We start from the raw sequence: 110,529 nt of genomic DNA, 5'->3' as shown, positions 1-110,529 counted from the left end.
CGCGCTGCAAAAAGAAATTGAACGGCATATCACTGAACTAGGTGTGAACGAGTTTATCGTGGGACACTATGGTAATTTTGATCGTATGGCTGCAAGGGCTTTGGTGACTGCAAAGCAGATCCACCCGGAAATATCCCTTTGGCTTTTACTGCCATACCACCCGGCAGAGCACAAAGTTAAGGCCCCGGAGGGCTTTGATGGTAGTTTCTATCCGGAGGGGATGGAGAATACCCCGCGACGAGTAGCTATTGTAAAGGCAAATCGGTATGTTATAGATCATGTTCATTTTCTTATTGCGTATATTCGCTATCCAGGCAGTAATACCCAAAAGTTGTTTGAATACGCAAAGAAAAAGAAGCTTCAGAGCAGTCTTATATAACCATAGATGCAAAGCCAAAAGATTGAGTGGTATCTTTTTGTGCAGAAACTAACATGATAATTTTTAGAGATAATCACCAGCTGCAGTGTGTGGTGATCAGCACGGGAAAATCATGCAAACGCATGATTTTTCTTGCGAATCCTTGTTGATTATGTTATCATTAATTACAACGCTGTCAGGTGTTGGAATAGACCATTGGCAGCAAGACTGCAAGAAAAAATGCTCTGCTGCCAGGCAGGGCATTTTTTATTGTGAGGGGGAGGTACTTTTTCTATGGCTGTTAGTTATAAAAGGCTTTGGAAGCTTCTGATTGACAGAGACATGAAGAAGAAAGATTTATGTGCAAAAGCCGGAATCAGTTCTGCTTCCATCACAAAAATGGGAAAGAATGGCCACGTTACAACCGAAATCCTTTTGAAAATATGCACCGCGTTAAATTGCAGGATTGAGGACATCATGGAAATTGTACCTGATGATAAGGATAGCACCTGACATTTCATACCACAGAAACAAGTACACACAAGAAAGCGAGAGAACACATTCTATGGCAGATAAAAACACCAGTAACATTGGTTTTGAAAAGCAGATTTGGGACGCCGCCTGCGTGCTGCGCGGCAATATCGACGCTTCGGAGTATAAATCTGTTGTGTTGGGCCTGATTTTCTTGAAATACATCTCTGACCGGTTTGAGGCCAAGTATAAGGAACTGGTAGCAGAGGGCGACGGATTTGAAGAGGATAAAGACGAATATACCGCCGAGAATATCTTCTTTGTGCCAGAGGACGCCCGTTGGAGCGTGATTGCCGCTGCGGCCCATACGCCGGAGATCGGAACGGTCATTGACGAGGCCATGCGCAGCATTGAAAAGGAGAACAAACGGCTGAAAGACATCCTGCCCAAGAACTTTGCCCGCCCGGAGCTGGACAAACGCCGCCTGGGCGAGGTTGTGGACCTGTTCACCAATATCCAGATGATGGAGCATGGCGACAGCAAGGATATCCTGGGCCGCACCTATGAATACTGCCTGTCCAAGTTCGCTGAGCAGGAAGGCAAGCTGGCCGGTGAATTCTATACGCCGTCCTGCGTGGTGCGCACGCTGGTGGAGATTTTGCAGCCCTACAATGGCCGTGTGTACGACCCCTGCTGCGGTAGCGGCGGTATGTTTGTGCAGTCGGCCAAGTTCATCGAGAATCACGGCGGAAACATCAACAAGATTTCGGTTTTCGGCCAGGACTCCAACCCCACCACCTGGAAGATGGCCCAGATGAACCTGGCCATTCGGGGCATTGAGGCCGACCTGGGTAAGTTCAACGCTGATACCTTCTTTAATGATTGCCACCCCCAGTTGAAAGCGGACTTCATCATGGCTAACCCGCCGTTCAATTTGTCCGACTGGGGCCAAGAAAAACTGCTGGACGATGTGCGCTGGCAGTACGGTACGCCGCCTGCAGGCAACGCCAACTTTGCTTGGATGCAGCACATGATTTGGCATCTGGCCCCCAACGGCCGTATTGGCATGGTACTGGCCAATGGTTCTCTATCTTCCCAGAGCGGTGGCGAAGGTGAAATCCGCAAGAATATCATCAACGCAGATTTGGTGGACTGCATTGTAGCCATGCCGTCCCAGCTGTTCTACACCACTCAGATTCCCGTTTCGCTGTGGTTTCTGGCCAAGAACAAAAAGCAGAAAGGCAAGACCCTGTTCATCGATGCCCGGAAGATGGGAACCATGGTCACCCGAAAACTGCGGGAGCTGACCGATGAGGACATCCAAAAGCTAGCCGATACCTACAATGCCTTCGTAGATGGTAAGCTGGAAGATGTCAAAGGATTCTGTGCCGTGGCTACCACCGAAGAGATTGCCAAGCAAGACTATATCCTTACCCCGGGCCGGTATGTGGGCATTGAGGAGCAGCAGGATGACGGCGAACCCTTCGAGGACAAGATGGAACGCCTGACCAAGGAGTTGTCGGGATTGTTCCAGAAATCCCACGAACTGGAGGCGCAAATCAAGGAGCGACTGGGGGCGATTGGGTATGAAGTATGAGACCTTCCGCTTTGATGAAGTCACCATTAACTTTGATCGAAAAAGAATTCCGTTATCTGCAAAACAGCGTTCAGAACGCCACGGAACTTATAGATATTTCGGTGCACAAGGCGTCATTGATTATGTAAATGATTATATTTTTGATGGCACATATCTGCTGATTGCAGAAGATGGCGAAAATCTGAAATCCCAAAAGCAAAATATAGCCCAAATAGCCAAAGGAAAGTTTTGGGTAAACAATCATGCACATATTGTGCAAACAAATGAACGCTGTGATTTGCGGTACCTTCACTATCTTATCAACAGTATGGATTTATCGGGATATATTACAGGATCAGCCCAGCCTAAGCTCAGCCAAGCTAATTTGAACGCAGTCACACTACAGCTCCCCATTATTGATGAACAAGAAAAGACAGTGGCGATTCTTGGCGCATTGGATGATAAGATTGAACTGAACAATAAGATTAACGATAATTTGCAGAAGCAAGTTAAAGCTATTTATCATGTAATGTTTGTAGATACCCCAAATGCCGCTCGTAATACCTGCCGCGCAGATGAGTGTTTTGATATTTCTATCGGAAAAACGCCTCCGCGGAAAGAGCCCGAATGGTTTTCTGAATGTTCCAAAGATTGTGTCTGGGTTTCAATATCAGATATGGGGGCAAGCGGTTTGTACATTGCAGACAGTTCGGAATATCTGACCCAAGATGCTGTCCAAAAATTTAATATCAGAGTTGTTCCTGATAACACTGTGCTGTTGAGTTTCAAACTTACTGTAGGCCGCGTTGCTATTACAGATGGAGAAGTAACTACGAATGAAGCAATTGCGCACTTCAAAACAGATAAGCCAGAAATCAATGAGTATTTGTACTGCTACCTTAAGGCGTTCAATTTTGAAACAATGGGTAGCACATCATCTATCGCCACAGCAGTAAATTCGAAAATTATTAAAGCGATGCCATTCGTTATACCAGACGATAAAGAATTGGAAAAATTCCATGCGATTGCAGCTCCTTGTTTTGCATTAATTAAAGAGAATCAACGCGAAAATAAACGACTGGCTAAGATTCGTGATAATTTGCTGCCAAAATTAATGTCTGGTGAGATTGACTTGTCCACAATTCAAATATGATCTACAGGCATAAATGGGAGTAATGTATGGAAAATAAACTGATGCAGTGCATCATTCTTAGCGCTATGGCAATTTTACTGTCGATGATTGCTATATTTTTTAGCTTTGTTCGCTTCTGCTTTACTGAGCAAGCGCAATGGCAGAAAAAGTTTTTAAAGAGAATCTGCTCGCTACGTTACGAAATATTTCATGGCGCAATCGTTGGGGCTCTAACGATTTATGTATTTGTCAATTGGAATAAGTGTGTGTCTATGCAGTTCTTTCAGAAATTTGACGGAAACAATATTCTGTTTCTTGTATGGATTATTTTGATTTTTCTTCTTATTTATGAAGTTGAGGGAAAGGGAATAAAGGTGGCTCAACGAAAGCATGAGCAAACACAGCAAAGTTTAGACGAAGCAAAGTGGAAGTACCAACTGGACACGATGCTTGAACAAGTTAAAAAGCAAGAGTCGAATGCAAATGACTTTCATCGAGAAGCTAAAGGGGGACAATAAGCATGGATTACCAGACTAAAAACATGATTATAAATACCCTTACAAAAATTGTAGAAGATGCGCCTACGAAACCTACGGTAAAGTACGGAATGACTTCTCCTGCATATACTGTTAGTGGGGAAAGTTTTGGTATTTGGATAAACTATATTTTTTCAGTCATGCAAATAATTTCTTCTTATGTAGATGTGAATACATGCCTTACAAGCATTAATAACGTTGTTCAACAACCAAATTCGAATAACGATTATTCTTTACAAGTAAATACAATTTGCCAAATTATTTTGGATTTTGCACGTACAATTTTATATTTGTAACTGTTTTTATCCTAGTTTTAAATAGAGAAAACTTTAATCGCGCCAATAGGAAAGATAACTTTATTGAGGCGGACTATTCTAAAGTTGATATCTGGCCGAATTGAACAGGAAAAAGAGGCAATGATACCAAGCAGCCGGAGAGAAAAGAAATGTACGAAAGTTATACAAGGCAGGCACTTCCAGAAAAGCATTATCGAGAACTTTTAGGTACAGCATTATGCGTGTTTAATTCCAATAATGCGTTTGTGATAGAAAATATATTGCGTGTTAGCGACTCCTACATCTGGTATGAATTGGTGGATAAGGAATCCGGGAAGCTAAAATCGGCTTTGAGAGAAAATATTTGCAAAGATGGAAACTACGAGATAGCAAGTACTTTTGAAGAACTAGTTGAAATGCGCAATAGAATAATCCATAGTTTCCAGATTACAGATGTAGATAATAAGCAAAAACTAGCGACGAAAACTAAGGTTAACCAAGGTAATAAACAATTTGTGATAGACGAAAACTACTTGATGGAATTTATCCGCAAAAATGATAAGCTTAGCGAGTTATTGCATGATTTCCGGGGATACTAAATCGATATGAGGTGACCTACCATGCCTTTCACCGAATCCAACTACGAAAACGCCGTATTACAGCTCTTTACCCAGAGCCTGGGCTATTCCTATGTTTACGGCCCGGATATTGAGCGGGACTACCACTCTCCGCTGTATGAGGATGAACTGCTGCCTGCTCTCCAGGTGGTCAATCCCACCATGCCTCGGGAGGCGTTGGATGACGCAGTGTACAAGCTCAAAAACTTTGAGTCTGGATCTCTGTTGCAGAAAAATATGGTCTTTACCGACTATCTGCAAAATGGTGTGCCGGTGAAGTATCTGATGAAGGGCGAAGAACGCTCCGGACTGGTGTATCTGGTGGACTACCAGCATTCGGAAAACAACAGCTTTACCGCTATCAACCAGTGGACGGTCATTGAAAACAGTGAAAAACGAGCCGATATTGTCTTGTTTGTCAACGGCCTGCCGCTGGTGGTCGTGGAGCTGAAATCTCCCTCCCGTGAGGAAACCGATGCTTCCGCCGCTTATCGCCAGCTGCGGAACTACATGCATGAGATTCCGTCCTTGTTCATCTACAATCAGGTCTGCGTCATGAGCGACATGACCACCTCCAAGGCGGGCACCATCACCTCCGGCGAGGACCGCTTCATGGCCTGGAAAACCAAGGACGGCAGCTACGAGAACACTCAGGCTGCCCAGTTCGACACCTTCTTTGAGGGCATCTTCGAGAAGCGGCGCTTCCTGGATATACTCCAGAACTTTATCTGCTTCAACGTGGACGGCGCCAACACCTTTAAGGTCTTGGCAGGCTATCACCAGTATTTCGCGGTGAAAAAGGCCATTGAATCCACCCGGCACGCCACCGTCACCGACGGTAAGGGTGGCGTGTTCTGGCACACCCAGGGAAGCGGTAAGTCTCTGTCCATGGTGTTCTATGCCCATTATCTGCAAAAGGCACTGGAGAGCCCCACCATTGTGGTTATCACCGACCGCAATGATCTGGACAACCAGCTGTATGGCCAGTTCTCACGGTGCAAGGATTTTCTGCGCCAGACACCCCAGCAGGCGGAAAGCCGCCAGAATTTGCAGGAACTGCTGGCGGGCCGTCAGGCAAACGGTATCATCTTCACCACCATGCAGAAGTTCGAGGAGACCGGCGAGCCGTTGTCGGAACGCCGGAACATCGTGGTCATGGCGGATGAGGCCCATCGCGGGCAGTACGGCCTTACCGAAAAGGTCATCACCAAGCAAAATGAAAAAGGCGAACTGGAGGTCAAAACCTCCATCGGCACGGCCCGCATCATCCGCGACAGCCTGCCCAATGCTACATACATCGGCTTTACCGGTACTCCCATTTCCTCTAAAGACCGCAGCACCCGGGAAGTGTTCGGCGACTATATCGACATCTACGATATGACCCAGGCAGTGGAGGATGGAGCTACCCGCCCAGTTTACTACGAAAGCCGCGTTATCCATTTGAAGCTGGACGAAAAGACCCTGCGACTGATCGATGCGGAATATGATTTGATGGCACAGAACGCGGACCCCTATGTTATCGAAAAAAGCAAGAAAGAGCTGGGACAGATGGAGGCCATTCTGGGGGCCGACCAGACCATTGCGTCCTTAGTGGATGATATCCTCGACCACTACGAGAATTACCGAGCCAACCTGCTCACCGGCAAAGCCATGATTGTGGCTTACTCTCGCCCCATTGCCATGAAAATCTATAAGCGCATTCTCCAGCTGCGCCCGGATTGGACCGAGAAAGTGGGCGTGGTGATGACCCAGGGCAACAATGATCCGGAAGAATGGCGGGAGATTATCGGCAACAAGTCCCATAAAGAGGAGCTTGCCCGCAAGTTCAAGGACAACAGTTCCCCCATGAAAATTGCCATCGTGGTGGACATGTGGTTGACGGGATTTGATGTACCCTCCCTGGCCACCATGTATGTGTATAAGCCCATGGCCGGGCATAACCTGATGCAGGCTATCGCCAGAGTGAACCGCGTTTTCCGTGACAAGGAAGGCGGCCTGGTAGTGGACTATGTGGGTATTGCTGCAGCCCTCAAGCAGGCGATGAACGACTATACCGTTCGGGATAAAAAGAACTACGGTGACCCGGACGTGAGCAAGGCTGCTTATCCCAAGTTCTTGGAAAAGCTGGAAGTGTGCCGCGACCTGTTCCACGGTTTTGACTACACTACCTTCATGACCGGCGATGACCTTGAAAAGGCACGGATGATTAGCGGTGGCGTCAACTTCCTACTGGGCAAATCGGTGGCAGAGCACAATTTGCCGGATAAGGAAAAAACACAGAACGTCTACATCAAAGAAGCTCTGCTGCTCAAACAGGCACTTTCCCTGTGCAGCAGTATGGTAGATGAGAAAATCCGCTTGGAAGCTGCCTATTTTGAAGCGGTGCGCACCATGCTTGTTCGCCTTACGACGGGTGGTGGAACCGGCAAAAAATTCACGTTGCCGGAAGTCAATCAGCGCATCAATGAGTTGCTGAAACACAGTATCAAGAGCGAAGGCGTTATCAATCTGTTCTCTGATGTGGGGAAAGAATTCTCTTTGTTCGATCCTAAGTTTTTGGATGAGATCTCCCATATGAAGGAGAAGAACCTGGCGGTAGAGTTGCTGAAAAAGCTGATTGCTGAGCAGGTTTCAGTCTATCGGCGTACCAATGTGGTGAAGTCGGAGAAGTTCTCCGAAATCATCCAGAGCTCCATGAACCGGTATCTCAACGGTATGCTGACGAACGAACAGGTCATTGAAGAGCTCCTGAAGCTGGCCAAAGATATTGCCTCGGCCAATGCAGAAGGCGAAAAGCTGGGACTTACCCAAGAAGAACTGGCCTTCTATGATGCCTTAACCAAACCCCAGGCCATCAAGGATTTTTACGAGCATGACGAGCTGATTGCTATCACAAAAGAGCTGACGGATACGTTGCGCAAAAACCGCACCATTGACTGGCAGAAGAAAGAAAGCGCCCGCGCTGGAATGCGCAGATTGGTAAAACATTTGCTGAAGAGACATAAGTATCCGCCGGAAGGCATGGAAGATGCGGTAAAGACCGTTATGAGCCAGTGCGAGATGTGGACGGATAATGCGCAATGAAAATGATACGTATCAGAATGCGAAAACTATGAGGAGATTTTTATAATAAAAAAGCGAGAAGATTTTTTACAAAATCTTCTCGCTTCTACTCAGAAATCAGTTATCCAGAAACTCAGCCTTTTGGCGGAAATGGATCATTACCATATGAGTTTTTCTCACGAATCTTTCCATCAACACCATGGATAACCACCTCGGCACTCTGATGAATTGCAACCACACGAGCTTCCTTAAATGCCTGCTCTTGTGTGGACGCAATACCAGTTGCTCTGGTGTTGTGGATTTCTTTGTACTGCCAGTTACCATCTGGACGCTTTGTGATGTGATATTCTTTTTTCATTGAAACTCCTTTCGGTTTCAGAAAAAAGGGATGAAACCACCAACATCCCAACGGATTCATCAATGCTTTACCGCAATGCGGAACGCTTTGTGCCCGTACTGGCGGGCATAAATGCGTTTGCCATTGCGAAGCGTAATAAACGCAACGTAGATGTACGTGACATCACTTTTGCGAATCTCATCCATCGCAACTACCTCCTTCAAGCAGATTTTTCTGGGACGAATCTCAGAAATGCTTGCAAGAGGCAAACATGGTCGATATACTAAAGGTGTTAAAGGTTTAGCACATGGTGGTTTGCCATGTCTACATCTTGCCAAAACCCCATTTGAGTGCCAGCTCGAGTGGGGCTTTTTTATGTCAAGCGGACATTGCCGCAGGACAACTAGCTAAGGGGATGCGCTTCCTTGAGATCAAATAGCATCGCATGCTCCTCTTTCAAAAGTACACCATCGATGCGATAGCCACTTGATTCTTTTAGATTCCATCCCATCAGCTCTTGAAACGTGTTTAGGAGATCGCGACCGTTCCACCGCACAGAAACTACATTGGATTTTTTCTCTTTGTAAAAAGCGACTGCATTTTTTGCACTTTCCTCGCATGCTTGAATCGCGATTCGTTTCTCATTCTCGTCAATCAAAAGCACCACGAACTTGGGATAGCCTAATTTGATGACGACCGACTTGTTAAACGTGATGCCGTTACTTGTGATGGAAATGTACGGGACGCCTACATTGAAATTGTAAGCGGTGAAAGAATCCAGAATAGACATGATGGCTCCTCCTTTCTGCTTAACATTTTACACGCTTTTGCGGAATGAGTCAAGCAGAAAATGCGTATAAATTGTTTTACAATCTTTGTGCATATTGCTCTGAAATTGCAAAATGACGTTTTTGATCGCCTTGAATCATTCGAAATGCTTGCTTACTTTGCTTCTGCTTGGAGAAACGGCTTAAAAAAATCGAGGCCACTTCATTTTTTGCAAAGAGAGATTATTCTTTCTCTCCAACTTTGCGTCTGCTTGTGCTTCTTTTTTGCTTGCGGCGTTCTTCGACCGTCTCCTCTTGCCGAATTCTATCAAAAATCGCGCATAGTTCTTTATCAAAAGCCTCTGGATCAAAGGTTTCGGGATGTTCCGATGCCCGCGATACCAGGGGCTTTACTTCTGCCCGCCAGCGGGTGATGGTAGCTTTGCGGCTGGTATCGGACATACCCACAAAACGGCTGAGTCTGCCGTTCAGCTTGTTGCCAATCTTGGTGTATAGAGCAGTTGCAGGATCTACTGTGCGGCTTTTAGCGGTCTCCTCGGCACCAACTTCCTTGCAGGTGCGCTGACCACCGTTGGGCGCCTTGCGGTCACAGTATTTGGCCGTGGAACTGAACGGTATGAACAACATCCCGCACTGCTTGCAGTGACGGGATGTTTTGTGTTGACCGCACATTTGCAAGAACTCCGCCATCACCGCCTCGGACAGATTATCCGCCACAAGGTAGCTGCGACTGGTAATATCGGGATGCTTCCGGGCCTTGGGGGATTCCTCCGGCAGAGACAATCGGCTGAGCATCTTCATGTGAAGTTGCTCATATAGCTTGTTTCCAGCTCTGATACCAGAGTATCGCAGTAGTAAGGCATCACCATATCTCTGCATAGCATCTTTGTCAGACTGAGTATCGGCAGCCACCAAAGTGAAATCAACCAAATCGGACAGGGCGGGCTGAAAATCAGACAATCCTTTCAGCTGTTCCCACAGGAACTTCAGAATGGTATAGGCGGCAGCGGAGTATTCTCTGTCATCGGAATCTTCATATTGTACCAAAACGGCATCGGGTTCCGGCCAGGAATCCAGATAACGTTCGATACACTCAGCGGCACTTTCCAAAGCAAATGCCTTGTTCAGTTCGCGCTGGGCCACCTTTACAAACTTGTTTTCTATAATCAGATCCAGATCTTCCTGAGGAAAAGCCATATAATTTAGCTTTACCAAAGCCTGGTGGTAGAAATCGCAAGCTGCCTGGGTGCAGTAGTCTTTCAGTAGATTCTGCATAGCGGGGTAATCTTGCAGAGCATCCTGTACCTTATTATAGAGTTCAGCCACCTGACAATAGAGGGTTTTCTCCGGGTGAGCCAGACCATCAGCTATTGTGTGTACTTCTGCTGCAGGTGCCGTAGGGGAAGAAGTAGGCGCTACATAATGCCGCCAATCAGTGGTAGAAAACAGATCTGGATTGATGGGCATCGCTGCATCCCGGTTAGCGTCAAGTAGAGCCTTCGCTTCCTGTGCCAGTTCCGTCCAGGGAAGATCCAATGTTGCAAACACAAGCATCCCCAAAGGGTAGCTCTCTTCCATCCAGATGTTTTTCTGATGTTTACGGAGATAATCAATATACTCCTGCAGGTCCATAGAGAGCAATCGATCCAGTATCGTGTCCCGCTGCAGAGACTCTGTGCGTTGTCTGCGCATAGAAGTAGGCTTAGCCTGCGGCTCTACGGTAAAAGGGGAAGAATCTTCTTCTTCCGAAGAGGCTGCAGTTGCTGCTGCCTTCGACTGTTTGTCGGAAAAGATTCGGCTGCTCCATCGCCGCAACCACTCAAGCACGGTTTCCTTATTGAGTGAAGAATCAGAACCTCTTTCCAATTTGGAATCAAGAGGCTCAGTTATTGAGGATTTGTCCAGCACTTCTCGGTACTGGTGAATGTTCTTAAGGCGGAGATGCGTGGCTGTCCGTTCCTGCTGGCGGCGCATTTCCCGCGCGGCCGGGTCCCCTTGAAGATGAGGAGCAAATAAGGATTGGGGAATCAAAAAGGGCTCCAACAGCTTTTCGCCCTCAAAACGGAAGATAATACTTGTGGACATGATGCTTTTCCTCAAATGCAAGAACGTTAATATATTACGTTTCGACGATAGATATTTGTGTAATGCCTTGAAAATTAACGTGTAATTTCATCTTTACATGAAATTATAATAACATGTATAGCATTTGCGGTCAAGACGTGATATTCTGTTGCCACGGAACCTTGAAAACTGAATACCCGGCCGCTGAAGGAGATACGATCTTGCCATGACCCCGCAAGGCGAGCGAGACAACGTTGGGGGAGACACCCGGACAGGAACGGATTCGGCGGACCGGCCTTTTATTTGAACTTCATAAAGGAGGCACTTTTGTGAATGAGCAAGAGATCCTCTGTTTTGCGGATATCCAGGCAGAGGAAGTGAAATGGCTTTGGTATCCTTACATCCCATACGGGAAGATCACCATATTACAGGGCGACCCCGGATGCGGCAAGACGATGGCAGTGTTGTCATTGGCAGCGCTGCTCTCCAAAGGTGAAAGCCTTCCCTTTGAGGAAGCCGTCCGGGAGCCCATCAACATCCTGTACCAGACCTCGGAAGACGGCATTGCCGACACCATCAAGCCGAGGCTGGAAAGCGCGGGAGCCAACTGCACCCGCATCAAAATCATCAATGAAGAAAAGCGGGCGCTGACCTTCGACGATCCGCGACTGGAGCAAAGCATCCTGCAGGAGAATGCCCGGCTTCTGATCCTCGACCCTCTCTCGGCCTACATCGGCCCTACGGTGAGCATGAATCAGGCCAACGAGGTGCGGGGCGCTTTCCGCAGTCTGTACGCCATGGCCCAGCGCACCAGATGCGCCGTGCTCATTGTGGCGCACATGAACAAGATGAGCGGCATCAACGCCCTGTACCGCACCAGCGGTTCCATCGACATTGCCGGTGCTGTGCGATCCATTCTGACCGTGACACGGTACCAGCGTTCGCCCACACAGCGGGTGCTGGTGCCGGTGAAAAGCAATCTGGCCGCTGCCGGTCCGGCACTGCTGTTTGAGCTGAGCGACCATGTGGAATGGCTGCGGCAGCTGGACGAGGACGCAGAATCCCTTTTGAACGGCTGCGACAGTCTGTCGGAAGCCCCCACCAAGCAACAGCAGGTAGAGGAAGAACTGCCCCGGCTGCTGGAAAAGGGCCCTATACCCAATCAGGAGATCATCCAGCATTTCAAGAGCAAAGGCATCCAGGACCGGACGGTGAATCTGGTCAAAGGCAGGCTGAACATCCGCAGCGTCCGCAAGGGCGACAAGTGGTACTGGCAGCTGAACGCATGAACCAAGGTAACCATGCAAAGGGACGCGCCGCCGCTGCCCCTTGCGTTGTTGCATACTTGCCTACAACCCCAAATAAGAACTCCAATAACAAACGATACCGATACGAGGTAGAAAGGGAAAGTGACCATGGGATACGCACGAAAAGATGTTGAGAAAGCCAAGAAGGCTTCCAAAAAATTTGTCCGCTACAAGGAAGGGGCAGAGAAGTATAGCATGGGTTTGACAAAGTTTCAGGCTCTGGCAAAAGAAGCCAAGGCGGTTTATAAAATTGATAAGCTCGCTTTGGTGAATTGCGAGATTTTTGAGGATTATCTGGAAACCTTTCACATTGCCTGATTTTACAGGCAGGCTGAAAAGAAAATGCTCGATACACTCTTGACTTTTTGTCATACAAAAAGTATTCTATAGGCAGGGAGGCGTGAGAACAGATATGGCAGATATGGGAAGACCAAAAAGCGAACACCCGAAAAAGAAAATATTGAGTGTTCGCGTCGATGATTCCTTGTATCAACGGATCTGTGCTTACGCTGAACGCCATGGAATGAATGTGACAGAAGTTGTCTTGCAAGCGTTGGAAAAACTTATATCCAAACGTGAGTAGTATCGAGCCCTTCTCCTTTTGAGGAGGAATTGATATGGCAAAGACAAGAAAAGATCTGCGGGGCAGGGCCCTGCGAAAAGGAGAGATGCAGAGAAGTTCCGACAAGCGGTATTCCTACTGCTATACAGATCCGCTTGGACGGCGCAAGTACATCTATGCAAACGACCTTGTGACACTCAGAGAAAAGGAAGCGGAGTTAACCAAGAACCAGTTGGACGGTCTGGATATTTATATTGCCGGAAAAGCAACGGTGAACTTCGTATTTGACCGGTATATGAAGCTTAAGGCCAATCTCAGGCAGACAACTCGAAGCAACTATCTGTATATGTATGACCGCTTTGTCCGAAACACCTTCGGTAACAAGAAGATCGCGGATATACGTTTCTCGGATGTGCTTCAGTTTTATAACTGCCTGCTGCAACAGCAAGAGATGCAGATCAACACACTGGAAAGCATCCATACGCTTTTGCGTCCGACGTTTCAGCTGGCGGTTCGTGATGGCATCATCCGGAACAATCCCACAGATGGGGTACTGGCAGAGGTTAAGAAAAATTCTGACCAGCATAGCGGAATACGCCACGCTTTGACGGTGGCCCAGCAGCGGGCCTTTATGGAACATGTCGCCAACCATCCGGTGTACTTCCACTGGTGGCCGTTGTTCACCATATTGCTGGGTACAGGATGCCGGATCGGGGAAGCGCTGGGCCTCCGTTGGGAAGATATTGACTGTGAAAATCGAATGATCCATATCAACCATAGCCTGGTCTACTATCCGGTAGGGGAGAGCCGCACCTCTGTCCAGCATATCTCAAAGCCGAAAACAAAAGCCGGTGAGCGCACAATTCCAATGCTTGACTCTGTGCAGGATGCGTTTGAAATGTTGCGGGAAGAACAGCTAGAGAACGGTTGGAACGATGTGGAGATCGACGGAATGCACGGGTTCATCTTTTGCAACCGCTTCGGGAATGTTCCCAATCCTCAGTCTGTCAACCGGGCTATTAAAAGGATTGTTTCCGATTATAATGCCACAGAGGAAATCAGCGCGAAAAGGGAGCACCGGGAAGCCATTCTTCTGCCGGATTTTTCTGCGCACCATCTTCGGCATACCTTTTGCACAAGGCTTTGCGAACAGGAGACCAACCTGAAGGTCATCCAATCGGTCATGGGACATAAGGACATCAAAACTACCATGGATGTGTATGCCGAGGCGACCGAGGAGAAAAAACAGGAATCGTTTGAACGATTGGCTGCTACATGGAATGTATTTTGAGAAGGGCTTGGAGAGACAAATTGTCTGACAGCAAAATTCTTGAAATGACAGCAAATTGACAGCAAATATACGAGAATCACGAAGCATTACAGGGCATCATGAATGACGGGGGCTGTTGAAAAAACAGCATCGTGAAGCGCTACGAAGCGTGTTAAGGTGAAACCAAGAATAATCCCCACGATGAAGCCTATCGACTGATAATGGAACAAACCAGCCCCGCTGTGTTCGCTGCAGAACACGGCGGGGTTTTTGCTTGTGGTCCAGAAAACTTGAAGCGAATAAATAATACTGCAGAAAAACAAAAAATGGATTGCGTAGAGAATTATATTGTGATAAAATAACGGAGGCATTTATTATAAAGTAACGAATCGGAGGAGGAGCTTTGTGAGAAGAAAAAACTGGTTGGCGGGGGTCTTGGCAGCTGCCATGATGGCAGCCACGCTTGTGCCTTTTGCTGCATTGGCGGAAGAGGCGTCAGAGACGACACAAGCCGGTACGGCATACGCAGCTACCGGAGAGACTGCCTCGGAGGCAGTGGAACCCTCAGTTGAAACGGTTGCGGCAGCCGGGCAAGAGGCCACTGCTGAAACTGCGGATCCTTCTGTGGAAGTGGGATCTTCCTGGGAAACAGTTCAGCTTCTGGCACAGGAGGCGGCGGAACCCGTACGGCAGGCGGAACAACCATGGGACGGAGTCACGGTGGATACCGCCTGGTATGAGCCTTCGCAGCAGGTGTATACTCTCACTGCAGCGGCCGAACTTGCAGGATTGGCCAAACTGGTCAATGAAGGAAATTCTTTCGCCGGGAAGACTATACTGTTGGGGGCGGATGTGGATCTGAACGGACAGGAGTGGACTCCCATCGGAGGCGCGGATACGGGCAAAATTTTTGCCGGTATTTTTGACGGACAGAATCACACCATTTCTCATCTGAAGATTACGCGGGCACTGGAAAATACCGGCAGAAACAACCGCATCGGACTTTTTGGTGCGGCCAATGTGGCGGCAAGAATCCGGAATTTCACCATCGATCATGCGCAGGTTTCCGGCTGCCTGCAGGTGGCTGCGGTGCTGGGCGGCTCCGGTGGAGCAGAGGCTCAGCTGTCCAATGTGCATGTTACCGGTCGCGTTTCCATCCGGGGCTGGTGGTATGTAGGCGGTATCCTGGGCAAGGGATACTCCACCGTCACCGACTGTTCGGTGGAAGGAGACGGTGCCGCCACCTCCGCGGTGGCCATCACTGGCGGATATGTCGGCGGTATCGTGGGCTTCATGGGCGAGGATAAGAATGTGACCTCGGGATGTAAGGTCAGCAACATTACGGTCAGTGGTGCCTACAATGGCATTGGAGGCATCAATGGTATTCTGCATTATGGGAATATCATCCGGGACTGTACGGTGGAAAATGTAGTCGTCTGGCAGACCGAAGTGCAGGACGAAGAGACCGGCAGAATCTATGTAGGAGCTTTTGCCGGCACCTATCTGGATAACAACGGCAAAACACCTCCTACGCTGTCAGGCTGTGATTTTACGGGAGAAATTTACAGCGGCCCCGACAAAAAGGATGTGCTGGAAGCCACGCGGTATGTCGGCAGCCTCTGGTATGGGGCGGAACCGCCGGCCACGGTGCAAATTGAAAACTGTACCATCCACATTCCTGAAAAAACGCCGGAGCCGACCCCTGATACGGGAGAGCGACCGGAGGAAACTCCTGACACGGGGGAACAACCCGAAACGACCCCTGATACAGAAAATCCAACACCGGTTCCCACGGCAAAGCCTTCCGGGGGCGCTGCCGCCACACCTGCACCCACGGCAACGGCGACACCACGACCGCAACCTACCGCATCGCCCAGTCCCACACCGGTTGCAGTTTCTGTTACGCAGGCAAACAAGTCTCTTTCCACAGCTCGACCGGTGTCGTCGTCAGCGGCAACATCGGCTGTCCAGCAAGCACAGGACAATTCGGTGAAGGTACAAGCGGAGATCCGCGAGGAAAAAGCAACCGCATCGGTGGATCGGACTACACTGGCTGCGGCGGTGGACCGGGCAATCACCGGAGCCGGAACGGCAGATGGAGCGGTCACAGTGACCGTAGAAATTGAAGCGCCTGAAACGGCCCGGAGCATGGAAGTGACATTGCCTGTCCAGGAACTGAGTGCCTTGGCTGCATCGGAGAAGGCCGCATTCGTGGTGCGCAGTCCGGCGGCAGAGGTGAATTTTGATCGGGCGGCCCTGTCTGCAATTCTGAATCAGGCGTCGGAGGAAATCCGGCTGGTGGTCACGCCGGTGGAAAAGGAATCAATGACGCAGGAGCAGGCGGAGAAAGCAGGGGAACAGCCTGTTTTTGAACTGACGCTGGAAAGCGGCGGCATGGTGATTTCCGATTTCGGGGAAGGTCGCGCCGTCGTCACGCTGCCTTATACTTTGAAGGAGGGACAGCGAGCCGAAGACATCGTGGTCTGGTATCTGGCAGAGGATGGCCAGGTGACCGAGTGCGATACGACCTGTGATGCCGACGCGGGCCTGGTGACCTTTGTGACACCTCACTTCTCCCGGTATGTGATTGCCTGTGAGGAAAGCAACACGCCGTCTGTGTCTACACCGGAGCAGGGGATTGTCACTGAGGACACCGAGAGGGAAGAACCCGCATCCGGAACCACGGCATGGCCGGTGATCCTGGTGGTGCTGGTGGTGGCGGCCGTCCTCCTTTGGGCGGGCAAGCGCTTCCTAAAGCGGTGAGCATGGCGAAAAATTACATATAAAATCAAAAGAAGCCGCTTTGTGCCATGGAGCACAAGGCGGCTTCCTGTTGGATGTCCGGCTTTCGGGAAGTGACCCGGAAATTCCGAAAAAAATTCCCCTGCCCGGATCGACGGGCAAGGGAAATCTCAGGGCATGAAAAGGGAGAACGGAGACTTTATGCCACCACAGCGCCCAAGGCCGAAACGCCAGCCAGGCTCAGGGCCCCCATAATGCAGCCGGCCAGCAGTACACCGCCCATGCAGGCCAGCACGCTGGACTTGAAGTCCATATCCAGCAGGCTGGCGGCCAGGGTGCCGGTCCAGGCACCGGTACCCGGCAGAGGAATGCCCACGAAGAGCAACAGCGCCCAGGGCAGACCACGGCCGGCGGTTGCTTTCAGCTTTTCGCCGCCGCGGTGGCCTTTCTGCAGGCAGAAAGTGAAAAACTTGCCGATGACGGGCTTGTCGGCGCCCCACTCCAGAATCTTGCGGGCAAAGAAGAAGATAAAAGGCACTGGCAGCATGTTGCCGATGATGGCGACCACATAGACGCTCCACAGCGGCAATCCCAGAAGAACGCCGGCGGGGATCGCACCGCGCAACTCGATCAGCGGAACCATAGAGATGAAGAAAACATACAGGTAACTTGTCAGCATCGTGAAACCTCACAGTGTCAATTTTTCATATACAGAACAGGCTCTATTATACAGGATTACGCCGCGTTTGGCAAGCAAAAAACCACGGTGCTGCATTGGTTGTTTTTGGTGGGCCTGCCCAAAAAGAAGATGAACTCTTGCGTTTTGCGGCGGGTATGGTATCATTATACAATACGGCTTTATGGAAAACCGATTTCAGGCGGTCCGCCGCCGGAAGGGAAGGAACCCTTTTGTCCAAAACTGTAAAACAACGCTGGCTGTGGGCAGCGGCACTGCTGGCGCTGGCGGCCTTTGCCGTGGCGATGGCCTGGCTGCATTACCAACAGCTCTGTTCGCCGGGGGGCGGCAACGACCCCTATACCTCCGACCTGGGGCAGCACCTGGCCTTTGCCCAGCGAGGAATGGTTTATTCCACTACCTCTCTGTTGATTGGTCCGGCCTACGCGCTGGGAGGGCGCTGGGGCATCGCTGCGCTGCTGGCGCTGTTCCACCTGGGGGCGGTGGCTGTCTTTGCCCTGGGGCTGCGTCCCGCCATGCCGGGATGGTCCTGTCCGGCGCGGCTGCTGACCAGTCTGGTGATCAACTTCGCCCAGGCGGTCTGGATACCGCGGGGAGGGTACTGGTACCAGGGAACGGTCATCGGCACCATCTATCATAATACGACCTATATCATGCTGGCCCCCTTTGCCCTGTTGGCGGTTCTGGCGTTTTATCGGGCCTGGCAGGGAATGAGCGGCAAACTGGACCTGCGTATCTGGCTGGTGTATATCATACTGCTCACACTGGCCACCAGCTTTAAGGCCAGCCTGGTCTTTGCCTTTGCACCGGCCCTGCTTCTGCTGCTCATCGCCGATCTGGTCCGCACCCGGGGGAAAAATCTCCGGCAGGAGGTCATCATGGGCTGCAGCGTGCTGCCCAGCATTGCGCTCTGCCTGATCCAGGCCAACGTCCTGTTTGCTGACGCAGACAGCGGCATGAAATTGATCTTCACGGTGGATTTTGACCGGCATGCCATGCTGTGGGGGCCCTTCAATGAGGCGTCGGTCCTGGGGCTGCTGCGCTCCTTTGTCTTTGTGGTGGCGGTAGGCCTTTTGTTTGGGCGGCAAGCCTGGCGGAATTTTCGCTATCGGTTCAGTCTGCTTGTGTTCGCGGTGGCCATGGCGGAGGCGCTGTTTTTGGTGGAGAGCGGGGAGCGTCTCTACCATGCCAATCTCTGGTGGGGACCCTTTATCTGCTATTGGGTGTTCCTGCTGGAATCGGTTTCGGTCTGGCTGCAGGGTTGCACTGCCTGGAGAAGCGGTGCCCGCGGCGGCTCGCTCGGTGTCCGCCTGGTGCTCTGCGGAACGGCGCTGGCCTGGCATATTGTCAGCGGTATCTGCTTTCTGGTGCTGTTGATGCAGGGCCGGTCGTACAACATCCCCATCGAAACCTATCATTTCCTGTTCTTCTGAGGCAGAGTCAGCCGTCTTCCCCATAGGGAAGGCGGCTGACTCTGCTCTTGACAGCAACCCGCGGCGGTGGTATGATTATCCCACGATAGTTAGCTAATACTAACTATCGGCTTTTTACAGAGAAAGGCGGGCTGCACAGAGAAAACAACAAAAAAGTTGCTACGACAACATACAATATCATACTACAATGATATGATATAGCCAGCAAAGGGAACACCAGAAAATGGGAATTTGCATCTTGCGTTTTTTTGCAGATATGGTATTATAATATCTGCGCGAACACCACATATGGAATATATACCATGAGAAGGAGTACGTTATGACAGATTTCAAGCAGTGGGAAGGCTTTGAAGGCCGCATCTGGAAGGAAGAAGTCAATACCCGTGACTTCATCCAGAAGAACTATAAACCTTACGACGGGGATGAGAGCTTCCTCGCCGGACCGACCGAAGCCACCAACAAACTGTGGGGCGCTTTGCAGGTCCTGCAGAAGGAGGAGCGCGCCAAGGGCGGCGTTCTGGATATGGAGACCGAGGTGGTTTCCGGCCTTACGGCTTACGGTCCCGGGTATATCGATCCGGCGCTGAAGGATCTGGAGCAGATTGTCGGCCTGCAGACCGATAAGCCTTTGAAGCGCGCCTTCATGCCCTATGGCGGCATCAAGATGGCGGAGCAGGCCTGCACCACCTACGGTTATACGCCCAGCCCCAAGCTGCACGAGATCTTTACCCAGTATACCCGCACCCACAATCAGGCTGTGTTTGACGCCTACACCCCCGAGATGCGCAAGGCCCGCCACAGCCACATCGTGACCGGTCTGCCCGACACCTACGGCCGTGGCCGTATCGTGGGCGACTACCGCCGTGTAGCGCTGTACGGTATTGATTTCCTGATCAAGGAAAAGCAGAATGATTTCGATAACTGCGGTGACGGCACCATGCTGGATGATGTGATCCGTCTGCGTGAGGAAATCGCGCTGCAGATCAACGCCCTCAAGGGCATGAAGGAGATGGCCGCTGCCTATGGCTACGACATCTCCCAGCCGGCCGCCAACGCCAAGGAAGCTGTCCAGTGGCTGTACTTCGGTTACCTGGCCGCCATCAAGACCCAGAACGGCGCCGCCATGAGTGTGGGCCGTGTGTCCACCTTCCTGGATATCTATATCCAGCGTGACCTGGAGCGCGGCATCCTCACCGAGGAGCAGGCCCAGGAACTCATCGACCATCTGGTCATGAAGTTCCGTATGGTCAAGTTTGCCCGTATCCCCAGCTACAACCAGCTGTTCAGCGGCGACCCCGTGTGGGCCACCCTGGAAGTGGCCGGCATTGGCATGGACGGCCGTTCCATGGTCACCAAGACCGACTTCCGCTTCCTGCACACGCTGGAAAACATGGGCCCCGCCCCGGAGCCCAATATCACAGTGCTCTATTCTTCCGCCCTGCCCAAGACCTTCAAGGATTACGCCGCCCGCATCTCCATCAAGACCTCCTCGGTCCAGTATGAGAACGACGACGTCATGAAGCCGGTCTGGGGCGATGACTACTCCATCTGCTGCTGCGTATCTGCCACCCAGACCGGCAAGGAGATGCAGTTCTTCGGCGCCCGCGCCAACCTGGCCAAGTGCCTGCTCTACGCCATCAATGGCGGCGTGGACGAGAAGCTGGGCGAGCAGGTGGGGCCCGCCTATGCGCCCATCACCAGCGAATATCTGGACTACGACGAGGTGGTCAAGAAGTATGACGTCATGATGGACTGGCTGGCCGGTCTGTATGTCAACATCCTGAACCTCATCCAGTATATGCACGACAAGTATTACTACGAAGCCGCTGAGATGGCCCTCATCGACACCGATGTGCGCCGCACCTTTGCCACCGGCATTGCGGGCTTCAGCCATGTGGTGGACTCCCTGAGCGCCATCAAGTACGCCAAGGTGAAGTGCATCCGCAATGAGCAGGGCCTGGTCACCGACTACGAGATCGAGGGTGACTTCCCGAAGTATGGCAACGACGATGACCGTGCCGATGACATCGCGGTGAATCTGCTGCGCACCTTCATCGAGAAGATCAAGCGCCGCCACACCTACCGCAATTCCGAGCCCACCACCTCCATCCTGACCATCACCTCCAACGTGGTGTACGGCAAGGCCACCGGCGCCATGCCGGACGGCCGCAAGGCATATACTCCCTTTGCCCCCGGCGGCAACCCCAGCTACGGTGCCGAGACCCACGGCCTGCTGGCCAGCCTGAACTCGGTGGCCAAGCTGCCCTATCACTGGGCGCTGGACGGCATCTCCAACACACAGACCATCAGCCCCGATGCGCTGGGTCACGGTGAGCAGGAGCGTGTGGAGAACCTGGTCCAGGTCATGGACGGTTACTTTGACCAGGGTGCCCATCACCTGAACGTCAATGTCTTCGGCAAGGAGAAGCTGATCGACGCCATGGAGCATCCCGAGAAGGAAGAGTACGCCAACTTCACCATCCGTGTCTCCGGTTACGCGGTCAAGTTCATCGACCTGACCCGCGAACAGCAGCTGGATGTCATTGCCCGTACCTGCCACAAGGTGCTGTAATCAGCTGACCTGATTGTTTCCCAAGATCCGCGGCTGCCTGTGTGGCCGCGGATCTTTTGTATCTAACCATAAGGAGCTAACCACTATGTCACAACAGGAAATCAAAGGCTATGTCCACTCGGTGGAAACCTTCGGCCTCGTAGACGGGCCGGGGGTACGGTATATCATTTTTCTGCAGGGCTGCGCTATGCGCTGCCAGTATTGCCATAACCCCGAGACCTGGGCCTTCACCCGGGACACCGAAAAAACGCCGCAGGAGGCGTTTGACGCGGCCCTGCGCTACCGCAATTACTGGCGCAACAACGGCGGCCTGACCATCAGCGGCGGCGAACCGCTGCTGCAGATGGATTTTGTCAGCGAGGTGTTCCGCCTGGCCCGTGCCAAGGGCATCCATACGGCGCTGGATACCAGCGGCCAGCCCTTCGCGCCGGACAACGCAGATTGGATGGCACGATTTGACGCCCTGCTGGAAAACACCAGCCTGGTGATCCTCGACCTCAAGGAGATCGAGGACGAAAAGCACAAAAAGCTCACCGGCCACAGCAACAAAAACATTCTGGCCATGGCACAATATGTGGCGCAGCACGGCGTACCGCTGTGGATCCGCCATGTGCTGGTGCCGGGCCTGACCGATGATGCCGAAGGACTGCGTCAGTTGGATGCCTTCATCCGGACATTGCCCACGGTGCGTCGTGTGGAAGTTTTGCCCTATCATACGCTGGGGCTGTTCAAATGGAAGAATCTGGGCATTCCCTATCCGCTGGAAGGTGTTCGCGTGCCCACCGAGGAGGAAGTCAAAGCGGCGGAAGATCTGCTGCACGTGCGGGACTATCCCGACGCCCCCAAAGAATAATCGGGGAAAATTACGCCAAACGGTTGACAAAATCCTTGTAATATGGTAGAGTATACACGTGGTTAGAAACAACTAACCATAACCAACCTGAAACCCGTCCGGTGTGCCTCTTTCAGGACGTGGTTTCTGACCATGGCGGACTGCGCCTCCGTTTCGGCGTCTTGCTCTGCGCCTTTTCAGCAGTCTGCAAGGACCCCACCGTTTTCTGCTCCGGACGGTGGGGTATTTTTGTGCCTGTAAAGGGAAAACGCCCTTGCCGCAAAAGCGGCAAGGGCGTTTGTAGATTCCGGAAAGTTCAGTCCCGGCGCAGACGACCGGCCAGCAGATAGTAACCGGCCCAGTCCATTTTGCCGTACAAAGGGGAGGCGGTTCGTTTGGCCTCTGCCAACGCATAGACCAACCGGGTATTGCGCCAGCGGCAGGGCAGGTAGTAGGCGCTGTAGCAGCGCTCGGCACGCATCTGGTCCAGCAGGGCCCGCAGCCAGGGGGTACGCAGGGCGGCGGCAGCCTTATCCTGGCGGATGCCGGAAAGGGGGGCCGGATCCCGGCGCAGGATGTCCGCTACCCCTTCCGCAAACACCGTCAGCTCCGCGCGGTGCAGCTGGCGCAGATCTTCTGCCGGGCAGTGTGCCGCCAGACAGGCAACGTTCAGCTTGGCAAAATGCTGGGGCCAAATCTCACAGTAGTTGGCGTGATATTTGGTGGACAGTGTGCCGGTGCGGCTGCAATCATAGAAGGTCAGCGGGCTCTCCACCACCCGGTAGGCAAAATCCGGCGTTTCGGCGGCCAACAGGGCAATGTAATCCAATACAAATTGTAAATCCTCGCCCAAAGTATACTGCGTGTTGAATTTTATCCGCTGTGCCAGAGCAGTCCGGTACAGTTTGTTCCAGGGCATTGCCAGCAGACACTCCAGCCAGAGGGCGGCCAACGCCTCCCGGGGACGGGAAGCAGCCGTGCTGCTGACGGCGGCAGGATCCTCCTCGCGGGTGGTATAATGCCACAGCACAAAGTCTCCGGGGGCGGCGTTCTGGGCGTCCAGAGCTGCCTGCAGGGCGCCGGGGCGCAAGGCGTCGTCGGAATCCAGAAAGACCAGGTATTCGCTGTGGGCGGCGGCCATCCCCACGTTGCGGGCGCTGGACACCCCGCAGTCGTCCTGGTGGATCACCTGTACGCGGTTGTCCCGGGCGGCCCAGCCGTCGCAGATGGCACCGCAGGCATCGGGGCTGCCGTCATCCACCAGCACACAGCAGACGCCGCCCGTCACTTGCTGGGACAAAATGCTCTGTACACAGCGGTCCAGGGTAGCTTCCGCCCGGTAGACCGGCACCACAACGCAGATCGCAGCCTGGTTCATAGGGCACCTCCGTTCTGCAGCATGTCCTGTACGATGCGCACAAATTCGTTATAATACCGCTCCACCGAGAAATCCTGTGCCCGTTTGGAACCGGCCGCGCCCATCTCGGCGCAGAGGGCGGGATGTTCGTAGAGCATGCGGATGCTCCAGGCCAGCTGGTCGGCGATATTGTCGCCCCGTTCCACCAGCACGGCCTGGCTGCCTTCCAGATATTCCGGCATGCCGCCGCTGCGGGTGGCCAGCACAGGCCGGCCGCAGGCCATGGCCTCTACCGCCACCAGGCCGGCAGCCTCCTCCACCAGGGTAGGTACACAGACCAGATCCGCCAGCCGGTAGTAGTCCGGCAGATCCTCGTTGGGAATGTACCCCGTGAACTGGACGCGGTTGCCCAGCGTCCGGGCCTGCTGTTCCAGTTTGCGCAGGAAACTGCTCTGCTGGGTGCGGCCGAAAAAGGGGCTGCCCACGATCAGCAGCTTGATCTGGGGCACGTTCAGCAGGGAAAGGGCTTCCATCAGCTTGTGGATGCCTTTGTCGGGATCCAGACGTCCGCAGAAAAGGACCACAAAATCCCGCTCGCCGAAGCCCAGCCGGGTGCGCAGCGCCAGCGGCGGGGGACCGGGGCGGAACCGTTTGGTGTCCACACAGTTATACCAGATGTAGGCATGGTTCGGGTCCAGGGTGCTGGTCTTGAGATAATCATCCCGGATGAACTGGCTCAAGGCAAGAATGCCGCCGTAGATGGTGTCCATCACGGGGCTGCAGGAGGTCTGGCCGTGCAGATGGGCCAGGCACCGGCGGCGGCCGAACATCCGGCTGATGGCGCTGCACTGGGTCAGGTTGCCTCCCTCGGCCACGATCAGGTCGGGACCGGGAGGCTCCAGCGCCAGGGAGAGCTGGACCTTCTGGTACCAGGGATCATAGGGGGCAGCAATGCCCAGGCAACGCTCAATAAAGACCATCGGCCAGTAACGGCGATGGCCATGGGGGCGGGCTATATACAGCATTTTGGTGTGCTGCAGCCCTTCGGCAGCCCGGCGGGCTGCTTCGTCGGGGACGCTGGCACACAGTAAATCCAGTTTGCCTTCGCGTTCGTTTTCACGGATCAGGTGGGTCAGCAGCGTCTCCACCGCACCGCCCTGCACCGCCGGCACCGGCAGATCGGGAGGCGGTATCAGAAGAACGCGGGGGCGTTTTGTTTTGTCCTTGTCTTTGTCAGGTCTGAGGATGGCCAACGGTCGGCTCCTTCTGTGGTGGATTTGCCCGGACGGGGGGCATCGTTACTTTTTGATTGGGCAGAGACTTTCGGCGCTCATCATGGACCAGCGGGCGGCCGAAAGCTTCTCCGTCATCTTCATGTGGCGGCAGTTGGGCAGGTAGCTGATGAGCCCCTGCATGAGGAACTGCTCCTTGCTGATGGCCTTCACCAGCTGGGGGGTGGGATTCTGGCGAACCTTGGCGCAGAGGAAGAGATACCGGCGCCAGCAGGCCGCATAGGCAGAATCGATGACCGAACGGTCCGCGTTGTTTTCCACATAGAAGCGGTAACGGTCGGCCAGACCGTCCACGGCATCGAACGCTTCCGGCTTGATGGAGGAACGGCAGATGCTGCCGCTGCTCAACCGGTAATGGTAGAGGATGGTATCCACACAGACCACCTTGTCGCAGCGCCAGAACAGGCGGTGGGCCACAAAATCATCCTCGTGCAGACGGCCTTCGGGGTAGTGCAGCAGTTTCCACACCTCGGCGCGGTAGAGCTTGTTCCACGCCACGGTGTAGACGGTGCCATTGGGGGTGTAGAACTCATTCAGCAGATCTTTGCCGCAGAAAACACCCTCCTGGGCAGGGTGGGTGGAATGGGGCGGTACACAGCTTTCGCCGCTTTCCTGCACGTCCTCCACCGCGCAAAGCGCCATGTAGGCATCGTGTTCCTCACAGGCGTTGTACAGCGTGCGCAGGTAGGCAGACAGTACCACGTCGTCAGAGTCCACGAAGGCATAGTAGCGTCCGCGGGCGGCGTCGATGCCGGTGTTGCGTGCCGCCGAGAGGCCTTGGTTTTCCTGATGGAAGACCCGTACCCGGTTATCCTTGGCAGCATAGGCATCGCAGATGTCGGTGCAGCCGTCGGTAGAACCGTCGTCCACCAGCAACACCTCGTAAGGTTCCTTAAAATCCTGGGCCAGAATGCTGTCCAGGCATTCTTCCAGATAGGCCTTGGTGTTGTAAATCGGTACGATCACGCTGATTGCAATACGTTCCATCAATCAATTCCCCTTCCTCTTTTTGCGGCCAAACGCCCCCAGGCGGAGGCTGCGGCATACAGCGCACCGGGGTTGGCGCAAAATAAGACGGCGCGCAGCTTTTCACCGGCGGGCAGCAGGGAGCTGCGCACAAGATCCGGCAGTACGGCGTCCAAATGCTTTTTGTGGGCCATGAATTTCGGTTTCAATTCGGTCAGATTCCCGGCCGCGCCGGACTGGCACCAGAACTGATAAAACACCCGCCAGTACCAAACGGTGGCCCATTGGCGGTATTCTTCGCGCCCCGGGCGGCTGGCAAAATATTGCAGCCAGTCCCAGTACATCCGCAGATCATCCAGCTTGCGCGGTGAAAAGGTCGCGGTGCTGGTGATTTGCCCGGCGCGGGTGCGGTAATGATACAGGATATCCGACAGACAGTTGCATCGCTCTCCCTCAAAGACGCGGTGCAGCACACTGGCATCATCCCCGAAGAGCATCGTCTCATCATAATGGATGCCCTTGTCCCGGAACAGACGGAGGTCGAACAGTTTGTTCCAGCTCAAGGGACCATAGTAACTGCCGGTCTGGAACGTCTCCAGCAGCAGCTCCTCGGCCGGACGGATGCCGTGTTCCCGGATCGCCACCCGCCGCCCCGGGATGGGGCGGCCGGTCTCGTCGATACAGTCACCGCTGCAGGCGGCCAGCTGCACGCCGGGTGCCTGGATGGCGTTATACAGAACTTCATACATGGTGGGCTCGATAAGATCGTCGGAATCCACAAACCCGATGTAACGGCCACGGGCATTGTCCAGTCCCTTGTTGCGGGCACTGGCCGGTCCGCCGTTGGGCTGATGGAACACCCGGATGCGGGCATCCTCGGCTGCCAGCGCGTCACACAGGCGACCCGAATCGTCCGAGCTACCGTCATCGACGAGGATCAGCTCGAAATCGGTAAAGGTCTGTGCCAGAATACTCCGCACAGCCTGCTCCAGAAAGGGCTGTGTATTGTACACGGTGGAGACGATGCTGATTGTGGGGGATTTGCCCATAGGGATCTCCTTGGTTACAGAAAGCGTTGTTTGGCCAGCGTGTAGGCGGCCAGAAAACCCGGCCAGCGGCAGGCCACGCCGATACGGTAGGGAATGGCCAGCAGACGGTTGGGATCGCGGCGCAGCCGGTCCGCCAGCACCGCGCGGGCATCCTCGTCGGCCAGAATGCGGGCGAACAGGGTGCGGCGTTCGCCCAGAGAGAGTCCCCCGCGGCAGCCGGTCAGCAGACCGTACTGGTTCAGGCAGGCCCGCACCCGGCTGGTGTGCAGATAGGGGGCCGGATCCAGACCGTTCTGCCGGAGCAGTCTTTCCAGTGCCGGGCGGGTCACCGCCTCGGCATCCAGCAGATCACCCCGCAGAGAGCGGGAAAGGCTGCCGCTGCCCACATCATTTTGCTTATAGTATACACCACGCAGGCAATAAATGGCAGTCGTTTTTTGTAAAAAAAGTATGTTAAAAAGGACATCCTCATTGATTTTGAGGGTCTCGTCAAACCGCAGGCCTCCGATGGCCGCGCGGCGGAACAGCTTGGGATAGGGGGCGGCCAGAAGCCCGGTGTCGAAGAGCAGCGCCGACAGACGGTCCTGCAGGGAAGAAAGCCTCTCGTAGCGGCCGTCTTCCAGCGGAGCCACCGTTACCGCCTCGCCGGTGCTGGCCCGCTGCAGCCCAAAGAGGATCATCTCCTCGTCGGTGACCGGCAACGTCTCCAGCACCTGCCACAGTCCCGGCAGCAGTTCGTCATCGGCGTCGAGGAAGAGCACCCAGTCTCCCCGGGCAGCCTCCAGGCCGGTGTTGCGGGCCGCACTGGCGCCGCCATTGGGGCGGTGCAGCGCTGTGATGCGGGCATCTTGGGCGGCCAGCGTATCGCAGATGGCGCCGGTATCGTCAGGGCTGCCGTCCTCCACCAGCAGCAGCTGCAGGTCGGCAGGGGCACCCTTCAGGGTGCTTTCCACCGCCCGGCGGAGGGTGGTGGCGGCTTTATAACAGGGAATGATGATGCTGATCTTCACCGGGCTCCCTCCTGCAGGATGGTCTGATAGATGCCGCACATCGTCTGGGCATTGGTGACGGGGTCGTGGACCCGGACGGCACGGTTATGAGCTGCCTGCCCCAAGGCAGCACCGCCGTCCGGTGCAGAAAGCACTTCAGCGACGGTCTGTGCCAGGGCGGCGGCGTCCAGGGAACCGCCGTACAGCCGTCCTTCCAGGCCGTCGGTCAACATGTCGGGAATGCCCCCCGCCCGGCTGGCCACGCAGGGGACCCCCAGCAGCATGGCTTCCCCCAGGCTGTTGGGACTGTTTTCGCTGGAGGAGGGCAGCAGGAAAAGGTCGGCATCCAGATAGGCCTGCCGCATGGCGGCGGCGTCCAGCGGTCCGGTATAATGCATATGGGGCAGGACACCCAGCTCGGCGGCCAGCTGCCGGCAGTAGCGCTGGTAGGGGAACAACCGGTCTACCAGCGGACGGAACAGCGGTCCCTTATCCAGCGGCGGCCAGCCGGCGATGCGCAGTTCGGCGTCCGGCCAGCGCTGCAAAAGAGCAGGCAGGGCTTTCAGGACGGTGTGCAGGTTCTTGAGGGGGTAATTTCCCTGGGAGAGCAGCAGCACCGGCGCCCGGCCGAAATCCCGGGGCTGCCACCGGGGACCTTCGTAAAACAGTGGTCGCAGCGTTTCGTTGCAGGGGTAATACCGTGCCTGGGGGGCCAGCCGTTCCACCGCCCGGCGGTCGAAGCCGGTACGGCCTGTTACGTGACGGATCTTTCCCAACAGAGAAGCTTCGCTCCGGGCCAGGGTGTCAAAGTTGGCTTGGAGTTTGTCCAGCAGGGCGCCGGGAATCAGATGATCCAGAGCCCGGTCCAGCGGGGTGGAATGGAGGTATTTTTCCGGTACACCGTCGCAGAGGTGTGCCGCGCAATCCTCCATGACTCCCTGAATGCCCACCAGCACCGGAATGTCCAGCGCCTGGGCCGTCTGTGCCATGGCAGCGGCGGCAGCGTATTCGGTGCCCCAGATGTGCACAAGATCCGGATGGACTGCCTGCAGAAGCTGCGGAAAGTCCTGGAAACCTGGCAGAATGCGGTAGGTCACGCCATCGTGTTCTCCGCACAGCGCCTGGGGACGGCGCCCGTCCACACAGGCAACGGTCAGCTGCAGATCCCTGCATTTCTGCAGGGCGGTCAGCTGGCCGGTCAGCCAGCCGCCGCTAACGTCACTGGCGGAGGGAAGGCCGCAGGCCAGTGCAGCCTGGGGCAGAACCATGCTCACAAGCCAGAACACATGCATGGCGGGCACTCCTTTCGCAGTTTATTGCAGGGCGGCCAGAAAATCCCGGGCTACCTGCTGCGGGGTGAATTCCGGGTAGAGAGCGGCAACCTGTTCATAGGGCAGCCGCCGTCCCTGGACTTCGTTGAGCCAGCAGCGCAGCCGCTCCAGGGTCTCCGGGGTTATACCGTCCTGTTTCTGCAGCACCAGCCCCAGCGGATAGCGGGCCAGATAGGGCAGGGTGGGGTCGGTCTCGCTGACGGCGAGGTGCAGCACCGGTTTGCCGGTACCGAAATAACTGAACAGTTTGCTGGGCATCTGGTTGTCATAGGCATTGCCCAGACTCAGCAGAACGTCGGCGCCCGTTTCCAGGGCACCGGCCTCCGCGGGGGGCAGCGGACCGGGGCGCACGAAGCGGTCGCCCAGGGCGGCTGCTGCCTGTTCAGCCTGGGACAGAAAGCGCTGCCAGCCGCCTCCGGCCATCGTAAGGGTCAGGTTGGGGGCGTTCAGGCGGCAGAACAGTTCCAGGGCAAAGTCCGGCTCCCGGACCGTGGGATACAGACTGCCGCAGAAAACGCAGCGGGTCCCGGCATGCGGGGGTGCTTCGGGGGCGGGAAGCAGCACCGGAAAGCCCAACACATGCACCTTTCCGCGCCAGGCGCTCAAAGGGCCTCCCTCGTAGTCGGGCAGGGCCTGGGGGGTGATGAAGGCGCCGTATATGGCATCCAGCAGTTGCCCCTCCCGGGCAAACCCGCCCGGCGCCGTATAGTCGCGGTTGCTGGCGTAAGGATCCAGCTGCCACAGCATTTTTTTGCCGCCGATGCGGGCGTTTTCCAGCGCAAAGGCCGTGCGGTAAGGGGCACAGACGGCACAGACGGCGTCAAAATGGTATTGAACATCCAGCAGCTCGATGGCACGGCAGCTGTCCACCGTGCGGCGGGGGGCATGGAGCACCAGCTGCCGGAAAGCCGCCGCCACCGCGGTGGGGTGGGCGGCCAGCCGCAGCAGCCGCAGCGGCACGGGGGTGCCGCCCCTGGCACCGTTTTCCAGCGCCGTGTTCATGAGCCGTTCGTCGGCAAAGGCCAGCGTGTGCTGCACAATGCCCTCGGGGGGAGTCGGCGGCGTGTGCAGACCGTCCCACAGTTCCAGCAGGTGGACGCAGTGGCCCTGAGCCAGCAGTTCGGATGCCAGACGGCAGCCCAGCTGGGCGTTGGCGCTGGCCGGGTTTTCCACCCGGTCAAGAATCAGCAGAAATCGCATGGGTCATTGCCTGTCCTTCAAAAATTTACGGCAGATACGCCGCCAGAGTTTGGGGGCGCGCACAGTAGCCCAGGCTGCCACACGGATGGAAAAGGGCAGTTTGGGATTACGGCCCAGCTGGGGATCCTTGAGCCCCGCCGTTATACCGATGTTGAGCTCGCCCAGATGGACGCGGTACGCATCGGCATCGGCCCGGCGCAGGATCATGCTGGCCAGATACACCAGCTTTTCATAGTAGAATGCGTTGGCGGACTGCTGCAGTTCCGGCCATTGTTCCGGCACACTGCCGCGGATCATAGCAGCCGCCCGGCGCTGGTCGTCGATGCTCTGGGGCGGCAGGGCACGGTGGGTGGCACTGGCGGCATGCTGGCGGTAATGGTAGCCCGCAAAGTCGCAGAAAGCACAGCCCGGTGCCCGCAAAAAGGCCTGCCAGTTGGCCAGCAGGTCCTCGTTGAAGGCTAGATCGTTGTCCAGCATGGCCTCGGTGAGCAGACCGGCGGCGTAGAGCTTGTTCCACAGGCCGTAGTCCACGGCATGGTCATGGAGCAGTGCCTCCAGATGAGCCGGGGCCCGGAGCACCTGATAGTCCCCGGGGGCGGCCTCTTCGGCGGGGAGCGTGTCGGTAAAGGTATCATACCGGCAGCAGGCCAGCGGGACCGCTGCATCCTGGGCGGCATCGTGCAGGGTTCGCAGAAAATCCGGATGATAGCAGTCGTCGGCATCGCAGAAAGCGAACCAGATGGCGCCCTCCTCCCGCGCTTTGCGCATGCCGGCGATGCGGGCAGCGCTGACACCGCTCTGGGGCTGGTGGATCACGAGAAACCGCCGGTCGTTCAGCGCCATATCGTCACAGAGCGCCGGGGAGTCGTCGGTGGAACCGTCGTCCACCAGAATGCAGCAGAAATCATCGAACCGCTGGGCGGCCAGTGCATTGAGGCAATCGGGCAGAAAAGAAGCTGCATTGTGCACCGGCACGATGACAGCGATCTCGCAGCGTTTGCTGTCGGGGGTCATGGCGTCACCTCCGCATAACGGCGCAGGTAAAACGCCTGCAGAATGTCTGCGCTGGTATGGATGTCATATCCGGCCTCCACGGCCTTCCGGCGGGCGTTGGGATCCCGGCGGAAGCTGGCTGCCGCGATGGCGTTCGCCCAGGCGTCGGGGTCGTTCAGGGGCAGAAAGCGTACCCGGTCAGTGAAAGCTGCGCCGCGGTCGATGGTGTCTGCCACAAAGCAGGGCAGACCTGCGGTCTGGGCTTCCACCAGAACCACCGGCAGTCCTTCAAACAGGCTGGGCAGCAGGAAGGCATCCATGGCGTCGTAAAAGCCCTGGATGTTGCTGCGCACCCCGGCAAAAATCACGCTGTCGCCCAGCTGCAATTCCCGGGTCAGCGCCTGCATCTGTTCTATGTAGGGGGCGGGACCGCCGCCCAGCAGGACCAGCCGCGCTTTGGGGAGCCGTTTGCGCACCGCGGCAAAGATGCGCAAAAGGCCGGGATGGTTTTTCTGGGCGGTGAAACGACCCACATGGCCGAAAAGAATCTCATTGTCCGCCACGCCCAGGTCCCCGCGCAGCAGCGCCCGGCGCTGGGGGTCACGGGCGGCAAACAGGGCGGTATCGATGCCGTTGGGCAGTACCGTAAAAGGATCTTTGCCGAACAGCATTTTGCCGGCCAGTTCGCTGCAGGCAAAGCGGTCGGTGAGTCCGGCGGAAAAACGCAGACTCATCAGCCGGTCCAGCGTGCCCACCAGGTTGTGCTCGTAGGCGGTGTTGTGGCTGTGACCCACCCGGACAGGAATGCCTGCCCGGCGGGCTACGGTGTTATAGAACATGCCGAAGCCGCTGTAGTGCCCGTGCAGGATATGCCATTCGGGATGATCGGCAAACAGTTCCCGCAGCTCCCGCAGATAGCGGGGAAGGTTGTTGTCCTGCCGGACGGTCATCTTGAAGATGCGTCCGCCCAGAGACTGGATCTCGTCGTCAAAAAAACAGGATTTGTTATAGTGGTACAGAAAATCAAACTGGACCTGTTCCCGGTCAATGACACGGTAGACATTCATTACGAAAGTTTCCATGCCGCCCGCGTCCATGGCGGGCATGACCTGCAATACACGAATGGGAGCCATTTTTTATTCCTCCGCTTCCAGCCGGGTGCGGCAGTCTTTCAGTTCCGCCCGGGCGTCCGCCCGCAGTTTGGGATAGTCGTGGCAGCTGCGGCGCAGGGTATCTACAACAATTTCGCTGACAAGATACCGGGTATACCATTTCTGATCCGCCGGCAGGGCGTACCAGGGACTTTCTTTGGTGGCGGTAGCGTTGATGACTTCCTCGTAGAGGGACAGATATTCCTCGAAATGTGCCCGCTCTTTTACATCGCTCAAAGAAAATTTCCAGTTCTTGGCGGGGTTGTCGATGCGGTCCAGAAAACGTTTGCGCTGCTCTTCCTTGGAAACATGCAGGAAGATCTTGACGATGCGGTACCCGTTGTCGTACAGGTATTCCTCATAGTGGCGGATCTGGCGGTAGCGCTTTTTGAAAAATTCCTTTTTGCCGTCCTCCAGGGTGCGAGGCGGCAGTTTGTAGGTGTTTTGCAGATCGTGCAACTGCACCACCAGCACATCCTCATAGTAGCTGCGGTTGAAGATCGCAATGGAACCCCGCGGCGGCAGGGCCTTGTGGATACGCCACAGATAATCGTGGCTCAGGTCTTCGCTGCAGGGCTGCTTGAAACTGGTCACCTGCACGCCCTGAGGGTTCAGTCCGCCCATCACGTGTTTGACGGTACTGTCCTTGCCCGCAGCGTCCAGCGCCTGCAATACAAAGATGATTCCCTCGCGGCCATCGGCATACAGACCGTCCTGGAGATCGGCCATTTCCTGCAGATTCCGGGCGGTTCTGGCCAGGATCTCTTTCTTGTCCAGATCATCCTGTTTTCCGTCGCAGGGCAATGCGCGCAGATCACACGGGCGCGTGCCGTCAAAACGATACCGATCGGCTTTCATCGCAGACCCTCCTACGAGTTGATATACATAAATCAGTATACCCTTTTTTGGGCATTTGTGCAAGATGGGCACAAAAAAGCCCTCCCCCGGGCAGGGGGAGGGACCATTCAGGATCTGGTATCGTCTTTGGGCTTGGGCGTGGCACATTTGTTGTGGCAGCTGGCGCAGTTACCGCCGCAGCCGCCCTGCCAGCCGCCGTTCTGGCTGATGAAAAGGATGGCCAGAGCCAGCAGCACAAAAATGACCACAAGAACCAGAATACTTCCAAGATTCATACAGGATTACCTCCGCGGAACGTTCTGCGTCCCTTACAGGCAGTATACCACAAGGGCAACGGACCGCGCAAGATGGGACTGTATAAAATCCGGCGGAGCGGCCCATACTAAGGACCAAGGAGGTGAGCGAAGATGGAGAATACCAACGTTACCTGTGATGTCTGCTCCTGCGCGTACAACCAGAACGGCTGCACGTGCAACCTGGACGCGATCAAGATCACCGAGCATTCCGACAACGGCACCCAGGGCATCGACAACCCGCATTACTGCCAGAGCTATCGTCAGCGCTGAGCACCGGAAGGTGCACAGTGCGAACCGGGGCGCAGGAAATTCCTGCGCCCCGGTTCGTTTTATACAGGCCGATCAGGAACGGAAGACCGAACCCAGACCATTGAAGAGGCTGCTGATGGATTCCACCTGCGCCTGCAGCTTGTTGACGTTGTCCATCAGCGTGGGCAGGCCGTCCAGTACCTGGTTAAGGGCATCCACGTCGATGCGTTTGAGCTGCTCTGTGATCTCGGGCAGATCCTGCATCATGGAATCCAGCGCCTCGGGATCCACGGTGCTCAGGCTGTTCTGCAGCGTCAGCGCCAGTTCGTTGACCTGGGAAGTGGATGTCATGACCTGGTGGTAGGCGATGCGGGCATAGTACCAGAAGACCCCCAGCGCCACCAGCAGCACCACCGTCATCACCACGCTGAGCAGCATCCGCAGACGCTGGTTGCGCATGATGTTCCGGTTCTGTTTGTCCTGCAGTTCCAGCTGGGCTTCAATACGGTTGAGCTGGGCCTTGAGGTCGGCGGCGTCCAGCTTGCCGTCGCCGGTCTCATCGTTGTGGGCAGTCAGGTCGGCCACCCGTTGTTTCAGCTGTTCATCCATTTCGCGGTTGAGTTTATCCATCGCGTTCTCCTCCAACGGTTCAGGGATTGGGTTGGATACGGGTATCGTTCATCGTGAACCAGAACGTGGAACCCTGGCCCACGGCGCTGTCCACCCCGAAGGCAAAGCCATGCTGCTGCAGGATCGCCTTGGTGATGGAAAGTCCCAGCCCGGTGCCGGTCTTGCCGGCATCCTGGCGGGCGCGGTAGTAGCGGTCAAACAGGTGCGGCAGATCTTCGGGCGGAATGCCGGGGCCATGGTCCGCCACTTCCACGCGGCAGCCCTGCTCCAGCGGTACCACCCGCAGGATGACCACCCCGTCGGCGCCGATATGGTGGAAAGCATTGCCCAGCAGGTTGTGCAGCACCCGTTCCATCATGGCAGGGTCGGCGTGTACGGGGGCGGCATGGTCGGCTTCCAGCTGCAGGGTCCAGTGGTTCTGGTCGCAGAGCGCGTCGTAGCGTCCGGCCACCTCAAAACAGAGTTCGCTCATGTCGAAGTCGATGAGGTTGGGCTTTTCGGAGCCGTTCTGCACCTTGCTGAGTTCCAGCACGCTGTTGACCAGTGCCGACAGCCGGTCGGTCTCATCCACAATGATATTGCACTGTTCGGTGCGTTTTTCCTCGTCGGTGCCGGTCAGGTCGCGCACCGTTTCCGCATAGCCCTTGATGAGGGTCAGCGGTGTGCGCAGATCATGGCTGACGTTGGCCAGGATGTCCTTCTCCAGCTGGGCACTGCGCTTGACCTCGGAGGCCATATGGTTGAAATCCTCTGCCAGACGTCCGATCTCGTCATGGTGGATCACCGAGATCTGTACGTCGTAGTTGCCGGAGGCGATCTCCTGAGCGCCGGCGGAGAGACGTTCGATGGGCCGGGTGAACCAGCGGCTGAAGAGGATGGCCACCAGAAGATCCAGCACCAGCAGCAGTACGGCCAGCGGGATCAGGATGGAACGCAGCACCTCGGCGGCGGTGGAAATCTGGGCCAGACTGGCCGAAACGATGACGCCGTACTGCCCGTCGGCAGAAAGGTGCCCCACCAGCATCTGCTGGCTGGAACTGGAATGAACGATCTCATAGAGGGACCCGTTCTGGAAAAGCTTCTGCCGCATCTGGATGACCAGTGCCGTGTTGACGTTGGTCACGAATTCGCCGCCGAAAGCGCCGGTGCTCTCGTGGAGCAGGCAGGGGTACATGCTCTCATAGGCTTTGAGGCAGCGCAGCGTGGTATCACTGAAATCCACGCAGCAGCCGTCCACATTGATGGTCTTGTTGAGGAAGGTGTCGCCCACCTTCTTCCAGAAATCGCTGTTGAGCACCAGCACACCGAAATCCCGGTTGGCGATGGGCGTGTCGCTCTGGTCGATCATGGCCACAATGGCGTCGGCCTTGCTTTCCAACTTGCCGCGGATGGTGCGGTTGTACTGGGGCACCAGTGCGTAGGTGATGACGCCCCATACCAGGGCCAGGGTCAGCAGCGTCATGGCGGTGATGAAAATCATCAGCTGCCAGCGGATACTCAGTACGAATCTGCGCGCTTTTTTCGGGGCGTGTTGTTTCACAACGCCTGCACTCCTTTACAGGGTGTCGGGGTCAAACTTGTAGCCAATGCCCCACACCGTCACGATGTAGTTGCGGCAGGGACCCAGATGACCGCGCAGCATCTTGATGTGCGTGTCCACGGTACGGTCCTCGCCGTAATAGTCGTAGTTCCAGACTTTCTGCAGGATCTTCTCGCGGCTCAGGGCAATGCCCTTGTTGCTGACCAGAAAAACCAGCAGATCGAATTCCTTGGGGGTCAGCGGCGCCTCCTGGCCGGCCACCTTGACGGTGTGGCTGGCCGTATCAATGCTCAGATCGCCGAAGACATAACTGCTCTGGCTGTCCTCGGTGCGGGGCATGGTGCGGGCCAGCACAGCCTTGACACGGGCCACCAGCTCCCGGGGGGAGAAGGGCTTGACCACATAGTCGTCGGCGCCGCCTTCTAAGCCCGCCAGCTTGTCGTATTCCTCGCTGCGGGCGGTCAGCATGATGACCGGCGTCATGATTTTCCGGGTGCGCATCTCCCGCAGACAGGTCATGCCGTCCATGAACGGCATCATGATATCCAGGATCACCAGATCGATCCCACCCTGCGTCAGAATGCTCAGGGCGGCAGCGCCGTCCCCGGCCTCCTCACAGGTAAAACCGGCATATTGCAAATGTTCGCGGATCAGATCCCGGATCCGCGGTTCATCGTCCACGACCAAAATTTTTGCCATACAGTCGGCCTCCTTTATCACACTTTCTATTGTACCACAATATCCTTTTGCCGTGGCGAAATTGTGAAAACTTTTGAAAAAAACTATAAAATTTCCCCGGGCCAGCTTCTGACACCGCCGGAACGATTGCATTTTTTCCCCCGGTGCGATACAATCAGTACAAAGAGGTGATGCTATGCTGTGGTGGTTGCTGATATTGGCAGCGGTCCCGGTTCTGTTCGTCGTACTGGTGTTGTTTTTGGTGTGGCCGGGGGCGCCCCGCCGACGGCTGCGGCAGCCTTTCTGCGGGCGGAGCTACGCCCACAGGGGACTCTTCGGAGCCCAGCAGCGCCCGCCCGAAAACAGCCTGCCGGCCTTTGCCGCGGCGGCCCGCAGCGGATACGGCATTGAGCTGGACGTCCAGTTCACCGAGGACCGCCAGCTGGTGGTTTTCCATGACGATACCCTGGACCGGATGACCCCGGGCAAGGGCGGCGTAAGCAGCACGCCCTGGCCGGTGGTTTCGGCATTGCCGCTGGCGGGCAGCGGGGAACACGCTCCGCTGTTTTCCGAGGTGCTCCATGCGGTGGCATCGGCCAATCCCGCCACGCCGCTCATCGTGGAGATCAAGAGCTGCTATGAATACCGCGGACGGTATCTGCTGGAGCTCTGCCGCGCGGTGCTGGCCGCGCTGAAACACTATCCCGGTCCCTATTGCATCGAGAGCTTTGATCCCCGGGTGGTGCGTTTGGTGCGGATCCTGGCCCCCGGGGTGGTGCGCGGTCAGCTGGCGGACAGCTACCGCAACCACCGCCGCATCGGGACGCCGCGGGTGGCAGCTTATCTGTTGTCCCACTGCTTCGGCAATCTGCTGGCCCGGCCGGACTTCATTGCCTGGTGCCCGGACAAGCGCAACTGGGCCATCCGGCTGTGCGCCGCCCTGGGGGCGATGACCGTCATGTGGACGGCGGTGCCGGAATACGACATTGCCCGTCTGGAACGGGAAAACGACGCTGTGATCTTCCAGTGGTATCAGGCGGAACCGAAATTCAAATAAGCATACCCGGCGCAGCCCGCGCATATCCTTGCATGGAATGATAACAAGGGGGCTGCGCTTATGTTTTTATTTACGGTGACAAAACCCGGGCTGCGGCAGGCGGGCGCGCTTGCCCTGTGTGCGGTGTGCCTGTGCGGCACGGTGGCGGCGGCGGTACATTTTTCCGGAGACGCGGTGACGGCAGCCGCCGACGCTGCGCCGGGCATCGAGACGACCCAGGACATCGGAACCTATTTCACCGGATACGGGTTCGACACCGACCTGTCCACCGCCGCGGTGGATAAGGTCAAGATCCCCAAGAAATGGGACGACAGCTTTACGGCCTTCAACCAGGTGGTACAGGAAAGCGATCTGGACCTGTCGGATTACAAGGGCAAGACGGTGGAAAAATGGACGCTGCTCTGCCCGGAACTCTCCACCGATGACCAGGACACCTACTGTGTGCTGCTGGTGTATAAAGCCAAAGCCATCGGAGCCTATCTGCTGCAGAAACCTTCCGGCGAAGTGACGGGGCTGATCACGGCGGCCAAGGCCAGTGCCGAAACAGCCGCCGCACAGCAGGAGGAGACACAGGCCACGGCGGCCGAAACCGAGATCGAATATCCCACCGAATAAGCAAAATTGCCGGAGGTTCCCGCGGGAACCTCCGGCAATTTTTTGTGTCAGGATTTGCGGCGCTTCAAAGGAATACTGCAGACCAGCGCAATGCCCAGCGCCAGAGCCACGGCGATCTTGAGGGTCTCCACGCCCTTGTTGGCGAAGAGAGAACGGTCATCCCGCAGAAAATAGTAGGCGGTATAGTAGATACCGGCTCCGGGCACCAGCGGGAAGATGCCGCACAGCAGAAACAGGGTGATGGGCGCCTTGTGGCGGATGGCAAACATCCGGGCGCAGGCGGTCAGCGGCAGGGCAGCCACCAGGGTGGCCACAGGGGCGCTCAGCCCGCCAAGACCGGTGCAGAGCAGATAGACCAGCCAGCCTACGGCGCCGGTGAGCCCGCAGGCCAGATAATGCCGCGGCGAGACCCGGAAGGTCACACCGAAGCTGATGGTCGCTACAATGGCGACGAGAAACTGAGCAAGATAGTTTACCCAGAGCGGCATTACCATACGATCGCCCCCAATCCCCGTCCGGCCAGCCAGGCCAGCACCACGCCGCAGGCGATGCTGCCGGCGATGAGAACGGCGTCCAGCAGCCGGATAGCTCCCGAGAGGTAGTCAGCATTGATAATATCCCGGATGCCCATGGTCAGGGCAACGCCGGGGGTCAGCACCATCAGGGCACCGATGGTGGCGGTGTTCACGTCCAGCACCGGCACAAATACGCGGATGCCCAGGGCCCACAGGGTGCCAAGGCAGGCAGCCACAATATCGGTGAAGATGCGGTTGATCCGACGTTTGCCGAACTGCTGGCAGATGACGGATTCCCAGAAACCCGCCACGGCGGCCACCAGCATCTCCACCGGGCCGCCTCCGAACAGAAAGGCAAAGCAGGCGCTGCCCACCACACAGGCCAGCTGTTCCGCCCGGGGCGGGGTGGAGCCGATGGATCGGGCGTCCTCCAGTTTTTTCCGGGCATCGGGCAGAGCGAGCCGCCCGCCGGCCAGTTCCCGGGATAGCTCGTTGACGGCCTCCACCCGGCCCAGATGGATGGATACCACCGGTACATGGCGCACCATGCTGCGGCTTTCGCCGCCGTCGGGGCGGGCGGAAGCAAAGATACCGTTGGTCAGCACATAGACGTGAAACTCCTGCAGGTGCAGGCTGCGAGCCATGATCTCCATGGTCTGCTGGGCGCGGAACACCTCGCCGCCGTTCTCCAGCATGGTCTGGCCGGCGTCCAGGATCAGGTCCAGCGTCTCCTCAAATGTATTACTCCCCACGGATGTTCTCCCGCACGGCGTTGAATTCAGGATAGTGGGCATACAGGTGCTGGGCGATGGCTTCCATCAGCAGATAGTCGTGTTCCGAATCAATGTCGATGATGCCGGTGTCCATCATGACGCTGACGCCGATCTTGCCCCGCCAGAGCATGCCGTCGGTGTTCTGGGCCAGGAAATCCCGGCGGAACACGTAGATGGAGGCGTTGACGTCGTAGACATCAGGGGCCTGCTGACGGCCGGTGAATTCGCTGTGGATGACCTGCTCCACATGGTCATCCACGGTTTTTACCATGTTGAACCAGGGATTGCGCCGGGCTTCGCAGACGCTGAACACCAGATCCAGATCTGCCCGGGACTGTTTTAGGGCAAAGGCGTTCTCAATGTCAGCGGCGGTGCGCAGGGGGCTGGTGATGTCCAGGTCCATGTGCCAGTCATAGGGGGCGCCGGTGCGCTCCTCCATGCGGCGCAGGCTGTCCTGGTAGACGGCCATCTTGGGAACCTTGTCGCCGCCCAGTTCCACCCCGCGGGGCAGATAGACCACTTCCGGGTATTCCGCAGCCACGATCTTTGCCAGGTCCTCGCTGTCGGTGTTGAGGGCCAGATCAATTTGCAGTTCCGGGTGGTTGCGGCAGAACAGTTCCGCCGCACTCAGGGAATAGTAGACCAGCGGTTTGCCGCAGAATACTTTCAGATTCTTGTTTTTGAAACCCTTGCTGCCGGCACGGCCGCAAATGGTGATGAGCAGACGATTCATCTCATTTCTCTCCCAACGTCAGTTGTAATACCTGCAGCGCCAGTTCCGGCGGGTTGCAGCTGGCCGGGGCATCCCCCAGCGCATAATCCACAAAATATTCCATCTCCCGCTCATAGCGGCGGTTGACGTCCTCCTCGTAGTGCTGGACCGTACCGTCGGGCAGGGTCAGCGTCCCGGCGCCGAAGTCCGCCACCACACTGCCGTCCTGGCAGAACAGCTCAATGGACCGGCGGTACCCCCGGCCGAAGTAGTCAAGATGTACCTCGGCCAGCAGCGAAGGATACCGGGCAATGTAGACCGAGAGATCATCGGAGTCGATCTCCAGATCGGAGTAGGTGCCCCTGAAATTGTGCAGCGCCTCCGGAACTCCGAACAGATCCACCAGGTAATCCCATTCGTGGATCAGGTCGATGGTCACACCGCCGCCCAGCGCCTTGTGGGCACTGTAGACGGTGCGGTAGTCCACGCCGGGACGCCAGTCGGGCAGATAGCTGGAGCAGATCACCCGGGCGCAATAGGGATGCAGGGTGGGCAGCAGCTCTTTCAGTGCCAGCATGGTGCCGCACCAGCGCATGGGTGCCGCCACATAGGCTTTCTGCCCGGCAGGCAGATACTCCTGCAGATCCAGGTGGGTCTGCTCGGCCGAGAAGATGGGCTTCTCGATGAAGAGTGCCCCGCCGCAGCCGTAGACTGTGCGCAGAGCCTCGGCGTGCAGACTGGTGGGGTTGGTGATAAAAATCAGGTCGTAGTAGGCGGGAAGCTGGGCAGCATCGGTGTACTGGGCATGGAGTTTCTCTGCCACACCGGGGCGCAGGGGCCGGGTCAGGTCGCTGCGCAGGGCATCGGCCTGGAGAGTCCAGCCACGGTCGGCGCACAGCGTCGCCAGGTTGTTCAGGTGGCGCGTTCCGATGGAGCCCAGCCCCACGAACAGCGCAGTCAAAGTCCGCATGGGAAATCCTCCCTGTCAGGTAGTTTGGTCACGGTCAAAGCCCAGGTACCGGGTGCCCTGGAAGTGCAGGATGCCGTGATCTCCCTCGGCAATCATGCCGGCGTCATGCCAGGGCAGACGCAGTTCCAGCCGGTCGCCACTCTCAAACTGGAATGTGGCATAGTAGGTGGTACTGCTGGTTTGGGTACCGGCGTTGTGGGAATGGGCCCGCCGTTTGGTCACCACGGTGGCGGGCACGCTCAGCCGGGGCGAAGCGTTGTTGCGGGACCATTCCCGCAGATTGCGCACCAGGACCACCACAAAAACGATCACAAACAGCAGGAAGAAAAGGTCGAAACCAAAGGCAGAAAAAAACATGGGGAACCTCCCGGTAACTCAGGCTTGTTCTACCGCGTCCATCAGGTCGATGGCGGCCAGGTCTTTCTCAAAACTCCAGCGGGGGACTTCGGTACCCTTCAGCACACCGAAGAAATTGGCCAACTCGTCCACGTAGGCATTCTCCACGATGTTGTCGCTGTAGCGGCTGTCGTGCTCAAAGCTGGTGTAAGTATCCACAAACTGCTTGTCGCCGTCCCGGAATTCATACAGCGCCTTGGGGTTGCCCTCCCAGAAGAGATGCAGCCCGTCGCCGAAGCACTCAAAGTTGCGCACGGCCTTGGGGGAAACCACATCCGCTGCCAGAACACCCTGGGCGCCGCTCTTGTGGCGCAGCAGCAGGGTGGCGCAGTCGGGGTAGGGCAGGCCCAGATCACTGATGGAATCGGTCTGGACCGTCATCTGCTCCATGTCACCGAAGGCGTCCAGCAGCCAAGGAAGATCGATGCCGAAAATCTCCCGTACCCCGCCGGTGCGGGCGTTGCCCACAAAGAAGTTCTTGTAGTTTTCCCAGGGGTGCCAGTCAGGCAGATACTGCCCGATGTGGTAGATGTAATGCACCGGCCTGCCGAAATCCTGCACCGCCTTCTTGATGTACTGAGTCTCCCGGCGGTAGAGCATGGTGGAGGACAGGAACAGCGGCAGATGCTTCTGGGCGGCCTTGGCCATGTTTTCTTCATAGCCGTCCCGCACCAGATTCAGTTCGGTAAAGACCGGCAGGTCGTGGTCCAGCAGCTCGCTGATGATGCCGGCATGGGACAGCGGCGCCGTGCAGACCAGGGCCGCATCGGGATGAGCAGCGGCTACCGCCTCGCCAATGGAGGCCCAGGCATCCGCTGCAAGGCCCAGTTCTTTGGCCTCGGTGCGGCGGGCTTCGGCGCTGTCCACCCCCACGATCTCCAGAGTGGCATCCATACCCTTGGCCAGCCGGGCGCGGCGTTTTCCCATGCTGCCCAGACCTACGATGAGAAGTTTCATATCAAACACTCCTTTGGGGATCAAATTCCGGCACAGGGCCGTCGTAAAAGGTTTTCACGGGGGCAAAGTCGAAACGGCGCAGCACGGTGCAGATCTTCCCGCTGGTATCGCCGCCGGTGTAGGGGCTCTTGGCGGCGTGCGCCGTTTCGGCAAAGGCAGGGGAGAGTGCTTTGCGCATCGTATGTTCGATGGCTGTCTTTTCTGCCGGGCAGCACAGGACATTGGCGCAGATCAGCCGTCCGGCCTGGCGCTGGCCGATGTTCACGGTAGGGACCCCGAAAGTGGGGGTTTCCACCACACCGGAGGAGGAGTTGCCCGCCACCAGCGACGCATATTGCATGGCCGAGAGATACCGCCGCAGCCCGAGGCTCTGGATAAATCCGGCCCGGTCGGGGTGAGCGGCGGCAAATTCCTGCATCCTGTGGGTGCAGAGTTGCCCGCCGGCATCGGCGTTGGAGCCGGTGATGAGCCAGAATACACCGGGAATCGCCTCCATGGCAGTGCACAGGGCCTCCACCTGGTCGGCGGGGTCCGGGGCATCAGCGCTGGTCTCCGGGTGGTAGGTCACCAAGGCAAAGGGCTGCATCAGCGGAAACCCTGTGGAAGCGCACAATTCCTCTCGCGTCATTTTGGGCAGCGTGCGGATGTTTTCATCTCCCAGGCCGCCCACACAGAAGACACGGCCCGGTTCTTCGCCCATGCGTACGAGGCGGGCGGCACTGTCGGCGCAGGAGGGAAAATGCAGCGAGGCCATCTTGGTGATGCAATGGCGGTAGTATTCGTCGGCGGCGCCCAGGGTCACGTCCCCGCCGGAAATGTGGGCGATGGGAATATGTCGTGCAGCCGCAGCCGTGGCCACCGCAAAAATTTCGAATCGGTCGCCCAGCAGGAGTACGGCGTCGGGGAGGTGGTCAGCAAAATAGGCATCGAACACCGTCAGCGTGCGGGCGATGGTCTGTGCCACCGGCTCGTCACCCTCGCAAAAGATGGGCGGCCTTGCAGCAACGGGCAGCCCGTCGGCCTCGATTTCCCGCACGGTTTCCCCCAGCCAGGGGCACAGGTGAGCGCCGGTCACCGCCAACTGCAGCTGCAGTTGGGAGTCCACGGCCAGCTTCTGCACCACAGGGCGCAAAAGCCCGTATTCCGCCCGGGTGGCGGTCACGACGCAGATGGTACGCATACAAGGTCCTTTCCGCACAGCGCGGCGGCAAAAAACTTGCCGCCGCGGCTGCGTTACAGTTGGATTTTTTCGTCCTCGTCGAAGTCGCGCGGGGCGGTTTTGCCCAGCACGTCGTACCAGCGCATGGGGCTGATGCCATCGCCGGGACGTTTGGTGGTCAGGTTGTCAGCGGTGAAGACTTCCCCGGCTTTGATGGGGCGTGCCGCCACGATGCTCTTGCGGGCCACCGCCTTGTTTGGGGCTTCGCTGGCGGTCAGGTGCTTGTGTCCGTCACCCAGGGCAGCCTCCACATGGCGCACCGCCTGGACCATGGCCTTGAATTCGGTGGGATCCAGGCTGGCCTGCTGGTCGGGACCGGGCAGGGTTTTGTCCAGGGTAAAGTGCTTTTCAATCACGGTGGCCCCCAGCACGGCAGCGGCAACATCGCACTCCCAGCCGGGGGTATGGTCCGAGAGGCCCACCGGCAGGCCGAACTGATCGAACAGTTCCAGCATGGCCGTCAGGTTGGCGTCCTCGTAAGGGGTGGGGTACTGGGTGTTGCAGTGCAGCACAGTGGCCTCGGGACAGCCGCCGTCATCCAGAATGCCCAGCGCGTCGGTGATTTCGTTGAGGTTGCTCATGCCGGTGGAAAGCAGCACCGGCGTGTGCAGTTTGGCCACTTCTTCCAGATAGGGCAGGTTGGTGATCTCCCCCGAGGGAATCTTGATCAGCGGCAGGTTCAGCGTGCCGAGAAACCGCACGCTGGGAATATCGAAGGGCGCCGACAGATACTGGATACCGATGGAATCGCAGTATTCCTTCAGCTCCCGGTGTCCGTCAAAGGAAAAATGCAGCTTGCGGATCATGTCCAGCTGGCTTTCCGCGGCGTCGGTGGTTTCTTTCTGGTAGGCGGCTTTTTCGGCGAACTTGCTTACGACAAGCTCGGGCACGGCGGTCTGGTATTTCACAATATCGGCACCGCATTCCTTGGCCGCCAGCGCCATGCGCTTGGCCATTTCCAGGTCACCGTTGTGGTTGACCCCGGCTTCGGCAATGATCGTAACGGGCATAATTTTCTCCTTTATTCTCTGCGTCAGGACTGGTTTTCCAGTTTGCGGCGCATTTTCTCCAGCTCTTCCATCTGGCCCATGTCCATCCAGCTGCTCTCGGCAATGGGATACACGCCGACCTTCTCGCCGGCGGCGCGGTAGCGTTCGATCACGTCGGGGAATCCGATGACTTCCCCGTCTTTCATCTCATCCACGACCCTCGGCTCCACCACATACACGCCGGTGTTGGTCAGAAAATCCAGCTCCGGTTTTTCCCGCATGGCAGCAATGCCGCCGTCGGGACCCAGTTCCACCACGCCGTAGGGGACGGTGTAGTGTTTGAACGCGCAGATCATCGTTACCAGATTGCCGTTCTTTTTGTGATACTCATAGACATCGCCGAAGTCCACATCCAGCAGGGTATCGCAGTTGGTGAAGAAAAAAGGCGAATGAATTTTGCCCTTGAGCAGGCAGAGCCCGCCGCCGGTGCCCATAAAGACATCCTCGTCGGCAAAATCCACGGTGTAATCCTTTTCCAGGTCGCCGAAATAGGATTTGATCATGCCGCGCTTGTAGTTGACGATCATGGTGAACTGGCGGCAGCCGAAATCCCGGAACCGGTCCATGATCAGTTCGGAGATGGGCTGCTCTCCCACCGGAATCAACGGCTTGGGCAGGATCTTGGTGTATGGATAGAGCCGCGTGCCCAGGCCGCCGGCCATCATCACCACGGGAATGTCGGTGTGCTTGCGGTTGTCCACATCCAGACCATAGGCAAAGACAATGTCGGTGATGACACCACGCTTGTCCAGAATGGGCAGCGCGTCGATGCGGTTCTGCTGCAGCACTTCCCGGGCGCGACCCCGCTCGGCGATGGGCAGGCTCAGCGGATGATAGTTGGCTGCCAGGCTGGCAGCCTGCTCCGGCGTGCCCCCGCGCAGGAAAAATTTGCGGATATCCCCGTCGGTCAGGGCCGCCTCCAGATGGCCCTGGGGCGCGATGAAGAGGATGCGCTGGCCGGTTTCGTCCAGCTTGCGCAGTGCCTCCAGAACGGTGGCGTCCTGGGGCAGGAACAGTTCTTCTACTTGGATCAAAGGGTGATCCCCCTCTCGGTCGGTGGTGGGTTACAGGCTCAGGACCGCCTGGCAGACGCGCTCGCAATCCGCAAGCGACAGGTTGGTGGAGCAGGGAAGGTTGACGATATACCGGCGGTAGTTCAGGGCCTTGTCCAGGCCGTAGGCTTCGTTGCGCGGGTAGTCCGCCTGCTCATGGATCAGCGCCCAGACCGGCCGGGTCTGGATGCCCTGGGCCTGCAGTTTCTCAATGACGGTATCCCGGTCCAGGCCGGAGTCTTTCAGATACAGGCTGAAGAACCAGCGGTTGGGACGGATGCCTTCGGTGCGGAAAGGCAGGATGCGCAGTCCTTTCACGCCGTCCAGCTTTTCCACATAGTGGTCGTAGAGCTCCTTCTTGTGGGCGATGAAGCCTTCCAGCCGTTCCAGCTGGGCCAGGCCCAGACAGGCCTGCACGTTGGTCATACGGTAGTTGTAGCCCACCTCATCGTGCAGGAACTGCAGCAGATCCGCCTTGGCCTGGGTGGACAGGTGTTTGGCGTGTTCGGCCCAGTCGGGATGGTTGGAAACCACGGCGCCGCCGGCACCGGTGGTGATGATCTTGTTGCCGTTGAAGCTGTAGCAGCCGATATCTCCGATGGTGCCGGCAAACTTCCCGGCAAAGGGACCGTCGGTATAGTGGGTGCCCAGCGCCTCGGTGGCGTCCTCAATGAGGATCAGGCCATAACGGCGGGCGATTTCGGTCAGGCGCACCATGTCGGCCATGTTGCCGAACACGTGTACGGCCTCCAGCGCTTTGACATGGGCGCCGGTGGCTTTGTTGTACAGCTTGCCGTCCCGCAGTTCGCAGTGGTCGCGGCAAAACGCCTCCACGGCGTCAGGGTCAATGCAGAGGGAATCGTCGCAGCCGATGAAGATGGGCTCGGCGCCGACGTAGCGGGTCAGCGGGTTGACGGCGGCAATGAATGTCAGCGTGGGTACGATGACTTCATCACCGCGGGTGATGCCGGCGGCCATGGCTGCCAGGTGCAGGGCACTGGAACCGCCATTGCAAGCTACGGCGCGATCCATGCCCAGATAGCGGGCCAGGGCCTCTTCAAATTCAGTGACTTTGCCGCCGCTGGTGGATACCCACCCGGAGGTGATGGCCTCGCCGGCCAGTTCAGCTTCCCGGGGACCGAAATTCGGGACAGAAAGCGGAATAAACTCAGACATACGGAATGCCTCCCTTTATCGTTACCGTGCCAAGACGGCCTGTGCGTACACATATACATTGTTATTATACTGCGTTTGCCCTTTTACGGCAAGAGAAAAGCCGATTTTTCGCGCTGAAAACGAAAAAAGGACGCAGCCGTGCAGGCTGCGTCCTTGTATAAGAATCTGATTACAGATAGCTGAGTTCTTCCTTGCGTTTGCCCACCAGTTCGGGGTTATCCAGCACCGCACCGGCGCCCAGGGCCACACAGTCCAGCGGACTTTCCGCCACGTGCACGGTGATGCCGGTCTCGTTCTGGATCAGGGTGTCAAGGCCCCGCAGCAGCGCGCCGCCGCCCGACAGCATGATGCCCCGGTCGATGATGTCGCTGGAAAGTTCCGGCGGGGTCCGTTCCAGGGTGTCCTTGATGGCGTCCACGATGCGCAGCAGGTTTTCACTCATGGCTTCCCGCACTTCCTCGGAACGGATCAGAATATCCTTGGGCAGGCCGTCCACCAGGTTGCGGCCCTTGATCTCCATACTGGTTTCGGGGTCCTGAGGGCAGGCGGAACCGATCTCGATCTTGATCTGCTCGGCGGTACGCTCACCCACCAGCAGGTTGTACTTGCGCTTGATGAAGGCGATGATGCTCTGGTCCAGCGCGTCCCCGGCGCAGCGCACACTGTGGCTGGCCACGATACCGGACAGGCTGATGACCGCCACTTCGGCGGTGCCGCCGCCGATGTCCACAATCATGCTGCCCACGGCGTCGGTGGTGGGCAGTCCGGCACCGATGGCGGCAGCCATGGGCTCCTCGATGACGGTGACCTGACGGGCACCGGCCTTGGCGGCGGCCTGCCGCACGGCGCGGCGCTCTACCTCGGTGACGCCGGAGGGCACACAGATGACCACCCGCGGCCGGGTAAAGATGCTGTTGCCGCATGCCTGGCGGATGAAACTCTGCAGCATGGCGGCGGTGATGTCAAAATCGGCGATGACGCCGTCCTTCAGCGGCCGTACCGCCACGATGGACCCCGGCGCCCGGCCGATGACCGCCTTGGCCTCGTGGCCCACGCTGCGTACCCGCAGTTCGTCACTGCGCGGGTCCACGGCCACCACGCTGGGTTCCCGCATGATGATGCCGCGGCCTTTCATATACACCAGCGTGTTTGCGGTGCCCAAATCAATGCCAATGTCCTTGGAAAACATAGCGCGTATTCTCCCGAAAAAACCTTTGAAAAAATTACCGATCCAGCTCATGCACAGCTCCCTCACTTGGGGGCTGCGCACGGATACACCTTACCGGAACGCGCGCAGCAGCTGCGCCGCCCGGTGTACCGGCAGCCCCATGATATTGTAGTAGCACCCCGCAATGCCCACGCACCACAGCGCCGCATGGCCCTGGATGGCGTAGGCTCCGGCTTTGTCATAGGGCTCCGGCGTGCGCACGTAAGCCAGCAGGTCTTCCTCCTCAATAGAGGAAAAGGTGACCAGCGTGGTTTCCACCGTTGCGGCGGCCCGGGTGCCCCGGCAGATGCACACACCGGTATGTACCTTGTGGGTGCAGCCCGAAAGTGCACGCAGCATCCGCAGGGCGTCGGCCTCATCATGGGGTTTGCCGAACACCTCCCCGTCGCATTCCACCACCGTGTCAAACCCGCAGACGATGTCTTCCGGATGGGAGGCAGCCACTGCGCGGGCCTTGGCCGTGGCCAGCGCCTGCGCCAGATGGGCGGGGGTGTCAGCCGCGATCTTGCTTTCGTCCACATCGCTGGTCATGACAGTGTAGTCCGGGGCGATCAGTGCCATCAGCTCGCGGCGCCGCGGGCTGCCGGAGGCCAGGATCAAAGCCATAGCGAAGTCCTTTCGTGTTCGATTATAGTGGAGTACCGGCGTCGAAATCTGCCACACCGGCACGAGACTGGAAAATTTGGAAAATGCTTGTCCTCACACCGTCCCGGTGGAGCCGAAACCGCCGGTGCCCCGGTCGGTATCGCTCAGGGCTTCCGCCTGTACAAAGGCGGCCTGCCACACCGGCGCGATGCAGAGCTGGGCCACCCGTTCCCCGGGCTGGATGGTGTAGGATTCGCCGCCCAGATTGATCATGGGCACCCGCAGTTCGCCGCGGTAGTCGCTGTCAATGACCCCCACGCCGTTGGCCATGCACAGGCCGTGTTTGATGGAAAGGCCGCTGCGGGCATAGACCAGTGCCACACATTCGGCACCGGGCAGTTCGATGGCCAGCCCGGTGGGCACCAGCACCCGCTGCATGGGGGCAACTGTCATCGGTTCGTCCAGCAGCGCGCAAAGATCGGCGGCTGCGGCACCGGGGGTGGCGTAGGCGGGCAGTTTGGCCCGCGGGTCCAGCTTCTTGCAGGAAACGGTCATTTGCATAAAATCCTCTCAGTTGTTGGTATAGTATAGCCCACGGGTGAACTCACTGTCAAACGGCTTGCCGTCTGTGAGCAACGCCAAAATCTGGGCGGTGCGGGCAGGGGACTCGGTGGTGAAGGCGGCAACCGCCACATCCACCGGCAGTTCGGTCATCCGGTCGCCCATATACAGCGGAACAGGGTTGAACACGGTACGGATGCCCGCGCCCCCCGGCGCCGAGCAGGTCACGGTAAAGTCCCGGCCCTTGCGGTCCCGCAGCGTGCCGCCGCCGGCGCACTGGGCGCAGCTGTGCACGTTGCGCAGCGGGCAGGCGCGGGTCAGCATCAGCGGAATGTGCCCGTAGCACAGGGCCGCTGTGGGCAAGGCCTTGCCGTCCCGCAGAGGGGCTACGGCCTGCATGGCGTTCACGGCGGTCTCAGGATGCAGCAGCATGCCCTGCAGTCCCAGCTCCGCATAGCGGGCAGCGGACATGGGGTTGGTGATATTCAGCCCCAGCCCGCCGTACAAAGGCCAGTCTTTGGCCAGCAGCAGATGGGCCGCATTGTTCGCCACCGCTCCGGCGAAACCGGCGTTTGGCAAGGCGTTCAGGCGTTCGGCGGTCTGTGCCTCCAACTTGCCGAACATGACCCGCGGCAGCTCCAGCAGTGTTTTGCTGCGCCAGGCGGCGGGGACCTTGTCGGCTTCGGCGATGGGGAACACCAGCCACCGCAGCTGGTCCACGAAGGCGGCGGGGCATTGCGCTACGGTGGAAAAACGGGCGGCCAACGCCGGTACAGAGCCGACGCTATGGGCCGCAAAGCGAGGCGGCAGATAGGGCTGCACAGCATGGGGCTTTACAACAGAGCGCTTCTCCAGCAGGGTTTCCAGCGCTTCCCGGCGCAGCTCGTTCCAGACGCTGCCGGGCAGGAAGCCAGGTGTGCCGGTCATCGTGACACCTGTACAGAGGAACGGCGTACCGCCGGTCTTGCCCAGGGCCCGCTCAACGGCGGGCGTCGGGTCTTTCTGGGCAGGCTGCGGCGCCTCCTCACTGTAGACGATGGCTTTGTGGCCGTCCTCGTCGGTAACGGCCAGCTTGACACCCTCCTCCTCAAAGGCGGCGGCAAAATGCACAGGAATACGATGCAGCTCCCGGCGGAACAGTTCCCGCGCCTTGGGAGTGGCTGCCCGGGTGGCGGCGGCGTCGGCCTCGGTGCGCACACCGAACATGGTGCCGTCGTTGCGGCCGGTCAGATAACCGTCGGTGAAGCCGGAACGGGAGAAAATGTCCCGCACCAGCGCTTCGTCATAGGTCTGACCCTCCCGCACGGCGCGGCAGGCCGCCACACTGGCGGCAGCATATTCCGGTGCGCGCAGACGGCCCTCGATCTTGACGCTGGCCACACCGGCGTCCATCAGTTCCCGCAGATGGGGAATGTGATCCATATCTTTCAGGCTCAGATGGCAGGCTTTTCCCGGCTTGCCCGGTGCCAGCCCGGCGGAGGCATCAAAGGGCAGACGGCAGGGGCCCGCGCAGGCGCCGCAGTTGCCGCTGCGTCCGCCCAGGAAAGCACTCATCATGCACTGGCCGCTGACACTCATACAGAGGGCGCCGTGGATGAACACCTCGCACTCGATGGGGCTGGCGGCACAGATGGCCCGGATCTCCTCCAGAGAGAGCTCCCGCGCCAGAATCACCCGGTCGTACCCCAGGGCTGCCAGCTCTTTGGCACCGGCAGGGGTGTGGACGCTCATCTGGGTGGAGCCGTGCAGATGCAGGGTGGGGGCGATCTGTTTGATCAGCTGGGCTGTGGCCAGATCGTCAGCAATGACGGCGTCCGCACCGGCCTCGGCAACGGCGCGCACCGCGTCGGCCAGGCCTTCCAGTTCCCGGGCGTAGACCAGGGTATTCAGCGTCACATGAACCCGCACGCCCCGGGCATGGCAGAAGGAAACCGCCTCCCGCAGTTCCTCGGGCGTAAAGTTGCCCGCTGTGCGGCGGGCGTTGAAGCCGGTAAGCCCCAGATAAACAGCATCAGCGCCGCTGAACACAGCGGCGCCAAGCATTTCACGGTTTCCCGCGGGGGCCAGAATCTCCAGCGGGCGGCTCACGGGGCCTCCTGACTGCTCTGGGAACGGCGCAGACGGCGTTCCAGCTCATCGATGCGGCGTTTCAGCGAGGCGTTCTCCCGGCGCACTTCCTCGGCGGCCATCTTGGCGCTGGCGGCGTCCTCGAGGTAGTCCTTGATCTGGCGGCGCATGTTGTCGGCGCTGCCGCTGGCCTTTTCCAGCTCGTCGCGGTAATTCAGGGCCGTCATGACGGCGGCGGTGGTGATGGAAACGGAATTGGAGGAAGCCATCAGTTCGTTCATGTCCAGATTCAGCCGGTCGGCCAGATTCTGCATATAGTCTTCACTCTCGCTGGTATTGACCACATAGCTGGAACCGCAGATGTTCAGCCGCACTTTCGAGGTAGCCATTCCCATAAAAATTGTGCTCCTTCCTGCTTTATGTTCAAAATTAAACCTGCGCAAAGGGGCAGGCGAGAAAAATCTTACCAATATTATAATACAAAACGATCATCAGCAAAAGCCCTTTTTGTGGAAAAGTGTAAAAAACCGGTCAAAGAGGCAAAATTCCCTTGCGCAATCGCTGAAATATGGCTATAATCAATAATGTGGCAATTTTGGATGCCGTTAAACATACAAAAAATCAGTGATCCCAAAACAAAACAGTAAGGAGAGAACGATTTTGAAATACACCAAGCGTGAGTTTGAGAAGATGCTCAAAGACAAGCTGATGAGCGAGTGCAATGTCACGTTGGACACTGCATCCGCCGATCAGATCTACCGTTGCCTGGCATCTATCACCCGTCAGATCATGTCCGACCGCCAGAAGCGGTTCCAGGCCAAGGTCCTGGGCGAGGGCAAAAAGCAGGTGTACTACCTCTGCATGGAGTTCCTGATGGGCCGCAGCCTGCGCACCAGCCTGTTCAACCTGGGCCTCAATGAAGTGGCCGAGAGCGTGCTGGCGGATGCCGATATCAAGATCGATACCATCTACGACCAGGAACCCGATGCCGGCCTGGGCAATGGTGGTCTGGGCCGTCTGGCGGCCTGCTACCTGGATGGCATGGCCACCGACTGCATCCCCGGTACCGGTTACTCCATCCTCTACGAGTACGGCATCTTCAAGCAGAAGATCGTGGACGGCTGGCAGCAGGAGACTGCCGACAACTGGCTGCCCGGCGGTCAGGTGTGGATCAAGTCCCATCCCGACCAGGCCCAGGAGATCCGCTTTGACGGTCAGGCCATCGAGACCTGGGAGGGCGGTTTCCATCACGTCAAGTACGAAAACTACAATTCCGTCATTGCCGTGCCCAACGACATGTACGTCGCCGGTTACGGCAGCCAGGGCGTTTCCAAGCTGCGTCTGTGGCAGGCCAAGGCGCCCAGCTTCGATATGAGCAGCTTCAACGCCGGCAACTACAACACGGCCATCAGCCAGTCTGCTTCCGCCGAACTGATCTCCAAGATCCTCTACCCCAACGACAACCACACCGAGGGCAAGATCCTGCGTCTGCGCCAGCAGTATTTCTTCTCGGCCGCTTCCATTGCCGACATCCTGCAGAATCACCTGAACCAGTACGGCACGCTGGATAACCTGCCCGACAAGGTGGCCATCCAGCTGAACGATACCCATCCCACCGTGGCCATCCCCGAGATGATGCGCATCCTGCTGGATGAGTGCAGCTACGACTGGGATACCGCCTTCGACATCTGCCGCAAGGTGTTTGCCTACACCAACCACACCGTCATGAGCGAGGCGCTGGAAAAGTGGAACGCCGACATCTTCCGCAGCACGCTGCCCCGCATCTGGCAGATCGTCTGCGAGCTGGACCGCCGCTGCCGCATCGAGCTGGAGAAGGCCTTCCCCGGCGACTACGGTAAGATCAACTATATGGCGATCCTGGGCGACAATCAGGTCCGCACCGCGAACATCTGCGCCTATGTCTGCCACGCCATCAACGGCGTTTCCAAGCTGCACAGTGAGATCATCAAGGACAGCGTCTTCCACGACTACTACCTGTTCAAGCCCAAGGCGTTCAAGAACGTCACCAACGGCATCGCTTACCGCCGCTGGCTGCTGGCTTCCAACCCCGGCCTGACCAATTTGCTGGAGGAGACCATCGGCGACGGCTTCAAGACCGACGCATCCGAACTGAAGAAGCTGGAAAAGTTTGCCGACGATGCGGCTGTGCAGGAGAAGCTGGCCAAGGTCAAGCATGAGAACAAAGCCCTCTTCGCCAATTATCTGGAGAAATCCACCGGCCAGGTCATCGACCCCAACTCCATCTTTGACTGCCAGGTCAAGCGGATGCACGAGTACAAGCGTCAGCACCTGAACGCGCTGAGCATCGCCGCCGAGTATCTGTATCTGAAGAACAACCCCAACGCCGAATTCACGCCCAAGACCTACATCTTCGGCGCCAAGGCGGCCCCCGGCTACTATATGGCCAAGCAGATGATCCGGATGATCTGCAAGCTGGGCAAGCTCATCGACGAGGATCCCGCCGTGCGCGACAAGCTGCGTGTGGTCTATCTGGAGGATTACTGCGTCACTCTGTCCGAGCGTCTGATGCCCGCTTCCGAGGTTTCCGAGCAGATCTCTCTGGCCGGCACCGAGGCTTCCGGCACCGGCAACATGAAGTTCATGCTCAACGGTGCCATCACCCTGGGCACGCTGGACGGTGCCAACGTGGAGATCGCCGATGCCGCCGGTCATGACAACGAGATCATCTTCGGCATGCTCACCCCCGAGGTCAATGCGCTGAAGGGCATGGGCTACCATCCCTCCGCCTTCATCTCCGGCGACAACACCGCCATGGCGGTTCTGGATATGCTGGAGAAGGGCTGGAATGGTGAAAACTTCAGCGAAGTGACCAACAACCTGCGCAACTCCGACCCGTATATGGTCATGGCGGACTTCAAGGATTATCGCCGTGCCCAGCAGACGGTCCAGCAGCTCTACCAGGACAAGAAGAAGTGGAACCACATGAGCCTGATGAACATTGCCAATGCTGGCATCTTCAGCGCCGACCGTTCCATCATGGATTACGCCCGCGACATCTGGGGCGCCACGCCGGTCAAATAATTACCCTGTATACTTTTGCTGCCGCGGCCGTCTGACCGCGGCAGTTTTTACTCTGAACAGGGGGCTTTCTATGCCGCATACCTTTTACAACAGTTTTGACCCTGCCTGCAAGACGCCCTTCGGCGCCATCGAGGCCGGGCAGGAGGTCACCTTTTTCCTGACGGTGCCGGAAAACCTCGGTTACGTGGACCCGCACCTGGTCCTGACCAAGGATAAGGAGGATCCCGTCCACTATCGCATGACCTTTACCGGTCAGACACCGCAGGTCAATCATTTTTCCTTTACCATTGCGCCCACCACACCGGGACTGTACTTTTATTATTTCGATCTGTACACTGATTTCCGCAAGATCTATCGCGGCAACGGCGGGGAAGGGGTGCTCAGCTGGACGGGTGGCGCCAGCTGGCAGCTGACCGTCTACGAGAAAAACTTCACCACGCCGGACTGGTTCCGCAACGGGACAATGTACCAGATCTTTCCCGACCGCTTCTGCGAGGGTGTGCCCAACAAACCCATGCCCTTTGCGGACCGCATCTACCGGGCGGATAAAACCGGGGAGCCCTATTTCTGGCCCACCGAGCAGGATGACGGCTACCTCAATATGGACTATTACGGCGGCGATTTCGCGGGCATCCAGCAAAAGCTGCCCTACCTACGGGATCTGGGCGTGACCTGCATTTATCTGAATCCCATTTTTGAGGCCCACGCCAATCACCGCTACAACACCGCCAACTACCTGAAAGCGGATCCGCTGCTGGGCACCAACGAGGACTTTGCCGCCCTCTGTGCTGCCGCCCGGAAGGAAGGCATCCGTATCATTCTGGATGGGGTGTTCAGCCATACCGGTTCAGATTCCGTCTACTTCAACCGGGAAGGCCGCTACGGTCCCGGCGGTGCCTACCGTGACCGCCATTCCCCGTACCGCAGCTGGTACGACTTCGATTCCGGTTATCCCAGCGGCTACCGCTGCTGGTGGGGCTTTGAGACCCTGCCCGAAGTACAGGAGGATTCTCCCTCCTACGAGGAATTCGTCTGCGGCAAGGGCGGCGTCATCGACACATGGCTGAACCTGGGGGCCTCCGGCTTCCGGTTGGATGTGGCAGATGAATTGCCGGACTCCTTTATCGAAAAGATCCGTCAGGCCGTCAAATCCCACGGGGAGGACAAGCTGCTCATCGGTGAAGTGTGGGAGGACGCCACCACCAAGGAAGCCTGGGGAGAGCGCCGCACCTATCTGCGGGGCAAAGGGCTGGATACCGTCATGAACTATCCCTTCCGCAACGCGGTGCTGGATTATATCCGCGGCGCCGATGTGTCGGCGGTGGCGGAACAGCTCATGACCATCTGTGAAAACTATCCGCCGCCGGCCCTGCACTGCCTGATGAACTTCCTTTCCACCCACGATACCGAGCGGGCCCTGACTGCGATTGCCGGCGAACCGGCCAATGGGCAGGACCGTTTCTGGCAGAGTGGCCGCCGCATTGCACCCAACAAGGTGGACGAAGGACTGCGCAAGCTGCTCCTGGGCTACGCGATGATCTTCACCCTGCCTGGCGTGCCCTGTGTCTATTATGGCGATGAGATCGGCATGCAGGGGTACCGCGATCCATTCAACCGCGCCTTCTTTGACTGGAATTCCACCGAGGAGCGCCTCCGCGGTCCCATGAAGAACCTGGTCCGGCTGCGCAGAAGCTGCGATGCCTTTGACGGCGGCAGCTTCGAGATCATCCGGGCGGAGGAGGATGTGCTCCATTACCGCCGCGTGGGCAAGACCCAGACGGCGGAGATCATCCTAAACCGCGGCCCGCACCTGCTGGCGGAAACGGCTTTCGGCAAATCCACCGAAGTCAATCCCGGCGGTTTCACGGTGCTTGTGGAGGATAATGCCCCCCAGCATGTGGGATACTTCTCCATTTATTGATGAAAAAGCTCCGGCTCTCCGCGGCCGGAGCTTTTTTGCTGTGTGTTCAGGAGCAGATCTTTTGCATAGGATGGGCTATGGGCAGATTGCACAGAAAAAGCAAGAAATTTCCAGAAATTTACATCTAAAAATCTTGACAGTCTATGTTTAACATGTTAAAGTGTTGACAAAGCAGACCCTGCGGAAGGAGGTTCCGTCTTATGTCGCCTGATACATTGTTCTGGCTGATAGCCATCATTGCTTTTGTGGTGCTGGAAGCGTCCACCACGGCGCTGGTTTCCATCTGGTTTGCCGTGGGAGCCACAGCGGCTCTGGTTGTCAGTTTCTTCACTTCCTCTCTGTCGGTGGAGGCGGTGGTATTTGCCGTCGTGTCGGCGGTGGCGCTGCTCATTATGGTGCCCACCCTGGCCAAACGCCGCAAGGAGCGCAAGGCCCCCGTCACCAACGGTTCGCCGCTGACCATCGGCAAACAGGGGGTAGTCCTGGTGGACATCAACCCCGGCTATCTGGGCCGGGTGCGGGTGGATGGTCTGGACTGGCAGGCCCGGGCCGAGGCGCCGATGCCCAAGGGTACGCCCTGCCGGGTCACCGATGTGGAGGGTGCCATTCTGATCGTATGTCCGGTGACTGTGGAGGCAGCCACCGCCTGACTGTTGGAAAAGAGAAAAGGAGGTCCCTATGCCACTGCTGATTTTTGCCATTATTCTGGTCGTGATCCTGATCATTCTGGTGCGCTGCATTGTCATCGTGCCCCAGTCCAACGCCTACGTCACCGAGTGGCTCGGCGTGTACAAGGATACCTGGGGCGCCGGCCTGCACATCCGCACCCCCTTTGTGGAGCGGGTTTCCCGCAAAGTCTCCCTCAAGGAGGAGGCCGCGGATTTCCCGCCCCAGCCGGTGATCACCCGGGACAACGTCACCATGATGATCGACACGGTCGTCTTTTTCCAGGTGTTTGACGCAAAGCTCTATGCCTACGGCGTCAACCGCCCCATCCAGGCCATCGAGAACCTGTCCGCCACGACCCTGCGTGACATTATCGGTTCCATGACGCTGGATGAAACGCTGACCAGCCGGGATGCCATCAACACCCGCATCACCGTCAGTCTCGACGAGTCCACCGACCGCTGGGGCATCAAGGTCAATCGTGTGGAGCTGAAAAACATCGAACCGCCGCTGGAAATTCGCCAGGCAATGGAGAAACAGATGAAGGCTGACCGCGAGAAGCGCGCCTCCATCCTGCTGGCCGAAGGCGAAAAGCAGGCGGCCATCACCCGTGCCGAAGGTGAGAAGGAATCGGCCATCCTGCGTGCCGAGGCTGTCAAGCAGCAGCGCATCCGGGAGGCGGAAGGTGAAGCCCAGGCACTGCTCACCGTTCAGAAGGCCCAGGCGGATGCCATCCGCCTCATCAACGAAGCCAACCCCAACCATAACTTCCTGGCCCTGCGCAGCATGGAAGCAATGGAGAAGGTGGCCGACGGCAAGGCAACCAAGCTCATCGTGCCCAGCGACATGCAGAACCTGGCCGCCACAGTGGCTGCCATTCAGGAAATCTCCGGCGGGGCGACAGCTGCCAAATAAATCTACAGCAATCAGCAAGAGGGACGACCATAGCGGTCGTCCCTCTTTTTGCGTTCTATCGGATCCAGGCTTGTGCCAGTGCGGCGGCCACAGCGGGGATGTCCTCCTCTTTCAGGGCGGAGTAGCCGGCCACCACGGTGTCGGGCGGGCAGTGCTCCGGCCGGGCCAGATAGTATTCCCGCAAACCGCGCAGCCGCACGCCTTCCCGGGCGGCTGCTTCCACCATGGCGGCTTCGCCGCCGGCCCCCGGCAGCGTCAGCAGAAAGTGCAATCCGCTGTGGACACTGCCCAGGGTGACGCCCCGCAGCTCCCGGTGCAGTGCGGCTGCAAAGGCTTCCATGCGGCGCTTGTAGACCAGGCGCATCCGGGCCAGGTGGCGGGTAAAGTAGCCACCCGCCATAAAGGCGGCCAGCGTCTGTTGCTCAAAACGTCCTACTGTGTTGGCATATACGGCAAAATCATTGCGGTAGCGCGCCAAAAGGCTGCGGGGCAGCACCATGCAGGCGATGCGGATGCCGGGGGCCAGGCTTTTGGAAAAGGTGGTCAGATAGACCACCGGTCCATCAGGGCCGGCCATTCCCTGCAAGCTGGGCAGGGGACGGGTGTCAAAACGGAATTCCGAGTCGTAATCGTCCTCCAGAATATAGCGATCCGGCCGGGCGGCGGCCCAGGCAAGGATCTGGGCCCGGCGGGGGGCGGGCATCGTCACGCCGGTGGGGAAGTGGTGACTGGGCGTCAGATAGCACAGGTTGGCACCGCTTGTCTCCAGCGCCTCGGCGGAAAGGCCGTCCTCGTCAATGTCCACCAGGGTGCAGGGCAGTGCATTGTTCTGCAATACGGCCCGGGTGCGGGAATAGCCGGGGTTCTCAATGGCGGCGGTGCCGCCGGCAAACAGATGGGCCAGACACCCCAGCAGGTACTCGATCCCGGCCCCCACCACGATCTGTTCGGGGGTGCAGTCCACCCCGCGGTATGCCGAAAGATACCGGGCGATCTGCACCCGCAGGGCCTCGTCCCCCTGCATTTCGCCCCGCTGCAGAAGCTCGGGGCGCTGGTACAGGAGCTCCCGCTGGATGCGGCCCCAGCTGCGGGCGGGGAAGAGCGCAGTATCCACACTGCCAGTGGAAAGATCAAATCTCACAGGTTCTGCGGCCGGGGACGGCGTATGCGCCGCTTCGGAGGACTTGCGGGCAGGGCGGCTGTGCAGCATACCGTAGGTCTTTTGCACGTAAAAGCCGCTGCGGGGACGGGCCTCAGCTAGCCCTTCGGCGGCCAGCATCTGATAGGCAGCATCCACCGTGTTGATGCTGACCCCCAATTGGGCGGCCATGGTTCTGCGGCCGGGCAGCGCTGTCCCGGGGGCGCGCTGTCCGCCGCGGATCTCGTCGGCCAGGGCGGCATAGAGCTGCTCGTACAGTGGGGCTTTCTCCTCGGACTTCAATTCAATCATGGAATTTTCCTCCAAACTGGCACCATAAAAAAATCAAAAACTGGGCATTTATCCGGAGCCAGAAAACGCTATAATAGGAGCATACCCTGCAGGAAAGAATTTGTCAACCATCCCTTTACGGGAAGGAAAGCGATAAAGGAGTGTTTTGGATATGGATACGGCAACGATGTGGCTGCTGCTGTTTGGGGCAGTGGCGGTGGCCCTGCTGATTGCGGCACTGACGCGGACCAAGTTTACGGTGCAGCGGATCAGTCTGGTGGGTGTGATGGCTGCCCTGAGTTTTGTGGCCTATGAGTTTTTCCGGATCCCCTTCGCGGGCGGGTCCTCTTTTCATCTGGGCAATACCTTCACGGCATTGACGGCTATGCTGCTGGACGGCGTTTCGGGCGGTCTGGCGGGTGCCATTGGCCTGGCGCTGGCGGATGTGATCGCTGGTGACCCCGGCTATGCCTTCACCACCTTCATCCTCAAGTTCATCATCGGCATTGTCTGCGGTCTGATAGCCCACCGGCTGCTGCACCTGCGCAGCCATCGGCAGGATGGCAAAGGCCGTTATCTGGCCCGGGTGACCCTCAGCGCTTTCAGCGGCCTGCTGGTGAATGTTTTCACCGATCCTCTGGTTGGATATTTCCGGGACCGGTACATTTTCGGACAGCCCGTGGAGGTTGCCACGGTCTTCATCAAGATCACCGGCGGTGTGACGCTGGTTAACTCGCTGCTTTCCACGGTCTGTGCAGTGGTATTGTATCTGGCGCTGGAACCGGCGCTGCGGCGGGCGCATCTGTTGCCCAAAGAATAACAGAAACAGCTCTCTGCTTCGGCAGAGGGCTGTTTTTTTGACACTAAAATATGTAAAAATTGAGAAAAGACTGGCGCTTCGGCCAAAAATAGTGTACAATAGCCACTGTATGCATCCAAAAACAAGGTGAGATGGAACATTCTGCGCGAAAGGAAATGCAATGGCACGCAAAAAGAAGAAGCAGGCGGCAAAAGAGCCGTTGGATATACGCAGCAAAATGTACATTGTGATGGGATTGTGCAGCCTGATGCTGCTGATCAGTGTGGCAATCTCCTTTGTGCTGGTGGGCGGGCTGGACAGCCTGGGCCAGGATGCCGACAGCGACTCGGCTGAGAGCGAATCCCTTGTGACCGAGAGCGGTTACGACAAGGACCAGAACACCATTGACAAGACCCAGTATTCCTCCACAATTCTGGAGAAGAGCGACGATGCCGGCCAGGAATACGTGGATGAAACCCTCTTCCTGGGGGACAGCAACACGGCCCGTATGTACCGGATGTTTGATTACTGTACCTATGACAACGCCATCGGTTCGGTGGGCATGAGCGCCCGTTCCCTGGCCACCTATGCCTGTGTGCAGCTGCAGGGCTATTCCAACTATGTGACAATGGCCAAGGCGGTTTCGCTGATGCAGCCCAAACGGGTGATCCTGACCTTCGGTACCAACGATCTGAGCCCCAGCTATTCCGCCGACAGTTTTGTGGAGGCCTATCAGGAGGGCATCGAGTCCATTGTGGATGCCTACCCCAGCGTGGACATCATTGTCAACTCCATTCCGCCGTTGGGAAAGGTGCACTCCAACCAGAACCTGACCCAGTCCCAGGTGGACGAATATAACAAGGCCCTGGTGGAAATGTGCAAGGAAAAGGGCTGGAAGTTCCTCAACAGCGCCGAAGTGCTCAAAGATTCCTCCTCCGGTTATGCCAAGAGCGGCTATGTGGAGTCCAGCGACGGCATCCATCTGACCAAGGCTGCTATGGATGACCTGTTCGAGTATGTGCGCACCCACAGCTATATCACCGAGGATGATCGTCCCACCGTAAAGAATGTGGCCAAACATATCGGCGATAAGGATGTTTCGGTTTCCACTGCGTCCAATGTGACCACGACCTCGTCGGCCAGCTCCACGGCGCCTACCGAGGCACCGCAGTCGGAGTCGGTCTACCAGGAACCCGTCGTGGTGGAGACTCCGGCGCCGACCGAACCGCCTGTGCAGCAGGCAACCCCCGTGCCGGCTACGCCGGAACCGACGCCGGTGCCGGCCACACCGACCCCGGTTCCGGACCCGACGCAGACGCCGGTGCCCGATCCGACCCAGGCTCCGGCACCGACGGAGTCGGTTCCGGATACCACCCCGACTACCGATCAGACCAGCACTACAACGACTACGGAAAATACGAGCACCGCAGATCCCAATGCGGTGCAGGACCAGGCGCAAAGCTGAAAAAAGCCCTCCGCGTTCTCATCAGAGATTGCGGAGGGCTTTTCTGCTTGCTGTTATTCCAAAGCGGCGCCTTTCTGGGCTCGCAGGGCGGCCAGTGTCACACCGTCCACATACTGGTTGATCAGATCGTTCAGCCCGCACCAGAACCCGATGGTCTGGCACTGATCCCGGCGGGGGCATTCCATATTGGCGCCCAAGCAGGGAATGGCGGTCAGTTCTCCTTCCACGGCGCGCAGGATCTCCCCGGCGGTAATTTCTTCCTCGGGGCGGGCCAGACGGTAGCCGCCCTGGGCACCACGCACGCTGGTCACCAGTCCAGCTTTGGCCAGGGGCGTGATGATCTGTTCCAGATATTTCAGGCTGATCTGCTGGGTGTCGCTGATTTCCTTCAGGGGGACCAGCCCGTCGCCGTGGTTGGCCAGCTCCACCATCAGTCGCAAAGCATAGCGGTCGCGGGTCGAAAATTTCATGCAGGGTTCCTCTTTCTGTGTAGTAGATTACTATTACCATACCATATTTGTAGGAAATTGGCAACCCTTTTGCGGATTTTTGCCTTTGTTTGTATAGAATTCCGAAAAATGCCCTGTTTTATGCAAAAAGTGTTGACATATACATTGTGGGGCGCTATACTCTTACCCAGAGAAGCCGATTGGGCTTATCGGATTTGTGAGGAAAGGGGTACACGGACAATGAACTGCAGCAGCCGTTTTGGTATGATGATGTGCATGTGCAGTTTGCTTCGGCAGCCTGTGCCTGCTTTCTCATGCGCAAATCTGAACGCGTAAGGAAAGAAACACAGCGGGGTGTCGAAGCCATTTCGACGCCCCGCTTTTGTTTTGGCTTCTATCCGAAAAGGAGGAAATTTATCATGGAACGTGGTCCGGTGTACAAACAGCCCGGTGTACGAATGTGACGGCAGGTTGAGGGACCTGCCCGTACGAAAAAACACCACCAACCAAACACAAAAAAGGAGAACCTGATTATGAAAAAGTTGATTTCTGCTGCCCTGGCCGGTACGCTGGCCCTGAGCCTGGCCGCCTGCGGCTCCACCGCTTCGGTTCCCCAGTCCTCTGCCGCTTCGTCCGAAGCTGCGTCTTCCGAGGCAGCTGCCTCCACCGCCGAGACCGGCAGTGATCTGGCCGGCACCACCATCAAGGTAGCCGCCTCTCCGACGCCCCACGCCGAGATCCTCAACGTGGCCAAGGACCTGCTGGCAGAGCAGGGCATCACGCTGGACATCATCGAATTCAGCGATTATGTGCAGCCCAACATGGTGACCGAGAGCGGGGAAGTGGATGCCAACTACTTCCAGCATCAGCCCTACCTGGACTCCTTCAATGAGGAGAACGGCACTCATCTGGTGAGTGTTGGCGATATCCACTATGAGCCGCTGGGCATCTACCCCGGCAAGACCAAGTCCCTGGATGAAATCCCCGACGGCGCCGTCATTGCGGTGCCCAACGACACCACCAACGAGGCCCGCGCCCTGCAGCTGCTGGCTGCCCAGGGCATCATCACCATCCGGGAGGATGCCGGTCTGACTGCCACCGTCAACGACATCACCGAGAATCCCCACAACGTGCAGGTGGAGGAGCTGGAAGCGGCCCAGCTGCCCCGCACGCTGGCTGACGTGGACTACGCGGTCATGAACGGCAACTACGCGCTGGAAGCGGGCTTCTCGGTAGGCACCGACGCCCTGGCCACCGAGGATGCCAACTCTGAGGCCGCCCAGACCTACGCCAACGTCCTCGTCGTCAAGGAAGGCAACGAGAACGACCCCGCCATCCAGGCTCTGCTGAAGGCGCTTCAGAGCCAGGAGGTCAAGGACTTCATCAACGAGACCTACGACGGTGCTGTGGTGGCCCTTTTCTGATAAAAAATAACGAAATACCTTGCAACCGTACGGCGGGTAAGGTACAATCAATAGGGAACGGGCGAGCATGCCCGTTCCCTATTGTAGAATGAGGGGGAAAACCCATGATCGAATTGCAACACCTGACCAAGCGTTTCGCCACCAAGGGCGGCACGGTGGTCGCGCTCAACGACATCAACCTGACCATCCGGGACGGGGACATCTACGGCATCATCGGTATGTCCGGCGCCGGAAAGTCTACGCTGGTGCGCTGCATCAATATGCTGGAGCGCCCCGACGAGGGCAGCGTTTCGGTGGATGGCCGCCGGATGGAAACGCTCAGCGCCGGGGAACTGCGCGCGGCCCGGCGGGACATCACGATGATCTTCCAGCAGTTCAATCTGCTGATGCAGCGCACCTGCCTGCGCAACATCATGTTCCCGATGGAACTGGCCAAGGTGCCCAAAGAAAAAGCCGAAGCCCGCGCCCGGGAACTGCTGGAACTGGTGGGTCTGCCCGATAAGGCAGAAGCCTATCCGGCCCAGCTTTCGGGCGGCCAGAAACAGCGCATCGCCATTGCCCGCGCCCTGGCCACCGATCCCAAGGTCCTGCTCTGCGACGAGGCCACCAGCGCCCTGGACCCCAACACCACCCATGCCATCCTGCAGCTGATCCAGAAGATCAACCGGGAACTGGGCATCACGGTGGTAGTCATCACCCATCAGATGAGCGTGGTGGAGGAGATTTGCAACCGCGTCGCCATTCTGGATGAGGGCACCGTGGTGGAGGAAGGGGACGTGCAGGCTATCTTCAGCCATCCCACCTCCGCAGCGGCCAAGCGGCTGGTGTACCCGGCCGGAGCGCCCAAGGCGGAATCGCTGCCCGGCCACAAGCTGGTTCGGGTCGCCTTCAACGGCACCCAGACCACCGACAAACCGCTGGTGGCCAGCCTGGCCATCCAGTGCGGTGCCCTGGTGTCCATCCTGGCGGCGGACACCCGCATCGTCAACGGCCAGACGCTGGGCAGCATGCTGCTGGCTTTGCCCGACGATGAAAACGCCGCCAAGGCCATCGACTATATCAAGAACTATCCCGGCATTACCTATGAGGAGGTGAACGGCTGATGGCAGAGTTCCTGGCAAGCAAAGAGTGGGCGACCTTCCTGCAGATTTTGCCCACCATACCTTTTGAAACCTGGGAGACCATCTGGTCCACCGCCGTTGCCACGCTGCTGGCATTGGTCATCGGCCTGCCGCTGGGTGTCTGCCTGGTCACCGGCGAGCAGGGCGGCGTCCGTCCGCTGCCCCGCTGGGTCATGAGCGTGCTCAATGCCTTCATCAACCTGCTGCGCAGCGTGCCCTTCCTGATCCTGATGATCATCGTCATCCCGCTGTCCCGGCTCATCGTGGGCACTTCCATCGGTACCCCGGCTTCCATCGTGCCGCTGGTCATTGCCTCCTTCCCCTTTGTGGCACGCCTGGTGGAGACCAGCATCCGGGAGGTGGACGCCGGCGTCATTGAGGCAGCCCAGAGCATGGGCGCTACGCCGCTGCAGATCATCACCAAGGTCATGATCCCCGAGAGCATGCCCAGCCTGATCTCCAATGTGACCATTGCCACCACCACCATCATGGGCTACGGCGCCATGGCCGGCATCATCGGCGGCGGCGGCCTGGGCAAGATCGCCATCAACTACGGCTATTACCGCTTCAATGTGGTGCTGGAGATCTTCGCCACCGTACTGCTGGTCATTCTGGTCCAGATCCTGCAGACGGTGGGCACCCGGCTGGCGGTCCGCTGTGACAAGCGGATCCAGCGCTGAGGATACCGCTTCCGAAATTTTCCAAATTCATAAAAGGTTCAAAATGGTGTGACAACTCGGACACAATCGGGGCGTATACTGTAAGGGAAGTCAAGGTAAACAACCAAAGACCCGATTTACTGCCGTCGGACCATGCGAGGAGCTGCTGCCCCGGTCCGGCGCAGACAACCTACAAGGCGCCCCGCGCCATTTGAATAGATGCAAAAAGCACCCCGGCAGGGATTCCTGCTGAGGTGCGTTTGCTTTTTATAAAGAAGCTTACAGTTTCTGGACGTCGGCAATCAGCTGCGCTACGGCTTCAGGGCGGGTCGCCCAGCTGGTGCAGATGCGTACGGCTGTGTGGTCATCGTCGGGTTTGCCCATGCCGCTCATGGCGTACTGGCGGGAGAGCGCCTCGTACCAGGCGTCGGGCAGCACAAAGAACTGCTGGTTGGTGGGGGAGTCATGCAGCAGCCCGATCCCCTTGGCGGTGAAAGCTTCCCGGATGGAGAGTGCCTGCCGGTCGGCTTCGGCGGCCAGTGTGAAATAGGGGCTGCAGCCGCTGCCGTCTTCGCCATCCAGCAGCGCCAGGAACTGGAGGCCCAGCAGCCGGCCCTTGGCCAGCATGCCGCCGTGCTGCTTGATGGCATAGCGGAAATCTTCCTTCAGCTCGTCGTTGGTGATAACCACAGCCTCCCCGAACAGGGCACCGCACTTGGTGCCGCCCAGGTAGAAGACGTCGCACAGGGCGGCATAATCCTGCAGGCTCAGGTCGTTGGCGGGGCTCATCAGGCCGTAGGCCATCCGGGCGCCGTCCACAAAGAGGTAAAGGCCCAGATCGTAGCAGGTGGCCGAAATGTCGGTGAGCTCCTCCTTGGAATAGAGGGTGCCCACCTCGGTGGGATTGGACAGGTAGACCATGCCGGGCTGGACTTCATGCTCGTGGCTGGGGTTGGCGCGGTGAGACTGAACGGCTGCGCGGATCTGGGCCGCCGTGATCTTGCCGGCGGTGGCAGGCAGTGCCAGACATTTGTGGCCGGTAGCCTCGATGGAACCGGTCTCATGGACATGGATGTGGCCGGTCTCGGCACAGAGCACGCCCTGCCAGGGCTTCAGCGCGGCGTCAATGACGGTCAGATTGGCCTGGGTGGCGCCTACAAAAAAATGTACAGCCGCATCCGGCGCATCGCACAGCCTGCGGATCTGCTCCGCGGCGGCAGCGCAGTAGTCGTCCTCGCCGTAGCCGGGGGTCTGCTCCAGATTGGTCTTCTGCAAAAGATCCAGTACGGGTTGGGCTGCGCCCTCGCCGTAGTCACACTCAAAACGAATCATCTCGGATTCTCCTTTCGATCACGTATCTTACAGTATACCACAGACGGGTAAACCTTGCAATGACCGGTAAAATGCGCTATAATAGGTCGTATTCGTGTGAGGAAGGATGGAAAAACTATGGAATCTCAAAAACAGCGGGAGCATTTTGCTTCCCGCCTCGGCTTCATTCTTGTCAGCGCCGGCTGTGCGATCGGCATTGGCAACGTCTGGAAGTTCCCCTGGATGGCCGGTGCCAATGGCGGCGGCATTTTTGTCCTGTTCTATCTGCTGTTCCTGGTCATCATGGGCGTCCCGGTGCTGACGATGGAACTGGCGGTAGGCCGTGCCAGCCGCCAGAGTGCGGTGGGCGCTTACAAGGCGCTGGAGCCCAAAAACAGCAAATGGCACATTCACGGCTGGTTCTGCATCATCGGCTGCTGCGTGCTGATGATGTACTACACCACCGTAGCCGGCTGGATGCTGGACTACTTCTACAAATTTGCCACCGGCGCTTTTGCGGACATTGATAACAGCGCCGTGGACGGCGTGTTCAGCGCCATGCTGGCGAACCCTGCGGAACTGACCGTCTTTATGGCCATCATCACGGTGGGCGGCTTCCTGGTCTGCTCCTTCGGTCTGCAGAAAGGCCTGGAGCGCATTTCCAAGTGGATGATGCTGGCCCTGCTGGTCCTCATCGTGGTGCTGGCAGTGAACAGCATCATGCTGGACGGCGGCAAGGAGGGCCTTGCCTTCTACCTGCTGCCCGACATCCAGCGGGCCTCCGAGGTGGGACTGGGCAACGTGATTACGGCTGCCATGAACCAGTCCTTCTTTACCCTGAGCCTCGGCATTGCGGCCATGGAGATCTTCGGCAGCTACATGACCAAGGAGCACACTCTTCCCGGTGAGGCGGTGCGCATCTGTGCTCTGGACACCTTTGTGGCGATCTGCGCTGGCCTCATCATCTTCCCGGCCTGCTTCGCCTTCGGGGTGGAACCAAACGCCGGCCCCTCCCTGATCTTCCAGACCCTGCCCCGGGTGTTCGTCAATATGGCCGGCGGCCGGCTCTGGGGTGCGCTGTTCTTCCTGTTCATGACCTTTGCCAGCTTCACCACCGTGCTGGCGGTCTTTGAGAACATCATGGCCAGCTGTATCGACTGCTTCGGCTGGAGCCGGAAAAAGGCGACCCTGATCTGCGGCATCTTCATCCTGCTGGCCAGTATGCCCTGCGTGCTGGGGTACAACCTGTGGTACTTCTCGGTACCGCTGCCCAACGCTCCCGCCGGCGGCCAGGTCCTGGATATTGAAGATTTCCTGGTCTCCAACCTGCTGCTACCCATCGGCAGTCTGGTCTACCTGCTGTTCTGCGTCAGCCGCTGGGGCTGGGGTTACGACAAATATATGGAGGAATGCAATACCGGCAAGGGCCTCAAGATGCCCCGGGTGTTCAAACCTTACTTCCAGTTTGTGCTGCCCCTGCTCATCGTGGTGATCCTGGTCCAGGGATTGATCTGAATCAAAAAAGCATCCGCCTGCGGGCGGATGCTTTTTTCTTTTGGGTCATGCCAGCTTCTGCTCCAGCCAGCGGTGCATCTCCTCCCGGGCGGCAACAAAGGCTGCGGCAGTATCGGGATTGTCGGTGGGAAAGTCCAGCAGCTTCCACAGCCAGCCCTGCTGCGCCACCGCCCGCAGACTCTCGGGATAGCACAGCTCGAACACCAGGGAGGCATGCCCCACGGCGTTGTCGGCGGGGAATTGTTTCAGCGCCCGCAGCACGCAGTGGTGTTCGTAGAACGCCTGGAGCACCGCAGGGGAGACAGGACTTTGCCGCAGGGCTTCGGTGGTGACGTTGTAGATCTCCTCCATGGGAACTTCCACGTTTACCCGCAGAATGTCCACCTTGTCGGCGTCCCGCAGGATTTGGCAGAACTGCAGTGTGCGGTCATCCAGTCCTTCCGGCAGACGGTAGGCGCTGTGCCAGGCCACCGCTGTACGCAACAGTTCATCCTCATCGGTTTCGTCCAGGTAGTCCCGGATGCGCCCCTCCGCAAAGAGTACCCGGGCGCTCATGGCTGCATGGTCGATGGACTGGGCATCGTTGAAGGTACCGTACTGCCGCAGCTGTTCAAAACGGCCCACGTCGTGGAGGAGGCCGCAGAGCCAGGCCAGATCCACATCGGAACGGGCCATCTCCAGGCTGGAGGCGATGCGGTCGCACAGGGCCGCCACGCGGTAGGTATGGTCGATCTTCAGCTTTACCTTGGGATCCTGGGCGTTATAGTGGGCGGCATATGCGGCGAACGCCTGCAGGGCACGCTGGCGGTCCAGTAACATGGCGGATACCTCCTTGAAGCAATCCTTTTTCTGCCATTGTACCACGATTTGGCAAAACTGCAAAACATGCAGAAAACTTCGGACAAAATGCACATAAAAACGGGAACTGGATGAAAAAACTTGACATTTATGTCAAAAAACGTTATGCTTTATGTATAAAACCCTGTCCAAAGTACCCTGGAAAGGTGGTGCATGCGATGAACGCCAAAGGCGATGCCAATCGCAGTGTGCGCATGACCAAACAGCGGCTGTACCAGGCGCTGATCAGCCTGCTGCAAAAAAAAGACCTGCGGGAGATCACCGTTCGGGAGTTGACCGAACTGGCCGGGATCAGCCGTGGTACGTTTTATTTCCACTATGCCGATATTTATGCCCTGATGGAACAGATGGAGGCGGCCCAGCTGGATCATCTGTGTGAACTGATGGATGCCCTGGTGCCCAACATCTCCCAGGATGATGTTCCGCCCGCGCTGGTGGCGCTGTTCCACTATCTGAACGACAATCCGGATGTCTGCCGTGCGCTGTACGGCAAAAGCTGGGAGTCTGAGTTTACCCGCAGCGCCAAGGAGATGATCGCCAAGCGCTGCCTTGGGCAGCTGACGCCCGACGGCGGTACGCCGCGGCAGCAGTATCTGCTGGCCTTTGCCATCAACGGATGCTTCGGCAGCATTGCTGCCTGGCAGACGGCGGGGTATCAGCCTTCCCCCGACGAGATGGCGGCAATCACCTGGCAGGCGATCCGCGCGGTGAAAGAACTTTTGTGAAGACCAAATTTTCGTTGCTTTCTGCGGAGGAGTGCGTTATAATAATCACATACCACCTGCCCGCGCCGCGGGTCAGACAAAGGAGAGTTGTACATCATGGGATTTTTTGACTTTTTGAAAAAGAAGCCGGAGGCTGCTCCGGCAGCGCCCTCTTTTCCGATGACGCTGGCGGCGGACGCCAAGGGCACCGTCGTTCCGATGGAACAGATTCCCGACGAAGTGTTTGCGCAGGGAATTTTGGGCAAGTGCTGCGGCATTGATCCCACCGAGGGCAAGGTTTACGCCCCGGTGGACGGCACCATCACCCAGGCACCCGGCAGTGGCCATGCCCTGGGTCTGGAAGGCAACGGCGGCGTGGAAGTGCTGATCCACGTGGGCGTTGACACCGTCGAGATGAAAGGCGACGGCTTCAGCCCCAAAGTCAAGGAAGGCGACAAGGTCAAGAAGGGCCAGCTCCTGCTGGAGATGGACCTGGCCAAGATCGCAGCGGCCAACCATCCGGCGGTGGTCATCACCGTCGTCACCAACACCGACGACTTCAAGGACGTGGAGCTGGTGGCTTCCGGCAGTGTGGAGCCGGGCGCCGATCTGCTGAAGATCAGCAAGTAATCAGGCATCTTGTAGGGCGCACCTTGCGGTGCGCCCTATTTGTATGGTACAATACCAGACGGCGGGGGCGGCAGCCTGCGCCCAACCTGAAGAAAAGGAAGTTGCCCTATGAGTGCGATTTTAGCCGTATGCGGCGAAGCCTTCTGCGCCATGGTCAGTGACGGCCGCATGGTGGAGGAACCCATCACCGGCCAGCAGCCCAAGGTCGTCAGCGAGGATGTGCCCAAGGTCCGTAAAGTCAACCGGAATGTGCTGGTGGGTTTTGCGGGGGATACCCTGGCCGCAGTCCAGATCATCAATGCGCTGGACGAATACAACACCCAGTATCTCACGCTGGAAAAGATCGTTAAGATTCTTTGCCAGAAAGCGCCCTCGGTGCGGGTGCAGCCGGTAGGGGTTCGCCTGCTGGTGGGCGGACGCAACCGGAAGGGGCAGTTTGTCCTCACCACGCTGGGAAGTGCCGAACAGTACGTGCCCCAGACCCAGCCCGCCCGGGCGGGGGCCTATCTGATCGAGGGGGCCTGTTCCCACACCGAGATCGGGCCTTGGCTGGAGCAGGAGGTCAAGCCCCAGGCTGCCCAGTGGAAGAGCCTGGACGACGTGGCCCATACGCTGGATGCCTGTATTGCCAAACTGGCCGAGCAGGACAAGAGCGTGAACACCACTTATTTCCGGGAACTGGTCATGTAAAAAAATACCGCGCAGCAGCGTCAGCAATACAAATTTGGCAGAGATTCACACCGAATTCAGGCGTGAATCTTTTTTTGTGAAAAAATGTCTGTTTTGGGGTTGACGAAACCTGTGCCCAGGTGGTAAAGTAGGGGCGGGTATGAAGATCTGCTATTACAATATAACGAAAAAGAGAGGTGGTTGTCATGGATACGCCCAGTAGTCCCAGTCCCGTGTACCGATGTATCAATATGGCAGCCATCCTGTTTTATTGTAGGGGGAGAAGCCTTGCCTGGCGCTGAGTGCCGGACTGGGCTGTGCTTTGCATTGCCCTGGATAGGATAGAATGTGCTGCCGCCGAAAAGGAGGCAGTTTTTTTATGTCTGATACTGCAATCATGACGCTGAAAACCATGCTGGCCAACCTGGACGATGCCAAGAAGTACCAGAGCCTGCGTGATGTGATGGAGACCCTGCCCGCCCCCGACCTTGCCGCTGTATTTGAGGATCTGCCGCCGGAGAAACTGCCGGTGCTGTTCCGGCTGTGCCCCAAGGATCTGGCCGCGGAAATCTTTGCCGAACTTACCCCCGAGACCCAGCAGAATCTGATCGACGGCCTGACGGATAAGGAACTCAAGGCCGTGGTGGATGAATTGTTCGTCGACGATGCGACGGATCTGGTGGAGGAGATGCCTGCCAGCGTTGTCAAGCGCATTCTTGCCCAGGCCGACCCTGCGACCCGCCGCATGATCAACGAACTGCTCAAATACCCGGAAGATTCCGCCGGCGGCGTGATGACCACCGAGTTCATGGAGCTGCGTCCCGACATGACGGTGACCCAGGCCATGGACGCCATCCGAGCCAACGGCATTGACAAGGAGACCATCAACAACTGTTACGTGACCGACAAGGACCGCACGCTCATCGGCGTGGTCTCGCTTCGGGCGCTGGTGCTGGAGAAGGACCCCAAGCGGACCATCCGTGATCTCATGGATGCCAACGTGGTCAGCGTTTCCACGACCACCGACCAGGAGGATGTCTCCCAACTGTTTGAAAAGTATGGCTTTCTGGCCATCCCCGTAGTGGACGCCGAAAAACGCCTGGTAGGTATTGTGACCATCGACGACGCCATCTCCATCCTGCAGGACGAGGCCAGCGAGGACTTCGCCAAGATGAACGCCATCGGTCCCTCCGACAAACCCTACTTTAAACAGTCTATGTGGGATCTGTACAAGAGCCGTGCCCCCTGGCTGGTTTTTCTGATGATCAGCGCCACCTTCTCCAGCCTGGTCATCCGGGGCTATGAGAGCGCCCTGGCAGCTGTCACGGTGCTCACCGCCTACATTCCCATGCTTACCGACGCCGGCGGCAACGCGGGCAGCCAGAGTACTTCCACCATCATCCGCGGTATGGCGGTGGGGGACATCAAGCCCCATGATCTGCCGCGCATCCTCTGGCGGGAATGCCGGGTTGCACTGCTCTGCGGCCTGACCCTGGCGGTGTGCAATTTCGGCAAGCTGCTGATCTTTGATCGCGTCTCGGCACCTGTGGCCCTGGTGGTCTGCCTGACCCTGATGTGTACGGTGCTGTTGTCGCAGCTCATCGGCGGCCTTCTGCCGGTGCTGGCTGAAAAGCTCAAGATCGACCCGGCGGTTATGGCGTCGCCTCTGATCACCACCATTGTGGATACCACAACGCTGCTGGTCTATTTCAACATTGCCAAAGCGGTTCTGAAAATCTGAATATCTTGAACACTGTGTTCAAATTTGTGCTTGTACCATACCGGTAGGTATGGTACAATTTTTTATATTTGACATCTGTCTTTTTCATGATAAGATAACAGGAGAATTTCTCATGGAGCTGCAGGATTTTTATACCGGTAGGGCTTTTGACGCCTATACTTTTTTCGGGGCGCATCCCCATGCGGGGGGCACGCGGTTTGCGGTATGGGCGCCGGCGGCCAGGCGGGTACAGGTGGAAGGCCCCTTCGGCACAGCAGATCTCATCCAGACTCGTTCCGCAGTCTGGGAGGCAGACGTGCCCGGCGCGGAACCGGGCATGGCCTATCAGTATCTTGTCACCGGGGCGAAGGGGTGGACCGTTGCCCACTGTGACCCCTACGGCTTTGCCATGACACTGCGCCCCGACGGACGCAGCATCATCGCGGAAATGCCACAGGGGTTTACCGACGAAGCCTGGATGGCCGGCCGCACCAAATGCTTTGACCGGCCCATGAACATTTACGAGGTACACGCCGGCAGCTGGAAGCGCAAACCGGACGGCAGTTGGTACAGCTATGCGGAACTGGCCGAGCAGCTGCCCGCCTATTGCCGGGAGAACGGTTTCACCCACATTGAGCTCATGCCTTTGGCGGAGCATCCCTTTGACGGCAGCTGGGGATACCAGGTGACTGGCTTTTATGCCTCTACCAGCCGGTACGGCACCCCGGCGGATCTGGTGCAGTTCATCAATGCCTGCCACCGGCAGGGAATCGGTGTGATTCTGGATTTTGTGCCGGTGCACTTTGCGGTGGACAGCTACGGCCTCAAGGAATTTGACGGCACATCGCTCTACGAGTATCCGGCTGCAGCGGTGGGACAGAGCGAGTGGGGCAGCTGCAACTTCATGCATTCCCGGGGCGAGATCCGCTGCTTCCTGCAATCCTGCGCCGATTATTGGCTGCGGGTCTTCCACGCTGACGGTCTGCGGATGGATGCGGTTTCCCGGCTCATCTACTGGCAGGGGGAACCGGCCCGGGGTGTCAACGGTTCGACCTTGGAATTCCTCAAAAATATGAACCAGGGGCTGCAGCAGCGGCATCCCACGGCAGTGCTGATCGCTGAGGATTCCAGCAACTATCCCAAGGTCACAGCGCCGGTGGAGTACGGCGGCCTGGGTTTTGACTACAAGTGGGATCTGGGCTGGATGAACGACACGCTGGACTATTTCCGGAAAAGCAGCGGGGAGCGCAGGGAGAATCTGGGCAAACTGACCTTTTCCATGCTGTATGCCTGGAATGAACATTATATCCTGCCCTTCAGCCACGACGAAAACGTCCACGGCAAAGCAACCATTGTCCAGAAGATGTACGGCGACTACGACGGCAAGTTCCCCCAGGCCCGGGCCCTCTACCTGTATATGGCGGTACATCCAGGGAAAAAGCTGGATTTCATGGGCAACGAGTTTGCCCAGCTGCGGGAATGGGATGAGAGCCGCGAACAGGACTGGATGATCCTGTCCTATCCCAACCACGATGCCTTCCGGCATTTCCGCGCGGCACTCCACCAGGCTTATCTGGACAATGAGGCTTTCTGGGCCCGGGAGTATAATCCGGCGGCGTTCCGTTGGGCGGACTGCGACCACGGAGCGCAGAACGTCTGCGCCATCCTGCGGGAAGGACATCGGAACAAGGTGCTGGCGGTCTTCAATTTCGGGACGGAAGCCCAGCCGGACTATACGCTGGATCTGCCCGCCGGCCGCTGGACGCTGCTGCTGGACACTGACTGGCAGTGCTGGGGTGGCACCACCGTTCGGGAAGCCCAGCCGGCTACGGGGATCATCGATGAAAACACCCCCTTCTCTGTGTCCATGCCGCCCTACAGTGGCAAACTGTACCGGCTGGAGGAAAAATAACAGCAACAAAAAGCGCCTGCCCGGCAACCGGGCAGGCGTTTGCAGTTTTTATTGCGGGGCCAGATCGAAGCGGTAGATGGTGGTGGAGCTGTAGGGCGTATCCGGCAGCACCGTGGTATCCGGGAAATCCGGATGGTTGGGAGCGTCGGGAAACTCCTCGGTTTCCAGGCAGACGGCATCGCGCTTCTGGTAATGAGCGCCGTCCTTGCAGGCGGTGACCGGCGCCAGATGATTGGCGGAGTACAGCTGCATACCGGGCAGGGTGGTCAGCACCTCCATCCGGATGCCGGTCAGGGGACCGGTGACCCAGGCCGCATGGCGCAGGCCGGTGTCGCGGATGATGTAGCAGTGGTCGTACCCGGACCCCTGCTTCAGGGCGGGGTAATCCGCTTCGATGTCCAGACCCAGGGTCTTTTCCTCGGTGAAGTCCATGGGGGTGCCGGCCACCGGAATGCGGCGGCCGGTGGGGATGCTGCCGTCATCGGTCTCCAGGTAGGCGTCGGCATCCACGCTGATGCGGTGGCCCAGCGCGGTGCCGCTGTCATGGCCGTTGAGGTTGAAGTAGCTGTGGTTGGTCAGGCTGCAGACTGTAGGCGCATCGGTGGTGGCGGTGTAGTGGATCATCAGCCCGCTCTTGACGAGCTTGTACTGAATTTCCAAATCCATGTTGCCGGGGAACCCGTCGGTGCCGTCGGGACTGTGGGCGGTCATCGTGACACTGTCCGTCTCGCCGGCGGTGGGCTCCACCTCAAAGACCGTGTGGCAGAATCCGTGCAGACCGCTGTGCAGGCAGTTGCCGTTCTCGTTGGGCGTTATGTGGACGATCTCCTCATACAGCGGGAACTGGGCCCCGCCGATGCGGTTGGCAAACCGGCCCACTGCCTTGCCCATAAAATCGGTATTCAGTTCGTAGTCGGGGACTGTAGGGTAGCCCAGCACCACATCCACCGGATTGCCGTTGCGGTCGGGGACAAGGATCTTGTGAATCAGGGCTGCATAGGTCAGAAGATGTACTTCCAGCTGGTCGTTTTTCAGTACCACAAGCCGGACGGGTTCCCCGCTGGTCGTTTTGCCGAAAGCGGTGATCGAAACAGACATGACAGTTCCTCCTTAGGCTTCGTCGTCCGGCTTCTGCCGGGCCAGATCTTCACGGACGCTGGCGGCCACGCTGCCGGTGCCGTAGTTGAGCATGCGGTTGACCCGGCTGACCGTGGCACTGGAAGCCCCGGTCTCCCGCCGGATCTCGCTGTACACCTTGCCCTGCAGAAGACACCCCGCCACAGCATAGCGCTGCTCCAGGGTGCGCAGTTCGGTCACGGCGCACAGATCGTCAAAAAAGCGGATGCATTCATCCAGGGTGTTCAGTCGCAGAATCGCCTCATACAGAGCGGTGCTGCGTTCTTCTTGCTGCGGAGTTTGCGGGCGCATAGGCGCCTCCTTCTGTCTTTGTAAATATTGCTCCAAGATTGGAGTGTTGTTGAACTCATTCTAGCAAATGTGCCCAACTTAGTCAATACTTTAAACAGGAAAAGCAGCCGCTGCCCATTTGGAAGTCCCCTCTAAGGGATATTTGCCGGTCTCCCTCTTGCACCTTTCTGCAAAGCAGGGTATGATAATACCATATTGTGAAACGGGAAAGGAAAACAAACCATGCCGATGCCATTGATGATCGTCTACCGGGTGCTGGGCATCCTGTTTTTGGCTCTGGCCGTTGTTACCCTGTGGGAAAAGTACCGCACGGTGCGGGGTGCCACGCTGCTGCCGGGGCGGATCCTGGCCTGCCGCAAGGCGGAGCGTACCAATCCGCGCCAGGGGGCGGGCGGATACCGTTACCTGGTGGAAATCCATGCCGGCGGTGAGCGGCTGGAACTGGAGACCAACGATTCCTTCTGGTTCAATCACGACAGTCAGAAGGGCAAGAGTGTGCTGGTATGGTACAATCCCCAGCGCCCGGTGCTGGAACGCAAAAGCCTGGAAACCGAACTGCTGGCGCTGGCCATCGGAGCGGCGGGGGTCGCACTTCTGCTGATTCATTGACGAAAAAGGTCGAGACATCGACCAGAAGATTGAACACTTGTACTTGGTATCAGGTGGCCGGATGTGGTATACTTTGCCCAGGGCCGCCGGAAGGATTACAAACTTATGGAATGGATTTTGTATCTGCTGCTGGCGCTGGCCCTGCTGGGAGACGTGCTGCTGGCGGTACTGCTGGTGCGCAGCGGCCGCAAGCCGCCCAAAGGCGACACGGCGGATGATTTTGTGCGGGCGATGACCCCTGTGCTGCAGGGAGAAACCGACCTGCTGGCCGAACAGCTGCGGGCTATGCAGGGAGAAACCGCCCGCACCACCACCGCGAGCCTGCGGGATTTTTCGGCGGTACTGGCGGAGAACCAGCGGCAGAACGCCTCGGCCAGCACGGCACGGCTGGAGTCCATCGACCGGGCGGGTGCCGCCCGCCAGAAAGCGGCCAGCGATGCGCTGCTGGCCCAGCTGACCATGCTGGAAAACCGGCTGAAAAACCTGGAGGATTCCAACGCCACCCGGCTGGATGGCGTACGGGGCGCACTGGTACAGGGACTGAACGTCATCCGGGCCGACAATAATAAGAAGCTGGACGAGATCCGCGGTACCGTGGAGGAAAAGCTCCAGGACACCCTGCAAAAGCGGATCAACGATTCTTTCCGTACGGTCAGCGCGCAGCTGGAACAGGTCTACAAGGGCCTGGGCGAGATGCAGAACCTGGCCGCCGATGTGGGCAGTCTCAAGCAGGTGCTCTCGGGGGTCAAGACCCGCGGCATTCTGGGAGAGGTCCAGCTGGGGGCCATTCTCGAACAGATCCTGGCGCCCGGTCAGTACGAGACCAACGTGGCCACTGTGCCGGGCAGCAACAACCGGGTGGAATTTGCGGTCAAGCTGCCGGGGCAGAGCGGCACGGTCTGGCTGCCCATCGACGCCAAGTTCCCCGGCGATACCTATGCCCACCTGCAGGCAGCACAGCAGCGGGGGGATGCGGCGGCTACCGCCGCCATGCGCAAAGCATTGTACAGCGTGCTGCGCCAGGAAGCCAAGGATATACACGACAAATACATCGAGGTGCCCTACACAACCAGTTTTGGCATTCTGTTCCTGCCCTTTGAGGGGCTGTATGCCGAGGTGGTTTCCAGTGGAGTGACCGAAACGCTGCAGCGGGATTACCAGATCACGGTGGCGGGACCCTCCACCATGGCGGCGCTGCTCAATGCCCTGCAGATGGGCTTCCGAACCCTGGCCATCCAGAAACGCTCCGGTGAGGTATGGACAGTGCTGGGCGCCGTCAAAACGGAATTTGAAAAATTCGGTGCCGGTCTGCAGCAGATGCAGCGGCACCTCAACCAGACAGGTTCCGATCTGGAGGAACTCATTGGCCCGCGCAGCCGGGCCATCACCCGCAAACTGGAAGCTGTCCAGCAGCTGGACCCCGACACGGCGGCCGGCCTGCTGGGTATCCAGGAAGACCCCAAACCGTAAACGGCATGCCTGCCGTTCCATCAACCTGCAAAGCGAGGGAAGATTATGATCCGCATCATTACCGATTCCGCCGCCGACCTGACGGCACAGGACCTGGCACAGCCCGGCGTCTATGTGGTTCCCATGTCCATCACCTTTGAGGACGGCTCCTCTGTGGAGGATGACGGCCGGATGACCAAGGATGAATTTTTCAAGCGGCTGGCCACCGACAGCAAGCTGCCGCGCACCAGCCAGCCCAGCCCGGCCGCCTTTATCGAGGCTTTCACCGATGCCGAACTGGCGGGGGACGAGGCCATCGTCATCACGGTGGGGCAGAAACTGTCCGGTACCTACCAGTGCGCCATGCTGGCCGCCAATGACGTGGACACGCCGGTCTATGTGGTGGATTCCGAGACAGCTACCCAGGGAGAGGCTGTAATCCTGCGCGAGGCGCTGCGCCTGCGGGATATGGGACTTTCCGCCCAGCAGATCGTCGATGTGCTGGAACGCTTCAAAAAGCGGGTGCGCATCATTGCCGTGGTGGACAGCCTCAAACATCTGCAGAAAGGCGGGCGTGTTTCGGCTGCGGTGGCCATTGTGGGCGGTGCGCTGGGAATCAAGCCGGTGATCTCGCTGTACGAGAGCACCGTCAAGCTGGCTGGTAAGGGCCGCGGACGTCCCGGTGCCCTGGTGGCGCTGTTCAAGCAGCTGGACGAGCTGGGCGGTATTGATACCAATTACCCTTGTGTCGTGCTGTACAGCGATGACAAAGCTACCGCCGGCCCCGTACATCATTACCTGACCCAGAACCTCAAACTGGAGGGCGTGCGCACCTGCCAGATCGGCGCCACCATCGGCACCCATGTGGGCCCTCGTGCCGCGGGCATCGTCTTCGTGGCCAAGGAACCCGTCTGATTTTTCCCAAAACAAACGGCCCCGCAGCTATCGGCTGCGGGGCCGTTTTCTATGAAATTCAGGATTCGTTGCTGTGATGGGTCACCTTATTTAAAAGGTAAACCGCCAGGATGATGACCCCGATGACGAGAAAGATGCCCAGCATCCCCACAAGCATCATCGGCAGGGTCGTAGCAAGCGATGCAATGTTCATACAGCAATCCTCCTTACATGCCCATCAGGGTGAGGATCAGGCCGCCGGCGATGACCGACGCGATCTGCCCCGAGACGTTGACGCTGATGGAGTACATCAGCAGGAAATTCTGATTGTCCTCGGCCAGGCCCATCTGGTTGACGACGCGGCCGCTCATGGGGAAGGCCGAGATGCCGGCGGCACCGATCATGGGGTTGATCTTTTTGTCTGCCGGCAGGAAGAGGTTCAGGAACTTGGCGAAGAAGACACCACCCGCCGTGTCGAAGATGAAGGCCACCAGACCCAGGGCCAGGATCAGCAGAGTGTCGGGCTTGACGAATTTGTCGGCGGTCATCTGTCCTGCAACGGTCAGGCCCAACACGATGGTGATGAGGTTGGCCAGCACATTCTGTGCTGTCTCTGACAGGGAGTTGAGCACGCCGCATTCCCGGATCAGATTGCCGAACATCAGGAAGCCCACCAGTGCCACGCTGGCAGGAGCCACAAGACCGGCCAGGATGGTCACCACAATGGGGAAGAGGATCTTGGTGGTCTTGGTCACGCTGCCCTTCTTGTAGGGCATGCGGATAAGACGCTCTTTTTTGGTGGTGCACAGGCGGATGACCGGCGGCTGTACGATAGGTACCAGGGCCATGTAGCTGTAGGCGGCCACCATGATAGCGCCCAGATACTTGCTGCCCAGTGTGTTCGCCACAAAGATGGCGGTAGGACCGTCGGCAGCGCCGATCACCGCGATGGAGGCTGCATCGGGCAGATCAAAGAAGAGACCGGCCACCGCCAGCGTAAAGAAGATGCCGAACTGGGCTGCTGCGCCGAAGAGCATGAGCCAGGGCTTTTCCAGCAGAGGGCCGAAGTCGATCATGGCACCGATGCCGATGAAGAGCAGCAGCGGGAACAGTTCGTTGGACATGCCCGCCTCAAACAGCGCGGTGATGGGTCCCTCGGTGTCGCCCTGGGTGATGGCACCGGACAGCGGCAGATTCACAAGAATCGCGCCGAAGCCCATGGGCAGCAGCAGACTGGGCTCCATTTTCTTTACGATGCCCAGGTAGATCAGCAGGCCGCCGATGACCCACATGACCACCATCTGCCAGGTCAGGTTGCCGAAGTTGGCAAACAGGCCGGCGAAGGTTTGTACAACGTTCATACAGAGGTTCCTCCTTTGTCTGTGTGGGGAGCAACAAAAAAGACTTTTGCCGCAATCGTACACCGACTGCGGCAAAAGTCTCAGTGCTTGGGTAGGACCCCGGGGACACAAGGTACCCGTGATGACGAGGCCGAACGCACGGTTTGCAGATGCACAGCCGTGCCGCTTACTCCCTTTTACCTGTATTTTTCAGTATAGCAGTTTGCCCCGCGAATTACAAGCCCCCGGAATGCACAAAACAACGGCGAGAGCTTTCGGCAGGCTGCATAAAAAATGTTTGACAAATGCTGCCATTACGGGTATTATAAAGGTGTTCGCATCTGCCTGATGGAGAAGTTTTCATGCAAAAAGTGGACGATGACCTGCTTGTGCGTGCACAGCAGGGGGACGATACCGCCCTGGCCGCGTTGATTGCCCGTATGATGCCTGCCATCCGCAAGGGGGCGGCGGTCTACCGGGCGCCCGGTCTGGACTTTGAGGACGCGGTACAGGAAGGCCTGATCGGTTTGTTTCAGGCCGTGCGCGGCTACCGGTCTGCTGCCGGAACGCCGTTTGCCTCCTATGCCGCTACCTGCATCCATCATGCCCAGCAGGACGCGCAGCGCGCGGCCCTGCGCAAGAAGCATGCGCCGCTGAATTTCAGCGTGCCGCTGCCCGATGCCGAGAACATTCCCCAGCCGGGGCCGGAGGAACTGGCCATTGCCGGGGAACGCTACGCCGACACCCTGCAGCGCATGCAGACCGAACTTTCGGTGCTGGAACGCCGTGCACTGGTGGCAAGCCTTCATGGGCAGCCGGTAGCCCAGACCGCCCGTACGCTTGGCACCACTCCCAAGGCGGTGGCCAATGCCCTGGCCCGTGCCCGCCGCAAGCTGCGCGGGTAAGCCCCATTTGGATTCAGGCATCTGCCTGGTCATATATCAACCTGCCCCCAGTAGCGCCTAAAATCAGTTCGTTGGTCCATTCCATATGTGTTGGTTTAGATTCTTCCGCGGGCAAATACAAACAGAGGAGATACCCATTATGTTCGAAGACAAGACTTTGGTATGCAAGGAATGCGGCAAGGAGTTCGTCTGGACCGCCGGCGAGCAGGAGTTCTACGCCAGCCGTGGTTTCGAGAACCAGCCCCAGCGCTGCAAGCCCTGCCGCGATGCCCGCAAGAACGCTACCCGCGGTGAGCGCCAGATGTTCGACGCCGTTTGCGCCAGCTGCGGCAAAGCCTGCAAAGTTCCTTTCCAGCCGCGTGAGGACCGCCCGGTCTACTGCAGCGAGTGCTTTGCGAAGATGAAAGAGAACGGCTGATTTTGCGCGTGTAAACGTGTAACACGAGTTTGAATTTCCACTCCGCGCCCCGGTCGGTTCCGACTGGGGCGCGGTTTGTTGTTCCCCCTGCCAAGTGAGGATTTGCGCTTTTCCCGCAGTTGCGGTATAATAGCAGCGATCAACGCAAATCCTGTAAGAAAGGCGGCGATACCTTTGCCGAATTCTTCCCGTATCCGCCGGGGCTTGCTTGCCTTGCTGGCAGCTTTGCTGGCGGCGATGGCCGTCTGGCTGCTCTGCCGTTGGGTTGGATACGATCTGCAGGATCGTCTGGGTAACCAGCCCGTCTATGAAATTCTGAACGATGACTACAGCCAGGTCATCGATATTCCGGAAGAGGGGCTTACCCAACAGATTACGCTCCGGGCCGGACAGTCGTTCTATGGTGTGCGGCTGAACTTCAGCACCCACGGTCAGCTGTACAAGTCGGGGATGCTCATGGTGGACGTATTTGCGGAGGACGGTACCCAGATTGCGCAGGCCGCAGGAAATTTCCTGAATATTTTTGACAACACCTTTACTGCTTTTACAGTGGAAAATCCCTATATCCCCGAAGAAGACGAGGTTCTGACGGTTCACCTGTACAACGCTGTCCCTTGGGACGGTCCTTTGGGCCTCTGGGCCAGCGAAGGGGAAGTGGATGGCATGCCGCTGTATCGTGGTGACGCGGACGGGGAACCGGTGGATGCCACGCTGGCGATTCAGCTGGTGGCGGACTATTCCGGCCCCTGGCCGGCAGAGTTGGCCGAAAGGTTGACGGCCCCGCTGGTCACTGCCGCGTTTGCCGCTGTATTTCTGGCCGTGCTGCACGCGCCGCTGGCGCTGCTGGTGGCGGTGGCAGGCCTCGCACTGGGATGCGGTTTCCTCCAGGTGACACCGGCTCTGGTGGCTCCAGATGAGTACACACATCTGGCAGCGGCCTATGAGAGGGCCAGCGTCTGGAGCGGCCAGCAACCTGCCGACGAAAGTGGGAATCTGCGGGTGCGTGCCTGCGATGCTCCCTATTTCAGAACCAAAACCGGGGAGATCGGAATATTTGCCTATAAGGCACAGGCGCAGGCTGCGCTGCAGGATACCGGCAGTCCCAACGAATTGACGCAATCCAGCCAGGCAGAAGCCGGGCAGGGAAGCGGGAACTACTGGGCGCAGGCGTTCGGCATCTGGCTGGCCCGGCTGCAGGGCAAAAACTTTTACACCATGCTGACCTGGGGGCGCATGGCCAACCTGGTTCTCTACCTGGTTCTGGCGGCGGCCGCCGTGGCCATGGCACCGGCCGTACTGCGTGGGATTTTCGCCTGCGTGGCGCTGTTGCCGATGTCCCTGCAGCTTGCAGCCAGTCTTTCTCCCGATGCATCCGTGCTGGGGACGGTCTTTCTGTTCACGGCACTTTGCATGGCGCTGCGGTCCCGCCGCGCTGCCCGGTGGCAGCTTGTGCTGCTGGCTGTTCTGGCGGCGGCAGTGGCACCGGCCAAGGCCATTTATCTGCCGGTTGTTCTTCTCTGTTTGACCATCCCCGCGGAAAACCTTGATCCCCGCCGGACATCCGCGGCGGCAACGCTTTCACTGCGTGGTCTGTCGGTTCGCCCGGGGCGGCTGGTGCAGCTGGGCATCCTGCTGCTCGCCGGAATGCTCTGGACCCTTGTCAACCTGTCGGAACTGGCCTATGCAGCCCGTGACATGAACCGCGCTGTGTTGGCTGCCGGCGGTCTGGCTGTTCTCACTCTGCTGGTGTTGGTCTGTGTGCTCTACCGGCGATTGCGCAGCACATCAACGGGACGACGGTGGTTCTGGCGCGGCATGGCTGCGGTTGCGTTCATTGTTGTGGTGGGTGGTGTTTGCGCCCTTTCCCACATGGGCGGAGGCCTGACACCAGACCAGCTCCTGATGGTGAATCCCAACGGTGATTCCATCTGGACTTTCTCCTTCGGCTATATCTGCCGCAATTTGAACGCCACCGTCAAACTGCTGCTGCGCACGCTGCCCGAGCAGGGCGCGCTCTGGCTCCAGGGGCTGCTGGGTACGACGCTGGGGGAACCCATCGTCTACCGTATCGATGTCAGCTGGTTGATTGGTGTTGGTCTGTTGCTGGCTTTGCTGGCAGCCGCCCTGCCCCGGCAGGAGGAACCTCCATTGTTGGCGCGCCGAACATCCTGGGGAACGGTGGGCATTCTGGTCTGCGTGGTGCTGGCGGTTTTTGCCGCGGCCCTCAACTGGACTCCCATCAACTACCAGACACTCTTCGGCATGCAGGGACGTTACCTGCTGCCGGTTCTCCCGCTGGCCCTTCTGCTTGTGCATAACGGCCGCCAGCTCACCCTGCGCCGCGGTGCCGCCCATGGAGCGGTACTGTCGGTAGTCATGCTTACTTTGTTGACCCAGCTCCAGGGGTTCAGTCTTTACGCCTCCTGGCAGCCGGTTTCATAAAAAACTTGCATCAGAAAGGAACATTTCCCATGACTGTTACGAAAGATACCATCATCGCCGAGATCCTCAACAACGACCCCGCCCAGGGCTGCGTGCCCATCTTCCTGGCCACCGGCATGCACTGCCTGGGCTGCATGGCCGCCCATGGTGAGACCGTCGAGCAGGCCTGCGCCGTTCACGGTGTGGATGCCGACGCCCTCGTGGCCCAGCTGAACGATTACTTTGCACACCAGTAATCCGCCGCGGCTGGATGCCCGTCTGGCGGCAGCCTTCGCCTATGTACGGCCGGGGCATGCTGCTGCGGACATCGGCTGCGACCATGGCAAATTAAGCGCCGCACTGGCGGGCAGCGGTCGCTGCCCGCTTGTTTTGGCTTGTGACCTTCGTCCCGATCCGTTGGAGAAGGCCCGCCGACGCTGTGCGCCCTACGGGGAGCGGGTTCAGTGCCGGTTGGGCAGCGGCCTTTCGGTGGTGGCGCCGGGGGAGGTGGATGACATTGTCATCGCCGGCATGGGCGCCGAAACCATTATGGAAATACTGGAAGCGGCCCCCTGGGTCTTCGATCAACGATATAACCTCGTTCTGGTTCCGGCCACCAAGCACAGCATTCTGCGCCGCTGGCTGGCGCGCCGTGGCTTCGAGATGCGGGGGGAAACCCTTGCCCAGGCGGCCGGGCGGTGGTACGCGGTCATGAACGCCCGGTATGCCGGCACGGAACATGAACCGGACGGTTTGGAATGCCTCTGCGGCAAAACCGAGGGGCAGCCGGGCTTCGGGGCCTACTGTGCCCAGCAGAATGGCAAATTGAAAAAATACCGTCTGGGACTTGCACCCGGTGCGGAGGCCGACGCGGTGGATGTCCTTATACAAGAATTGGAGAAACGCTCATGTCTGTGACTGTACAGGAAATTTTGCAGGAACTCAAAACCATTGCGCCGCCGGAACTGGCCTGCAGCTGGGACAACGTAGGGCTTCTCGTGGACGCGGGACGCCCGGTGGACAAGGTGCTAACGGCTCTGGATATCACGGCCGATGTGGTGCGGGAAGCTGCCGCCGCAGGCTGCCAGCTGATCGTCAGCCATCATCCGGTGATTTTTGATCCCATGAAGCGGATTACAGCGGCGGACGTCCCGGCCATGCTGCTGCAGAACGGTATCTCGGGTATCTGTATGCATACCAACCTGGATGCGGCGCCCGGCGGTGTCAATGACACGCTGGCGGATCTTTTGGGAATCTCCCGGGAGGACCGCCGCAATTTCGCGGAAAACTGCGGCCGAATCGGTACGGTGCGGCCTACCACCACCGGAGCTATCGCACAGTTCTGCGCCGAAACGCTGCACAGCGGTGTGAAGTTTGTGGACACCGGCAGGCCGGTGACCCGCCTGGCGGAAGTCAGTGGCGGCGGTGGCAGCTACCTGCAGGAGGCCATCGACGAAGGGGCCGATTGTCTGGTTACCGGTGAAGCGGCCCATCATATTGCGCTGCTGGCCAGGCAAAAGGGGGTTGGCCTGGTGGTGGCAGGGCACTGGGGCACCGAGCAGGGAATTGCCGACGTGCTGGCAGCCCGGCTGCATACGGCGTTCCCGCAGTTGGAAGTGCGTCATGCGTCGTCGGACACCGATCCGTATACGTATCTGAACGTTTGATGCCGGCCATGGGCCGGAAGGAGTGAAACTATGTCTTTGGATGCCGCAACGCTGGCGCTGGTCGCCGACGAACTCAAGGCGACGCTGCTGGACGCCAAGATCGACAAGATCTTCGAGCCCACCCGCGATGAAGTGCTGGTGACGCTGCGCACCCGCACCGATACCCATCGTTTGTTGCTGTCAGCCCGCAGCGGTTCGGCCCGCGTCTGTCTGACGAAGGAATCTTTTGAGAATCCGCTGACGCCCCCGGGATTCTGTATGCTGCTGCGCAAGCACCTGACGGGCGGACGGCTGATTGACCTTCGTAGGGAGCCGGGGGACCGCATCGTGTACTTTGACTTCCGCTGTACCAACGAGATGGGCGACCTGGTCACCAATACCCTGGCGGCGGAACTGATGGGCCGCTATTCCAACCTCGTGCTGGTACAGAGCGGCCGGATCATCGATGCTCTCAAGCGGGTGGATTTTGAGGACAGCGAGGTCCGGCAGCTGCTGCCCGGTCTGCCTTACACCCTGCCGCCCAAACCCAACCGTCCGGATTTCCTGGAAACCAGCGCGGCCTCTATCGTGGCGGCTGCCTGCGAGAAGGACCTGCCGGTAGCTTCGGCGCTGGGCAAGGTCGTGGCGGGCGTCGGCCCCATTGTGGTGCGGGAGGCTGTCTGCCGGGCGCTGGGAGAAACCCCGGCCCTGGCCTGCGATCTTGGCAGCGCGGAGCGCAGCAAACTGGCGGCGGCACTGGATGCGCTGAAGGAGGAGCACGCGGCGGGCGGTACGCCCACGGCGGTGCGGCTGCCCCAGCCGGACGGCACAGCCAAGCCGGTGGAGTTCAGTTTCTTTACGCCGCGCCAGTATGGAACCGAGGCCATCCTGACCCAGTATCCCACCTACAGCGAGATGCTGGAGGATTACTACGCCACCAAAGATCGCGCCGAACGTCTGCGGCAGAAGAGCCGGGAACTGTACAAAGCCGTGCACAATATGCATGAGCGTGCGGTGCGCAAGCAGGCGGCCCGCAAAGAGGAACTGGCTCAGTCAGCCAAGGCAGATACATTGCGTCTCTACGGGGAATTGCTGCAGGCCAACCTCTGGGCCGTTCACAAGGGCGACCGCCAGGTGACGGTGCAGAACTACTATACCGGCGAGGACGTGACCATCCGGCTGGATCCGCGCCTGGGTCCCAACGAGAATGCCCAGAAATATTTCAAGGACTATAAGAAAAAGCAGACGGCTCACGCCATGCTGCAGAAACTGCTGGTGGACGGCGAAGCAGAGATCGAATATCTGGGAACGGTACTTTACGAGGTGGAATCAGCGCCCGGTGAGGCGGCTCTCAACGAGATCCGCGCTGAACTCAAGAGCCAGGGATATCTCAAGTACTACAAACAGCGGGACCGCAAGCAGAAACCGGCGGATTTCCTGCGGTATATCTCCAGTGACGGGTTTGAAATTCTGGTGGGCCGCAACAATCTGCAGAACGACAAACTGACGCTGCACACGGCCCGGGGCAAGGATCTGTGGTTCCATGTGCAAAAAGCGCCGGGCAGTCACTGCGTGGTCATGAGCCACGGCGAGGATATTCCCGATACCACCAGACAGGAGGCGGCCGAACTGGCGGTGCTTCACTCCAGCCAGAACGGCGGCGCCAAGGTGGCGGTGGACACCACCGAGGTGAAAAACATCTGGAAAGCCAACGGCGCCAAGCCCGGTATGGTGCTGTACAACGTGTACACCACGGTGTATGTCACGCCCCGTCCCGGTCTTGAAGAGCAGCTGAAAAAACACTGAAATGTAAATTGTATGACAAAGCCACATACCGCCTGTGCGGTGTGTGGCTTTTGTGGTATACTGAAGAAAAAAGATGAATCGTCCCGGAAGGAGGCCTTTATGAGACGTATTCTGCCTGTTTTACTGTCGGCGGCTCTGCTGACCGGCTGCAACGCGGCTGTGCCTTCCGCGGCAACATCGGAAGCCGCGCAAACTCCGGCGCCATCGGAGACTCCCACGGTGACTCCCGCCGCCACCCCGGAACCGGGTCTGCCCTATGAAGAAATCCGCACCCCGGTATGTTACGATTCTGCGCCCGCCCGTCCCTGTGAGGGATACTTCACCATGGAGCAGAACGGTCTGTGGGGGCTGATGCGTGCCGACGGGACAGAGCTACTGCCCTGCAAAGCCGCTTCACCGGTGAGCCAGTGCGGTGCGGCGGGACATTGGATCTGGTTTGCTTCCCTCGGCGCTGAGAAATTCGACGAATACGCAGCCCACCTGGAGGCTTCGGGGGACGGCACTCTCTGCGGAGGACATGGCGGCCTCAGCAACAGTTTCTTTTACAATCTGGACGCGCCGGGGCTGGACCGATCAGGCGCTGATCTGACGGGGCTGTACTGTTATCGTCTCAGTGAACAGGGGCAGGTGATCCCTATGCAGGAAATTCCACTGGCGGATCAGCTGTGGGATCTCTATGGAGATTTGCTGCCGGTCTACAGCGCTCATCTGGAAGGCGGGGCGGGGGATCCAGCGTGGCCCGGCCCGCTGGTGGAAAGCGCTTGTGGCGATGGGGCGCCGATCAAATGGTGGTACATAAGCCGCCAGGGGTATGCCAACTTTACGCCCGACTTGGATCAGGCCGGGTGGTTTTTCGATGAAGCACTGGCTCCCGTGGAAACGCAGGGGCATTGGGCCTACCTGGACCGGGAAGGAAACTTGGTTACCGAAGCGGTCTATGATCCGGTCTGCGACACTGCGCGGGATCAAACCACCGGTGAGGTGAAGCCGGATGCCGCCTGGGCTGCCCATATGCAAAACGGCTATGCTGTGGTGCGCCAGGGGGATGCCTGGGGCCTGCTGGATGACACCGGCGCCGAGGTGATTCCTTGTGAGAAAGCGGGGGTGGCCTGGGAGGGGAGCACCCTCTGGGTCAAGGAAGACGGCGGCTGGGTGCGTACGGAACCACCCACAGCGTGAACAATACGTATAAAATAAGGACTTAATACGAATTGTATATTGCAAATGGCGCTGTATCGATGAGGAGGGCTGCATGAAAAGAGCCTTGTATCTTGTACCTCCGCTGTGTCTGCTGCTGTCGGCCTGCGCAGCCGCCGATGCGCCTGCCGCGGCTTCCTCTTCGGGAGCGGCGCTCACGGAGCGTCCGGCTGCCACGCCGGAAGAAGCTGGTGTCGGTTGGGAAGAACAGATCGACATCGACGAGGATTATACTGCCTGCCTGCGGGATGGAACGCCCTTTCCGCAGCAGACCCTGCCGCTTTATTATAAAGGAAACTGGTGGGGAAAGACCTGGGCGCAGCTGGCGGAGGAAACCGGCTTTGCAGAGTCTGATCTTCGGGCACTGAATCCGAAGGTGGAGGAAGGAAGCGGCGGGGTGTTGGCCGGCAACACGGCGGACCTGCTGCTCTCCGAAGCCTATGCCATCCCCCGGACGGAGGAGGCCCTGGTCACAATCACGGTCCCCTCCATGCCGGAAGCGTATCAGGAATGCAGCTATCAGGTACCGGCTTCGCTGCCCCGCAGTGCCGCCACAGTGCTGGCCCTGGCCTATTACAATGCAGAGGCAGAAGGGCAGGGGGTTACCTGTGAACCCGCGGAGATCAGAGACTATCGCCAGGTGATGGACGGCGTCCGTTTTACCACCTTCTCCGGGGCGGAACGCTATTTTTCCACGATCTATACGGAAAATGCCCTGCAAATGCTGGTGGAGCCCCGGCCCTGGCGCGGCGATGCTCCCGCCGCCTACTATGCGGAAGGGGACGGGAATGTGCTTCTCATCCAGGGGTATCCCTTCGATTCCCTCATCCCGCAATCCGGCTACACCCATACTGAACCGGAAATGCAGCCCGACGGCAGCCTGAAATTTGCGGGAATCTGTGTGGTTGTGACCGATGAGGCGGGGGAACCGCTGCCCGAAGGGGCGGGAAGGCTCTATTATGCGCCCACCGTGCTGGCGGAGACCAAGGATGGCTGGCGGGTGGAAACTGCAGATCCGCCGTTCTGAGGCAAAGAACATCTTCTTTCGGCAAAACGCAGAATTTTTTCAAAAAAATTTAGAAAATCGCCCAAAAAACACTTGCAACGCCGGGAAACGTGTGCTATAATCATTCTCGGCTGCGAAAGGCTTGGGCGGAATGTCACAAGCGTTCTGCGCAAGCCGCGATATGCGTTGATGCGGGAGGTTGCCGTCCGCCGATAGGCAGACGGGTTTTTCCGCGGAGTATGTCCGATCTTAGAACCGGGCGAAAGAATTACGGAAACAAAGGGATATGTACGGCGCTGCATTCTGCGGCACGGACCAATGTTCGACTGACTTTGTGATGATTCTTTCCGGGAGAACTGTATGTAAACGGTTCACCGGATTTTGTCATGCGAGAAGGTTGAACGCCCGGAAACGTGTGTGATTTATCGGCTCGCCTAAGGCACAAATTTTATTAGGAGGCGAAAGCAATGGCAGTCAAAGAGAAAATCAGAATTCGTTTGAAGAGCTATGATGCATCCCTGATCGATGCTGCGGCACAGAAGATCGTGGAGACCGCGAAGCGCACCGGCGCCCGCGTGTCCGGCCCGATCCCCCTGCCCACCGACAAGGAGATCGTCACGATCCTGCGCGCTGTCCACAAGTACAAGGACAGCCGTGAGCAGTTCGAGACCCGCACCCATAAGCGTCTGATCGACATTCTGAAGCCGTCCAACAAGACGGTGGAGGCTCTCATGAGCCTGCAGCTCCCCGCGGGCGTTGACATCGAGATCAAGCTGTGATCGAACCTCTTACATTATAATAGCCGGTACGCGCAGCCGTGATCTGCGAACCGCCGGCACCCGATGTAAGAATCGAGAGCAACCATCTCGCTGTGAACAAACAGCGGAGAGGTCATGTTGATGGGAAACCACCAACCAATAACCTTTACAGGAGGACAAAACAATGCAAAAAGGTATCATCGGCAAGAAGCTGGGCATGACCCAGCTGTTCGACGCCAACGGCAAGGTCGTTCCGGTCACCATCATTGAGGCCGGCCCCTGCACCGTCGTGCAGAAGAAGACCGTCGAGTCCGACGGTTACCAGGCCGTCCAGATGGGCTACGGCGAAGTGAGCGCCAAGAAGGTCAACAAGGCCGCCAAGGGTCACTTCGACAAGGCTGACGTCGCCCCCAAGCGCACCCTGCGTGAGTTCCGTTTCGATGACATCGCCAGCCTGAACGTGGGCGACATCCTCAAGGCGGACGTCTTCGCTGAGGGCGACAAGGTCGACGTGGTCGGCACCAGCAAGGGCAAGGGCTACCAGGGCGTTATCAAGCGCTTCGGCCAGCATCGCCTGCGCGAGAGTCACGGAACCGGCCCCGTTGCCCGTCATGCCGGTTCTAACGGTTCCACTTCCACCCCGTCCCGCGTGTTCAAGGGCAAGCGTCTGCCCGGCCACATGGGCGCTGTGCGTGTGACCGTGCAGAACCTGAGCGTCGTCAAGGTCGACGCTGAGAATAATCTCATCGCCATCAAGGGTGCGATCCCCGGCCCCAAGGGCTCGGTCGTGACCATCCACGACAGCGTGAAAGCGTAAAGGAGGAAAACACAATGGCACAGTTTGATGTCGTCGATATGAACGGCAAGAAGGTTTCCACCGTTGAGCTTTCCGACGCCGTGTTCGGGATCACCCCGAACGAGAAGGCTGTCCACGAGGCAGTCGTCAACTTCCTGGCCAACCAGCGCCAGGGCACCCAGAACACCAAGATCCGCAAGGAAGTCCGCGGCGGCGGCAAGAAGCCTTGGCGCCAGAAGGGCACCGGCCATGCTCGCCAGGGTTCTATCCGCGCTCCGCAGTGGACCCACGGTGGCGTTGCCCTCGGCCCCAAGCCCCGCAGCTACTACTACACCATCAACAAGAAGGTCAAGCGCCTGGCTCTGCTCAGTGCTCTGTCTGACAAGGCTGCCAACGGCAACCTGATCATCGTCGACAAGATCGCCGCCGATGCGTACAAGACCAAGACCGTGGTTGCTTTCCTGGCTGCTGTGGGCGCCGGCAAGAAGAACCTGATCGTCAACGACGCTCTGGATGAGAAGTTCGTCAAGAGCGCTGCCAACATCCCCGGTGTCAAGACCGCCGCGACCGGCGTCAACACCTACGACGTGGTCAACGCCGACAAGCTGATCCTCAGCGTGGACGCCGCCAAGAAACTTGAGGAGGTATATGCGTGATGAAATTCGCACAGGACATCGTTCTCGCCCCCGTCATCACCGAGAACTCCATGGCTGGTCTGGCCGATAAGAAGTACACCTTCAAGGTTGCCACCGACGCCACCAAGATCGACATCGCCAAGGCGGTGGAAGAACTGTTCGGCGTCAAGGTCGCCAAGGTCAACACCATTTCGGTGCGCGGCCGTTATCGCCGCCAGGGCATGCATGCCGGTTACACCGCCAAGAGCAAGAAGGCGATCGTGACCCTGACTCCCGACTCCAAGGAGATCGAGTTCTTCAACAGCATGGTCTGATGACCCCGGCAGGTCTCCTGCCGTTCAGAACCCCGCCGAGGGGTTCGCTTATGGGGATATGACCCCGATAAAAATTCATAAGATAACAATAAGGAGAACATCATGGCTATTAAAAAGTACAAGCCGACTACCCCCGGCCGCCGTGGCATGACTGTTACCGATTACAGCGTGCTGTCCAAGGTGGAGCCGGAGCGCAGCCTGCTCGAGTCCAAGAAAAAGCATGCCGGCCGCAACAACACCGGCAAGATCACCGTCCGTCATCATGGCGGCGGCAACCGCGTCAAGTACCGTGTCATCGACTTCAAGCGCAACAAGTTTGATGTCCCCGCCACCGTCAAGACGCTGGAATACGATCCCAACCGTTCCGCCTTCATCGCTCTGGTGGAGTACGAGGACGGCGTCAAGAGCTACATCCTGGCTCCCGATGGCCTGAAGGTCGGCGACAAGATCATGGCCGGCCCCAACGCCGATATCAAGCCCGGCAACGCTCTGCCTTTCGAGAACATCCCCGTGGGTACCATGATCCACAACATCGAGCTCTACCCCGGCAAGGGCGGCCAGCTGGTCCGTTCCGCTGGCGTCATGGCTCAGCTGATGGCCAAGGAGAATGGTTACGCGCTGGTCCGTCTGCCCTCCGGTGAGATGCGCAACGTTCGTCTGAACTGCATCGCCACCATTGGTGTGGTTTCCAACCTGGACCACGAGAACGTCAACCTGGGCAAGGCCGGCCGCAAGCGCCACATGGGCGTCCGTCCCGGCAGCCGTGGTTCCGTCATGAACCCCTGCGATCACCCGCACGGCGGTGGCGAAGGCCGCGCTCCGGTTGGTCATTCCAGCCCGCGTACTCCGTGGGGCAAGCCCGCTCTGGGCCTGAAGACCCGCAAACACAAGGCTCGCAGCGACAAGTTCATCGTCAAGCGCGCCAATGGCTAAGGGAGGTAATTGAACAATGTCTAGAAGCACCAAGAAGGGCCCTTACGTTCTGCCTTCCCTGATGAAAAAGGTCGAGGCCATGAACGAGAGCGGCAAGAAGAGCGTCGTGAAGACCTGGAGCCGTTCCTCCACCATCTTCCCCGAGTTCGTCGGTCACACCTTCGCCGTCCATGACGGCCGCAAGCATGTGCCCGTGTACGTTACCGAGGACATGGTCGGTCACAAGCTGGGTGAGTTTGCTCCCACCCGCAAGTTCACCGGCCACGGCGGCGGCAAGACCGCCGGCAAATAAGAGAGGAGGAACATCGAATGGAAGCACGGGCAATTCTCCGTTACGCCCGCATTAGTCCCCGCAAGGTTTCGATCGTGATGGACCTCATCCGTAACAAACCCCTGGACGAAGCGCTGGCTATCCTGCAGTACACCCCGAAGGCCGCCTGCGAGCCCCTTCTCAAACTGGTGAACTCTGCTGCCGCAAACGCGGAAAACAACTTCAACATGGACCGCAACAACCTGTACGTTGCAGAATGCTATGTCTGCCCCGGCCCCACCCTCAAGCGCATTATGCCGCGCGCCCAGGGCCGTGCGTACCGCATCCTCAAGCGCACCAGCCACATGACTGTTGTGCTGAAAGAGAAAGAGTAAGGAGGTAAACAAATGGGCCAGAAAGTCAATCCCCACGGCATGCGCGTGGGTGTAATTAAAGATTGGGACAGCCGCTGGTTTACCTCTAAGCAGGCATTCGGCGACACCCTGGTCGAGGATCACAAGATCCGCAAGACCCTGAAGAAGCAGCTGTACGCTGCCGGCGTTCCCAAGATCGAAATCGAGCGTACCGTCGACAGCCAGACCGGTGCTCCCCGCGTGAAGGTCAACGTCTTCTGCGCGAAGCCGGGCATCGTGATCGGCAAGGGCGGCGCTGAGAGCGCCAAGCTCGAGAAGCAGCTTGCCAAGCTCACCGGCAAGGCTGTGAACCTGAACATCATCGAAGTCAAGGGCACCACCACCAATGCTCAGCTGGTTGCTGAGGATGTTGCTTCCCAGCTGGAGCGCCGCATCGCGTTCCGCCGCGCCATGAAGCAGGCCATCCGCAACGCCATGCAGCCCCGTGACCGCAGCGCTACGCCGGCCAAGGGTATCAAGGTGACCTGCTCCGGCCGTCTGGCCGGTGCCGATATCGCCCGCACCGAGAGCTACCATGAGGGCACCATCCCCCTGCAGACTCTGCGCGCCGACATCGACTACGGCTTCGCCGAGGCCAACACCACCTATGGTAAGGTTGGCGTCAAGGTTTGGATCTACAAAGGCGAGATCCTGAAGGGCGCCAAAGCCCCCGCCAAGAAGGAAGGAGGCAAACAGTAATGTTACTGCCGAAACGTGTTAAGTACCGCCGCGTCCAGCGCGGCCGCATGACCGGCAAGGCCATGCGCGGCAACAAGGTGAATCAGGGCGATTACGGCCTGATCGCACTGGAGCCGGCCTGGATCACCTCCAACCAGATCGAGGCGGCCCGTGTTGCCATGACCCGTTATATCAAGCGTGGCGGCAAGGTCTGGATCAAGATCTTCCCCGACAAGCCTGTTACCGAGAAGCCGGCCGGCACCCGAATGGGTTCCGGTAAAGGCAGCCCGGAGTACTGGGTAGCCGTTGTCAAGCCGGGCCGCGTGCTCTTCGAGCTGGCTGATGTCAGCGAGGAGACCGCCCGCGAGGCCCTGCGTCTGGCCAGCCACAAGCTGCCGGTCCGCTGCAAATTCGTCAAGCGCGAGGAGCTTGACACTGTAAAGGAGGGTGACGCTGAATGAAAGCCACTGAACTGCGCGAAATGACCGATGTCGAGCTGAACAAGCAGCTCAAGGACCTGAAGGCCGAACTCTTCAACCTGCGCTTTCAGCACGCCATCAACCAGTTGGACAACCCCATTCGGATCGAGACCGTGAAGAAGGACATCGCCCGTGTGATGACCGTCCTGGCCGAGAAGAATGCGAAAAACGCGTAAGAGGGAGGGTAAAACATGGAACGTAATCTGAGAAAGACCCGTGTGGGCACCGTTGTCTCCGACAAGATGGACAAGACCATCGTCGTCGCCGTCAAGGACAGCGTCCAGCACCCTCTGTACAAGAAGATCTTGAAGCGCACCAAGAAGTTCAAGGCCCATGACGAGAACAACGAAGCCGGCATCGGCGACCGCGTCGAGATCATGGAGACCCGTAAACTCTCCAAGGACGTCAACTGGCGCCTGGTCAAGATCATCGAGAAAGCGAAATAATCAGCCTGGTACTTTGAAAGGAGGACCTGAAAGATGGTTCAGATGCAAACTTATCTCAAAGTGGCCGACAATACCGGTGCCAAGGAGTTAATGTGCTTCCGTGTACTGGGCGGTACCCGCAAGAGATACGCAAACATCGGTGACATCGTGGTTTGCAGCGTCAAGAAGGCTGCTCCCGGTGGTACCGTGAAGAAGGGCGACGTGGTCAAGGCCGTCATCGTCCGTAGCAAGCACGGCCTGCGCCGTGACGACGGTTCCTACATCCGTTTCGATGAGAACGCCGCCGTCATCGTCATGGCCGACAAGAGCCCCAAGGGCACTCGTATCTTTGGACCTGTGGCGCGTGAACTGCGCGACGCTGGCTTCACCAAGATCCTGAGCCTGGCTCCCGAATCGCTGTAAGGAGGTTTTAATAAGAATGAACAATCTTCATGTTAAAACCGGCGACAACGTCATGATCATCTCCGGCAAGGATAAGGGCAAGACCGGCAAGGTCCTGCAGACTTCCCCGAAAGAGGGCAAGGTCATCGTCGAGGGCCTGAACATGGTCACCAAGCACGTCAAGCCTCGCCGTCAGGGTGAGCAGGGCGGCATTGTCAAGGCCGAGGGCGCTATCTACGCCTGCAAGGTGCAGCCTGTCTGCCCCAAGTGCGGCAAGCCCACCCGCGTTGCCCATTCCGTCAAGGACGGCAAGAACGTCCGCGTTTGCCGCAAGTGCGGCGCTGAACTGTAAGGGAGGAGTACACAATGGCACGTTTGAAAGAACAGTATGTCAACGAGATCGCTCCGGCCCTGAACAAGAAGTTCGGCTACAAGAGCGTTATGCAGATCCCCAAGCTGGATAAGGTCATCATCAATGTTGCCGCCGGCGAAGCCAAAGAGAACGCCAAGGTCATCGATGCCATCATCGCCGACCTGGGCCAGATCACTGGTCAGAAGGCCGTCGTCTGCAAGGCCAAGAAGAGCGTTGCAAACTTCAAGCTGCGCCAGGGCATGCCCATCGGCGCCAAGGTCACCCTGCGTGGTGAGCGTATGTACGAGTTCGTGGATCGCCTGTTCAATGTGGCGCTGCCCCGTGTTCGCGACTTCCGCGGCATCAACGGCAACTCCTTCGACGGCCGCGGCAACTACGCCTTCGGCCTGAAGGAACAGATCATCTTCCCCGAGATCGACTTCGACAAGGTCGACGCGATCCGCGGCATGGACATCTGCTTCGTCACCACCGCCAAGACCGACGAGGAAGCCAAGGAGCTGCTGAAGGCTCTGGGCGCTCCGTTCGCTAACTAAGGGAGGGAACCAACATGGCAAAAACTTCTATGAAGCTCAAGCAGCAGCGTCCCGCCAAGTTCTCGACCCGCGCTTACAACCGCTGCAAGATCTGCGGCCGTCCCCATGCTTACCTGCGCAAGTACGGTGTTTGCCGTATCTGCTTCCGTGAGCTGGCTTACAAGGGCGAGATCCCCGGCGTCAAGAAGGCTTCCTGGTAAGCCCTTGATTGCTTCTGTCTGAACGAAAATCAACACTTTGAGAAACACAACCTAAGGAGGTTAGTGGCATGCAAATCACCGATCCCATCGCGGACCTGCTTACCCGCATCCGCAACGCGAGCACTGCCAAACACCCTTCCGTGGATATCCCTGCTTCCAACCTGAAGAAGGCGATCTGCCAGATCCTGGTTGACGAGGGTTACATCAAGGGTATGAAAGTGACCGAGGACAACAAGCAGGGGACCATCACCCTGACCCTCAAGTACCAGGAAAATGGTACGCCGGTTATCGCCGGCCTGAAGCGCGTTTCCAAGCCGGGCCTGCGTATTTACACCAACTGCGAAGATATGCCCAAGGTCATGAAGGGCCTGGGCACCGCGATCATCTCCACCTCTAAAGGCGTCATGACCGACAAGGCTGCCCGTGCTGCTCACGTCGGCGGTGAAGTCCTCGCCTTTGTGTGGTAAGAAAGGGGCAATAGACAATGTCGAGAATTGGAAGAAAACCCATCGTCATTCCCGCGGGTGTGGAAGTCAAGGTCGACGCGGCCGAGCACGCCATCACCGTGAAGGGCCCCAAGGGTACCCTGCATTCCAAATACCATCCCCTCATGAACGTCAACGTTGAGGGCAATGAGATTTTGGTTACCCGCCCCAATGACGAGAAGGAGGCCCGCAGCCTCCACGGCCTGACCCGCACCATCATCCACAACATGGTGGTCGGTGTTACCGAAGGCTTCAAGAAAGACCTGGAGATCCAGGGCGTCGGCTACCGTGCTGCCAAGCAGGGCAACAAGCTGGTCCTGACGCTGGGCTTCTCTCACCCCGTTGAGGTGGAGGAGACCGACACCATCAAGATCGAACTGAAAGACGCGCTGCACTTCAGCATCGTCGGTATCGACAAGCAGGAAGTCGGTCAGTTTGCCGCCGAAGTCCGCGGCAAGCGCCCGCCCGAGCCGTACAAGGGCAAGGGTATCCGCTATGTTGGCGAGTATGTCATCCGCAAGGAAGGCAAAGCCGGCAAGGGTAAATAATAGGAGAGGAGAAACATTATGGTCAATAAGGCTGATAAGAACGAAGCTCGTCTTCGCCGTCACCGCCGCGTCCGCGGCAAGATCAGCGGCACCGCCGAGCGTCCCCGTCTGGATGTTTTCCGCTCTGCCAAGCACATCTACGCCCAGGTTATCGATGATACCAAGGGTGTCACCCTGGCCAGCGCGTCCAGCATGGACAAAGATTTCAACGCTTACGGCGGCAACATTGAGGCTGCCAAGAAGGTTGGCGAGGCCATCGCCAAGAAGTGCCTCGAGAAGGGCATTACCGAAGTGGTCTACGACCGCGGCGGTTTCGTCTACCAGGGCCGTGTGCAGGCGCTTGCTGAGGGCGCCCGCGAAGCCGGCCTGAAACTGTAAGAGGAGGGAGAAGATACAATGGCCATGCAGAGAAGAGAACAAGATGACGGCATGATCACCAAGGTCGTCTCCATCAACCGCGTTTCCAAGACCGTCAAGGGTGGCCGCGTCATGAAGTTTGCCGCGCTGATCGTCGTCGGCGACGGCAAGGGCAACATCGGCTACGGCGTCGGCAAGTCCGGCGAAGTTCCCGAGGCCATCCGCAAGGGCGAGGGCGCTGCCAAGAAGAACATGCGCAAGGTTTGCATGAAGGGCAGCACCATTCCCCACGAGATCGTTGGTGAGTTTGGCGCCGGCCGCGTTCTGATGCGTCCCGCCGCTCCCGGTACCGGCGTTCTGGCCGGTGGTCCCGTCCGTGCGGTGCTCGAGTGCGCCGGCATCAAGGACATTCGTGCCAAGAGCCTGCGCTCCAATAACCCCATCAACGTCACTGCTGCCACCTTCGCAGGTCTGTGCGGCCTGACCGACGCCGAGAGCGTCGCGGCCAAGCGCGGCAAGACCGTTGCCGAGATCCTGGGTTAAGGAGGGTACTACAATGGAAAAGGTTACCATTCGTCTCGCCAAGAGCCTGATCGGCCGCGGCAAAGAGCAGATCGCCGTTGCGCACTCTCTGGGCCTGAACCGTCCCGGTGAGGTTACCGAGCAGCCTGACAACGCGGCTACCCAGGGCAAGATCGCCAAGATCTCCCACCTGGTCGTCGTGACCAAGGCGTAATGCAAGGAGGTGCAAGCATGAAACTTCATGAACTGAAAGCGTCCGCTGGCGCCCGCAAGGCCGTGACCCGCAAGGGCCGCGGTGCCGGTTCCGGCAACGGCAAGACCGCTGGCTACGGCCACAAGGGTCAGAAAGCCCGTTCCGGCGTCAAGAAGGCCGGTTTCGAAGGCGGCCAGATGCCTCTGCAGCGTCGTCTGCCGAAGCGCGGTTTCAACAACATTTTCGCGACCAAGTATGTTACCATCAAGGTATCTGACCTCGAGAAGTTCGAGGCCGGCGCGACCGTCGATGCCGAGGCCCTGCTGAAGGCCGGCATCATCTCCAAGACGCTGGACGGCGTCAAGGTGCTGGGCAATGGCGAGCTGACCAAGGCTGTCAACGTCAAGGTCGCTGCCTACACTGCCTCTGCCAAAGAAAAAATCGAGAAAGCAGGCGGGAAGGCTGAGGTGATGTAAGGTGTTTGAAACCTTCCGGAATGCCTGGAAGATCGATGATCTTCGCAAACGGCTCCTGTTCACCTTGCTGATCCTCGTTCTGTTCCGTCTGGGCTGCGCGATCCCTGTGCCGTACATCACGGCCAGCGCGCTGTCCTCCATGTTCGCCGGCGGCACCGGTGATATGCTGGAGTACCTGAACATGATGTCCGGCGGCGCCCTGAGCGAGTGCACAATCTTCGCTCTGGGTGTGCAGCCCGCCATCAACGCCTCCATTATCATGCAGCTGCTGGCAGTAGCCATTCCGTACCTGGAAAACCTCACCAAGGAAGGGGAGGAAGGGCAACGCAAGATGCGCCGCATCACCAACTACGTGGGCGCGGCCATCGGTCTGATGCTGTCCATCGGCTACTACTTCATCATCCGCAACATGGGCGCACTGAAGTACACCGACGGTTTTGCCGGTATCTTCACGGCCGTGGTCATCATTCTGGCCTTCACCGCCGGTTCGCAGCTCTGCACCTGGCTGGGCAACCAGATTGATTCCAAGGGCATCGGCAACGGTCTTTCGCTGCTGATCTTCGCCGGCATCGTGGCTCGCTGGTCCTCCGTCTACACGGCGGTGACCAATATCGTGGGCCGCGCCCAGAACGGTGAACCCCAGTTCTACTTCTTCCTGCCCGCTCTGCTGGTGCTTGCGCTGGTGGCGGTGATCTTCGTGGTCATTCTGACCAACGCCGAGCGCCGCATCCCCGTGCAGTATGCCAAGCGCGTTGTGGGCCGCAAGATGTACGGCGGCCAGGCCAGCTACATTCCCATCAAGGTCAATATGACCGGTGTTATGCCGATCATCTTCGCCTCGACGCTGTGCAGCCTGCCGGGCCTGATCTTCCGGTTCATCAACCTGGATGCCGCTGCTCATCCGTATTTGTATGCGTTCTTCAGCGCATTCAATTACAACAGCGCGCTCTACCTCATCGTTTATGTCCTGCTGATCGTGGCATTCAACTACTTCTATGTTGCGATTCAGTACAATCCCGTAGATATCGCCAACCAGCTCCGTAAGAATAACGGTACGATTCCCGGTATCCGTCCCGGCAAGCCCACCAGTGATTTCATCACCAAGACCCTGTCCAAGATCACCCTGATCGGTGCGATCTTCCTGGCCATCGTCGCGGGCCTGCCCATCATCCTCGGCAACATCACCGGCACCTCCATCCAGTTGGGTGGTACCAGCCTGCTGATCGTCGTCGGTGTTGCGCTGGAGACCGGCCGTGCGCTGGAAGGTTATATGACCGCCCGTTACCACAAAGGGTTCCTGGAATAAGAAAGGGAATGTGCGATGAAAATGATCCTTTTGGGCGCCCCTGGCGCCGGGAAGGGTACCCAGGCAGAGATCCTCTGCGATAAGCTGGGTATCCCCACCATCTCGACCGGTAACATTCTGCGTGCTGCTGTCAAAGAGGGCACGCCTATGGGCCAAAAGGCGAAGAGCTTTATGGACGCGGGTGCTCTGGTGCCGGACGACGTCATCGTCGGCATCGTGAAGGAGCGCCTGGCGCAGCCCGACTGCGCGAAGGGATTTATCCTGGACGGCATGCCGCGCACCATCGCACAGGGCGAAGCCCTGGAGCAGATGGGCGTGGAGATCGACAAGGTCATCAATCTGGTGGTTGCCGATGAGGCGATCATCCAGCGTATGTCCGGCCGCCGCGTCTGCGCCAACTGCGGTGCAAGCTATCATATCATCAACAAACCCAGCGCCAAAGAGGGCGTGTGTGACCGCTGCGGCGGTGAGCTGGTCATCCGCAAGGACGATGAGCCTGCCACCGTACTGGACCGGCTGAAAGCCTATCACGAGCAGACCGAGCCGCTGGTGGAATTCTACCGGCAGCGCGGCAAGCTCGTCGAGGTTCCCGACCAGGGTTCCATCGAGGCCACCACCGCGTTCCTTCTCAAGCTTTTGGAGGCTTAATTTATCCATGATCCAAATCAAGAATGCCGCTGAACTGGAAAAAATGCGGAAAGCCTGCGCCATCAGCGCGGCTGCATTGAAAGCCGGCGGCGAAGCGATCGAGCCTGGTATCACCACGGCGGAGATCGACAAAATCATCTACGACTTTATCGTGCGCCACGGTGCAAGACCCAACTTCCTGCACCTGTACGGCTTCCCGGCTACGGCGTGCATCAGTGTGAATGACACGGTCATTCACGGTATCCCCAACCGCCAGCAGCAGATCCGCCCCGGCGACATCGTTTCGATCGACACCGGCTGCAAGATCGACGGCTTCAACGGCGACAACGCCTGCACCTACGGATGCGGCAAGCTCGACCTGGAAGCCCAGCGGCTGCTGGATGTGACCAAGGAAAGCCTCCACCGCGGCATTGCCATGGCGCGGGGCGGCAACCGGATCGGGGATATCGGCCATGCGGTCCAGGAGTACGTCGAGGAGAACGGCTTCTCGGTGGTGCGGAGCTTTGTCGGCCACGGCGTCGGCAAGGAACTGCACGAAGACCCCGAAGTGCCGAACTACGGCACCCCCGGACGCGGCCCGCGCCTGGTGCCGGGCATGTGCATCGCCGTCGAACCGATGGTATGCCAGCATAAGTACGCGGTAAAGACGTTAAAGGACGGCTGGACGGTCAAAACCTGTGACGGTGGTCTGGCAGCTCATTTCGAGCACACCCTCGCCATCACAGCGGCCGGTGCCGAGGTCCTGACCCACGGCTGGGAGGAACCCGGATGGACTTTGTAATAGGTCAGCTGGTACGCTCCAAGGCCGGTCGGGACAAGACCCGCACGCTGGCTGTTTTGGCCGTGGACGGGCCGATGCTCTGGCTCGCGGACGGAAACCTGCGCAAGGTAGGGGACCCGAAGCGGAAAAAAGCCAAGCATGTGGCTCCCACGACCACTGTTCTTGCGAACGAGCTTCTGAAAAGCGATCAATCACTCAGTGATGCCATCGCCGCCTACGATGCGGCGCGTGCAGACTGACGGAACCCTTCAAGGAGGCAATCAGCTTGTCTAAAGAAGATGTCATTGAAGTAGAAGGTATCGTACGGGAGGCCATGCCCAACACCGTGTTCAAGGTCGAGCTGCTCAACAAAGAGGGCAAGCCCAACGGCCACACCGTGCTGGCTCACATTTCCGGTAAGCTGCGGACCAACTTCATCCGTATTTTGCCCGGCGACAAAGTCACGATGGAAATGTCACCCTACGACCTGACCAAGGCCCGGATCACCTGGCGTTCCAAGTAAAATTGAATCGCCTTGTGTTTTGAAAAGGAGGTTAACATCATGAAGGTAAAACCTTCCGTGAAACCCATTTGCGAGAAGTGCAAGGTCATCAAGCGCAAAGGTCGCGTGATGGTCATCTGCGCCAATCCGAAGCATAAGCAGCGTCAGGGCTAAAGGTCCGCGGAGCATTCCGCGGAAACCGTACCCAAAACGCTTGGGGGCCAAGTGCGTAGATTCCCGGCGCAGGCCCCGACCAGGACATGGGATGTTATTTATGGAGGTGCTTTATGGCACGTATTGCTGGTGTTGATCTGCCTCGCGAGAAGCGGATCCAGGTTGGTCTGACTTATGTTTACGGTATTGGTCAGTCCACTGCCGACGAGATTCTCGCCGGAACCGGAATTAACCCTGATACCCGCGTCAAGGACCTGACTTCTGACGAGGAAGCCAAGATCCGTGACTACATCGACAAAAACAACATCATGGTAGAGGGCGACCTGCGCCGCAACGTCGCGCTTGACATCAAGCGTCTGACCGAGATCCAGTGCTACCGTGGTGTGCGCCATCGCAAGGGCCTTCCCTGCCGCGGCCAGCGCACCAAGACCAATGCGCGTACCTGCAAAGGTCCCAAGCGCACCGTCGCGAACAAAAAGAAGTAAGGAGGAACTGAGACATGGCTGCTAATAAAGCTACTGCGGCAAAAACCCGCACTAAGAAAAGAGAGCGCAAGAATATCAGCGCCGGTGCTGCTCACATTCAGAGCACGTTCAACAACACCATCGTGACCATCACCGACACTCAGGGCAACACCGTTTCCTGGTGCAGCACTGGTGCGCTGAACTTCCGCGGCTCCCGCAAGAGCACCCCTTACGCTGCGCAGAGCGCCGCTGAGGTTGCCGCCAAGGCCGCCATCGAGCATGGCATGAAGACCGTTGAGGTCTACGTCAAGGGCCCCGGTTCCGGCCGTGAAAGCGCCATCCGCGCCCTGCAGGCAACCGGTCTGGAAGTCACCATGATCCGTGACGTGACTCCCATTCCCCACAATGGCTGCCGCCCGCCCAAACGCCGCCGCGTTTGATTGAAAGGAGAATTTGAGTTATGGCTAAAAATACCCAACCGATCGCCAAGCGTTGCCGTGCTCTCGGCATTTCTCCTGCTGTTATGGGTTACGGCAAGAAGACCACCAATCGTAACCCCGGCGGCCAGATGAGAAAGAAGAAGAGCGAGTACGCCACCCAGCTCAACGAGAAGCAGAAGGTCAAGTTCGTCTACGGTATCCTGGAAAAGCAGTTCCACACCTACTACGAGACCGCGACCCGTATGCCGGGTCAGACCGGTGTCAACCTGCTGGTTCTGGTCGAGCGCCGTCTCGACAACGTCGTCTACCGTCTGGGCTTTGCCAAGACCCGCCGCGACGCTCGTCAGCTGGTTTCCCACAACCATTTCACTGTCAATGGCAAGCGTGTCAACATCCCCTCTTATCTGGTTAAGCCGGGCGATGTGATCGAAGTCATCGAGTCCAGCCGTTCCTCCGTCAAGTTCAGCAAGCTGCTGGGCGAGGACGCTCCCGTCGTGCTGCTGCCCTCCTGGCTGGAGCGCGATAAGAACGCTCTGAAGGGCACCGTCGTCAAGATGCCCGTGCGCGAGGACATCGATGTGCCCATCGCTGAGCACCTCATCGTCGAGTTGTACTCCAAGTAATCCTCTTAGCTTTTTTCTACGATTTTTCCAACCTGACTGGCACTTTCCGGTGCCAGCGAAACAAGGAGGGTTTTTATGATGGAGATCGAACGCCCCAAGATCGAAACGGCCAGCCTTTCCCCGGATGGTCGCTACGGTAAGTTCGTCGTCGAGCCGCTGGAGCGCGGTTTCGGCACGACCTTGGGCAACAGCTTGCGTCGTGTGCTTCTGTCCTCTCTGCCCGGTGTGGCTGTCACCAGCGTCAAGATCGACGGCGTGGTGCATGAGTTTTCCACCATCGAGGGTGTACGTGAGGACGTGACCGAGATCGTCCTGAACCTGAAGGGCATCGCCGCCAAGATCTACGGCGAAAGCCCCAAGACCGTCCGTGTAGAGGCCGTTGGTCCTTGTGAACTCATTGCCGGCTCCATCAAGGGCGGCGATGACCTGGAGATCCTCAACCCCGAGTGGCACATCGCCACCCTGGGCGAGGGTGCCAAGCTGGTCATGGAACTGACCTTTGACAAAGGCCGCGGCTATGTCCCCGCCGAGCGCAACAAACTGGCGCTGATCGAGAAAAACGACATCAGCACCCTGCCCGTCGACAGCATCTATACCCCCGTGCTCAAAGCCAACTACACTGTGGATCACACCCGTGTAGGCCAGATCACCGACTATGACAAGCTCATCATCGAGGTCTGGACGGACGGCACCTGCAATGCGCAGGAAGCCCTGAGCCTGGCGGCCCGCGTGCTGACCGAGCATCTGAACCTGTTTGTGAACCTCTGCGACGAGACCGGCGAGACCGAGATCATGGTCGATAACGACGATCAGGGCCGTGAGAAGGCGCTGGAGATGACGATTGAAGAGCTGGATCTGAGCGTCCGTTCCTTCAACTGCCTGAAGCGCGCCGGCATCAACACGGTGGGCGACCTCATCAACAAGAGCGAAGACGAAATGATGAAGGTTCGCAATCTGGGCCGCAAGAGCCTGGAGGAAGTCATGGCCAAGCTGGACAGCCTTGGTTTCTCTCTGACCAAGGACGACGAAAACTAACCCCCCGCGACACGCGGATACCAAGTATAAGGAGTGAAACGGAATGCCCGGTACCAGAAAACTCGGTCGTACCACCGACAGCCGCAACGCCATGCTGCGCGCGATGGTGACCTATCTGTTTGAGAACGGCAAGATCGAGACCACCGTTACCCGCGCCAAGGAAGTTCGTTCCATGGCCGAGAAGATGGTCACCCTCGGTAAGCAGGAAGATCTGCACGCAAAGCGTCAGGTTTTCTCCTACATCACCAAGGAGGATATCGCCAAGAAGGTCATCGACGAGTACGGCCCCAAGTACGCCGACCGTAACGGCGGCTACACCCGCATCTACAAGATCGGCCCCCGTCGCGGCGATGCTGCCGAGATGGCGATCATCGAACTGGTCTGATCGACTGGATTCAAATCGTACAGCGTTTGCGTAACAGCAAACGCTGTTTTTTTGTCCATTTTTTCCTTTTGGACCTTTAACCGGCACCCTCAAAAACAGGGAAACAGGTCGAATGCAAATTTTTTGTAAAATCCGACAGAATTCTTGCGACAGCCCCTGAACAATCATATTTAAAATGCAGAAAATGCTGATTTTGTCGAAAAACTTGCGTCACAGGGCTGATTTTATCCGGCCGCTGTGCTACAATACTAATAAATGGGGTTGTGTGCCCCTTGAAGACAAATATGAATTTTATGATGGAAGTAAGGAGCAAACACGTATGGCTGAACAAAATCTTGGCCCGCGCGATTTTTTTGCCAAAGAAGATGCAATTGCTGATCTGGGCTTGATCGCCTGCCCTGGTGCCGAAGAACTCTGCAAACTGGTGGATGGTCATCTGGTCCGCTGGGCGCGTGAGGTCGGCATGGATGTGGAGTCGTTCATCATCCCTTCGGATTGCCCGCGTTTTCAGTCCGGTGATGCCAAGGGCCTGGTCAAGGCCTCGACCCGCGGCGACGATCTGTTTATCTTCGTCGATCCGGGCAACTACAGTGTTACCTACCAGCTGTTCGGGTACGAGAATCACCTCTCTCCCGACGATCACTTCCAGAATCTGATGCGTCTGATCCAGGCGGTTTCCGGCCGTGCCCACCGCATCAGCGTCATCATGCCCAGCCTGTACGGCGGCCGCCAGCATCGCCGCGTCAGCCGCGAGAGTCTGGACTGCGCGTTCTCCCTGCAGCAGCTGCGCTCGGTAGGCGTCAAGAATATCATCACCTTTGATGCCCATGACCCCCGCGTTATGAACGCCGTGCCCACCATGAGCTTCGACAACGTGATGCCCACCTATCAGGTGCTCAAGTGCCTGCTGCATCACGTGCCGGAGGTCAGCTTCCACAAGGATCACTTCATGATCGTCTCTCCCGACGAGGGCGCCATGAACCGTAACATGTACTATTCCAGCGTGCTGGGCTGCAACCTGGGTATGTTCTACAAGCGCCGGGACTACAGCCGCGTGGTCAACGGCCGCAACCCCATCGTAGCTCACGAATATCTGGGCGAAAGCGTCAAGGGCAAGGACGTCTTCATCGCTGACGACATCATTGCCTCCGGCGAATCCATGCTGGACATCGCCTATGAGCTGAAGATGCGCGGTGCCCGCAACATCTTCACCTGTGCCACCTTCCCGCTGTTTACCGCCGGCCTGGAGAAGTTTGACAAGGCCTACAACGATGGTATCCTGAAAGCCGTGCTGGGCACCAACCTGACCTACCGCAAGCCCGAACTGCTGGAGCGTGAGTGGTACTACGATGTGGACGTGTCCAAGTACACCGCCTACTTCATCGCTGCCATCAACCACGACAAGAGTGTTTCCAGCATCATCGATCCGATGACCAAGATCCGCGCCCTGCTGGAAAAGCATGGCATTCCCATGGGCGGTCAGGAATAACCCTAAAATGTGATTTCGGCCCGCGCAGGCGGGCCGATTTTGTTGCAGTGGGGCCGGTCCTTGAGTATAATAAGAAAGACGAAAAATTCAACAGCAGGGGAGAGATGTATCATGCTGCCCATTGAACAGTTGCAGGAATTGATCCGCGGCAAGAAAGTTGCCTTTATCGGCGCGGGCGTCAGTCATAAGCGCTGCATTGAACAGTTTGTGGAGCTGGGCGCCAAGGTCACGCTCTGCGACCAGAAAAAGAGTGTGGAGGAGTTCGGCAACTATGCCGAGACGCTTCGCCGCCTGCAGGTGAACCTGAGCCTGGGCGAGCATTACACCGATGGTTTTGCCGGTCAGGATATCATTATGCGTACGCCGGGCTACGAATACTACAAGCCCGAACTGCAGGCCGCCCTGAAAGCCGGTGCCATGGTCACCAGTGAGGTGGAGCTTTTCTTCGAGTTCTGCCCCTGTGAGATCATCGCCGTCACCGGTTCGGACGGTAAGACCACCACGACCACGCTGATCTCCAAGATGATGGAGGCCGCAGGCCGCAAGGTCTTCCTGGGGGGCAATATCGGTGCCGCCCTGCTGCCCCAGCTGGCCGATGTCACGCCGGAGGCTGTAGCGGTGGTGGAATTGTCCAGCTTCCAGCTGATCAGCATGCGCCGCAGCCCCAAGGTGGCGGTGGTCACCAATGTGACGCCCAACCATCTGGATCATCACAAGGATATGCAGGAATACATCGACGCCAAGCGCAACATTCTGCTGTGGCAGGTACCGCCCTGCCGTGCGGTGCTGGGCTATGAGAACGAAATCAGCCGTTCCATGCAGAGCGACTGCAAGGGGGAGCAGGTCTGGTTCACCCGCCTGCATGAGACCGACAACGGGGCGTTCCTGCGCGCCGAGGACGATACGCTCTGCTATGCAGAAAACGGCACCGTCACGCCCGTGGTGGCCCGTTCCGAGGTCAAGCTGCGCGGTCTGCACAACGTGGAGAATCTCCTGGCAGCCATTGCGGCGGTCTGGGGCCGTGTGCCGGTGGAGGCCATGCGCCAGGTAGCTTCCACCTTTACCGGCGTGGAGCACCGCATCGAGCCGGTCCGCACGCTGGACGGGGTGACCTACTACAACGACTCTATCGCCTCCAGCCCCACGCGGACCATTGCCGGGCTGCGCAGCTTCGACCAGAAGATCATCCTTATCGCCGGCGGCTACGACAAGAAGATCCCTTATGAGCCGCTGGCACCGGAGATCCTGGCGCACGTCAAGACGCTGGTGCTGATGGGCGCCACCGCCCCGCGCATTGAAAAGGCCGTACGGGAGCATCCCGACTTCCCGAACAGCGATCTCAAGATCGTCCATGCCGACAACATGCAGGATGCCGTGGAGAAGGCCCGCGCCGCGGCGGTGCCGGGAGATGTGGTCAGCCTTTCGCCCGCCTCCGCCTCCTTTGACCTTTATCCCAACTTTGAAGTTCGGGGCCGCGACTACAAGCGCATCGTCATGGCTCTGCAATAACAGAATGCACAAGGAATCCCTATGATTCAATCCGTCACCACGCCTGCGCACCGTGCAGAGTTTGCCCGGCGCATCCAAGACAAACCCTACTTTGCGGCTACCATGGGCACCCACTGCACATTGTTCAGTCAGCATCCGGCCAGCGGGTGGAGTTTCTACCTGTTGCCGGGCAGCGCGGCTCTGGCGCTGCGGGGCGGCACAGCCACCCTTTGCGGGCGGTTGCCGGAAGGGGAAGCAGGGGAGGAAGCTGCGGAAGAATTGCAGGGATTCCTTCGTTTTTTGCAGGTGGACCGATTGCTGAGCGAGCAGATACTCCTGGACGACTGGCAGCGGTCGGAACCGCTGCTGCTGTGGGAACTGCCCCGGGGAAAGCAATTGCCAGTGCTCTGCGCGCCTCCGCCGGAACTGACACTGGAAGAACATCCGTCCATGCTGCCGGTGAGCCGTCTGGTCTTTCCGGACAGTGAAGGGGAACAGGAACAGTTCTATTCGCTGGCCTGCACCTCCATAGCCCACGGCATCGGATGCTGTCGGGCACTGCTGGACCACGGCTCGCCTGTCTGCACCGTGGGATGCTATGAGAAAAGCGACACAGAAGCCTATCTCTCGGCAGGAGTGACGGCGCCGGGCTGGCGGGGCAGGGGACTGGCCGGCTGGCTGATCGTCCGGCTGGCCAATGAGATGGCGGCAGAACGCACTGTACGCTTTGCCAGTGCGCCGGCCCTGCAAACGTTTTATACCCGCCTGGGTTTCGGACAGACGGGAACTTTACAACAAACGACACGGAAATGGAAAACAGTATGATCGAACAGTTTTATGATATCAAACCGGAAGTTCTGGCGCTGGATCGCCGGGCGCTGGAGCTCTGCCGGGAGCAATTTGCTCATGTAGAGGAAATCCGGGACTACAATCAGCTCAAGATGCTGCGGTCT

The 110,529-nt window shown here is 58.3% G+C and carries 124 protein-coding genes (2 of these 124 only partly in view); 82 read left to right on the top strand and 42 right to left on the bottom strand.

The window, feature by feature from the left end:
* The 8 genes from NQ490_RS03160 to NQ490_RS03125 all read left to right on the top strand — a co-directional run.
* Positions 1–379, top strand: the 3' portion of a protein-coding gene (locus NQ490_RS03160) for a hypothetical protein (protein ID WP_007047397.1). 59 nt of this gene lie to the left of the window's left edge; only the last 379 of its 438 coding nucleotides appear in the window; its start codon lies off the left edge, out of view; it ends in the stop codon at positions 377–379.
* Between the two features lie 273 nt (positions 380–652).
* Entirely contained in the window at positions 653–871 is a 219-nt protein-coding gene (locus NQ490_RS03155) for a helix-turn-helix domain-containing protein (protein ID WP_007047395.1), read from the top strand.
* 52 nt (positions 872–923) lie between these two features.
* The gene (locus NQ490_RS03150) at positions 924–2,426 is read left to right on the top strand and encodes a class I SAM-dependent DNA methyltransferase (protein WP_007047394.1); all 1,503 of its coding nucleotides are present in this window, start codon (positions 924–926) and stop codon (positions 2,424–2,426) included.
* The gene (locus tag NQ490_RS03145; protein WP_007047393.1) at positions 2,416–3,558 is read left to right on the top strand and encodes a restriction endonuclease subunit S; all 1,143 of its coding nucleotides are present in this window, start codon (positions 2,416–2,418) and stop codon (positions 3,556–3,558) included. Before NQ490_RS03150 ends, NQ490_RS03145 begins: the two co-directional genes overlap by 11 nt.
* 26 nt (positions 3,559–3,584) lie before the next feature.
* Positions 3,585–4,055, top strand: coding sequence for a hypothetical protein (locus tag NQ490_RS03140; protein WP_007047392.1), 471 nt, complete (start codon positions 3,585–3,587; stop codon positions 4,053–4,055).
* Positions 4,056–4,057: 2 nt separating this feature from the next.
* On the top strand, positions 4,058–4,369 hold the full coding sequence (locus NQ490_RS03135) for a hypothetical protein (protein ID WP_007047391.1): 312 nt from the start codon (positions 4,058–4,060) through the stop codon (positions 4,367–4,369).
* Between the two features lie 149 nt (positions 4,370–4,518).
* A complete protein-coding gene (locus NQ490_RS03130) occupies positions 4,519–4,947 on the top strand; it encodes a hypothetical protein (RefSeq protein WP_007047390.1) in 429 nt (142 codons plus the stop codon).
* A 21-nt stretch (positions 4,948–4,968) separates the two neighbouring features.
* Positions 4,969–8,049, top strand: coding sequence for a type I restriction endonuclease subunit R (locus NQ490_RS03125; protein WP_007047389.1), 3,081 nt, complete (start codon positions 4,969–4,971; stop codon positions 8,047–8,049).
* Between the two features lie 112 nt (positions 8,050–8,161).
* Here NQ490_RS03125 and NQ490_RS03120 read toward each other — a convergent pair whose 3' ends face one another.
* From NQ490_RS03120 to NQ490_RS03105, 4 genes are all read right to left on the bottom strand, one after another.
* The gene (locus NQ490_RS03120) at positions 8,162–8,386 is read right to left on the bottom strand and encodes a DUF2188 domain-containing protein (protein ID WP_007047388.1); all 225 of its coding nucleotides are present in this window, start codon (positions 8,384–8,386) and stop codon (positions 8,162–8,164) included.
* A gap of 59 nt (positions 8,387–8,445) precedes the next feature.
* Positions 8,446–8,571 carry a hypothetical protein gene (locus tag NQ490_RS03115; RefSeq protein ID WP_007047387.1) on the bottom strand — a complete coding sequence of 42 codons (126 nt, stop codon included), beginning with the start codon at positions 8,569–8,571 and terminating at the stop codon, positions 8,446–8,448.
* Between the two features lie 197 nt (positions 8,572–8,768).
* Positions 8,769–9,155, bottom strand: coding sequence for a hypothetical protein (locus NQ490_RS03110; RefSeq protein ID WP_007047386.1), 387 nt, complete (start codon positions 9,153–9,155; stop codon positions 8,769–8,771).
* Between the two features lie 220 nt (positions 9,156–9,375).
* On the bottom strand, positions 9,376–11,238 hold the full coding sequence (locus NQ490_RS03105) for a DUF6076 domain-containing protein (RefSeq protein WP_007047384.1): 1,863 nt from the start codon (positions 11,236–11,238) through the stop codon (positions 9,376–9,378).
* A 308-nt stretch (positions 11,239–11,546) separates the two neighbouring features.
* Between NQ490_RS03105 and NQ490_RS03100 the strand changes: the two genes are divergently transcribed.
* From NQ490_RS03100 to NQ490_RS03080, 5 genes are all read left to right on the top strand, one after another.
* The gene (locus NQ490_RS03100) at positions 11,547–12,506 is read left to right on the top strand and encodes an AAA family ATPase (RefSeq protein ID WP_040917805.1); all 960 of its coding nucleotides are present in this window, start codon (positions 11,547–11,549) and stop codon (positions 12,504–12,506) included.
* A gap of 126 nt (positions 12,507–12,632) precedes the next feature.
* Complete coding sequence (locus NQ490_RS03095; RefSeq protein ID WP_007047382.1) at positions 12,633–12,842, top strand: DUF6462 family protein; 210 nt, start codon at positions 12,633–12,635, stop codon at positions 12,840–12,842.
* A gap of 94 nt (positions 12,843–12,936) precedes the next feature.
* Positions 12,937–13,107, top strand: a complete 171-nt coding sequence (locus NQ490_RS03090) for a hypothetical protein (RefSeq protein ID WP_007047381.1) — start codon at positions 12,937–12,939, stop codon at positions 13,105–13,107.
* Between the two features lie 34 nt (positions 13,108–13,141).
* Positions 13,142–14,377, top strand: coding sequence for a tyrosine-type recombinase/integrase (locus NQ490_RS03085; protein WP_007047380.1), 1,236 nt, complete (start codon positions 13,142–13,144; stop codon positions 14,375–14,377).
* 384 nt (positions 14,378–14,761) lie between these two features.
* Positions 14,762–17,119 carry a hypothetical protein gene (locus tag NQ490_RS03080; protein ID WP_147644685.1) on the top strand — a complete coding sequence of 786 codons (2,358 nt, stop codon included), beginning with the start codon at positions 14,762–14,764 and terminating at the stop codon, positions 17,117–17,119.
* A gap of 178 nt (positions 17,120–17,297) precedes the next feature.
* Here the strand turns inward: NQ490_RS03080 and NQ490_RS03075 are convergent, their stop codons facing one another.
* The gene (locus tag NQ490_RS03075; protein ID WP_007047376.1) at positions 17,298–17,777 is read right to left on the bottom strand and encodes a COG2426 family protein; all 480 of its coding nucleotides are present in this window, start codon (positions 17,775–17,777) and stop codon (positions 17,298–17,300) included.
* 230 nt (positions 17,778–18,007) lie between these two features.
* Between NQ490_RS03075 and NQ490_RS03070 the strand changes: the two genes are divergently transcribed.
* From NQ490_RS03070 to pflA, 3 genes are all read left to right on the top strand, one after another.
* Complete coding sequence (locus NQ490_RS03070) at positions 18,008–19,228, top strand: hypothetical protein (protein WP_050764699.1); 1,221 nt, start codon at positions 18,008–18,010, stop codon at positions 19,226–19,228.
* Positions 19,229–19,547: 319 nt separating this feature from the next.
* Entirely contained in the window at positions 19,548–21,800 is a 2,253-nt protein-coding gene (gene pflB / locus NQ490_RS03065) for a formate C-acetyltransferase (RefSeq protein WP_007047374.1), read from the top strand.
* Positions 21,801–21,885: 85 nt separating this feature from the next.
* Positions 21,886–22,653 carry a pyruvate formate-lyase-activating protein gene (gene pflA / locus NQ490_RS03060; RefSeq protein ID WP_007047373.1) on the top strand — a complete coding sequence of 256 codons (768 nt, stop codon included), beginning with the start codon at positions 21,886–21,888 and terminating at the stop codon, positions 22,651–22,653.
* Positions 22,654–22,948: 295 nt separating this feature from the next.
* Here pflA and NQ490_RS03055 read toward each other — a convergent pair whose 3' ends face one another.
* The 11 genes from NQ490_RS03055 to NQ490_RS03005 all read right to left on the bottom strand — a co-directional run bounded on the left by NQ490_RS03055 (position 22,949) and on the right by NQ490_RS03005 (position 34,093).
* Positions 22,949–24,010, bottom strand: a complete 1,062-nt coding sequence (locus NQ490_RS03055; RefSeq protein WP_007047372.1) for a glycosyltransferase family 2 protein — start codon at positions 24,008–24,010, stop codon at positions 22,949–22,951.
* Entirely contained in the window at positions 24,007–25,242 is a 1,236-nt protein-coding gene (locus NQ490_RS03050; protein WP_007047371.1) for a glycosyltransferase family 4 protein, read from the bottom strand. The genes NQ490_RS03055 and NQ490_RS03050 overlap by 4 nt, the downstream gene beginning before the upstream one ends.
* A gap of 45 nt (positions 25,243–25,287) precedes the next feature.
* Positions 25,288–26,268 carry a glycosyltransferase family 2 protein gene (locus NQ490_RS03045; RefSeq protein WP_007047370.1) on the bottom strand — a complete coding sequence of 327 codons (981 nt, stop codon included), beginning with the start codon at positions 26,266–26,268 and terminating at the stop codon, positions 25,288–25,290.
* Entirely contained in the window at positions 26,268–27,296 is a 1,029-nt protein-coding gene (locus NQ490_RS03040; RefSeq protein WP_007047369.1) for a glycosyltransferase family 2 protein, read from the bottom strand. Before NQ490_RS03040 ends, NQ490_RS03045 begins: the two co-directional genes overlap by 1 nt.
* A 14-nt stretch (positions 27,297–27,310) precedes the next feature.
* Positions 27,311–28,306, bottom strand: a complete 996-nt coding sequence (locus NQ490_RS03035; protein ID WP_007047368.1) for a glycosyltransferase family 2 protein — start codon at positions 28,304–28,306, stop codon at positions 27,311–27,313.
* On the bottom strand, positions 28,303–29,577 hold the full coding sequence (locus tag NQ490_RS03030) for a glycosyltransferase family 4 protein (RefSeq protein ID WP_007047367.1): 1,275 nt from the start codon (positions 29,575–29,577) through the stop codon (positions 28,303–28,305). The genes NQ490_RS03035 and NQ490_RS03030 overlap by 4 nt, the downstream gene beginning before the upstream one ends.
* A gap of 21 nt (positions 29,578–29,598) precedes the next feature.
* Complete coding sequence (locus NQ490_RS03025; RefSeq protein WP_007047366.1) at positions 29,599–30,816, bottom strand: glycosyltransferase family protein; 1,218 nt, start codon at positions 30,814–30,816, stop codon at positions 29,599–29,601.
* 3 nt (positions 30,817–30,819) lie between these two features.
* Positions 30,820–31,830 carry a glycosyltransferase family 2 protein gene (locus NQ490_RS03020; RefSeq protein WP_007047365.1) on the bottom strand — a complete coding sequence of 337 codons (1,011 nt, stop codon included), beginning with the start codon at positions 31,828–31,830 and terminating at the stop codon, positions 30,820–30,822.
* Positions 31,827–32,942, bottom strand: coding sequence for a glycosyltransferase (locus NQ490_RS03015; protein WP_007047364.1), 1,116 nt, complete (start codon positions 32,940–32,942; stop codon positions 31,827–31,829). Before NQ490_RS03015 ends, NQ490_RS03020 begins: the two co-directional genes overlap by 4 nt.
* A 3-nt stretch (positions 32,943–32,945) precedes the next feature.
* The gene (locus NQ490_RS03010) at positions 32,946–33,818 is read right to left on the bottom strand and encodes a PPK2 family polyphosphate kinase (protein ID WP_040917801.1); all 873 of its coding nucleotides are present in this window, start codon (positions 33,816–33,818) and stop codon (positions 32,946–32,948) included.
* Between the two features lie 107 nt (positions 33,819–33,925).
* Positions 33,926–34,093 carry a FeoB-associated Cys-rich membrane protein gene (locus NQ490_RS03005; protein WP_007047362.1) on the bottom strand — a complete coding sequence of 56 codons (168 nt, stop codon included), beginning with the start codon at positions 34,091–34,093 and terminating at the stop codon, positions 33,926–33,928.
* Positions 34,094–34,225: 132 nt separating this feature from the next.
* Between NQ490_RS03005 and NQ490_RS03000 the strand changes: the two genes are divergently transcribed.
* Positions 34,226–34,384 carry a DUF1540 domain-containing protein gene (locus NQ490_RS03000; RefSeq protein ID WP_007047361.1) on the top strand — a complete coding sequence of 53 codons (159 nt, stop codon included), beginning with the start codon at positions 34,226–34,228 and terminating at the stop codon, positions 34,382–34,384.
* Positions 34,385–34,456: 72 nt separating this feature from the next.
* On the opposite strand, the gene NQ490_RS02995 is transcribed toward NQ490_RS03000, so the two are convergent.
* From NQ490_RS02995 to NQ490_RS02985, 3 genes are read right to left on the bottom strand one after another with little or no spacing between them, the layout of a single operon-like run.
* Positions 34,457–34,993 carry a hypothetical protein gene (locus tag NQ490_RS02995; RefSeq protein WP_040917800.1) on the bottom strand — a complete coding sequence of 179 codons (537 nt, stop codon included), beginning with the start codon at positions 34,991–34,993 and terminating at the stop codon, positions 34,457–34,459.
* A gap of 19 nt (positions 34,994–35,012) precedes the next feature.
* Positions 35,013–36,533: a sensor histidine kinase gene (locus NQ490_RS02990; RefSeq protein WP_040917799.1), complete on the bottom strand. Its 1,521-nt coding sequence runs from the start codon at positions 36,531–36,533 to the stop codon at positions 35,013–35,015.
* A 15-nt stretch (positions 36,534–36,548) separates the two neighbouring features.
* Positions 36,549–37,232 carry a response regulator transcription factor gene (locus NQ490_RS02985; RefSeq protein WP_040917798.1) on the bottom strand — a complete coding sequence of 228 codons (684 nt, stop codon included), beginning with the start codon at positions 37,230–37,232 and terminating at the stop codon, positions 36,549–36,551.
* Between the two features lie 175 nt (positions 37,233–37,407).
* Between NQ490_RS02985 and NQ490_RS02980 the strand changes: the two genes are divergently transcribed.
* Together NQ490_RS02980 and NQ490_RS02975 are read left to right on the top strand one after the other, a co-directional pair.
* The gene (locus NQ490_RS02980) at positions 37,408–38,268 is read left to right on the top strand and encodes a glycerophosphodiester phosphodiesterase (protein WP_007047357.1); all 861 of its coding nucleotides are present in this window, start codon (positions 37,408–37,410) and stop codon (positions 38,266–38,268) included.
* A gap of 60 nt (positions 38,269–38,328) precedes the next feature.
* Complete coding sequence (locus tag NQ490_RS02975; RefSeq protein ID WP_007047356.1) at positions 38,329–38,883, top strand: DUF4830 domain-containing protein; 555 nt, start codon at positions 38,329–38,331, stop codon at positions 38,881–38,883.
* Positions 38,884–38,930: 47 nt separating this feature from the next.
* On the opposite strand, the gene NQ490_RS02970 is transcribed toward NQ490_RS02975, so the two are convergent.
* The 15 genes from NQ490_RS02970 to NQ490_RS02900 form a co-directional block, all read right to left on the bottom strand.
* Entirely contained in the window at positions 38,931–39,377 is a 447-nt protein-coding gene (locus tag NQ490_RS02970; protein ID WP_147644684.1) for a threonine/serine exporter family protein, read from the bottom strand.
* Complete coding sequence (locus tag NQ490_RS02965) at positions 39,371–40,150, bottom strand: threonine/serine exporter family protein (protein ID WP_007047354.1); 780 nt, start codon at positions 40,148–40,150, stop codon at positions 39,371–39,373. Before NQ490_RS02965 ends, NQ490_RS02970 begins: the two co-directional genes overlap by 7 nt.
* On the bottom strand, positions 40,140–40,904 hold the full coding sequence (locus tag NQ490_RS02960) for an acylneuraminate cytidylyltransferase family protein (protein ID WP_007047353.1): 765 nt from the start codon (positions 40,902–40,904) through the stop codon (positions 40,140–40,142). Before NQ490_RS02960 ends, NQ490_RS02965 begins: the two co-directional genes overlap by 11 nt.
* 1 nt (position 40,905) lies before the next feature.
* On the bottom strand, positions 40,906–41,853 hold the full coding sequence (locus NQ490_RS02955; RefSeq protein ID WP_007047352.1) for a Gfo/Idh/MocA family protein: 948 nt from the start codon (positions 41,851–41,853) through the stop codon (positions 40,906–40,908).
* Between the two features lie 15 nt (positions 41,854–41,868).
* Complete coding sequence (locus NQ490_RS02950; protein WP_007047351.1) at positions 41,869–42,210, bottom strand: DUF2500 domain-containing protein; 342 nt, start codon at positions 42,208–42,210, stop codon at positions 41,869–41,871.
* A gap of 18 nt (positions 42,211–42,228) precedes the next feature.
* Positions 42,229–43,206 (bottom strand): Gfo/Idh/MocA family oxidoreductase, encoded by a 978-nt coding sequence (locus NQ490_RS02945; protein ID WP_007047350.1) that lies wholly within the window; start codon positions 43,204–43,206, stop codon positions 42,229–42,231.
* Position 43,207: 1 nt separating this feature from the next.
* Complete coding sequence (gene neuC / locus NQ490_RS02940) at positions 43,208–44,386, bottom strand: UDP-N-acetylglucosamine 2-epimerase (RefSeq protein ID WP_007047349.1); 1,179 nt, start codon at positions 44,384–44,386, stop codon at positions 43,208–43,210.
* Between the two features lie 53 nt (positions 44,387–44,439).
* Positions 44,440–45,435 carry an N-acetylneuraminate synthase gene (gene neuB / locus NQ490_RS02935; protein ID WP_007047348.1) on the bottom strand — a complete coding sequence of 332 codons (996 nt, stop codon included), beginning with the start codon at positions 45,433–45,435 and terminating at the stop codon, positions 44,440–44,442.
* Positions 45,436–45,458: 23 nt separating this feature from the next.
* The gene (locus NQ490_RS02930; RefSeq protein ID WP_007047347.1) at positions 45,459–46,508 is read right to left on the bottom strand and encodes a nucleotidyltransferase family protein; all 1,050 of its coding nucleotides are present in this window, start codon (positions 46,506–46,508) and stop codon (positions 45,459–45,461) included.
* Positions 46,509–46,538: 30 nt separating this feature from the next.
* Positions 46,539–47,702 carry a LegC family aminotransferase gene (locus tag NQ490_RS02925; protein WP_007047346.1) on the bottom strand — a complete coding sequence of 388 codons (1,164 nt, stop codon included), beginning with the start codon at positions 47,700–47,702 and terminating at the stop codon, positions 46,539–46,541.
* Positions 47,703–47,871: 169 nt separating this feature from the next.
* Positions 47,872–48,891, bottom strand: coding sequence for a rod shape-determining protein (gene mreB / locus NQ490_RS02920; RefSeq protein ID WP_040917797.1), 1,020 nt, complete (start codon positions 48,889–48,891; stop codon positions 47,872–47,874).
* Positions 48,892–48,981: 90 nt separating this feature from the next.
* Positions 48,982–49,536, bottom strand: a complete 555-nt coding sequence (locus tag NQ490_RS02915; RefSeq protein WP_007047344.1) for a Maf family protein — start codon at positions 49,534–49,536, stop codon at positions 48,982–48,984.
* 93 nt (positions 49,537–49,629) lie between these two features.
* Positions 49,630–50,076 carry a dUTP diphosphatase gene (dut, locus tag NQ490_RS02910; protein ID WP_007047343.1) on the bottom strand — a complete coding sequence of 149 codons (447 nt, stop codon included), beginning with the start codon at positions 50,074–50,076 and terminating at the stop codon, positions 49,630–49,632.
* A gap of 9 nt (positions 50,077–50,085) precedes the next feature.
* Entirely contained in the window at positions 50,086–52,164 is a 2,079-nt protein-coding gene (locus NQ490_RS02905; protein ID WP_007047342.1) for a peptidase U32 family protein, read from the bottom strand.
* Positions 52,161–52,538 carry a cell division protein ZapA gene (locus NQ490_RS02900; protein ID WP_007047341.1) on the bottom strand — a complete coding sequence of 126 codons (378 nt, stop codon included), beginning with the start codon at positions 52,536–52,538 and terminating at the stop codon, positions 52,161–52,163. The genes NQ490_RS02905 and NQ490_RS02900 overlap by 4 nt, the downstream gene beginning before the upstream one ends.
* Positions 52,539–52,833: 295 nt before the next feature.
* Between NQ490_RS02900 and NQ490_RS02895 the strand changes: the two genes are divergently transcribed.
* The 4 genes from NQ490_RS02895 to NQ490_RS02880 all read left to right on the top strand — a co-directional run bounded on the left by NQ490_RS02895 (position 52,834) and on the right by NQ490_RS02880 (position 58,708).
* Positions 52,834–55,206 (top strand): glycogen/starch/alpha-glucan phosphorylase, encoded by a 2,373-nt coding sequence (locus tag NQ490_RS02895; RefSeq protein WP_040918158.1) that lies wholly within the window; start codon positions 52,834–52,836, stop codon positions 55,204–55,206.
* A 70-nt stretch (positions 55,207–55,276) separates the two neighbouring features.
* On the top strand, positions 55,277–57,127 hold the full coding sequence (locus NQ490_RS02890; protein WP_007047338.1) for a glycoside hydrolase family 13 protein: 1,851 nt from the start codon (positions 55,277–55,279) through the stop codon (positions 57,125–57,127).
* Between the two features lie 200 nt (positions 57,128–57,327).
* Complete coding sequence (locus tag NQ490_RS02885) at positions 57,328–57,777, top strand: NfeD family protein (protein WP_007047336.1); 450 nt, start codon at positions 57,328–57,330, stop codon at positions 57,775–57,777.
* Between the two features lie 28 nt (positions 57,778–57,805).
* Positions 57,806–58,708, top strand: coding sequence for an SPFH domain-containing protein (locus NQ490_RS02880; RefSeq protein ID WP_007047335.1), 903 nt, complete (start codon positions 57,806–57,808; stop codon positions 58,706–58,708).
* A gap of 55 nt (positions 58,709–58,763) precedes the next feature.
* On the opposite strand, the gene pdxR is transcribed toward NQ490_RS02880, so the two are convergent.
* Positions 58,764–60,158 (bottom strand): MocR-like pyridoxine biosynthesis transcription factor PdxR, encoded by a 1,395-nt coding sequence (gene pdxR, locus NQ490_RS02875; protein WP_007047334.1) that lies wholly within the window; start codon positions 60,156–60,158, stop codon positions 58,764–58,766.
* Positions 60,159–60,309: 151 nt separating this feature from the next.
* Between pdxR and NQ490_RS02870 the strand changes: the two genes are divergently transcribed.
* Both NQ490_RS02870 and NQ490_RS02865 read left to right on the top strand, forming a co-directional pair.
* Positions 60,310–60,957 carry an ECF transporter S component gene (locus tag NQ490_RS02870; protein WP_007047333.1) on the top strand — a complete coding sequence of 216 codons (648 nt, stop codon included), beginning with the start codon at positions 60,310–60,312 and terminating at the stop codon, positions 60,955–60,957.
* A gap of 160 nt (positions 60,958–61,117) precedes the next feature.
* On the top strand, positions 61,118–62,401 hold the full coding sequence (locus NQ490_RS02865) for an SGNH/GDSL hydrolase family protein (protein ID WP_007047332.1): 1,284 nt from the start codon (positions 61,118–61,120) through the stop codon (positions 62,399–62,401).
* Positions 62,402–62,454: 53 nt separating this feature from the next.
* On the opposite strand, the gene NQ490_RS02860 is transcribed toward NQ490_RS02865, so the two are convergent.
* Positions 62,455–62,871 carry an RrF2 family transcriptional regulator gene (locus tag NQ490_RS02860; protein ID WP_007047331.1) on the bottom strand — a complete coding sequence of 139 codons (417 nt, stop codon included), beginning with the start codon at positions 62,869–62,871 and terminating at the stop codon, positions 62,455–62,457.
* Between the two features lie 512 nt (positions 62,872–63,383).
* Between NQ490_RS02860 and NQ490_RS02855 the strand changes: the two genes are divergently transcribed.
* The 3 genes from NQ490_RS02855 (at position 63,384) to NQ490_RS02845 (ending at position 66,075) form a co-directional block, all read left to right on the top strand.
* Positions 63,384–64,274 carry a MetQ/NlpA family ABC transporter substrate-binding protein gene (locus tag NQ490_RS02855; protein ID WP_007047328.1) on the top strand — a complete coding sequence of 297 codons (891 nt, stop codon included), beginning with the start codon at positions 63,384–63,386 and terminating at the stop codon, positions 64,272–64,274.
* A 104-nt stretch (positions 64,275–64,378) separates the two neighbouring features.
* Entirely contained in the window at positions 64,379–65,377 is a 999-nt protein-coding gene (locus NQ490_RS02850) for a methionine ABC transporter ATP-binding protein (protein ID WP_007047327.1), read from the top strand.
* The gene (locus NQ490_RS02845; RefSeq protein WP_007047326.1) at positions 65,377–66,075 is read left to right on the top strand and encodes a methionine ABC transporter permease; all 699 of its coding nucleotides are present in this window, start codon (positions 65,377–65,379) and stop codon (positions 66,073–66,075) included. Before NQ490_RS02850 ends, NQ490_RS02845 begins: the two co-directional genes overlap by 1 nt.
* A gap of 258 nt (positions 66,076–66,333) precedes the next feature.
* On the opposite strand, the gene NQ490_RS02840 is transcribed toward NQ490_RS02845, so the two are convergent.
* The gene (locus tag NQ490_RS02840) at positions 66,334–67,386 is read right to left on the bottom strand and encodes a threonine aldolase family protein (protein ID WP_007047325.1); all 1,053 of its coding nucleotides are present in this window, start codon (positions 67,384–67,386) and stop codon (positions 66,334–66,336) included.
* A gap of 117 nt (positions 67,387–67,503) precedes the next feature.
* Here NQ490_RS02840 and NQ490_RS02835 point away from each other — a divergent pair, with 117 nt between their 5' ends.
* Positions 67,504–68,880: a sodium-dependent transporter gene (locus NQ490_RS02835; protein ID WP_007047324.1), complete on the top strand. Its 1,377-nt coding sequence runs from the start codon at positions 67,504–67,506 to the stop codon at positions 68,878–68,880.
* Between the two features lie 45 nt (positions 68,881–68,925).
* On the opposite strand, the gene NQ490_RS02830 is transcribed toward NQ490_RS02835, so the two are convergent.
* Positions 68,926–69,699: an HD domain-containing protein gene (locus tag NQ490_RS02830; protein ID WP_040917796.1), complete on the bottom strand. Its 774-nt coding sequence runs from the start codon at positions 69,697–69,699 to the stop codon at positions 68,926–68,928.
* Positions 69,700–69,896: 197 nt separating this feature from the next.
* Here NQ490_RS02830 and NQ490_RS02825 point away from each other — a divergent pair, with 197 nt between their 5' ends.
* The 5 genes from NQ490_RS02825 to glgB all read left to right on the top strand — a co-directional run bounded on the left by NQ490_RS02825 (position 69,897) and on the right by glgB (position 75,373).
* Entirely contained in the window at positions 69,897–70,463 is a 567-nt protein-coding gene (locus tag NQ490_RS02825; protein ID WP_040917795.1) for a TetR/AcrR family transcriptional regulator, read from the top strand.
* Positions 70,464–70,559: 96 nt separating this feature from the next.
* The gene (locus tag NQ490_RS02820) at positions 70,560–71,072 is read left to right on the top strand and encodes a PTS sugar transporter subunit IIA (RefSeq protein ID WP_007047321.1); all 513 of its coding nucleotides are present in this window, start codon (positions 70,560–70,562) and stop codon (positions 71,070–71,072) included.
* Positions 71,073–71,180: 108 nt separating this feature from the next.
* Positions 71,181–71,762 carry an Ntn hydrolase family protein gene (locus tag NQ490_RS02815; RefSeq protein WP_007047320.1) on the top strand — a complete coding sequence of 194 codons (582 nt, stop codon included), beginning with the start codon at positions 71,181–71,183 and terminating at the stop codon, positions 71,760–71,762.
* Positions 71,763–72,120: 358 nt separating this feature from the next.
* Complete coding sequence (gene mgtE, locus NQ490_RS02810; protein ID WP_007047317.1) at positions 72,121–73,482, top strand: magnesium transporter; 1,362 nt, start codon at positions 72,121–72,123, stop codon at positions 73,480–73,482.
* A gap of 112 nt (positions 73,483–73,594) precedes the next feature.
* Positions 73,595–75,373, top strand: a complete 1,779-nt coding sequence (glgB, locus tag NQ490_RS02805; RefSeq protein ID WP_040917794.1) for a 1,4-alpha-glucan branching protein GlgB — start codon at positions 73,595–73,597, stop codon at positions 75,371–75,373.
* Positions 75,374–75,421: 48 nt separating this feature from the next.
* On the opposite strand, the gene NQ490_RS02800 is transcribed toward glgB, so the two are convergent.
* Positions 75,422–76,471 (bottom strand): aldose epimerase family protein, encoded by a 1,050-nt coding sequence (locus NQ490_RS02800; RefSeq protein ID WP_007047315.1) that lies wholly within the window; start codon positions 76,469–76,471, stop codon positions 75,422–75,424.
* Positions 76,472–76,483: 12 nt separating this feature from the next.
* Positions 76,484–76,801 (bottom strand): YerC/YecD family TrpR-related protein, encoded by a 318-nt coding sequence (locus tag NQ490_RS02795; protein WP_007047314.1) that lies wholly within the window; start codon positions 76,799–76,801, stop codon positions 76,484–76,486.
* Between the two features lie 222 nt (positions 76,802–77,023).
* Here NQ490_RS02795 and NQ490_RS02790 point away from each other — a divergent pair, with 222 nt between their 5' ends.
* From NQ490_RS02790 to NQ490_RS02780, 3 genes are all read left to right on the top strand, one after another.
* The gene (locus tag NQ490_RS02790; protein ID WP_007047312.1) at positions 77,024–77,410 is read left to right on the top strand and encodes a DUF3592 domain-containing protein; all 387 of its coding nucleotides are present in this window, start codon (positions 77,024–77,026) and stop codon (positions 77,408–77,410) included.
* Positions 77,411–77,515: 105 nt separating this feature from the next.
* Positions 77,516–78,880, top strand: a complete 1,365-nt coding sequence (locus NQ490_RS02785) for a DNA recombination protein RmuC (protein WP_040918149.1) — start codon at positions 77,516–77,518, stop codon at positions 78,878–78,880.
* Positions 78,881–78,925: 45 nt separating this feature from the next.
* Positions 78,926–79,774, top strand: a complete 849-nt coding sequence (locus NQ490_RS02780; RefSeq protein ID WP_007047310.1) for a DegV family protein — start codon at positions 78,926–78,928, stop codon at positions 79,772–79,774.
* A gap of 58 nt (positions 79,775–79,832) precedes the next feature.
* Here NQ490_RS02780 and NQ490_RS02775 read toward each other — a convergent pair whose 3' ends face one another.
* Complete coding sequence (locus NQ490_RS02775) at positions 79,833–79,967, bottom strand: hypothetical protein (RefSeq protein ID WP_007047309.1); 135 nt, start codon at positions 79,965–79,967, stop codon at positions 79,833–79,835.
* Positions 79,968–79,980: 13 nt separating this feature from the next.
* Positions 79,981–81,114, bottom strand: a complete 1,134-nt coding sequence (locus NQ490_RS02770) for a sodium ion-translocating decarboxylase subunit beta (RefSeq protein WP_007047308.1) — start codon at positions 81,112–81,114, stop codon at positions 79,981–79,983.
* 341 nt (positions 81,115–81,455) lie between these two features.
* On the opposite strand from NQ490_RS02770, the gene NQ490_RS02765 reads away from it, so the two are divergent.
* From NQ490_RS02765 to NQ490_RS02545, 45 genes are all read left to right on the top strand, one after another.
* Entirely contained in the window at positions 81,456–81,998 is a 543-nt protein-coding gene (locus NQ490_RS02765; protein WP_007047306.1) for a sigma-70 family RNA polymerase sigma factor, read from the top strand.
* A 139-nt stretch (positions 81,999–82,137) separates the two neighbouring features.
* Positions 82,138–82,416, top strand: a complete 279-nt coding sequence (locus tag NQ490_RS02760) for a zinc-ribbon domain containing protein (RefSeq protein ID WP_040917792.1) — start codon at positions 82,138–82,140, stop codon at positions 82,414–82,416.
* A 174-nt stretch (positions 82,417–82,590) separates the two neighbouring features.
* Positions 82,591–84,858: a DUF2142 domain-containing protein gene (locus NQ490_RS02755; RefSeq protein WP_040917791.1), complete on the top strand. Its 2,268-nt coding sequence runs from the start codon at positions 82,591–82,593 to the stop codon at positions 84,856–84,858.
* A gap of 29 nt (positions 84,859–84,887) precedes the next feature.
* Positions 84,888–85,094, top strand: a complete 207-nt coding sequence (locus tag NQ490_RS02750) for a DUF1858 domain-containing protein (protein WP_007047303.1) — start codon at positions 84,888–84,890, stop codon at positions 85,092–85,094.
* On the top strand, positions 85,081–85,755 hold the full coding sequence (locus tag NQ490_RS02745; protein ID WP_040917790.1) for a class I SAM-dependent methyltransferase: 675 nt from the start codon (positions 85,081–85,083) through the stop codon (positions 85,753–85,755). Before NQ490_RS02750 ends, NQ490_RS02745 begins: the two co-directional genes overlap by 14 nt.
* On the top strand, positions 85,746–86,504 hold the full coding sequence (locus NQ490_RS02740) for a Nif3-like dinuclear metal center hexameric protein (RefSeq protein WP_007047301.1): 759 nt from the start codon (positions 85,746–85,748) through the stop codon (positions 86,502–86,504). The genes NQ490_RS02745 and NQ490_RS02740 overlap by 10 nt, the downstream gene beginning before the upstream one ends.
* A gap of 30 nt (positions 86,505–86,534) precedes the next feature.
* Positions 86,535–88,289, top strand: a complete 1,755-nt coding sequence (locus NQ490_RS02735) for an Rqc2 family fibronectin-binding protein (protein WP_007047300.1) — start codon at positions 86,535–86,537, stop codon at positions 88,287–88,289.
* A 99-nt stretch (positions 88,290–88,388) separates the two neighbouring features.
* A complete protein-coding gene (locus NQ490_RS02730) occupies positions 88,389–89,468 on the top strand; it encodes a WG repeat-containing protein (RefSeq protein WP_040917789.1) in 1,080 nt (359 codons plus the stop codon).
* 73 nt (positions 89,469–89,541) lie between these two features.
* Positions 89,542–90,513, top strand: a complete 972-nt coding sequence (locus NQ490_RS02725) for a hypothetical protein (RefSeq protein WP_007047298.1) — start codon at positions 89,542–89,544, stop codon at positions 90,511–90,513.
* A gap of 446 nt (positions 90,514–90,959) precedes the next feature.
* Positions 90,960–91,271, top strand: a complete 312-nt coding sequence (gene rpsJ / locus NQ490_RS02720; protein WP_007047297.1) for a 30S ribosomal protein S10 — start codon at positions 90,960–90,962, stop codon at positions 91,269–91,271.
* A 163-nt stretch (positions 91,272–91,434) separates the two neighbouring features.
* On the top strand, positions 91,435–92,067 hold the full coding sequence (gene rplC, locus NQ490_RS02715) for a 50S ribosomal protein L3 (RefSeq protein WP_007047296.1): 633 nt from the start codon (positions 91,435–91,437) through the stop codon (positions 92,065–92,067).
* Between the two features lie 14 nt (positions 92,068–92,081).
* Positions 92,082–92,702 carry a 50S ribosomal protein L4 gene (gene rplD / locus NQ490_RS02710; RefSeq protein WP_007047295.1) on the top strand — a complete coding sequence of 207 codons (621 nt, stop codon included), beginning with the start codon at positions 92,082–92,084 and terminating at the stop codon, positions 92,700–92,702.
* Entirely contained in the window at positions 92,702–92,995 is a 294-nt protein-coding gene (gene rplW / locus NQ490_RS02705) for a 50S ribosomal protein L23 (RefSeq protein WP_007047294.1), read from the top strand. The genes rplD and rplW overlap by 1 nt, the downstream gene beginning before the upstream one ends.
* Positions 92,996–93,097: 102 nt before the next feature.
* Positions 93,098–93,928, top strand: a complete 831-nt coding sequence (rplB, locus tag NQ490_RS02700; RefSeq protein ID WP_007047293.1) for a 50S ribosomal protein L2 — start codon at positions 93,098–93,100, stop codon at positions 93,926–93,928.
* A gap of 16 nt (positions 93,929–93,944) precedes the next feature.
* Complete coding sequence (gene rpsS, locus NQ490_RS02695) at positions 93,945–94,220, top strand: 30S ribosomal protein S19 (RefSeq protein WP_007047292.1); 276 nt, start codon at positions 93,945–93,947, stop codon at positions 94,218–94,220.
* A 17-nt stretch (positions 94,221–94,237) separates the two neighbouring features.
* Positions 94,238–94,573 (top strand): 50S ribosomal protein L22, encoded by a 336-nt coding sequence (gene rplV, locus NQ490_RS02690; protein ID WP_007047291.1) that lies wholly within the window; start codon positions 94,238–94,240, stop codon positions 94,571–94,573.
* A 12-nt stretch (positions 94,574–94,585) separates the two neighbouring features.
* Entirely contained in the window at positions 94,586–95,290 is a 705-nt protein-coding gene (gene rpsC / locus NQ490_RS02685) for a 30S ribosomal protein S3 (RefSeq protein WP_007047290.1), read from the top strand.
* Positions 95,290–95,730: a 50S ribosomal protein L16 gene (rplP, locus tag NQ490_RS02680; RefSeq protein ID WP_007047289.1), complete on the top strand. Its 441-nt coding sequence runs from the start codon at positions 95,290–95,292 to the stop codon at positions 95,728–95,730. Before rpsC ends, rplP begins: the two co-directional genes overlap by 1 nt.
* Positions 95,727–95,924, top strand: coding sequence for a 50S ribosomal protein L29 (gene rpmC / locus NQ490_RS02675; RefSeq protein WP_007047288.1), 198 nt, complete (start codon positions 95,727–95,729; stop codon positions 95,922–95,924). The genes rplP and rpmC overlap by 4 nt, the downstream gene beginning before the upstream one ends.
* Before the next feature lie 15 nt (positions 95,925–95,939).
* Entirely contained in the window at positions 95,940–96,194 is a 255-nt protein-coding gene (gene rpsQ, locus NQ490_RS02670) for a 30S ribosomal protein S17 (RefSeq protein ID WP_007047287.1), read from the top strand.
* 33 nt (positions 96,195–96,227) lie between these two features.
* A complete protein-coding gene (gene rplN / locus NQ490_RS02665) occupies positions 96,228–96,596 on the top strand; it encodes a 50S ribosomal protein L14 (RefSeq protein WP_007047286.1) in 369 nt (122 codons plus the stop codon).
* Positions 96,597–96,612: 16 nt separating this feature from the next.
* Entirely contained in the window at positions 96,613–96,927 is a 315-nt protein-coding gene (gene rplX / locus NQ490_RS02660) for a 50S ribosomal protein L24 (protein ID WP_007047285.1), read from the top strand.
* A 14-nt stretch (positions 96,928–96,941) separates the two neighbouring features.
* Positions 96,942–97,481, top strand: a complete 540-nt coding sequence (gene rplE / locus NQ490_RS02655; RefSeq protein ID WP_007047284.1) for a 50S ribosomal protein L5 — start codon at positions 96,942–96,944, stop codon at positions 97,479–97,481.
* 14 nt (positions 97,482–97,495) lie between these two features.
* Positions 97,496–97,681, top strand: a complete 186-nt coding sequence (locus tag NQ490_RS02650) for a type Z 30S ribosomal protein S14 (protein WP_040917788.1) — start codon at positions 97,496–97,498, stop codon at positions 97,679–97,681.
* 68 nt (positions 97,682–97,749) lie between these two features.
* Positions 97,750–98,148 carry a 30S ribosomal protein S8 gene (gene rpsH / locus NQ490_RS02645; RefSeq protein ID WP_007047282.1) on the top strand — a complete coding sequence of 133 codons (399 nt, stop codon included), beginning with the start codon at positions 97,750–97,752 and terminating at the stop codon, positions 98,146–98,148.
* A gap of 17 nt (positions 98,149–98,165) precedes the next feature.
* Entirely contained in the window at positions 98,166–98,714 is a 549-nt protein-coding gene (gene rplF / locus NQ490_RS02640; protein WP_007047281.1) for a 50S ribosomal protein L6, read from the top strand.
* An 18-nt stretch (positions 98,715–98,732) separates the two neighbouring features.
* Positions 98,733–99,092 (top strand): 50S ribosomal protein L18, encoded by a 360-nt coding sequence (gene rplR, locus NQ490_RS02635; protein ID WP_007047280.1) that lies wholly within the window; start codon positions 98,733–98,735, stop codon positions 99,090–99,092.
* 18 nt (positions 99,093–99,110) lie between these two features.
* Entirely contained in the window at positions 99,111–99,614 is a 504-nt protein-coding gene (gene rpsE / locus NQ490_RS02630) for a 30S ribosomal protein S5 (RefSeq protein ID WP_007047279.1), read from the top strand.
* Between the two features lie 13 nt (positions 99,615–99,627).
* The gene (gene rpmD, locus NQ490_RS02625) at positions 99,628–99,807 is read left to right on the top strand and encodes a 50S ribosomal protein L30 (RefSeq protein ID WP_007047278.1); all 180 of its coding nucleotides are present in this window, start codon (positions 99,628–99,630) and stop codon (positions 99,805–99,807) included.
* 17 nt (positions 99,808–99,824) lie between these two features.
* Entirely contained in the window at positions 99,825–100,262 is a 438-nt protein-coding gene (gene rplO, locus NQ490_RS02620; RefSeq protein WP_040917787.1) for a 50S ribosomal protein L15, read from the top strand.
* Between the two features lies 1 nt (position 100,263).
* Positions 100,264–101,568 carry a preprotein translocase subunit SecY gene (gene secY / locus NQ490_RS02615; protein ID WP_007047276.1) on the top strand — a complete coding sequence of 435 codons (1,305 nt, stop codon included), beginning with the start codon at positions 100,264–100,266 and terminating at the stop codon, positions 101,566–101,568.
* 15 nt (positions 101,569–101,583) lie between these two features.
* Positions 101,584–102,216, top strand: coding sequence for an adenylate kinase (locus NQ490_RS02610; protein WP_007047275.1), 633 nt, complete (start codon positions 101,584–101,586; stop codon positions 102,214–102,216).
* 7 nt (positions 102,217–102,223) lie between these two features.
* The gene (gene map, locus NQ490_RS02605; RefSeq protein WP_007047274.1) at positions 102,224–102,997 is read left to right on the top strand and encodes a type I methionyl aminopeptidase; all 774 of its coding nucleotides are present in this window, start codon (positions 102,224–102,226) and stop codon (positions 102,995–102,997) included.
* The gene (locus tag NQ490_RS02600; RefSeq protein ID WP_007047273.1) at positions 102,985–103,236 is read left to right on the top strand and encodes a KOW domain-containing RNA-binding protein; all 252 of its coding nucleotides are present in this window, start codon (positions 102,985–102,987) and stop codon (positions 103,234–103,236) included. The genes map and NQ490_RS02600 overlap by 13 nt, the downstream gene beginning before the upstream one ends.
* Positions 103,237–103,262: 26 nt before the next feature.
* Positions 103,263–103,499 carry a translation initiation factor IF-1 gene (infA, locus tag NQ490_RS02595; protein ID WP_007047272.1) on the top strand — a complete coding sequence of 79 codons (237 nt, stop codon included), beginning with the start codon at positions 103,263–103,265 and terminating at the stop codon, positions 103,497–103,499.
* Between the two features lie 39 nt (positions 103,500–103,538).
* Complete coding sequence (rpmJ, locus tag NQ490_RS02590) at positions 103,539–103,652, top strand: 50S ribosomal protein L36 (protein ID WP_040917785.1); 114 nt, start codon at positions 103,539–103,541, stop codon at positions 103,650–103,652.
* A 113-nt stretch (positions 103,653–103,765) separates the two neighbouring features.
* Complete coding sequence (gene rpsM, locus NQ490_RS02585; RefSeq protein ID WP_007047270.1) at positions 103,766–104,137, top strand: 30S ribosomal protein S13; 372 nt, start codon at positions 103,766–103,768, stop codon at positions 104,135–104,137.
* Positions 104,138–104,151: 14 nt separating this feature from the next.
* On the top strand, positions 104,152–104,556 hold the full coding sequence (gene rpsK, locus NQ490_RS02580) for a 30S ribosomal protein S11 (protein WP_007047269.1): 405 nt from the start codon (positions 104,152–104,154) through the stop codon (positions 104,554–104,556).
* Between the two features lie 20 nt (positions 104,557–104,576).
* Positions 104,577–105,179 (top strand): 30S ribosomal protein S4, encoded by a 603-nt coding sequence (rpsD, locus tag NQ490_RS02575; protein ID WP_007047268.1) that lies wholly within the window; start codon positions 104,577–104,579, stop codon positions 105,177–105,179.
* A 75-nt stretch (positions 105,180–105,254) separates the two neighbouring features.
* Positions 105,255–106,214, top strand: coding sequence for a DNA-directed RNA polymerase subunit alpha (locus NQ490_RS02570; RefSeq protein ID WP_007047267.1), 960 nt, complete (start codon positions 105,255–105,257; stop codon positions 106,212–106,214).
* A gap of 43 nt (positions 106,215–106,257) precedes the next feature.
* On the top strand, positions 106,258–106,599 hold the full coding sequence (gene rplQ / locus NQ490_RS02565; RefSeq protein WP_007047266.1) for a 50S ribosomal protein L17: 342 nt from the start codon (positions 106,258–106,260) through the stop codon (positions 106,597–106,599).
* Between the two features lie 319 nt (positions 106,600–106,918).
* On the top strand, positions 106,919–108,088 hold the full coding sequence (locus tag NQ490_RS02560; protein ID WP_040917782.1) for a ribose-phosphate pyrophosphokinase: 1,170 nt from the start codon (positions 106,919–106,921) through the stop codon (positions 108,086–108,088).
* A gap of 111 nt (positions 108,089–108,199) precedes the next feature.
* Positions 108,200–109,597: a UDP-N-acetylmuramoyl-L-alanine--D-glutamate ligase gene (gene murD, locus NQ490_RS02555; protein ID WP_007047263.1), complete on the top strand. Its 1,398-nt coding sequence runs from the start codon at positions 108,200–108,202 to the stop codon at positions 109,595–109,597.
* Between the two features lie 21 nt (positions 109,598–109,618).
* Complete coding sequence (locus NQ490_RS02550; protein WP_007047262.1) at positions 109,619–110,401, top strand: GNAT family N-acetyltransferase; 783 nt, start codon at positions 109,619–109,621, stop codon at positions 110,399–110,401.
* A protein-coding gene (locus NQ490_RS02545; protein WP_007047261.1) for a methionine gamma-lyase family protein crosses the window boundary here: on the top strand, positions 110,398–110,529 show its beginning. 1,128 nt of this gene lie beyond the right edge of the window; the window shows 132 of its 1,260 coding nt (coding positions 1–132); it begins with the start codon at positions 110,398–110,400; its stop codon lies off the right edge, out of view. Before NQ490_RS02550 ends, NQ490_RS02545 begins: the two co-directional genes overlap by 4 nt.

The sequence above is a fragment of the Subdoligranulum variabile genome (assembly GCF_025152575.1).
Lineage (GTDB): Bacteria > Bacillota > Clostridia > Oscillospirales > Ruminococcaceae > Gemmiger > Gemmiger variabilis.
This window is presented reverse-complemented; position numbering and strand designations above follow the sequence as displayed.

Coding starts and splice junctions, on each gene's coding strand:
- NQ490_RS02835 (WP_007047324.1), top strand. CDS start 67,504: ATGGAATCTCAAAAACAGCGGGAGCATTTTGCTTCCCGCCTCGGCTTC.
- NQ490_RS02815 (WP_007047320.1), top strand. CDS start 71,181: ATGAGTGCGATTTTAGCCGTATGCGGCGAAGCCTTCTGCGCCATGGTC.
- pflA (WP_007047373.1), top strand. CDS start 21,886: ATGTCACAACAGGAAATCAAAGGCTATGTCCACTCGGTGGAAACCTTC.
- NQ490_RS03145 (WP_007047393.1), top strand. CDS start 2,416: ATGAAGTATGAGACCTTCCGCTTTGATGAAGTCACCATTAACTTTGAT.
- NQ490_RS02765 (WP_007047306.1), top strand. CDS start 81,456: ATGCAAAAAGTGGACGATGACCTGCTTGTGCGTGCACAGCAGGGGGAC.
- pdxR (WP_007047334.1), bottom strand. CDS start 60,158: ATGATTGAATTGAAGTCCGAGGAGAAAGCCCCACTGTACGAGCAGCTC.
- NQ490_RS02975 (WP_007047356.1), top strand. CDS start 38,329: ATGTTTTTATTTACGGTGACAAAACCCGGGCTGCGGCAGGCGGGCGCG.
- NQ490_RS02880 (WP_007047335.1), top strand. CDS start 57,806: ATGCCACTGCTGATTTTTGCCATTATTCTGGTCGTGATCCTGATCATT.
- NQ490_RS02795 (WP_007047314.1), bottom strand. CDS start 76,801: ATGCGCCCGCAAACTCCGCAGCAAGAAGAACGCAGCACCGCTCTGTAT.
- NQ490_RS02650 (WP_040917788.1), top strand. CDS start 97,496: ATGGCAAAAACTTCTATGAAGCTCAAGCAGCAGCGTCCCGCCAAGTTC.
- NQ490_RS03055 (WP_007047372.1), bottom strand. CDS start 24,010: ATGAACCAGGCTGCGATCTGCGTTGTGGTGCCGGTCTACCGGGCGGAA.
- rplV (WP_007047291.1), top strand. CDS start 94,238: ATGGAAGCACGGGCAATTCTCCGTTACGCCCGCATTAGTCCCCGCAAG.
- NQ490_RS03130 (WP_007047390.1), top strand. CDS start 4,519: ATGTACGAAAGTTATACAAGGCAGGCACTTCCAGAAAAGCATTATCGA.
- neuC (WP_007047349.1), bottom strand. CDS start 44,386: ATGCGTACCATCTGCGTCGTGACCGCCACCCGGGCGGAATACGGGCTT.
- rplF (WP_007047281.1), top strand. CDS start 98,166: ATGTCGAGAATTGGAAGAAAACCCATCGTCATTCCCGCGGGTGTGGAA.
- NQ490_RS02770 (WP_007047308.1), bottom strand. CDS start 81,114: ATGAACGTTGTACAAACCTTCGCCGGCCTGTTTGCCAACTTCGGCAAC.
- NQ490_RS02760 (WP_040917792.1), top strand. CDS start 82,138: ATGTTCGAAGACAAGACTTTGGTATGCAAGGAATGCGGCAAGGAGTTC.
- NQ490_RS02995 (WP_040917800.1), bottom strand. CDS start 34,993: ATGGATAAACTCAACCGCGAAATGGATGAACAGCTGAAACAACGGGTG.
- rpsC (WP_007047290.1), top strand. CDS start 94,586: ATGGGCCAGAAAGTCAATCCCCACGGCATGCGCGTGGGTGTAATTAAA.
- NQ490_RS02865 (WP_007047332.1), top strand. CDS start 61,118: ATGGCACGCAAAAAGAAGAAGCAGGCGGCAAAAGAGCCGTTGGATATA.
- NQ490_RS03120 (WP_007047388.1), bottom strand. CDS start 8,386: ATGAAAAAAGAATATCACATCACAAAGCGTCCAGATGGTAACTGGCAG.
- rpsM (WP_007047270.1), top strand. CDS start 103,766: ATGGCACGTATTGCTGGTGTTGATCTGCCTCGCGAGAAGCGGATCCAG.
- NQ490_RS03015 (WP_007047364.1), bottom strand. CDS start 32,942: ATGGCTCCCATTCGTGTATTGCAGGTCATGCCCGCCATGGACGCGGGC.
- NQ490_RS02885 (WP_007047336.1), top strand. CDS start 57,328: ATGTCGCCTGATACATTGTTCTGGCTGATAGCCATCATTGCTTTTGTG.
- NQ490_RS02820 (WP_007047321.1), top strand. CDS start 70,560: ATGGGATTTTTTGACTTTTTGAAAAAGAAGCCGGAGGCTGCTCCGGCA.
- NQ490_RS03105 (WP_007047384.1), bottom strand. CDS start 11,238: ATGTCCACAAGTATTATCTTCCGTTTTGAGGGCGAAAAGCTGTTGGAG.
- NQ490_RS03090 (WP_007047381.1), top strand. CDS start 12,937: ATGGCAGATATGGGAAGACCAAAAAGCGAACACCCGAAAAAGAAAATA.
- rpsJ (WP_007047297.1), top strand. CDS start 90,960: ATGGCAGTCAAAGAGAAAATCAGAATTCGTTTGAAGAGCTATGATGCA.
- NQ490_RS03030 (WP_007047367.1), bottom strand. CDS start 29,577: ATGCATGTGTTCTGGCTTGTGAGCATGGTTCTGCCCCAGGCTGCACTG.
- NQ490_RS02600 (WP_007047273.1), top strand. CDS start 102,985: ATGGACTTTGTAATAGGTCAGCTGGTACGCTCCAAGGCCGGTCGGGAC.
- NQ490_RS03150 (WP_007047394.1), top strand. CDS start 924: ATGGCAGATAAAAACACCAGTAACATTGGTTTTGAAAAGCAGATTTGG.
- NQ490_RS02790 (WP_007047312.1), top strand. CDS start 77,024: ATGCCGATGCCATTGATGATCGTCTACCGGGTGCTGGGCATCCTGTTT.
- NQ490_RS02560 (WP_040917782.1), top strand. CDS start 106,919: ATGGCTGAACAAAATCTTGGCCCGCGCGATTTTTTTGCCAAAGAAGAT.
- mreB (WP_040917797.1), bottom strand. CDS start 48,891: ATGTTTTCCAAGGACATTGGCATTGATTTGGGCACCGCAAACACGCTG.
- NQ490_RS02900 (WP_007047341.1), bottom strand. CDS start 52,538: ATGGGAATGGCTACCTCGAAAGTGCGGCTGAACATCTGCGGTTCCAGC.
- NQ490_RS03085 (WP_007047380.1), top strand. CDS start 13,142: ATGGCAAAGACAAGAAAAGATCTGCGGGGCAGGGCCCTGCGAAAAGGA.
- rpsQ (WP_007047287.1), top strand. CDS start 95,940: ATGGAACGTAATCTGAGAAAGACCCGTGTGGGCACCGTTGTCTCCGAC.
- NQ490_RS02550 (WP_007047262.1), top strand. CDS start 109,619: ATGATTCAATCCGTCACCACGCCTGCGCACCGTGCAGAGTTTGCCCGG.
- NQ490_RS03125 (WP_007047389.1), top strand. CDS start 4,969: ATGCCTTTCACCGAATCCAACTACGAAAACGCCGTATTACAGCTCTTT.
- NQ490_RS03110 (WP_007047386.1), bottom strand. CDS start 9,155: ATGTCTATTCTGGATTCTTTCACCGCTTACAATTTCAATGTAGGCGTC.
- rpmC (WP_007047288.1), top strand. CDS start 95,727: ATGAAAGCCACTGAACTGCGCGAAATGACCGATGTCGAGCTGAACAAG.
- NQ490_RS02860 (WP_007047331.1), bottom strand. CDS start 62,871: ATGAAATTTTCGACCCGCGACCGCTATGCTTTGCGACTGATGGTGGAG.
- murD (WP_007047263.1), top strand. CDS start 108,200: ATGCTGCCCATTGAACAGTTGCAGGAATTGATCCGCGGCAAGAAAGTT.
- NQ490_RS02570 (WP_007047267.1), top strand. CDS start 105,255: ATGATGGAGATCGAACGCCCCAAGATCGAAACGGCCAGCCTTTCCCCG.
- rpmJ (WP_040917785.1), top strand. CDS start 103,539: ATGAAGGTAAAACCTTCCGTGAAACCCATTTGCGAGAAGTGCAAGGTC.
- NQ490_RS02980 (WP_007047357.1), top strand. CDS start 37,408: ATGCTGTGGTGGTTGCTGATATTGGCAGCGGTCCCGGTTCTGTTCGTC.
- NQ490_RS03140 (WP_007047392.1), top strand. CDS start 3,585: ATGGAAAATAAACTGATGCAGTGCATCATTCTTAGCGCTATGGCAATT.
- NQ490_RS02725 (WP_007047298.1), top strand. CDS start 89,542: ATGAAAAGAGCCTTGTATCTTGTACCTCCGCTGTGTCTGCTGCTGTCG.
- NQ490_RS03010 (WP_040917801.1), bottom strand. CDS start 33,818: ATGAAAGCCGATCGGTATCGTTTTGACGGCACGCGCCCGTGTGATCTG.
- NQ490_RS02825 (WP_040917795.1), top strand. CDS start 69,897: ATGAACGCCAAAGGCGATGCCAATCGCAGTGTGCGCATGACCAAACAG.
- pflB (WP_007047374.1), top strand. CDS start 19,548: ATGACAGATTTCAAGCAGTGGGAAGGCTTTGAAGGCCGCATCTGGAAG.
- NQ490_RS02870 (WP_007047333.1), top strand. CDS start 60,310: ATGGATACGGCAACGATGTGGCTGCTGCTGTTTGGGGCAGTGGCGGTG.
- rplC (WP_007047296.1), top strand. CDS start 91,435: ATGCAAAAAGGTATCATCGGCAAGAAGCTGGGCATGACCCAGCTGTTC.
- NQ490_RS02890 (WP_007047338.1), top strand. CDS start 55,277: ATGCCGCATACCTTTTACAACAGTTTTGACCCTGCCTGCAAGACGCCC.
- NQ490_RS03020 (WP_007047365.1), bottom strand. CDS start 31,830: ATGACCCCCGACAGCAAACGCTGCGAGATCGCTGTCATCGTGCCGGTG.
- NQ490_RS02985 (WP_040917798.1), bottom strand. CDS start 37,232: ATGGCAAAAATTTTGGTCGTGGACGATGAACCGCGGATCCGGGATCTG.
- NQ490_RS02780 (WP_007047310.1), top strand. CDS start 78,926: ATGATCCGCATCATTACCGATTCCGCCGCCGACCTGACGGCACAGGAC.
- NQ490_RS02785 (WP_040918149.1), top strand. CDS start 77,516: ATGGAATGGATTTTGTATCTGCTGCTGGCGCTGGCCCTGCTGGGAGAC.
- NQ490_RS02830 (WP_040917796.1), bottom strand. CDS start 69,699: ATGTTACTGGACCGCCAGCGTGCCCTGCAGGCGTTCGCCGCATATGCC.
- NQ490_RS02955 (WP_007047352.1), bottom strand. CDS start 41,853: ATGCGGACTTTGACTGCGCTGTTCGTGGGGCTGGGCTCCATCGGAACG.
- NQ490_RS03045 (WP_007047370.1), bottom strand. CDS start 26,268: ATGGAACGTATTGCAATCAGCGTGATCGTACCGATTTACAACACCAAG.
- NQ490_RS02945 (WP_007047350.1), bottom strand. CDS start 43,206: ATGAAACTTCTCATCGTAGGTCTGGGCAGCATGGGAAAACGCCGCGCC.
- NQ490_RS03000 (WP_007047361.1), top strand. CDS start 34,226: ATGGAGAATACCAACGTTACCTGTGATGTCTGCTCCTGCGCGTACAAC.
- rplE (WP_007047284.1), top strand. CDS start 96,942: ATGGCACGTTTGAAAGAACAGTATGTCAACGAGATCGCTCCGGCCCTG.
- NQ490_RS02850 (WP_007047327.1), top strand. CDS start 64,379: ATGATCGAATTGCAACACCTGACCAAGCGTTTCGCCACCAAGGGCGGC.
- NQ490_RS03025 (WP_007047366.1), bottom strand. CDS start 30,816: ATGCGATTTCTGCTGATTCTTGACCGGGTGGAAAACCCGGCCAGCGCC.
- rplD (WP_007047295.1), top strand. CDS start 92,082: ATGGCACAGTTTGATGTCGTCGATATGAACGGCAAGAAGGTTTCCACC.
- map (WP_007047274.1), top strand. CDS start 102,224: ATGATCCAAATCAAGAATGCCGCTGAACTGGAAAAAATGCGGAAAGCC.
- dut (WP_007047343.1), bottom strand. CDS start 50,076: ATGCAAATGACCGTTTCCTGCAAGAAGCTGGACCCGCGGGCCAAACTG.
- rpsK (WP_007047269.1), top strand. CDS start 104,152: ATGGCTGCTAATAAAGCTACTGCGGCAAAAACCCGCACTAAGAAAAGA.
- NQ490_RS02950 (WP_007047351.1), bottom strand. CDS start 42,210: ATGTTTTTTTCTGCCTTTGGTTTCGACCTTTTCTTCCTGCTGTTTGTG.
- rpsS (WP_007047292.1), top strand. CDS start 93,945: ATGTCTAGAAGCACCAAGAAGGGCCCTTACGTTCTGCCTTCCCTGATG.
- rpsD (WP_007047268.1), top strand. CDS start 104,577: ATGGCTAAAAATACCCAACCGATCGCCAAGCGTTGCCGTGCTCTCGGC.
- NQ490_RS02845 (WP_007047326.1), top strand. CDS start 65,377: ATGGCAGAGTTCCTGGCAAGCAAAGAGTGGGCGACCTTCCTGCAGATT.
- NQ490_RS03095 (WP_007047382.1), top strand. CDS start 12,633: ATGGGATACGCACGAAAAGATGTTGAGAAAGCCAAGAAGGCTTCCAAA.
- rplP (WP_007047289.1), top strand. CDS start 95,290: ATGTTACTGCCGAAACGTGTTAAGTACCGCCGCGTCCAGCGCGGCCGC.
- glgB (WP_040917794.1), top strand. CDS start 73,595: ATGGAGCTGCAGGATTTTTATACCGGTAGGGCTTTTGACGCCTATACT.
- NQ490_RS02960 (WP_007047353.1), bottom strand. CDS start 40,904: ATGAATCGTCTGCTCATCACCATTTGCGGCCGTGCCGGCAGCAAGGGT.
- mgtE (WP_007047317.1), top strand. CDS start 72,121: ATGTCTGATACTGCAATCATGACGCTGAAAACCATGCTGGCCAACCTG.
- NQ490_RS02915 (WP_007047344.1), bottom strand. CDS start 49,536: ATGGCTTTGATCCTGGCCTCCGGCAGCCCGCGGCGCCGCGAGCTGATG.
- NQ490_RS02775 (WP_007047309.1), bottom strand. CDS start 79,967: ATGAACATTGCATCGCTTGCTACGACCCTGCCGATGATGCTTGTGGGG.
- NQ490_RS02740 (WP_007047301.1), top strand. CDS start 85,746: ATGTCTGTGACTGTACAGGAAATTTTGCAGGAACTCAAAACCATTGCG.
- NQ490_RS02610 (WP_007047275.1), top strand. CDS start 101,584: ATGAAAATGATCCTTTTGGGCGCCCCTGGCGCCGGGAAGGGTACCCAG.
- NQ490_RS03155 (WP_007047395.1), top strand. CDS start 653: ATGGCTGTTAGTTATAAAAGGCTTTGGAAGCTTCTGATTGACAGAGAC.
- NQ490_RS02730 (WP_040917789.1), top strand. CDS start 88,389: ATGAGACGTATTCTGCCTGTTTTACTGTCGGCGGCTCTGCTGACCGGC.
- NQ490_RS02895 (WP_040918158.1), top strand. CDS start 52,834: ATGCTCAAAGACAAGCTGATGAGCGAGTGCAATGTCACGTTGGACACT.
- rpsH (WP_007047282.1), top strand. CDS start 97,750: ATGCAAATCACCGATCCCATCGCGGACCTGCTTACCCGCATCCGCAAC.
- NQ490_RS02855 (WP_007047328.1), top strand. CDS start 63,384: ATGAAAAAGTTGATTTCTGCTGCCCTGGCCGGTACGCTGGCCCTGAGC.
- rpsE (WP_007047279.1), top strand. CDS start 99,111: ATGGCCATGCAGAGAAGAGAACAAGATGACGGCATGATCACCAAGGTC.
- rplB (WP_007047293.1), top strand. CDS start 93,098: ATGGCTATTAAAAAGTACAAGCCGACTACCCCCGGCCGCCGTGGCATG.
- NQ490_RS02750 (WP_007047303.1), top strand. CDS start 84,888: ATGACTGTTACGAAAGATACCATCATCGCCGAGATCCTCAACAACGAC.
- NQ490_RS02970 (WP_147644684.1), bottom strand. CDS start 39,377: ATGGTAATGCCGCTCTGGGTAAACTATCTTGCTCAGTTTCTCGTCGCC.
- NQ490_RS02735 (WP_007047300.1), top strand. CDS start 86,535: ATGTCTTTGGATGCCGCAACGCTGGCGCTGGTCGCCGACGAACTCAAG.
- NQ490_RS02840 (WP_007047325.1), bottom strand. CDS start 67,386: ATGATTCGTTTTGAGTGTGACTACGGCGAGGGCGCAGCCCAACCCGTA.
- rpmD (WP_007047278.1), top strand. CDS start 99,628: ATGGAAAAGGTTACCATTCGTCTCGCCAAGAGCCTGATCGGCCGCGGC.
- rplO (WP_040917787.1), top strand. CDS start 99,825: ATGAAACTTCATGAACTGAAAGCGTCCGCTGGCGCCCGCAAGGCCGTG.
- rplQ (WP_007047266.1), top strand. CDS start 106,258: ATGCCCGGTACCAGAAAACTCGGTCGTACCACCGACAGCCGCAACGCC.
- NQ490_RS03040 (WP_007047369.1), bottom strand. CDS start 27,296: ATGGGCAAATCCCCCACAATCAGCATCGTCTCCACCGTGTACAATACA.
- rplN (WP_007047286.1), top strand. CDS start 96,228: ATGGTTCAGATGCAAACTTATCTCAAAGTGGCCGACAATACCGGTGCC.
- NQ490_RS03135 (WP_007047391.1), top strand. CDS start 4,058: ATGGATTACCAGACTAAAAACATGATTATAAATACCCTTACAAAAATT.
- NQ490_RS02800 (WP_007047315.1), bottom strand. CDS start 76,471: ATGTCTGTTTCGATCACCGCTTTCGGCAAAACGACCAGCGGGGAACCC.
- rplX (WP_007047285.1), top strand. CDS start 96,613: ATGAACAATCTTCATGTTAAAACCGGCGACAACGTCATGATCATCTCC.
- rplW (WP_007047294.1), top strand. CDS start 92,702: ATGAAATTCGCACAGGACATCGTTCTCGCCCCCGTCATCACCGAGAAC.
- NQ490_RS03115 (WP_007047387.1), bottom strand. CDS start 8,571: ATGGATGAGATTCGCAAAAGTGATGTCACGTACATCTACGTTGCGTTT.
- NQ490_RS03075 (WP_007047376.1), bottom strand. CDS start 17,777: ATGCTGACAAGTTACCTGTATGTTTTCTTCATCTCTATGGTTCCGCTG.
- NQ490_RS03005 (WP_007047362.1), bottom strand. CDS start 34,093: ATGAATCTTGGAAGTATTCTGGTTCTTGTGGTCATTTTTGTGCTGCTG.
- NQ490_RS02925 (WP_007047346.1), bottom strand. CDS start 47,702: ATGTCTGAGTTTATTCCGCTTTCTGTCCCGAATTTCGGTCCCCGGGAA.
- rplR (WP_007047280.1), top strand. CDS start 98,733: ATGGTCAATAAGGCTGATAAGAACGAAGCTCGTCTTCGCCGTCACCGC.
- neuB (WP_007047348.1), bottom strand. CDS start 45,435: ATGCCCGTTACGATCATTGCCGAAGCCGGGGTCAACCACAACGGTGAC.